Source organism: Ramlibacter agri (assembly GCF_012927085.1).
Lineage (GTDB): Bacteria > Pseudomonadota > Gammaproteobacteria > Burkholderiales > Burkholderiaceae_C > Ramlibacter > Ramlibacter agri.
The window spans coordinates 173,015-286,192 of record NZ_JABBFX010000002.1 but is presented as its reverse complement, the minus strand read 5'-3'; the positions used below and the strand labels follow the sequence as shown (position 1 = coordinate 286,192).

At 65.8% G+C, this 113,178-nt stretch carries 105 protein-coding genes and 2 tRNA genes (1 of these 107 running past the window's edge); 63 read left to right on the top strand and 44 right to left on the bottom strand.

Annotation, left to right across the window (positions count from 1 at the left end; genetic code table 11):
- On the bottom strand, positions 1–411 hold the beginning of the coding sequence (locus HHL11_RS19850; RefSeq protein ID WP_169420306.1) for an amidase. The gene continues 1,026 nt to the left of window position 1, outside the view; only the first 411 of its 1,437 coding nucleotides appear in the window; it begins with the start codon at positions 409–411; the stop codon falls past the left edge of the window.
- A 219-nt stretch (positions 412–630) separates the two neighbouring features.
- Between HHL11_RS19850 and HHL11_RS19845 the strand changes: the two genes are divergently transcribed.
- Positions 631–1,260 (top strand): response regulator, encoded by a 630-nt coding sequence (locus HHL11_RS19845; RefSeq protein ID WP_342593249.1) that lies wholly within the window; start codon positions 631–633, stop codon positions 1,258–1,260.
- On the opposite strand, the gene HHL11_RS19840 is transcribed toward HHL11_RS19845, so the two are convergent.
- From HHL11_RS19840 to HHL11_RS19820, 5 genes are all read right to left on the bottom strand, one after another.
- Complete coding sequence (locus HHL11_RS19840) at positions 1,257–2,858, bottom strand: methyl-accepting chemotaxis protein (protein ID WP_169420304.1); 1,602 nt, start codon at positions 2,856–2,858, stop codon at positions 1,257–1,259. The two genes, HHL11_RS19845 and HHL11_RS19840, sit on opposite strands and share 4 nt — an antisense overlap.
- Positions 2,859–2,889: 31 nt before the next feature.
- On the bottom strand, positions 2,890–3,312 hold the full coding sequence (locus tag HHL11_RS19835; RefSeq protein ID WP_169420303.1) for a VOC family protein: 423 nt from the start codon (positions 3,310–3,312) through the stop codon (positions 2,890–2,892).
- Positions 3,313–3,346: 34 nt separating this feature from the next.
- Positions 3,347–3,739, bottom strand: a complete 393-nt coding sequence (locus tag HHL11_RS19830; protein WP_169420302.1) for a hypothetical protein — start codon at positions 3,737–3,739, stop codon at positions 3,347–3,349.
- A gap of 52 nt (positions 3,740–3,791) precedes the next feature.
- Entirely contained in the window at positions 3,792–4,280 is a 489-nt protein-coding gene (locus HHL11_RS19825; RefSeq protein ID WP_169420301.1) for a cache domain-containing protein, read from the bottom strand.
- 159 nt (positions 4,281–4,439) lie between these two features.
- On the bottom strand, positions 4,440–5,345 hold the full coding sequence (locus HHL11_RS19820) for a diacylglycerol/lipid kinase family protein (RefSeq protein ID WP_169420300.1): 906 nt from the start codon (positions 5,343–5,345) through the stop codon (positions 4,440–4,442).
- Positions 5,346–5,451: 106 nt separating this feature from the next.
- Here HHL11_RS19820 and HHL11_RS19815 point away from each other — a divergent pair, with 106 nt between their 5' ends.
- On the top strand, positions 5,452–7,188 hold the full coding sequence (locus tag HHL11_RS19815; protein ID WP_205964497.1) for an IlvD/Edd family dehydratase: 1,737 nt from the start codon (positions 5,452–5,454) through the stop codon (positions 7,186–7,188).
- A gap of 27 nt (positions 7,189–7,215) precedes the next feature.
- Here the strand turns inward: HHL11_RS19815 and HHL11_RS19810 are convergent, their stop codons facing one another.
- Complete coding sequence (locus HHL11_RS19810; protein ID WP_169420298.1) at positions 7,216–7,911, bottom strand: RNA polymerase sigma factor; 696 nt, start codon at positions 7,909–7,911, stop codon at positions 7,216–7,218.
- A gap of 79 nt (positions 7,912–7,990) precedes the next feature.
- On the opposite strand from HHL11_RS19810, the gene HHL11_RS19805 reads away from it, so the two are divergent.
- A complete protein-coding gene (locus HHL11_RS19805; RefSeq protein WP_205964495.1) occupies positions 7,991–8,137 on the top strand; it encodes a DUF3096 domain-containing protein in 147 nt (48 codons plus the stop codon).
- 19 nt (positions 8,138–8,156) lie between these two features.
- Here the strand turns inward: HHL11_RS19805 and HHL11_RS19800 are convergent, their stop codons facing one another.
- Positions 8,157–8,936, bottom strand: a complete 780-nt coding sequence (locus tag HHL11_RS19800) for an SDR family oxidoreductase (RefSeq protein WP_169420297.1) — start codon at positions 8,934–8,936, stop codon at positions 8,157–8,159.
- A 233-nt stretch (positions 8,937–9,169) separates the two neighbouring features.
- On the opposite strand from HHL11_RS19800, the gene HHL11_RS19795 reads away from it, so the two are divergent.
- Entirely contained in the window at positions 9,170–9,586 is a 417-nt protein-coding gene (locus tag HHL11_RS19795) for a hypothetical protein (RefSeq protein WP_169420296.1), read from the top strand.
- A 7-nt stretch (positions 9,587–9,593) separates the two neighbouring features.
- Here the strand turns inward: HHL11_RS19795 and HHL11_RS19790 are convergent, their stop codons facing one another.
- Genes HHL11_RS19790 through hutU form a run of 6 tightly spaced genes read right to left on the bottom strand, consistent with a single transcriptional unit; the run spans position 9,594 to position 15,891 of the window.
- Positions 9,594–10,079: an NUDIX hydrolase gene (locus HHL11_RS19790; protein ID WP_342593248.1), complete on the bottom strand. Its 486-nt coding sequence runs from the start codon at positions 10,077–10,079 to the stop codon at positions 9,594–9,596.
- A gap of 19 nt (positions 10,080–10,098) precedes the next feature.
- The gene (locus HHL11_RS19785) at positions 10,099–10,884 is read right to left on the bottom strand and encodes an ABC transporter ATP-binding protein (RefSeq protein ID WP_169420295.1); all 786 of its coding nucleotides are present in this window, start codon (positions 10,882–10,884) and stop codon (positions 10,099–10,101) included.
- A complete protein-coding gene (locus HHL11_RS19780) occupies positions 10,881–11,660 on the bottom strand; it encodes an ABC transporter permease subunit (protein ID WP_169420294.1) in 780 nt (259 codons plus the stop codon). Before HHL11_RS19780 ends, HHL11_RS19785 begins: the two co-directional genes overlap by 4 nt.
- Positions 11,657–12,598 carry an ABC transporter substrate-binding protein gene (locus tag HHL11_RS19775; RefSeq protein WP_169420293.1) on the bottom strand — a complete coding sequence of 314 codons (942 nt, stop codon included), beginning with the start codon at positions 12,596–12,598 and terminating at the stop codon, positions 11,657–11,659. The genes HHL11_RS19780 and HHL11_RS19775 overlap by 4 nt, the downstream gene beginning before the upstream one ends.
- A 41-nt stretch (positions 12,599–12,639) precedes the next feature.
- The gene (gene hutH / locus HHL11_RS19770) at positions 12,640–14,190 is read right to left on the bottom strand and encodes a histidine ammonia-lyase (RefSeq protein ID WP_169420292.1); all 1,551 of its coding nucleotides are present in this window, start codon (positions 14,188–14,190) and stop codon (positions 12,640–12,642) included.
- Entirely contained in the window at positions 14,191–15,891 is a 1,701-nt protein-coding gene (hutU, locus tag HHL11_RS19765) for a urocanate hydratase (protein ID WP_169420291.1), read from the bottom strand.
- A 71-nt stretch (positions 15,892–15,962) separates the two neighbouring features.
- Here hutU and hutC point away from each other — a divergent pair, with 71 nt between their 5' ends.
- From hutC to HHL11_RS19740, 5 genes are read left to right on the top strand one after another with little or no spacing between them, the layout of a single operon-like run.
- Positions 15,963–16,676 (top strand): histidine utilization transcriptional repressor HutC, encoded by a 714-nt coding sequence (gene hutC / locus HHL11_RS19760; RefSeq protein ID WP_169420290.1) that lies wholly within the window; start codon positions 15,963–15,965, stop codon positions 16,674–16,676.
- A complete protein-coding gene (locus HHL11_RS19755) occupies positions 16,673–17,224 on the top strand; it encodes a HutD/Ves family protein (RefSeq protein ID WP_169420289.1) in 552 nt (183 codons plus the stop codon). The genes hutC and HHL11_RS19755 overlap by 4 nt, the downstream gene beginning before the upstream one ends.
- Before the next feature lie 35 nt (positions 17,225–17,259).
- Positions 17,260–18,426, top strand: a complete 1,167-nt coding sequence (hutI, locus tag HHL11_RS19750; RefSeq protein ID WP_205964561.1) for an imidazolonepropionase — start codon at positions 17,260–17,262, stop codon at positions 18,424–18,426.
- Positions 18,423–19,223: an N-formylglutamate deformylase gene (hutG, locus tag HHL11_RS19745; RefSeq protein ID WP_169420287.1), complete on the top strand. Its 801-nt coding sequence runs from the start codon at positions 18,423–18,425 to the stop codon at positions 19,221–19,223. The genes hutI and hutG overlap by 4 nt, the downstream gene beginning before the upstream one ends.
- Positions 19,213–20,568 carry a formimidoylglutamate deiminase gene (locus HHL11_RS19740; RefSeq protein ID WP_169420286.1) on the top strand — a complete coding sequence of 452 codons (1,356 nt, stop codon included), beginning with the start codon at positions 19,213–19,215 and terminating at the stop codon, positions 20,566–20,568. The genes hutG and HHL11_RS19740 overlap by 11 nt, the downstream gene beginning before the upstream one ends.
- Here the strand turns inward: HHL11_RS19740 and HHL11_RS19735 are convergent.
- Positions 20,561–21,421 carry an MBL fold metallo-hydrolase gene (locus HHL11_RS19735; protein ID WP_169421188.1) on the bottom strand — a complete coding sequence of 287 codons (861 nt, stop codon included), beginning with the start codon at positions 21,419–21,421 and terminating at the stop codon, positions 20,561–20,563. The genes HHL11_RS19740 and HHL11_RS19735 overlap by 8 nt on opposite strands.
- 81 nt (positions 21,422–21,502) lie before the next feature.
- Between HHL11_RS19735 and HHL11_RS19730 the strand changes: the two genes are divergently transcribed.
- From HHL11_RS19730 to HHL11_RS19720, 3 genes are read left to right on the top strand one after another with little or no spacing between them, the layout of a single operon-like run.
- Positions 21,503–21,838 (top strand): ArsR/SmtB family transcription factor, encoded by a 336-nt coding sequence (locus HHL11_RS19730; protein WP_169420285.1) that lies wholly within the window; start codon positions 21,503–21,505, stop codon positions 21,836–21,838.
- Positions 21,835–22,266: a YeeE/YedE family protein gene (locus HHL11_RS19725; RefSeq protein ID WP_169420284.1), complete on the top strand. Its 432-nt coding sequence runs from the start codon at positions 21,835–21,837 to the stop codon at positions 22,264–22,266. Before HHL11_RS19730 ends, HHL11_RS19725 begins: the two co-directional genes overlap by 4 nt.
- 10 nt (positions 22,267–22,276) lie before the next feature.
- Entirely contained in the window at positions 22,277–22,717 is a 441-nt protein-coding gene (locus HHL11_RS19720) for a DUF6691 family protein (protein WP_169420283.1), read from the top strand.
- A 3-nt stretch (positions 22,718–22,720) separates the two neighbouring features.
- On the opposite strand, the gene HHL11_RS19715 is transcribed toward HHL11_RS19720, so the two are convergent.
- Both HHL11_RS19715 and HHL11_RS19710 read right to left on the bottom strand, forming a co-directional pair.
- Positions 22,721–23,383 (bottom strand): peroxiredoxin, encoded by a 663-nt coding sequence (locus tag HHL11_RS19715; RefSeq protein ID WP_169420282.1) that lies wholly within the window; start codon positions 23,381–23,383, stop codon positions 22,721–22,723.
- 66 nt (positions 23,384–23,449) lie between these two features.
- A complete protein-coding gene (locus HHL11_RS19710; RefSeq protein WP_169420281.1) occupies positions 23,450–24,268 on the bottom strand; it encodes an AraC family transcriptional regulator in 819 nt (272 codons plus the stop codon).
- Between the two features lie 72 nt (positions 24,269–24,340).
- On the opposite strand from HHL11_RS19710, the gene HHL11_RS19705 reads away from it, so the two are divergent.
- From HHL11_RS19705 to HHL11_RS19695, 3 genes are read left to right on the top strand one after another with little or no spacing between them, the layout of a single operon-like run.
- Positions 24,341–25,579 carry an MFS transporter gene (locus tag HHL11_RS19705; RefSeq protein ID WP_169420280.1) on the top strand — a complete coding sequence of 413 codons (1,239 nt, stop codon included), beginning with the start codon at positions 24,341–24,343 and terminating at the stop codon, positions 25,577–25,579.
- Positions 25,580–25,632: 53 nt separating this feature from the next.
- The gene (locus tag HHL11_RS19700) at positions 25,633–27,423 is read left to right on the top strand and encodes an ExeA family protein (RefSeq protein ID WP_169420279.1); all 1,791 of its coding nucleotides are present in this window, start codon (positions 25,633–25,635) and stop codon (positions 27,421–27,423) included.
- Positions 27,424–27,438: 15 nt separating this feature from the next.
- Positions 27,439–28,227 (top strand): general secretion pathway protein GspB, encoded by a 789-nt coding sequence (locus HHL11_RS19695; protein ID WP_169420278.1) that lies wholly within the window; start codon positions 27,439–27,441, stop codon positions 28,225–28,227.
- A 27-nt stretch (positions 28,228–28,254) separates the two neighbouring features.
- Here HHL11_RS19695 and HHL11_RS19690 read toward each other — a convergent pair whose 3' ends face one another.
- Positions 28,255–28,974: a DUF1444 domain-containing protein gene (locus tag HHL11_RS19690; RefSeq protein WP_169420277.1), complete on the bottom strand. Its 720-nt coding sequence runs from the start codon at positions 28,972–28,974 to the stop codon at positions 28,255–28,257.
- A gap of 212 nt (positions 28,975–29,186) precedes the next feature.
- Here HHL11_RS19690 and HHL11_RS19685 point away from each other — a divergent pair, with 212 nt between their 5' ends.
- Entirely contained in the window at positions 29,187–29,717 is a 531-nt protein-coding gene (locus HHL11_RS19685) for a bactofilin family protein (RefSeq protein ID WP_169420276.1), read from the top strand.
- Positions 29,718–29,756: 39 nt separating this feature from the next.
- On the opposite strand, the gene HHL11_RS19680 is transcribed toward HHL11_RS19685, so the two are convergent.
- The 7 genes from HHL11_RS19680 to HHL11_RS19650 are packed head-to-tail and all read right to left on the bottom strand — an operon-like array spanning position 29,757 to position 36,272.
- A complete protein-coding gene (locus HHL11_RS19680; RefSeq protein ID WP_169420275.1) occupies positions 29,757–30,635 on the bottom strand; it encodes a sugar phosphate isomerase/epimerase family protein in 879 nt (292 codons plus the stop codon).
- A gap of 5 nt (positions 30,636–30,640) precedes the next feature.
- The gene (locus HHL11_RS19675) at positions 30,641–31,522 is read right to left on the bottom strand and encodes an NAD(P)-binding domain-containing protein (protein WP_169420274.1); all 882 of its coding nucleotides are present in this window, start codon (positions 31,520–31,522) and stop codon (positions 30,641–30,643) included.
- A complete protein-coding gene (locus HHL11_RS19670; protein ID WP_169420273.1) occupies positions 31,519–32,220 on the bottom strand; it encodes an SDR family oxidoreductase in 702 nt (233 codons plus the stop codon). The genes HHL11_RS19675 and HHL11_RS19670 overlap by 4 nt, the downstream gene beginning before the upstream one ends.
- Positions 32,210–33,169: a Bug family tripartite tricarboxylate transporter substrate binding protein gene (locus HHL11_RS19665; RefSeq protein WP_169420272.1), complete on the bottom strand. Its 960-nt coding sequence runs from the start codon at positions 33,167–33,169 to the stop codon at positions 32,210–32,212. Before HHL11_RS19665 ends, HHL11_RS19670 begins: the two co-directional genes overlap by 11 nt.
- Before the next feature lie 19 nt (positions 33,170–33,188).
- Positions 33,189–34,400, bottom strand: a complete 1,212-nt coding sequence (locus tag HHL11_RS19660; protein ID WP_169420271.1) for a dihydrodipicolinate synthase family protein — start codon at positions 34,398–34,400, stop codon at positions 33,189–33,191.
- A gap of 10 nt (positions 34,401–34,410) precedes the next feature.
- Positions 34,411–35,574, bottom strand: coding sequence for a Gfo/Idh/MocA family protein (locus HHL11_RS19655; protein ID WP_169420270.1), 1,164 nt, complete (start codon positions 35,572–35,574; stop codon positions 34,411–34,413).
- Between the two features lie 47 nt (positions 35,575–35,621).
- Positions 35,622–36,272 carry a TetR/AcrR family transcriptional regulator gene (locus HHL11_RS19650; RefSeq protein ID WP_169420269.1) on the bottom strand — a complete coding sequence of 217 codons (651 nt, stop codon included), beginning with the start codon at positions 36,270–36,272 and terminating at the stop codon, positions 35,622–35,624.
- Between the two features lie 41 nt (positions 36,273–36,313).
- Between HHL11_RS19650 and HHL11_RS19645 the strand changes: the two genes are divergently transcribed.
- Complete coding sequence (locus HHL11_RS19645) at positions 36,314–38,017, top strand: thiamine pyrophosphate-binding protein (protein ID WP_169420268.1); 1,704 nt, start codon at positions 36,314–36,316, stop codon at positions 38,015–38,017.
- Here HHL11_RS19645 and HHL11_RS19640 read toward each other — a convergent pair.
- The 4 genes from HHL11_RS19640 to HHL11_RS19625 all read right to left on the bottom strand — a co-directional run bounded on the left by HHL11_RS19640 (position 38,007) and on the right by HHL11_RS19625 (position 42,497).
- On the bottom strand, positions 38,007–39,329 hold the full coding sequence (locus HHL11_RS19640) for a metallopeptidase TldD-related protein (protein WP_169420267.1): 1,323 nt from the start codon (positions 39,327–39,329) through the stop codon (positions 38,007–38,009). The genes HHL11_RS19645 and HHL11_RS19640 overlap by 11 nt on opposite strands.
- The gene (locus HHL11_RS19635) at positions 39,329–40,783 is read right to left on the bottom strand and encodes a TldD/PmbA family protein (protein WP_169420266.1); all 1,455 of its coding nucleotides are present in this window, start codon (positions 40,781–40,783) and stop codon (positions 39,329–39,331) included. Before HHL11_RS19635 ends, HHL11_RS19640 begins: the two co-directional genes overlap by 1 nt.
- 87 nt (positions 40,784–40,870) lie before the next feature.
- Positions 40,871–41,329, bottom strand: a complete 459-nt coding sequence (locus HHL11_RS19630) for an SWIB/MDM2 domain-containing protein (RefSeq protein ID WP_169420265.1) — start codon at positions 41,327–41,329, stop codon at positions 40,871–40,873.
- 262 nt (positions 41,330–41,591) lie between these two features.
- On the bottom strand, positions 41,592–42,497 hold the full coding sequence (locus tag HHL11_RS19625; protein WP_169420264.1) for a DMT family transporter: 906 nt from the start codon (positions 42,495–42,497) through the stop codon (positions 41,592–41,594).
- A gap of 34 nt (positions 42,498–42,531) precedes the next feature.
- Between HHL11_RS19625 and HHL11_RS19620 the strand changes: the two genes are divergently transcribed.
- The 13 genes from HHL11_RS19620 (at position 42,532) to HHL11_RS19560 (ending at position 54,185) form a co-directional block, all read left to right on the top strand.
- Positions 42,532–42,933, top strand: coding sequence for a gamma-glutamylcyclotransferase family protein (locus HHL11_RS19620; RefSeq protein WP_169420263.1), 402 nt, complete (start codon positions 42,532–42,534; stop codon positions 42,931–42,933).
- Positions 42,934–43,161: 228 nt separating this feature from the next.
- Positions 43,162–44,490, top strand: a complete 1,329-nt coding sequence (aceA, locus tag HHL11_RS19615; protein WP_425355215.1) for an isocitrate lyase — start codon at positions 43,162–43,164, stop codon at positions 44,488–44,490.
- Between the two features lie 101 nt (positions 44,491–44,591).
- Positions 44,592–45,818 carry a DUF1444 domain-containing protein gene (locus tag HHL11_RS19610; protein WP_169420262.1) on the top strand — a complete coding sequence of 409 codons (1,227 nt, stop codon included), beginning with the start codon at positions 44,592–44,594 and terminating at the stop codon, positions 45,816–45,818.
- A gap of 26 nt (positions 45,819–45,844) precedes the next feature.
- The gene (locus HHL11_RS19605) at positions 45,845–46,042 is read left to right on the top strand and encodes a hypothetical protein (RefSeq protein WP_169420261.1); all 198 of its coding nucleotides are present in this window, start codon (positions 45,845–45,847) and stop codon (positions 46,040–46,042) included.
- Positions 46,043–46,223: 181 nt separating this feature from the next.
- Positions 46,224–48,131 carry a threonine--tRNA ligase gene (gene thrS, locus HHL11_RS19600; protein ID WP_169420260.1) on the top strand — a complete coding sequence of 636 codons (1,908 nt, stop codon included), beginning with the start codon at positions 46,224–46,226 and terminating at the stop codon, positions 48,129–48,131.
- Between the two features lie 28 nt (positions 48,132–48,159).
- Positions 48,160–48,765 (top strand): translation initiation factor IF-3, encoded by a 606-nt coding sequence (infC, locus tag HHL11_RS19595; protein WP_169421186.1) that lies wholly within the window; start codon positions 48,160–48,162, stop codon positions 48,763–48,765.
- A 169-nt stretch (positions 48,766–48,934) separates the two neighbouring features.
- Entirely contained in the window at positions 48,935–49,138 is a 204-nt protein-coding gene (gene rpmI / locus HHL11_RS19590) for a 50S ribosomal protein L35 (protein WP_013901101.1), read from the top strand.
- A 24-nt stretch (positions 49,139–49,162) separates the two neighbouring features.
- Positions 49,163–49,522, top strand: coding sequence for a 50S ribosomal protein L20 (rplT, locus tag HHL11_RS19585; RefSeq protein ID WP_169420259.1), 360 nt, complete (start codon positions 49,163–49,165; stop codon positions 49,520–49,522).
- A gap of 99 nt (positions 49,523–49,621) precedes the next feature.
- Positions 49,622–50,680 (top strand): phenylalanine--tRNA ligase subunit alpha, encoded by a 1,059-nt coding sequence (gene pheS / locus HHL11_RS19580; RefSeq protein WP_169420258.1) that lies wholly within the window; start codon positions 49,622–49,624, stop codon positions 50,678–50,680.
- Positions 50,681–50,702: 22 nt separating this feature from the next.
- Positions 50,703–53,120: a phenylalanine--tRNA ligase subunit beta gene (pheT, locus tag HHL11_RS19575; protein ID WP_169420257.1), complete on the top strand. Its 2,418-nt coding sequence runs from the start codon at positions 50,703–50,705 to the stop codon at positions 53,118–53,120.
- A 12-nt stretch (positions 53,121–53,132) separates the two neighbouring features.
- Positions 53,133–53,510, top strand: coding sequence for an integration host factor subunit alpha (locus HHL11_RS19570; RefSeq protein WP_169421185.1), 378 nt, complete (start codon positions 53,133–53,135; stop codon positions 53,508–53,510).
- 118 nt (positions 53,511–53,628) lie between these two features.
- Positions 53,629–54,087 carry a MerR family transcriptional regulator gene (locus HHL11_RS19565; protein WP_169420256.1) on the top strand — a complete coding sequence of 153 codons (459 nt, stop codon included), beginning with the start codon at positions 53,629–53,631 and terminating at the stop codon, positions 54,085–54,087.
- Between the two features lie 21 nt (positions 54,088–54,108).
- Positions 54,109–54,185 (top strand) — tRNA-Pro (locus HHL11_RS19560).
- A gap of 57 nt (positions 54,186–54,242) precedes the next feature.
- Here HHL11_RS19560 and cphA read toward each other — a convergent pair.
- Both cphA and HHL11_RS19550 read right to left on the bottom strand, forming a co-directional pair.
- A complete protein-coding gene (gene cphA / locus HHL11_RS19555; RefSeq protein WP_169420255.1) occupies positions 54,243–56,819 on the bottom strand; it encodes a cyanophycin synthetase in 2,577 nt (858 codons plus the stop codon).
- A gap of 2 nt (positions 56,820–56,821) precedes the next feature.
- Entirely contained in the window at positions 56,822–59,017 is a 2,196-nt protein-coding gene (locus HHL11_RS19550; protein ID WP_169420254.1) for a cyanophycin synthetase, read from the bottom strand.
- Between the two features lie 101 nt (positions 59,018–59,118).
- Between HHL11_RS19550 and HHL11_RS19545 the strand changes: the two genes are divergently transcribed.
- The 5 genes from HHL11_RS19545 (at position 59,119) to HHL11_RS34470 (ending at position 63,005) form a co-directional block, all read left to right on the top strand.
- Positions 59,119–61,359, top strand: coding sequence for a cyanophycin metabolism-associated ABC transporter (locus tag HHL11_RS19545; RefSeq protein ID WP_205964493.1), 2,241 nt, complete (start codon positions 59,119–59,121; stop codon positions 61,357–61,359).
- A gap of 2 nt (positions 61,360–61,361) precedes the next feature.
- Positions 61,362–61,820 carry a cyanophycin metabolism-associated DUF1854 family protein gene (locus HHL11_RS19540; RefSeq protein WP_240980344.1) on the top strand — a complete coding sequence of 153 codons (459 nt, stop codon included), beginning with the start codon at positions 61,362–61,364 and terminating at the stop codon, positions 61,818–61,820.
- 35 nt (positions 61,821–61,855) lie between these two features.
- Positions 61,856–61,932 (top strand) — tRNA-Pro (locus HHL11_RS19535).
- Positions 61,933–62,369: 437 nt separating this feature from the next.
- On the top strand, positions 62,370–62,600 hold the full coding sequence (locus tag HHL11_RS19530) for a hypothetical protein (protein WP_169420251.1): 231 nt from the start codon (positions 62,370–62,372) through the stop codon (positions 62,598–62,600).
- Between the two features lie 264 nt (positions 62,601–62,864).
- Positions 62,865–63,005 carry a type II toxin -antitoxin system TacA 1-like antitoxin gene (locus tag HHL11_RS34470; RefSeq protein ID WP_240980343.1) on the top strand — a complete coding sequence of 47 codons (141 nt, stop codon included), beginning with the start codon at positions 62,865–62,867 and terminating at the stop codon, positions 63,003–63,005.
- Positions 63,006–63,620: 615 nt separating this feature from the next.
- On the opposite strand, the gene HHL11_RS19520 is transcribed toward HHL11_RS34470, so the two are convergent.
- From HHL11_RS19520 to HHL11_RS19500, 5 genes are all read right to left on the bottom strand, one after another.
- Entirely contained in the window at positions 63,621–64,013 is a 393-nt protein-coding gene (locus tag HHL11_RS19520; protein WP_169420249.1) for a hypothetical protein, read from the bottom strand.
- Positions 63,992–64,189: a hypothetical protein gene (locus HHL11_RS19515; protein WP_169420248.1), complete on the bottom strand. Its 198-nt coding sequence runs from the start codon at positions 64,187–64,189 to the stop codon at positions 63,992–63,994. The genes HHL11_RS19520 and HHL11_RS19515 overlap by 22 nt, the downstream gene beginning before the upstream one ends.
- A 611-nt stretch (positions 64,190–64,800) precedes the next feature.
- Positions 64,801–65,793 carry a hypothetical protein gene (locus HHL11_RS19510; RefSeq protein ID WP_169420247.1) on the bottom strand — a complete coding sequence of 331 codons (993 nt, stop codon included), beginning with the start codon at positions 65,791–65,793 and terminating at the stop codon, positions 64,801–64,803.
- Positions 65,794–65,923: 130 nt separating this feature from the next.
- A complete protein-coding gene (locus HHL11_RS19505) occupies positions 65,924–66,448 on the bottom strand; it encodes a hypothetical protein (RefSeq protein WP_169420246.1) in 525 nt (174 codons plus the stop codon).
- A 146-nt stretch (positions 66,449–66,594) separates the two neighbouring features.
- Complete coding sequence (locus tag HHL11_RS19500) at positions 66,595–67,023, bottom strand: helix-turn-helix domain-containing protein (RefSeq protein WP_169420245.1); 429 nt, start codon at positions 67,021–67,023, stop codon at positions 66,595–66,597.
- A 191-nt stretch (positions 67,024–67,214) separates the two neighbouring features.
- Between HHL11_RS19500 and HHL11_RS19495 the strand changes: the two genes are divergently transcribed.
- Together HHL11_RS19495 and HHL11_RS19490 are read left to right on the top strand one after the other, a co-directional pair.
- Complete coding sequence (locus HHL11_RS19495; RefSeq protein WP_169420244.1) at positions 67,215–68,129, top strand: hypothetical protein; 915 nt, start codon at positions 67,215–67,217, stop codon at positions 68,127–68,129.
- A gap of 286 nt (positions 68,130–68,415) precedes the next feature.
- Positions 68,416–69,108 (top strand): hypothetical protein, encoded by a 693-nt coding sequence (locus tag HHL11_RS19490; RefSeq protein ID WP_169420243.1) that lies wholly within the window; start codon positions 68,416–68,418, stop codon positions 69,106–69,108.
- Between the two features lie 8 nt (positions 69,109–69,116).
- Here the strand turns inward: HHL11_RS19490 and HHL11_RS19485 are convergent, their stop codons facing one another.
- The 5 genes from HHL11_RS19485 to HHL11_RS19465 form a co-directional block, all read right to left on the bottom strand.
- Complete coding sequence (locus HHL11_RS19485; RefSeq protein ID WP_169420242.1) at positions 69,117–73,256, bottom strand: NACHT domain-containing protein; 4,140 nt, start codon at positions 73,254–73,256, stop codon at positions 69,117–69,119.
- 349 nt (positions 73,257–73,605) lie between these two features.
- Positions 73,606–74,043 carry a single-stranded DNA-binding protein gene (locus HHL11_RS19480; RefSeq protein ID WP_169420241.1) on the bottom strand — a complete coding sequence of 146 codons (438 nt, stop codon included), beginning with the start codon at positions 74,041–74,043 and terminating at the stop codon, positions 73,606–73,608.
- 77 nt (positions 74,044–74,120) lie between these two features.
- Positions 74,121–74,936 (bottom strand): metallophosphoesterase, encoded by an 816-nt coding sequence (locus HHL11_RS19475; RefSeq protein ID WP_240980342.1) that lies wholly within the window; start codon positions 74,934–74,936, stop codon positions 74,121–74,123.
- Positions 74,937–75,006: 70 nt separating this feature from the next.
- Positions 75,007–76,209, bottom strand: coding sequence for a hypothetical protein (locus HHL11_RS19470; RefSeq protein WP_240980341.1), 1,203 nt, complete (start codon positions 76,207–76,209; stop codon positions 75,007–75,009).
- A gap of 816 nt (positions 76,210–77,025) precedes the next feature.
- The gene (locus HHL11_RS19465; RefSeq protein ID WP_169420240.1) at positions 77,026–77,781 is read right to left on the bottom strand and encodes a hypothetical protein; all 756 of its coding nucleotides are present in this window, start codon (positions 77,779–77,781) and stop codon (positions 77,026–77,028) included.
- A 492-nt stretch (positions 77,782–78,273) separates the two neighbouring features.
- Here HHL11_RS19465 and HHL11_RS19460 point away from each other — a divergent pair, with 492 nt between their 5' ends.
- The 7 genes from HHL11_RS19460 to HHL11_RS19430 all read left to right on the top strand — a co-directional run bounded on the left by HHL11_RS19460 (position 78,274) and on the right by HHL11_RS19430 (position 85,952).
- Complete coding sequence (locus HHL11_RS19460; protein ID WP_169420239.1) at positions 78,274–78,930, top strand: hypothetical protein; 657 nt, start codon at positions 78,274–78,276, stop codon at positions 78,928–78,930.
- Positions 78,927–79,196 (top strand): hypothetical protein, encoded by a 270-nt coding sequence (locus HHL11_RS19455; protein WP_169420238.1) that lies wholly within the window; start codon positions 78,927–78,929, stop codon positions 79,194–79,196. Before HHL11_RS19460 ends, HHL11_RS19455 begins: the two co-directional genes overlap by 4 nt.
- 489 nt (positions 79,197–79,685) lie before the next feature.
- Positions 79,686–81,074, top strand: coding sequence for a thiol-activated cytolysin family protein (locus HHL11_RS19450; protein WP_169420237.1), 1,389 nt, complete (start codon positions 79,686–79,688; stop codon positions 81,072–81,074).
- Between the two features lie 1,765 nt (positions 81,075–82,839).
- Positions 82,840–83,460: a hypothetical protein gene (locus HHL11_RS19445; RefSeq protein WP_169420236.1), complete on the top strand. Its 621-nt coding sequence runs from the start codon at positions 82,840–82,842 to the stop codon at positions 83,458–83,460.
- Positions 83,461–83,532: 72 nt separating this feature from the next.
- A complete protein-coding gene (locus HHL11_RS19440) occupies positions 83,533–84,150 on the top strand; it encodes a hypothetical protein (RefSeq protein WP_169420235.1) in 618 nt (205 codons plus the stop codon).
- A gap of 426 nt (positions 84,151–84,576) precedes the next feature.
- Entirely contained in the window at positions 84,577–85,044 is a 468-nt protein-coding gene (locus HHL11_RS19435; RefSeq protein WP_169420234.1) for a hypothetical protein, read from the top strand.
- A 14-nt stretch (positions 85,045–85,058) separates the two neighbouring features.
- Positions 85,059–85,952 carry a hypothetical protein gene (locus HHL11_RS19430; RefSeq protein ID WP_169420233.1) on the top strand — a complete coding sequence of 298 codons (894 nt, stop codon included), beginning with the start codon at positions 85,059–85,061 and terminating at the stop codon, positions 85,950–85,952.
- A gap of 590 nt (positions 85,953–86,542) precedes the next feature.
- Here HHL11_RS19430 and HHL11_RS19425 read toward each other — a convergent pair.
- The 3 genes from HHL11_RS19425 to HHL11_RS34700 form a co-directional block, all read right to left on the bottom strand.
- Complete coding sequence (locus HHL11_RS19425; protein ID WP_169420232.1) at positions 86,543–86,740, bottom strand: hypothetical protein; 198 nt, start codon at positions 86,738–86,740, stop codon at positions 86,543–86,545.
- Between the two features lie 825 nt (positions 86,741–87,565).
- Positions 87,566–89,080, bottom strand: a complete 1,515-nt coding sequence (locus HHL11_RS19420) for a VapE domain-containing protein (RefSeq protein ID WP_169420231.1) — start codon at positions 89,078–89,080, stop codon at positions 87,566–87,568.
- Positions 89,080–89,214, bottom strand: a complete 135-nt coding sequence (locus HHL11_RS34700) for a hypothetical protein (RefSeq protein ID WP_281068716.1) — start codon at positions 89,212–89,214, stop codon at positions 89,080–89,082. The genes HHL11_RS19420 and HHL11_RS34700 overlap by 1 nt, the downstream gene beginning before the upstream one ends.
- 507 nt (positions 89,215–89,721) lie before the next feature.
- Between HHL11_RS34700 and HHL11_RS19415 the strand changes: the two genes are divergently transcribed.
- The 19 genes from HHL11_RS19415 to HHL11_RS19325 all read left to right on the top strand — a co-directional run bounded on the left by HHL11_RS19415 (position 89,722) and on the right by HHL11_RS19325 (position 113,072).
- Positions 89,722–90,348 carry an AAA family ATPase gene (locus tag HHL11_RS19415; RefSeq protein WP_169420230.1) on the top strand — a complete coding sequence of 209 codons (627 nt, stop codon included), beginning with the start codon at positions 89,722–89,724 and terminating at the stop codon, positions 90,346–90,348.
- 13 nt (positions 90,349–90,361) lie between these two features.
- Positions 90,362–90,646 (top strand): hypothetical protein, encoded by a 285-nt coding sequence (locus tag HHL11_RS19410; RefSeq protein ID WP_169420229.1) that lies wholly within the window; start codon positions 90,362–90,364, stop codon positions 90,644–90,646.
- A gap of 64 nt (positions 90,647–90,710) precedes the next feature.
- Positions 90,711–91,346 carry an HAD domain-containing protein gene (locus tag HHL11_RS19405; protein WP_169420228.1) on the top strand — a complete coding sequence of 212 codons (636 nt, stop codon included), beginning with the start codon at positions 90,711–90,713 and terminating at the stop codon, positions 91,344–91,346.
- A gap of 212 nt (positions 91,347–91,558) precedes the next feature.
- Complete coding sequence (locus tag HHL11_RS19400; protein WP_169420227.1) at positions 91,559–91,762, top strand: hypothetical protein; 204 nt, start codon at positions 91,559–91,561, stop codon at positions 91,760–91,762.
- A gap of 74 nt (positions 91,763–91,836) precedes the next feature.
- Complete coding sequence (locus HHL11_RS19395) at positions 91,837–92,559, top strand: hypothetical protein (protein ID WP_169420226.1); 723 nt, start codon at positions 91,837–91,839, stop codon at positions 92,557–92,559.
- On the top strand, positions 92,549–93,112 hold the full coding sequence (locus HHL11_RS19390; RefSeq protein WP_169420225.1) for a BREX protein BrxB domain-containing protein: 564 nt from the start codon (positions 92,549–92,551) through the stop codon (positions 93,110–93,112). Before HHL11_RS19395 ends, HHL11_RS19390 begins: the two co-directional genes overlap by 11 nt.
- Before the next feature lie 38 nt (positions 93,113–93,150).
- Positions 93,151–96,612 carry a BREX system P-loop protein BrxC gene (gene brxC, locus HHL11_RS19385; RefSeq protein ID WP_169420224.1) on the top strand — a complete coding sequence of 1,154 codons (3,462 nt, stop codon included), beginning with the start codon at positions 93,151–93,153 and terminating at the stop codon, positions 96,610–96,612.
- Between the two features lie 64 nt (positions 96,613–96,676).
- Positions 96,677–100,060, top strand: a complete 3,384-nt coding sequence (locus HHL11_RS19380; protein ID WP_169420223.1) for a DNA methyltransferase — start codon at positions 96,677–96,679, stop codon at positions 100,058–100,060.
- 76 nt (positions 100,061–100,136) lie between these two features.
- Positions 100,137–100,409, top strand: coding sequence for a hypothetical protein (locus HHL11_RS19375; RefSeq protein WP_169420222.1), 273 nt, complete (start codon positions 100,137–100,139; stop codon positions 100,407–100,409).
- A 36-nt stretch (positions 100,410–100,445) separates the two neighbouring features.
- The gene (locus HHL11_RS19370; RefSeq protein ID WP_169420221.1) at positions 100,446–100,673 is read left to right on the top strand and encodes a hypothetical protein; all 228 of its coding nucleotides are present in this window, start codon (positions 100,446–100,448) and stop codon (positions 100,671–100,673) included.
- 7 nt (positions 100,674–100,680) lie between these two features.
- Positions 100,681–101,664 (top strand): hypothetical protein, encoded by a 984-nt coding sequence (locus tag HHL11_RS19365; RefSeq protein WP_169420220.1) that lies wholly within the window; start codon positions 100,681–100,683, stop codon positions 101,662–101,664.
- The gene (locus HHL11_RS19360) at positions 101,664–102,596 is read left to right on the top strand and encodes a hypothetical protein (RefSeq protein ID WP_169420219.1); all 933 of its coding nucleotides are present in this window, start codon (positions 101,664–101,666) and stop codon (positions 102,594–102,596) included. The genes HHL11_RS19365 and HHL11_RS19360 overlap by 1 nt, the downstream gene beginning before the upstream one ends.
- Before the next feature lie 28 nt (positions 102,597–102,624).
- Entirely contained in the window at positions 102,625–104,313 is a 1,689-nt protein-coding gene (locus HHL11_RS19355) for a DUF262 domain-containing protein (protein ID WP_169420218.1), read from the top strand.
- A complete protein-coding gene (gene pglZ / locus HHL11_RS19350; RefSeq protein WP_169420217.1) occupies positions 104,310–106,667 on the top strand; it encodes a BREX-1 system phosphatase PglZ type B in 2,358 nt (785 codons plus the stop codon). The genes HHL11_RS19355 and pglZ overlap by 4 nt, the downstream gene beginning before the upstream one ends.
- A 2-nt stretch (positions 106,668–106,669) precedes the next feature.
- Positions 106,670–108,715: a protease Lon-related BREX system protein BrxL gene (gene brxL, locus HHL11_RS19345; RefSeq protein WP_205964492.1), complete on the top strand. Its 2,046-nt coding sequence runs from the start codon at positions 106,670–106,672 to the stop codon at positions 108,713–108,715.
- 880 nt (positions 108,716–109,595) lie between these two features.
- On the top strand, positions 109,596–110,147 hold the full coding sequence (locus HHL11_RS19340) for a hypothetical protein (protein WP_169420216.1): 552 nt from the start codon (positions 109,596–109,598) through the stop codon (positions 110,145–110,147).
- Positions 110,148–110,314: 167 nt separating this feature from the next.
- On the top strand, positions 110,315–111,067 hold the full coding sequence (locus HHL11_RS19335; RefSeq protein ID WP_169420215.1) for a hypothetical protein: 753 nt from the start codon (positions 110,315–110,317) through the stop codon (positions 111,065–111,067).
- A 266-nt stretch (positions 111,068–111,333) separates the two neighbouring features.
- Entirely contained in the window at positions 111,334–111,753 is a 420-nt protein-coding gene (locus tag HHL11_RS19330) for a hypothetical protein (protein ID WP_169420214.1), read from the top strand.
- A gap of 224 nt (positions 111,754–111,977) precedes the next feature.
- On the top strand, positions 111,978–113,072 hold the full coding sequence (locus HHL11_RS19325) for a hypothetical protein (RefSeq protein ID WP_169420213.1): 1,095 nt from the start codon (positions 111,978–111,980) through the stop codon (positions 113,070–113,072).
- Positions 113,073–113,178: the final 106 nt, after the last annotated feature.

Sequence of the window (113,178 nt, the reverse complement as noted above, 5' to 3'; positions counted from 1 at the left end):
GGTGTGGGACCCCAGTCCAAACTCAGGCGTATTGGTCTTGCCGATGAGGATGGCACCCGCCCCGCGCATGCGTTGCACGAACACCGCATCCTCGGCCGGGTGGCGCAGTCCGACAGCGGGTGAACCCAGCGTGGTGGGCAGGCCACGCACGTCGCTCAGGTCCTTCACCGCGAGCGGAAAGCCGTGCAGCCAACCCATCCGCTCGCCGCGGGCGAGCTGGGCATCGCGCTCGTCGGCTTCGGCCAGCAGGGCGTCCCCGTCGCGCAGCGAGACGATGGCGTTGTGGACGGGGTTGAGGCGGCCGATGCGGTCCAGGGTGGCCTGCATCAGCTCGCGACAGGAAAGCTGGCGGGTTGCGATGCAGCGCGCCAGGCGGGTGGCATCCAGGGCAAGCAGGGTGTCCGGAGTCATGGTTGGGAGATGGAATTGCGGATATGGCGGAGTCGACGCGAACTGACGATGTGGTCCTACGGCACTGTAGGACACGAACTACGGTACCGGTACGCGGCATCTCCTAACTTGCAGTGGGCAGGCCACCAGGCCTCCGGGAGCAGAGCGGTGCAGCTCAACCGATTTCCGCGTCGCGACGGTCTTGACGCAGCCCAGCCGGCTCCGGGCAAGCTGTATCCGGTGCGGGTCGGGATCGCCGACGACCACCCCATCACCCGCACGGCGCTGCGCGCCTACCTCGACGAGCAGGAAGACATCCGGGTCGTGGCCGAGGCCACCTGCGGCCGCGAGGCCATCGACCTGGTGCGCACCCATCCGATGGACGTGCTGCTGCTGGACCTGGACATGCCCGGGCAGAGCGGCATCGATGCACTGGGCATGATCAAGGCCAAGGCCGAACACGTCGGCGTGCTGGTGCTCTCCGGCTATCCCGAGCACCAGTACGCGGTGCCCCTCATTCGCAACGGCGCCAGCGGCTACCTGAACAAGGCCTGCGAGCCGGCCGAGATCGCCATGGCCATCCGCAAGATCGCCCAGGGCAGCCGCTACATCACGCCGGTCGTGGCCGAACTGCTGGCCACGCAGGTGATCACGCCGCCGCAAAGCGGGCTGCACGAACAGCTGTCGGCGCGCGAACTGCAGGTGTTCCTGAAGCTGGCGCAGGGCAAGACGGCGGGCGAGGTGGCGACCGAGCTGTCGCTGAGCGCCAAGACGGTCAGCACCTACCGCGCGCGCCTGATGCTGAAGCTGCAGGCGCGGTCCAACAGCGACCTGACCTACTACGCGCTCAAGCACCGATTGCTGGACTAGGCTGCAGCCGGCGCCCGCTCGCGGTCGTGAGGCTGCTGCTTGTCGGCCTGCGACAGCTTGAACAGCGACACCGCCGCGACCAGGTTGTCCGCCTGCGTGGCGAGCCCGGTGGCGCCCTGGGCGGCCTGTTCGACCAGCGCGGCGTTGTGCTGCGTCATCCGGTCGAGGCCGGTGACGGCCTGGTTGATCTGCGCGATGCCCGCGGACTGCTCGCCCGAAGCGCCGGAGATGCGGCCCACGAGCTCGGTGACGCGGGAGATGCGCTTCACGATGTCCGCCATGCTCTCGCCGGCGGCCGCGGCGAGGGCCGCGCCGGCCTCGACCTCGCGCGCGCTTTGCTGCGTCAGCGCGCGCACCTCCCGGGCGGCCTCCGCGCTGCGCTGCGCCAGGCTGCGCACTTCCGCCGCCACCACGGCAAATCCGCGGCCGTGCTCGCCGGCGCGGGCAGCCTCCACCGCCGCATTCAAGGCGAGGATGTTCGTCTGGAAGGCGATGCCGTCGATCACGGCGTTGATCTCCGCGATCCGGCGGCTGGACGCCGTGATGCCGGCCATCGTGGCGACCATGTCGCCCACCGCCTTGCCGCCGTCCTGCGCCGCGCCGGCGGCGCTGGCGGCGACCTGTGCCGCCTCCTGGAGCGCATCGGTGCTTTCGCGCACGCTGGTCGTCATCTCCTCCATCGAGGCCGCGGTTTCCTGCAGGCTGCTGGCCTGCGATTCCGTGTGGTCCGACAAGGTCCGCGATCCCGCGGAGATGTCCGCAGTGTCCCGCTGGATATGGGCGGAAGCGGCGCGCACGTCGCCGACCATGGCGCGCATGTTCATGGACAGCTGGGTGAGCGAGCGGACCATGCGGCCGATCTCGTCGCCGCGCTTGGCCGGGAACTCCCGCGAAAGATCGCAGGCGGCGACCTGGTTGGCAAAGTGCACGGCCTCCCGCAAGGGCCGGACGATGGATCGTGACAGGAACAGGCCCGCCACCGTGGTCGCTGCTGCCAGGGCACCGGCGATCGCCAGGCTGGCTGCGCCGGTGCGATCCGGCAGTACCGCGAGCGCAGTGGCCACGCCGGCGACGTCGATCGCCAGCATCGCGGCCCAGAGATGTGCGTTCAGGCCCCAGGCGCGCCACAGCGCGCCCAGGCGGCGCCACGGCGACGCGGCCAGCACCTCGCCCTGGTGCATGGCCAGCCCGTGGCGCGTGCTCTCGCGCATGCGCCGGTACAGCGGTTCGACGCGGCGCTGTTCTGCGGCCGTGATGGGCGTGTGCACCATCAGGCTGCCGGCGTAGCGGGCGCCGGCCCAGAGCGGCATGAGGTTCAGCCGCACCCAGCGCCCGGGTCCGTCGTGATGCCGCAAGCGGATGATGCCGCTCCAGGGTTGCCGCGCGGTCAGGGTGGCCGTCATGTCCGCCACCGCCTCGGATGGCGTGTCCGCGTGCAGCATGCTGCTGGATTGCCGCCCGTGCAGCGAGGCCGGCTCGAAGCCGACGGCCTCCCCGTAAGCGGCGTTCGCGTAGGTGATCCGGTCCTTCTTGTCGCCGTACAGGACCAGCACCGCGGTGTCGTGCGCGCCGTCGAGGGAAGGATGATCCGATGCCAAACGACGCTCCTTGGACGGGCCGGCCGGGCTGCTAGCCGAGGTCGGCGAAGCCCGGGTTGAAAGCCACCTCCCAGAGGTGGCCATCGAGATCCTGGAAATAGCCCGCATAGCCGCCGTAGAAGGTGGGCTGCGCGGCCTTCACCAGCGTCGCGCCCGCAGCGGCGGCTTGCGCCATCACCGCGTCCACTTCCGCTTGCGAGGCCACGTTGTGGGCCAGCGTGAATTCGAGCGCGCTGGGCGCTTTCACCGGCAGGCCGGTGTCGGCGGCCAGGCTCTTGCGCGGCCACAAGGCGAGCTTCAGCCCGCCCTGCAGCTCGAAGAAGCAGACGGCGCCGTTCTCGAACTCCTGGCCGACGATGCCTTGCGTGCCAAGGCCGAGGCCGTCGCGGTAGAACGCGACCGCGCGCTCCAGGTCGTCGACGGCGAGGGTGATGAGCGTGATGCGGGGCTGCATCGCGCGAGACTAGCAAATCACCCGGAAGTCCGCCTCAGGGCTCCTGGCGGATCAGGTCGCGCACCGTGAACGACACGTCGCGCAGCAGCGGCTTGGCGCTGCCGGTCGTGCCGTAACCGGTGAGCTGCGCCACCGTGGCCCAGCGCTGCATCTCGCCGTCGGCCAGCTGCTTCTCGATGGCGGCACGGAAGGTGTAGACGAAGCGCGCGCGCGTGCCCTTGCCCTCGGACGTGCAGCGCAGCTCGGCGCGCAGCGCCATGTCGTTCGGCAGGTCCAGGCCGTTGGCCTTGCCCACGCGCGCTATGGCGCTCTGGAGTTCGCCGGCGCTCACCAGCGGGCAGTCCGATTCCTGCTTGATGGAATACGTGCCGGCCTGCGCGGCGCCCGCGAAGAGCAGGGCGATCGTCAGCAACGAAAGTTTTCCCATACGACTCTCCTCCTGGCCGGACCTTGCCGGCACGTTAGGCTTGCTTTTGCTCTTACTTCTTGTAGACGCCGCCGCAGACGATGGTGTCGTCCACGCGCTCGCAGTAGGCCGTCTTGGCCTCGATCTTCTTGGTCACCGGGTTGGGGAACTTGTAGTCCGTGTAGAAGCTGGGCTTGCTCTGGGCCAGCGTCACGCGTTCCTTGATGTATTCCTTGCCGTCGATGTCCTTCATCTCGATGAAGTTCTTGCCGACCATCTTCTCGTTGGTGCCGTGGGCAACGCAGGTGCCATCCAGCTTGTGCACGGCGAGGTACAGGTCGCGGTCGTGGAAGTCCTTGTTGTCGCGGTCGTTGATGGCGGCGTAGCCCTTGTCCTTGCCGTTCGCCTTGATGAAGGCGACGCCCTTCTTCACCATGGTTTCGGCTTCCTTGGCGGTCACCGCTTCGTCCTTGGCCGGGGCGGCGGTCGCGGCCCACGTGGCACCGGCGACGAGTACGGCGGCCATGGCGGTGGCGATACGGGTGGCATTCCTGGTCTTCATTCCCTGCTCCTTGATCGTTTGTTCTTGCGCGGAGAATCGTAACTAGCAGTTACCTGAAGCAACAACGCTTGTTACAACGCCCGTTCCGTCCAGGCGACGGAAGGCGGGCGGCCAGGAGCGAACGGTTACGAGTGTGGAATCGTTGATGTGGCTGCGCGGCTACGCGGAAGCCGCCGGCGCCGGCCGGATCACGCGCAGCGCGCCCGGGCGGACGCGGTAGCGCAGCGGCGTTGGCATCAGCGTCACCTCGCCGTCGGTCGCCACGCGCAGCTGGCGGTGGCCCGAGTGCACGACGAAGTCGCGGGCGCGCGCGGCGTGGAAGTCGCGTGCCTGCTGCAGCCGCCGCGACAGCGCCAGCAGCGCCAGCCACAGCAGGCCGAAGCGGCCGGTGCGCTGCGCGGTGTAGAGAGCCAGCGTGCCTTCGGCCAGGCTGCGGCGTTCGCCGATCTCGAAGCCTTCCATCTGGTACTCGTTGTTGCCGATGAAGAGGAAAGGCGTACGCACGGCGTGGCGTTCGTCGTCCAGGTCCACCTGCACGCGCAGCGCCGGATAGCGCCGCAGCGCGGAGATGCTGGCCTCCAGCAGCGCGCGCCACTTGCCGTGGCCCAGGCGCTTCTGGCGGTGCTCGCGCTCGCGCACGATGTCGGGATAGAGCCCGAGGCTCGAGTTGTTGATGAAGACGCGGCCGTTGACCTCGCCGACGTCGACGCTCTCCACCGCGCCGCGCGCGATCGCGTCCACTGCTTCGTCGCGCTCCAGCGGCATGCCCAGGTCCTTGGCGAAGTGGTTCAAGGTGCCCAGGGGCAGCACGCCCAGCGGCACCGACTGGTCGACCAGCTGCGCGGCGACCGCGCTGACGGTGCCGTCGCCGCCGCCGGCGACCACGGCTTCGGCGCCGGCTTGCAGCGCACGCCGCACTGCCGCTTCGATTTCGTCGCCACCATGCACCTGTTCGACCTGCGCCGCGATGCCGTGGCTGGCAAAGCGAGCGCGCAGTTGTTCGAGCCATTCCGGCGGGCAGCCGGTGCCGGCCTTGGCGTTGACGACGACGGAGAGGGTTCGCATGGGCAGCGCCAACGATACCCGGGCCTGGCCCCGGCTGGGCTTGCCGCAGGCGCAAGGCCGGGTAGGTCCGGGCCTACGCGCGCGCGGTCGCGGTCACAATCCGCGCATGTCCTCCTCCGATTCCCGCGGCCCCGGCGGCATGCGCAAGGGCCTCACCAACTACGGCGACGCCGGCTTCTCCCTGTTCCTGCGCAAGGCCTTCATCAAGGGCGCGGGCTACACGGACGCCACGCTGGACCGGCCCGTCATCGGCATCACCGATACCGGCAGCGGCTACAACCCCTGCCACGGCAACATGCCGCAGCTGCTGGAAGCGGTGCAGCGCGGGATCATGCTGGCCGGCGGGCTGCCGGTGAAGTTCCCCACCATCTCCATCGGCGAGAGCTTCGCGGCGCCGACCAGCATGTACCTGCGCAACCTGATGGCGATGGACACCGAGGAGATGCTGCGGGCGCAACCGATGGACGCCGTGGTGCTCATTGGCGGCTGCGACAAGACGGTGCCGGCGCAGCTGATGGGCGCGGCTTCCGCCGGCCTGCCCGCCATCCAGCTGATCACCGGTTCCATGCTCACCGGCTCGCACCGCGGCGAAGTGGTCGGCGCCTGCACCGACTGCCGGCGCTACTGGGCCAGGTTCCGCGCGGACGAAATCGACGAGCGCGAGATCGCCGACGTCAACGACCAGCTGGTGCCCAGCGTCGGCACCTGCTCGGTGATGGGCACGGCCAGCACCATGGCCTGCATCGCCGAGGCGCTGGGCATGACGGTGCCGGGCGGCGCGACGCCGCCGGCTGTCACTGCCGACCGCATGCGCGTCGCGGAGCACACCGGGCAGGTGGCCGTGCAGATCGCGAGGGAGCGGCGCACCGTCGACCAGGTGCTCACGGACAAGGCGCTCGAAAACGCAATGCGCGTGCTGCTGGCGATCGGCGGCTCGACCAACGCCATCGTGCACCTCACGGCCATCGCCGGCCGCCTGGGCTACGAAGTGGACCTGAAGGCGCTGGACCGCATGGGCCGCGAGACGCCGGTGCTGGTGGACCTGAAACCTTCGGGCGCGCACTACATGGAGCACTTCCACGCAGCCGGCGGCATGGCCACGCTGCTGCGCGAACTGAAGCCGCTGCTGCACCTGGATGCGCTGACGGTGACCGGCCGCACGCTGGGCGAGGAGCTGGAGCGCGCCCGTCCGGCGTTCCAGCAGGACGTGGTGCGGCCCTTCGCCAACCCGATCTACCCGCAGGGCGGCCTGGCCGTGCTGGAGGGCAACCTGGCCCCCGGCGGCGCCATCATCAAGCAGTCGGCGGCCGACCCGCGGCTGGTGGAGCACGAGGGCCGCGCCGTCGTCTTCGAAGGCCTGGAAGACCTGGCCAATCGCATCGACAGCGAGGACCTCGACGTGCACCCGGACGACGTGCTCGTGCTGAAGAACATCGGCCCCAAGGGCGCGCCCGGCATGCCCGAGGCCGGCTACATCCCGCTGCCGCGCAAGCTGGCGCGGCAGGGCGTGAAGGACATGGTGCGCATTTCCGATGGCCGCATGAGCGGCACGGCCTTCGGCACCATCGTGCTGCACGTGACGCCCGAGTCCGCCATTGGCGGGCCGCTGGCGCTGGTGCGCAATGGCGACCGCATCCGCCTGTCCTTGCGCAACCGCGAGATCAGCCTGCTGGTGGACGCGGCCGAACTGGCACGGCGCGCGCAGGAGCAGCCGGTGCAGGTGCCGCAGGCCGAGCGCGGCTACCGCAAGCTGTTCCTCGCAACGGTGACGCAGGCGGACAAGGGCGTGGACTTCGACTTCCTGGCGGCGGCAGAAGTGAAGGGGAAAGTGCCGCGGGTGTGAGAGCTGGGGTCGCTGCGCGAACCCAGCCTACGGGGTTTCCTGTGCGATCCGCCGCAGCACCGTCGCCACGATGCGGTCGCAGCGGGCGCCGGCGAAGGAGAAGGCGTCGTCGATCGCGAAGTCGAGTTCGCGCTCCAGCGCCGTGCGCAGTAGCGCCCGGGCCCGGAAGAAGCGCGTGCGCACGGTGGCGGCCGGCACCTGCAGCGCCGCGGCCACTTCCTCCACGTTCATCTCCTCCACCGCACGCAGCATGAACACGGTGCGGAACTGCTCGGGCAGCTGGTCGATGTGCGTTTCGACGATGCGCCGCAACTCGCCGCGCAGGGCGGCCTGTTCCGGGTCGTGGGCCGCTGCCGCGGCCGGGTCGGCGGCTTCTTCCGTGACCTCATCCGGTTCGGCCAGCGCCGCGGGCCCGATCGGCACGACGGCCGTGCGGCTGCGGCGCAGCCGGCCCAGCGCTTCGTTCATCACGATGCGCACCAGCCAGGTGGACAGTTGCGAATCGCCACGGAAGCCGGGCAGGGCGCGCCAGGCCTTCAGGTAGGCCTCCTGCACGACTTCCTCGCTTTCGGGGTCGTTGCGCAGCACGCTGCGGGCGGTCCGGAACAGCAGGCGGTTGTGGCGGCGCATCAGCGCCTCGAAGGCGCGGGCATCGCCGGCGGCGGCGCGCTGGCGCAGCGCCTCGTCGTCAGCGCGCAGGGCAGGGTCGGAATTCAGGCTCATCGTTTTGCGGCTTTGTCCGGCATACGATGCGCCCCGCGGCGCTGGCGTTCCCGCCATACTGCCGGCGGGAGAAAAAATCATGCCCTACATCCAGCACATCGGCCCCATCACCGCCATCATCGCCGGCATCCTGATCCTGATCATGCCCCGGCTGCTGAACTACATCATCGCCATCTACCTGATCATCACGGGCCTGGTCGGCCTGGGGACCATCAGCTTCCACTGAGCCGGTCCCCGGCGGATCTTCAGGTCGGGCCGCCGGCGTGCTGGGCGTAGAGCTTCTGCATGCCGCCGAGCCAGCGGTCGTAGTCCTGGCCCTTGGCCTGGAAATACTTCGCCACCTCGGGGTGCGGCAGCGCCAGGAATTTTTCCTCGCGCATGGCCTGCACCACGACCTCGCCCACCTGCTCGGGCGTCAGCACGCCGTTGATGCCGGCCGAGCCGGTGCCGTCGCGCGTCATGTCGGTCTGCACGCTTTGCGGGCACAGGCAGGACACCCGCACGCCCTTGCGGCCATAGGCGATGCGCAGCCATTCGGCGATGGCCACCGCGGCGTGCTTGGTGACGCCGTAGGGCGCGGATTCCACGATGTTCAGCAGGCCGGCGGCCGAGGCCGTCACCAGGAAGTAGCCTTCGCCGCGCTCCACCATCTCGGGGACGACGGCGCGCGCCGCCCACACGTGGGCCATGCCATGCACTTGCCACATCTTTTCCCAGAGCGCGTCTTCCAGCTCGACGCCGCCCAGCCGGCCGAGGATGCCGGCGTTGGAGAAATAGATGTCGATGCGGCCGAAGCGCTCGCGCGCCAGCCGCACCAGTTCCTGGATGTCGGCTTCGCGGCTGACGTCGCAGCGCACCGCCAGCGCCTGGGCGCCGATGCCGCGGGCCACGCCTTCGGCCCGCTCGAAGTTCATGTCGGCCACCACCACGCCGCGGGCGCCTTCGCGCGCGAAGCGCTCCGCCAGGCCCGCGCCGATGCCGCTCGCGCCGCCGGTGATGACGGCCACCTTGTCCCTGATTTCCATGCAGACTCCTTGGGAAGCTTCGCGCCGAGTATCCCCCGCCGCCCCCGCCACGCCCAGCCACCCCGGCGACACCTCGAGCTCGACCAGTCAGCCAACGCGCCACCATGCCCGGCGATGCCGCCTGCACCGGCCGGGTACGACTTCCGACAGCAGCGCGACGCGGCCGTCCTACGTGCCGCCGCCATGGGCCTCGTGATCATTGGATCCAGCAAAGACAAAACGGAGCCATGGCCATGAATGCCATCGAACAGGGATATTGGGCAGAACAGGCGGACGAACCCGAGGTGCGGATCGATGGTCGCATCGACCCCGCCGTGCACGACGCGTATTGGCAGAGCGTGTTCTGGGGCGAGGCCTACTACCGCAGCGACCGCGGGTACGACGACTATGCGCCGGCCTATTGCGTGGGCTACATCGGCTACGCGCAGTACGGCGGCTCATTCGACGACGCCGAGAAATCCCTGTGCGCCAACTGGTTCCGGATCAAGGGCGATTCCCGCCTGGAACCGGACGAAGCCCTGCAGGCCATCCGGGCCGCCTGGGACCACGCCGAGCGCGGCCAGGTCGCCATGGAGGAAGAGGACGAGGAACTGCCTGCCGCCTCCGCCCGCCGCGCGCCTGCGCGGTCCCGGCAACTGGCGACGGCCTGACGACGATCTAGGCGGGGGCCAAGCCCGCCTGCGTGGCGAGCAGCCTTTCGAGCGCGTCCACGAAAGGCGCCTGGCCCGCCAGCAGCTTCGCCCGCGCAGCGTCGAAGCCGAACCATCCCAGCCGGTCCACCTCGGGGAAGGATTGCAGCCGGCCCGAGCGCGGCGGCCATTCCATCTCGAACAGGTTGCTGTGCAGGCCCTTGGGGTCGACGTCGCCCTCGCAGGCCCAGGCGGTGATGCGCTTGCCGCTGCGCTGGCGCAGTTCACCCAGCAGCTGGAAGGGCGGGGCGGCGAGGAAGCCGGTCTCCTCCTCGAACTCGCGCTGCGCAGCGGCCAGCGAGTCCTCGCCCTCGCAGACCGCGCCTTTGGGGAGCGTCCAGGCGCCGGCGTCGCGGGCGGCCCAGAAGGGACCGCCCGGATGCGCAATGAGAACTTCCACGCCGGCCGGTCGGCGGCGGTACATCAGCAAGCCGGCGCTGCGGACAATGGCCACGCCGCGAGTGTAGCGAGGTTCAGGCTGTGGCCAGTCCGGCCGCGCGCCGTACTTCGACGCGGATCTCCTCGGTGAGCCGCGCTTTCAGCTGCATGAAAGGCGCGGTGGTCTTCATCGCGTAGTGGCGCGGATGCGCCAGCGGCACCGGCAGGTCGCACTTGATGCGCCCCGGCCGCGCGCTCATCACCACCACCCGGTTGGCCATGAAGATGGACTCGTCGATGTCGTGCGTGACGAACAGCACCGTCTTGCGCTGCTCCTCCCAGATCCCGAGCAGCAACTCCTGCATCAGCTCGCGCGTCTGGTGGTCCAGCGCGCCGAAGGGTTCGTCCATGAGCAGGATACGTGGGTCATTGGCGAGCGCGCGCGCCAGCGCCGTGCGCTGCTGCATGCCGCCCGAAAGCTGCCGCGGAAAGTGCTGCTCGAAATCCTGCAGCCCCACGCGCGCGATGAAATGCCGCGCGATCTCGACCTGCCGCGGCAGCGGCAGGCCCTTCTCCCGCAAGCCGAAGCAGACGTTCTGCAGCACCGTCAGCCAGGGGAACAGCGTGTAGCTCTGGAACACCATGCCGCGGTCCGCGCCCGGGCCGGCCACCGGCTTGCCATCGAGCGAGATGATCCCGCTGGTCGGCGTGTCCAGCCCCGCCACCATGCGCAGCAGCGTGCTCTTGCCGCAGCCCGAAGGCCCGAGGATGGTAATGAAATCGTTCTCCTGCACCAGCAGGTCGGTCGCCTCCAGGGCCACGGTGCCGCCGCCCTTGCCGGCGAAGGTCTTGGCGACCCCGCTGACCTGCAGGATGCTCATCGCGCGATCTGGGCCCATGGGAACAGCTTCCGGTTGAAGGCCTTGAAGGCGAAGTCCGTCACCAGACCGATCAGCCCGATCACGATGATGCCGAAGATGATCTGGTCCGTCGCCAGCAGCGCCTGGCTGTCGGTGATCATGTGGCCGATGCCGCTGGATGCGCCGATCAGCTCCGCCACGATCACGTAGGTCCAGGCCCAGCCCAGCACCATGCGCAGGGTCTCGGCGACTTCCGGCGCGCTGGAAGGCAGCAGCACGCGGGCGACGATGCCCTGGTCCCTCGCGCCCAGCGTGTACGCCGCCTCCACCAGGTCGCGGCGCGTGTTGCCCACGCTCACCGCGATCATCAGCACTAGCTGGAAGAAGGAGCCGATGAAGATCACCGCCAGTTTCTGCGCCTCGCCAATGCCGGCCCACAGGATCAGGAGCGGGATGAAGGCGGACGCAGGCAGGTAGCGGGCGAAGCTGACGAAAGGCTCGAAGAAGGCTTCCACCGGCTTGTACGCGCCCATCGCGACGCCCAGCGGCACGGCGAACAACGCGGCGATGGCGAAGCCGCCGACCACGCGCCAGACCGTCATGCCGATGTCCTTGCCGAACCCTTGGTGCACCAGCAGGTCGAAGCCGGACTTCACCATCGTCAGCGGGTCGGCCAGGAAGGTCTTCGACACCCAGCCGCTCAAGGTCGCCGCGGCCCACACCGCGAAGAACAGGGCGAAGAAGGCGAAGCCCAGCGCGAGCCGCGCGCCGGGCCGTACGGGTTGCAGCGGCCTCACTGGATGAAGCGCGTGTCCGTCAGCTTGGCGAGATCGGGCACCTGCTTGATGATGCCGGCCTCCAGCAGCAGGTCCGCGGCCTCCTTGCTGAAGGCGGCGTGCTCGCCGGTGAAGAACTTCTGGTTGGCCGCCTTGTCCTGCCAGCGCAGGTACTTCTGGCTGGCCTCGAAGTCGGCGCCGCTTTGCTTGACGTCGGCGCCCATGATGTCGAAGCTCTTCTTCGGCTCCTTCTGGATCATGTCGACGGCCTCGAAGTAGCTGTCGGCCAGGGCCTTGGCCGCCTTCGGGTTGTCGGCCAGGAACCTGGGCGTGCAGCCGAAGGTGTCCATCACCATCGGGTAGTCCAGCGTGGTGGCGATGATCTTGCCGGCCTCCGGCTTGGCGCGCACCGCGGAAAGGTACGGCTCGTAGGTCATCGCTGCGTCGACGCCCGCGGCGCCGGCGATGATCGCGTTGGCGGCCGGCTGCGGCTCGAGGTTCACCACCTTCACGTCCTTGGTCGACAGGCCGTTCTTCTTCAGCATCCAGGCCAGCGCGAAGTAGGGCGAGGTGCCCGGGGCGCTGGCGGCGACCGTCTTGCCCTTCAGGTCGGTGATCTTCGCGATGCCGGGCTTGACCACCATGCCGTCGGCGCCATAGCTCTTGTCCAGCTGGAAGATCTGGATGCCGGGCACGCCGTTGGCCGTCCACACCACCCAGGTTTCCACGGTCGTCGCGGCGCACTGGATGTCGCCCGAGGCGAGCGCCAGGTGGCGGTCCTTCTGCGGGATCTTCTTGATGTCGACGTCCAGCCCGTGCTTCTTGAAGATGCCGGCCTCCTTGGCCAGCGTCAGCGGCGCGAAGCCGGTCCAGCCCGAGATGCCTACGGCCACTTTGGTGTCCTGCGCCTGCGCCGCGGCGGCCAGGGCGAAGAGGGAGAGCGCGAACAGCTTCTTCATGGTTACCTCCGGTGGGATGTGGTCCAGACTCTATGCACGGCTCATGCCAGGCGCAATGCGTGCAATTCCGGAATGCGGTGCTCGGTGGCGTGGCCGATGTCGCCGCTGCAAACGAGATGGTGCACGGCGGCGATGTCGCGCGCCAGGCTGCGGTCGGCCGGCATGGCGGGCGAGATGCTGCGCACCAGGCGCAGCACGCCTTCCAGCGCCGGGGCGCTTTCGAGCGGCCGCAGGAACTCGATGCCCTGGGCCGCCGCGAGCAGCTCGATGGCGACGATATGGGCCGTGTTCTCCAGCATGGCGCGCAGCCGCCGCGCGGCGAAGGTGGCCATGCTCACGTGGTCCTCCTGGTTGGCGGAGGTCGGCAGGCTGTCGACGCTGGCCGGGTGCGCCAGCGACTTGTTCTCGGAGGCGAGAGCCGCCGCCGTCACGTGCACGATCATGAAGCCCGAGTTGAGGCCCGGATCGGAGGTCAGGAAGGGCGGCAGGCGCGACACCACCGTGTCCACCAGCATCGCCACGCGCCGTTCGGCGATGGCGCCGATCTCCGCGATGGCCACCGCCAGGGCGTCAGCGGCCAGCGCCACCGGTTCGGCGTGGAAGTTGCCGCCGGACAGCATCTGGCCTTCCGAGGCGAAGACCAGCGGGTTGTCGGTGACGGCGTTGGCTTCGCGCTCCAGCACCTGCGCGGCGTAGCGCATCTGGTCCAGGCAGGCGCCCATCACCTGCGGCTGGCAGCGCAGGCAGTACGGGTCCTGCACGCGGTCGTCCCCTTCGAGGTGCGAGCGGCGGATGGCGCTGCCCACGAGCAGGGCGCGATAGGCCGCGGCGCACTGGCTCTGGCCTGGTTGGCCACGCACCGCGTGGATGCGCGGGTCGAAGGGCCCGTCGCTGCCGCGGGCCGCGTCCAGCGTCAGCGCGCCGGTGATCACGGCCGCCTCGAAGATGCGGTCGGCCGAGAGCAGGGCGTCGAGCGCCAGCGCGGTCGAGACCTGGGTGCCGTTGATCAGGGCCAGGCCTTCCTTGGCGCCCAGCTGCAGCGGCTGCAGGCCGGCGCGTTCCAGCGCCTGGCCGCCGGTCACGCGTTCGCCCTGGAAGAAGGCCTCGCCCTCGCCGATGAGGGGCAGCGACAGGTGGGCGAGCGGCGCCAGGTCGCCCGAAGCGCCGACCGAACCCTGGCAGGGAATGACGGGCGTGATGCCGGCGTTGTGCAGGGCCAGCAGGGCGTCGACGACTTCCTCGCGCACGCCGGAGTAGCCGCGCGCCAGGCTGGCCGCCTTCAGCAGCAGCACGAGGCGCACCACGCGCTCGGACAGCGGCTCGCCGACACCGACCGCGTGCGAGCGCAGCAGCTTCAGCTGCAGCAGCGCGAGGTCCTCGCGGGCGATGCGCTTCATCGCCAGCTTGCCGAAACCGGTGTTGACGCCATAGACCGGCGCATCGCCTTGCGTGGCGTCCTGCACCAATGCGGCGCTGGCGCGGATGGCGGCGCGGCACGAGGGATCGAGCTGCACCGGCAGCCGTTCCGGGCCGCTGAGGCGGCGCAATTGGCTCAGGGCGAGCTCACCAGGGATCAGTATTTCTTGGGTCATTCAGAGCATCGGCAGGTTCAAACCGTTCTCGCGCGCGCATTCGATCGCGCTCTCGTAGCCCGCATCCGCATGCCGCATCACGCCGGTCGCCGGATCGTTGAACAGCACGCGCTGGATCTTCTCGTCGGCCTCCGTAGTGCCGTCGCACACCATCACCACCCCGGCATGCTGCGAATAGCCCATGCCGACGCCGCCGCCATGGTGCAGGCTGACCCAGGTCGCGCCGCTGGCCGTATTGAGCAGGGCGTTCAGCAGCGGCCAGTCGCTGACCGCGTCGCTGCCGTCGCGCATCGCCTCGGTCTCGCGGTTGGGCGAAGCCACCGAGCCGCTATCGAGGTGGTCGCGCCCGATGACAACGGGCGCCTTCAGCTCGCCCTTGCGCACCATCTCGTTGAAGGCGAGGCCGGCCAGGTGCCGCTCGCCCAGGCCGATCCAGCAGATGCGCGCCGGCAGGCCCTGGAAGGCGATGCGCTCGCCGGCCATGTCCAGCCAGCGGTGTAGGGATGCGTTCTGCGGGAACAGCTCTCTCAGCTTGGCGTCGGTCTTGCGGATGTCTTCCGGGTCGCCCGAGAGCGCGACCCAGCGGAAGGGGCCGACGCCGCGGCAGAACAGCGGCCGGATATAGGCTGGTACGAAGCCGGGATAGTCGAAGGCGTTGGCCACGCCGAAGTCCTGCGCCACCTGGCGCAGGTTGTTGCCGTAATCCACCGTGGGCACGCCCATGGCGTGGAAGTCCAGCATCGCACGCACGTGCTGCGCGCAGGATTCGCCGGCGGCCTGCTTCAGCGCGGCGTGCTGCGCCGGGTCCTTCTGCGCCGCCTGCCACTGCGCCACGCTCCAGCCCGCGGGCAGGTAGCCATTGATGATGTCGTGGGCCGAGGTCTGGTCGGTGACGATGTCCGGACGCGGTCCGCCGGCTTTGGCGCGCTTTACCAGTTCCGGCACGATCTCCGCCGCGTTGCCGCACAGTCCGATGGAGACCGCTTCCTTGCGCTGCGTGTGATGCTTGATCAGCGCCAGCGCCTCGTCCAGGTCCTTGGCCTGCTTGTCCAGGTAGCGCGTGCGCAGGCGGAAGGCTATCCGCGATTGCTGGCATTCGATGTTGAGCGAGCAGGCACCGGCGAAGGAAGCGGCCAGCGGCTGCGCGCCGCCCATGCCGCCCAGGCCCGCGGTCAGCACCCAGCGGCCGGCGAGCTCGCCGCCATAGTGCTGACGGCCCGCTTCGGCAAAGGTCTCGTAAGTGCCTTGCACGATGCCCTGGGTGCCGATGTAGATCCAGCTGCCCGCCGTCATCTGGCCGAACATCATCAGGCCCTTGCGATCCAGCTCGTTGAAGTGCTCCCAGGTGGCCCACTTCGGCACCAGGTTGGAGTTGGCAATGAGCACCCGCGGCGCGCCGGCATGGGTGCGGAACACGCCCACCGGCTTGCCGGACTGCACCAGCAGCGTCTCGTCCGGCTGCAGCTTCTTCAGGGTGGCGAGGATGGCCTCGAAGGCCGGCCAGTTGCGCGCCGCCTTGCCGATGCCGCCGTAGACCACCAGCGCGTCCGGGTTCTCGGCGACCGCCGGGTCCAGGTTGTTCTGGATCATGCGGAAGGCCGCTTCGATCTGCCAGTTGGCGCAACTGAGCTGCGGGCCTTGCGGCGCCTTCACGGGGCGAGGGCCGGCGGCGAGGTGGGGTGTCCCGGAAGGGTCGGACATGGCGGCTCCTGGATTTGCGAGGCATCGTACTTGTCTATACAACTTCGTGTCAATCGGGTTATGCTTGGCACATGGCCAAGGATGAAGCAGTACCCGCCTACGAGCAGGTGAAGACCTGGGTCCGGCAGCACATCGCCAGCGGCGAATGGCGGCCCGGTGATGCCGTGCCCAGCGAAGCGGCGCTGATGGAACAGTTCGCGATCAGCCGCATGACGGCCAACCGCGCGCTGCGCGAGCTGGCCGCCGAGGGGCTGGTGACGCGCCAGCAAGGCTCGGGCACGCGCGTGGCCCAGCTGCACCGCATCTCGTCGCGGCTCGTCATCCGCGACATCCACGAAGAGGTGGCCGAGCGCGGCCATGTGCACACCACGCGCGTGCTGCTGGCCGAGGAGGAGCGCGCGACGCCCGAGCTGGCGCAGGCCCTGGGCCTGCGCAAGGGCGCGCGGGTCTTCCACACGGTGCTGGTGCACGCGGAGAATGGCGTTCCCATCCAGCACGAGGACCGTTACGTGAACCCGGCAGCCGCGCCCGATTACCTGAACACCGATTTCACCCGCGTGTCGCCCACGCTGCATCTGCTGGAGCACGCGCCCTTGACCGAAGCCAGCTACTGCATCGAGGCTTGCCTGCCCACGGCGGAGGAAGCCAGGGAGCTGGGCATCCGCCGCAGCGAGCCCTGCCTCAGCATGAAGCGGCGCACCGTCAGCGGCGCCCATGTCGCCAGCGTCGCGCGCCTGGTCTATCCGGGCACGCGCTACAGCATCGCGGGGCAGTTCCAGGCATGAGCTGGAATCTCGTCTCCCTCGCCAAGGTGCCGGCGACGCCCTGGCGCAACGGTGGCGGCGTCACGCGCGAACTGCTGGCCTGGCCTTCGGCGCAGGATTGGCAGGTGCGGCTGTCCGTCGCCGACGTCGAGCGCGACGGACCTTTCTCCGCCTTTCCCGGCATCGAGCGTTCGTTCGCCGTGATCGAAGGCATGGGCGTCGAGCTGCGCTTCGCCGGCCAGGCCAAGCTGGTGGCGATGGGCGTGCCGATCCGCTTCGACGGCGGCCTGGCCACGCATTGCACGCTGCCGGCCGGCCCGACGCGCGACATCAACCTGATGGCGCCGCCCGGCAAGGGCCAGCTGAAGCCGCTGGTGCCGGGCAACCGGGTGGCGGCCAAGGGCCGGCGGCTGCTCGGCTTCTATGCGCACCATGACGCCTGCGCCTTGCTGTGGCAGGGCGTGGAGCTGGAACTGCCGCCGTTCACGCTGGCCTGGCGGCTGCACGAGGGCGAAGCCCAGGGCCAGCTGCGTGGCGGCGCGGGCTGGTGGTGGGAGGTCGAACTGTGAGCTTGCGGGCCTGGACCCACTGCAAGGCCGCCACCATGGTGGGCGGTGGCGCGGCCTATGGCTGGATCGCCGATGCGGCGCTGGTCGTGGATGACGAAACCCTGGCCTGGGTGGGCCCGCGCAGCGAGCTGCCGGCGCAATACCGTGCCATCGAGGCGCACGATTGCGGCGGCGCGCTCGTCACGCCGGGCCTGGTCGACTGCCACACGCACCTCGTGTACGGCGGCGACCGTGCCGGCGAATTCGAGCAGCGCCTCAACGGCGCCAGCTACGAGGAGATCGCCCGCGCCGGCGGCGGCATCGCGTCCACCGTGCGTGCGACGCGCGCGGCCAGCGAACAGGAGCTGTTCGCGCAAAGCCGCAAGCGGCTGCGGGCGCTGCTGGACGAAGGCGTGACCACGGTGGAAATCAAGTCCGGCTATGGCCTGGCGCTGGAGCACGAGCGCAAGTGCCTGCGCGTGGCGCGCACGCTGGGCGAGTCCGAACGCGTCACCGTCCGCACCACCTTCCTCGGCGCGCATGCGCTGCCGCCGGAGTTCGCGGGCAACAGCGACGGTTACCTGGCCGAAGTGCTGTTCATGCTGCCCATGTTGAAGGGCGAAGGCCTGGTCGACGCGGTCGATGCCTTCTGCGAACGCATCGCCTTCACGCCGGCGCAGACCGAGCTGGTGTTTCGCGCGGCGCTGGCGCTGCACCTGCCGGTGAAGCTGCACGCCGAACAATTGAGCGACAGCGGCGGCGCGCAGCTCGCGGCCCGCTACGGCGCGCTCAGCTGCGACCACCTGGAGTGGCTCAGCGAGGAGGGCGCGCGTGCCATGGCACAGGCCGGCAGCGTCGCCGTGCTGCTGCCCGGCGCCTTCTATTTCCTGCGCGAGACCAAGCTGCCGCCGGTGGCGCTGCTGCGCGAGCAGGGCGTGCCCATCGCCATCTCCACCGACTGCAATCCGGGCAGCTCGCCCTGCAGCTCGCTGCTGCTGATGCTGAACATGGCCTGCACGCTGTTCCGGCTGACGCCGGAAGAGGCGTTGGCCGGCGTGACGCGCGAGGCGGCGCGCGCGCTGGGCCTCACCGACCGCGGTACCCTGGCAGCGGGCCAGCGCGCCGACTTCGTGCTGTGGGACGTGGCGCATCCCGCGCACCTGAGCTACGCCTTCGGTTCCAACCCGAGGCTGCAGACGATCCAGGGAGGACAGCCCTCATGACATTCGACTTGCGCCGCGGCACGTTGCCGCTGCTGGTGAGCATTCCCCACATGGGCACCGACATTCCCGGCGAGCTGCAGGCGTGCTACCAGCCGCGCGCCATGCAGGTGGAAGACACCGACTGGCACCTGGCGCGGCTCTATGCCTTCGCCGTGGAGCTGGGAGCGAGCGTGCTGCAGCCGCGGCATTCGCGCTACGTGATCGACCTGAACCGGCCGCCGGACGATGCGCCCATGTACCCGGGCGCCTCCAACACCGAGCTGTGCCCCACGCGCTTCTTCACCGGCGACACGCTGTACGCCGAGGGCGCCGCACCGGACAGCACCGAGCGGCTGCGCCGGCGCGACACCTACTGGCAGCCTTACCACGATGCGCTGGCCGGCGAGCTGGCGCGCATCAAGGCGCAGCACGGCTATGTCCTGCTGTGGGACGCGCACAGCATCCGCTCAGAAATCCCCTGGCTGTTCCAAGGCGTGCTGCCGGACCTGAACATCGGCACCGCGGGCGGCGCCAGCGCGGACGGTTCCATCACCGAGGCGGTGGAGGCCGCGGCGGCGCACTTCCCGCAGTACACGCGGGCCGTCAACGGCCGCTTCAAGGGCGGCTACATCACGCGCCACTATGGCAAACCCGCGGAGCACGTGCATGCGGTGCAACTGGAGATGACCCAGAAGAGTTACATGCGCGAGGACGAACCCTGGGACTGGCTGGAAGAACAGGCGCGGGCCGTGCAGCCGGTGGTGCGGGCTATGGTCGAAGCCGCGCTGCACGCTGCGCGCAAGGTCCATGGCCTCTGAATCCCGCCGCTTCCTCGCCCCGCGCGCGTGGGTCGCCGGCGGCTGGGCGCGCGACGTCCTGCTTGTTTCCGACGCGCAAGGCCATTGGTCCGAGGTGCGGCCGGATGGCCCGGAGGCCGGCGATGCCGAGCGCCTGCCCGGTCCGGTCTTGCCGGGACTGGTCGACGCCCACAGCCACGCCTTCCAGCGCGCCATCGCGGGCCTGACGGAGCGCAGCCCGGCCGGCCAGGACGATTTCTGGAGCTGGCGCGACCGCATGTACGCCGCGGCCCTGCGGATCTCGCCGGCGCAGGTGGAAGCCGTCGCCGCGCACCTCTACGCGGAGCTGCTGGCGGCGGGCTACACGCAGGTCTGCGAGTTCCACTACCTGCACAACGACACCGACGGGCGTCCCTATGCGGATACGTCCGAGGTGGCGCAGGCACTGGCGCGCGCGGCGCAGGGCGTGGGCATCGGGCTCACCTTGCTGCCGGCGCTGTACATGCGCGCGGGCTTCGGCGAGCGCGCGCTGCGCGAGGACCAGCGCCGCTTCGCCTCGACGCCGGACTCGGTGCTGGCGATCGCCGAGCGCCTGCACGGTATGGCCCCGCTCGTCACGAGCGGCGTCGCGATCCATTCGCTGCGCGCCGCCGACATGGTGGCGATCTCGGAAGTGGCCGCGGCTGCGCGCGGGCGCATGCCGCTGCACATCCACATCGCCGAACAGCGGCGCGAGGTGGAGGATTGCCGGGCCTGCCATGGCGAGCGGCCGGTCGCCTGGCTGCTGCGGCAGCAGCGCGTGGACGAGCGCTGGAACCTGGTGCACGCGACGCACACCTTGCCCGAGGAAGCGATCGCGCTGCGCGATACCGGCGCCGCGGTCGTCGTCTGCCCGAGCACCGAGGCCAACCTGGGCGATGGCGTGTTCGACCTGCAGACCTGGCTGGGCGCCAGCGGTCGCTGGTCCATCGGCTCCGACAGCCACGTGACGCGCAGCTGGTGCGAGGAACTGCGCCTGCTGGAATATTCGCAGCGCTTCGCCCTGCGCGAGCGTAACGTCGCCGCTCGCGCCGCGCTGCGCGAGAGCACGGCGGCGGCGCTGTTCGAAGGCGCGCTGGAAGGCGGCAGCGCCGCGGCCGGCGTGCCGTTGGGCGGCCTGGCGGTGGGCCAGCGCGCCGACTTCATGGTGCTCGATGCGAATGCCGACGCACTGCTCGGCGTGCCCGAAGACCAACTGCTGGACGCGCAGGTGTTCTCCGCGCCGGAGGCGAAGCCGCTCTCGGTCTATGTGGCCGGCCGACTCACGCAGCGAGCCGACACGCGCAGCGCTTTCCTCGAAGCGATGCGCGCGCTCTGGCTCACATGACGTTCAGCGGAATCTTCAGGTAGGCCACGCCGTTCTCTTCCTTCGGCGGCAACTGCCCGGCGCGGATGTTGACCTGCACCGAAGGCAGCATCAGGTTGGGCAGGCCCAGCGTGCGGTCGCGCGCCTGCCGCATCTCGACGAACGCGTCCTCGCTGACGCCGTCATGCACATGGATGTTGTGGGCCTTCTGTTCAGCCACGGTCGTTTCCCATTGCGGCGCGCGGCCTTCCGGCGGGTAGTCGTGGCAGACGAACAGGCAGGTTTCGCCCGGCCGGTCCAGCAGATGGCGGATCGAGCGATAAAGCTGGCGCGCGCTGCCGCCCGGGAAGTCGCAGCGCGCCGTGCCCACGTCCGGCATGAACAGCGTGTCGCCGACGAATACCGCATCGCCGATCTCGTAGGCCAGGCAGGCCGGTGTGTGGCCCGGCATGGCGATGACGCGCGCCTGCAGTCCCCCAACCGCGAAGGTGTCGCCATCGGCGAACAGGTGGTCGAACTGGTGGCCGTCGCAGCTGAACTCGGGCTCCAGGTGGAACAGGCGCTTGAACACGCCCTGGACCTCGGTGATGTTGCGGCCCATCGCGACGCGGCCGCCGATTTCCGCCCGCAGCCAGGCCGCAGCGCTGAGGTGGTCGGCATGGGCGTGCGTCTCCAGGATCCAGGCCACCTGCAGGCCCTGGGAGCAGACGAAGTCCGCGATGCGGCGCGCCGAAGCCGTGCTGGTGCGGCCGGACTTCGCGTCGTAGTCCAGCACCGGGTCGACGATGGCGCAGGCCGCGCCGGGGCCTTCGTACACGACGTAGCTCACCGTGCCGGTCACGGGGTCGAAGAAGGGCTGGACCTTGGCGCGCATCGCGGTTCCTTGCAGGGACATTACGTTGACGATAATATATCTACAGATAGATTGTCAAATCCGAAACTGTAGAAAGACCCCATGCCCGGAAGCACGGTGGAGATCGATGCCATGCGCGAAGCGGCGCAGTCCGCCTGCGCGCTGATGAAGGTGCTGTCCAACCCCGACCGCATGCTGCTGCTGTGCCTGCTGGCCGAGGGCGAGAAGAACGTGGGCGAGCTGCAGGAGGCGCTGGGCATCGTGCAGCCCACGCTGTCGCAGCAGCTCGCCGTGCTGCGCGACGAGGAACTCGTCGAGACCCGGCGCGACGGCAAGAACATCTACTACAGCGTGGCCAGCCCGCAGGCGCTGGCCGTGCTGCAGGTGCTGTACGACCAGTTCTGCACGCCCGCCAAGGGCCGGAGGAGCCGCCGATGACCATAGCTTTCGCGCATTTCACGCCCTGGGCCTCGCTGGCCGGCGGCCTGCTGCTGGGCGCCGCCGCCGCGGCCTTCATCCTGCTGAGCGGCCGCGTGCTGGGCATCAGCGGCATCGTCGGCGGCTTGTTGCAAGCACGCGCCGGCGACCGCGGCTGGCGCGTGGCCTTCCTGCTAGGGCTGGTCGCCGCGCCGGCGCTGTGGTCGCTGTTTGCCGCGCTGCCGGAATTCCGCAGCACCGCGAGCCCGGCGCTGCTGGCCGTCGCCGGCTTGCTGGTGGGTTGGGGCACGCGCCACGGCTCCGGCTGCACCAGCGGGCATGGGGTCTGCGGCCTGGCGCGGCTGTCGCCGCGTTCGCTGGTGGCCACGCTTGCCTTCATGGCGACGGGCTTCACCACCGTCTTCCTGCTGCGCCACGTCTTCGCCTGAGGAGCCGAGCATGAAAAAGCGCATTGCCGAATTCCTGGTCGGGCTCGCCTTCGGGCTCGGCCTGCTGCTGGCCGGCATGGCCGACCCGGGCAAGGTCCAGGGCTTCCTCGATCTCGCCGGCAACTGGGATCCCTCGCTGGCTTTCGTGATGGGCGGGGCCATCGCCGTCAGCTTCTTCGCCTTTGCCGTCGCGCGCCGGCGGACCACGGCCTGGTTGGGCGGCGCGATGCAGTTGCCGACCTCGCGCGACATCGACCGGCGCCTGGTGCTGGGCAGCCTGATGTTCGGCGTGGGCTGGGGCCTGGCCGGCTTCTGCCCGGGGCCGGCGATCGTGGCCATCGGCGCCGGTCATTGGCAGGCGGCGCTGTTCGCGCTCGCCATGCTGGGCGGCATGGCGCTGCACGACCTGGCGGGCCGGCGGCCGGCACGCGTGGCCGCCGCCCCGGAGTAGGGCTCAGGAACCCGGCTGCTTCGTCACCCGCAGGTAAGGCTTGACGGCCTTCCAGCCCTGGGGGAACAGCTTCTTCGCGTCTTCGTCGCTGACCGAGCCGGCGATGATGACGTCGTCGCCCTGTTTCCAGTTCACGGGCGTGGCCACCTTGTACTTCGCGGTGAGCTGCATCGAATCCAGCACGCGCAGGATCTCGTCGAAGTTGCGCCCCGTCGTCATGGGGTAGGTCAGCATCAGCTTGATCTTCTTGTCCGGACCGACGATGAACACTGAGCGCACCGTCTGGTTGGTGGCGGCGGTGCGGCCGTCGGAGCTGCCCGGTTCCTCGGCCGGCAGCATGTTGTACAGCTTGGAGACGGCCAGGTCCTTGTCGCCGATGATGGGGTAGTTGACCTTGGCGCCCTGGGTCTCCTCGATGTCGCCCAGCCAGCGGCTGTGGCTGTCCACCGGGTCGACCGACAGCCCGATCAGCTTGGCATTGCGCTTCTTGAACTCCGGCTCGATCTTGGCCATGTAGCCCAGTTCGGTGGTGCACACCGGCGTGAAGTCCTTGGGATGCGAGAACAGGATGGCCCAGCTGTCGCCGATCCAGTCGTGGAACTGGATCGGGCCCGTGGTGGTTTCGGCGCGGAAATCGGGCGCGGTGTCGTTGATGCGCAAGGACATGGTGGATGCTCCTGTTGGAATGGGCAGGGATGATGCGCCGCCGCGCTCGGGCGTGTCAACGCGCCGTCAGGTCTTGCGGAACTCGCTGGGCGCCTGGCCCATCGCCGCCTTGAACATCGCCGTGAAGGCGCTGTCGCTGGCGTAGCCGGTGGCCGCCGCCACCTGGCTCACCGGCAGTCCGCGGGCCAGCAGGGGCAGGGCGTGCGCGATGACGGCCTGCTGGCGCCAGCGCTGGTAGCTGGTGCCCAGCTCGTCGCGGAACAGCCGCGCCATGGTGCGCTCGCTGGCGCCGACGTCGGCGGCCCACTGCGCCAGCGTCGCACGCTCGGCCGGCGCGCGCAGCACCGCATCGCACAGCGCGCGCAGGCGCTTGTCGCCGGTCTGCGCCGGCGGCAAGGGCACGCCGAGGTCCTGCGTCGCCGCCCCCTGCAGTTCGTCGAGCACCAGGCCTTCCAGCAGCTTTTCGCGCTCGCGCGGCAGCTCGGGCCGGTCCAGTGCCGCGACCAGCTCGCGCAGCAGCGGCGACACCACCAGCATCCGGCAGCCGGACCAGCCCGGCGGCGTGACCGAGGCGTCGATGTAGACCGTGCGCAGCTGCGCGTGCTCCAGCACGTGGATCGCATGCACCGCGTGCGGCGCGATCCAGACCGCGCGCGAAGGCGGCACGATGTAGGTGACCTCGCCGCTGGCGCGGTCCGGCGCCGCCGCGCGCACCTGCACGATGCCGCTCGCGCAGTACGCCAGCTGCGCCGAAGGGTGGCGGTGCGGGTCGAAATGGGCGTCGGCCGGCATGTTGCGCGAACGCACGCGCACCGGGCGCTGGCGGGTGGGGCGGAAGGCGCCGGTGTCCCCGAAAGGGACGCCGTCATCGGGTGGGCGGGCCATTGGCTGATTTTCGCTGATCTATGGCGTTCCGTCGCATTTCAGAAACGGGCGTCCGCCGGTAGCATCCCTGCCATGACGACCGCCAGTACCGCCTTGCCTGCCTCTGCCGCCAACCTTCGCAACGAAGCGGGCGTGATCGGGCTGGTGGGCATCGCCCACCTCGTGAGCCATTTCAGCCAGCTGCTGCTGGCGCCCCTGTTCCCCTGGCTCAAGGAAGCCTTCCACGTCGGCTACATCGAGCTGGGCGCGCTGATGACCGTGTTCTTCGTGGTGTCCTGCGCGGTGCAGACCAGCTCGGGCTTCCTGGTGGACCGCTTCGGCCCGCGTCCCATCCTGTTCACCGGCCTCACGCTGCTGGCGGTGGCGGCCTTCGGCTTCGCGTCCAGCCCCAACTACGGGACGATGGCCTTCTTCGCCGTGATCGCCGGCATCGGCAACGGCGTCTTCCATCCGGTGGACTACACCATCCTGAACCGCAAGGTCAGCACGCCGCGCCTGGGCCATGCCTACAGCGTGCACGGCGTCACCGGCAGCCTGGGCTGGGCCGCCGCGCCGGCGCTGGTGCTGCCGATCGCGATCAACTTCTCCTGGCGCGCCGCGCTGGTGGCGGCCGGCTGCGTGGTGGTGGCCGTGCTGGCGGTGGTCTGGTTCAACCGCGACAAGCTGGAACTGCCGCCCACCCTGGCCAAGCCCGCGGCCGCCAAGGGCCCGCAGGAGAGCAGCTTCGCCTTCCTGCGCATCCCCGCTGTGTGGATGTGCTTCGCCTTCTTCTTCGTCTACGCGATCATCATCAGCGTGGTGCAGGCCTTCGCGCCGGAAGCGGCGCGGCAGTTGCATGACGTGCCGCGGGCCCTGGCCGCTTCCTTCCTGACCGTGTACATGGTGTGCAGCGCCGGCGGCATGGTGCTGGGCGGCTTCCTCGCCTCCGACCCGGCGCGCTGCGAGCGCGTGGTCGGCGCCGCCTTCGGTGGCGCGGCGGTGGTGGCGCTGGTGATCGGCCTGGCGCCGGTGCCCGCGCTGGCGGTGCCGGTGCTGTTCGGCGTCATGGGCTTTGCGGCCGGCATCGCCGGGCCTTCGCGCGACCTGCTGGTGAAGCGCTCCACGCCGGAAAACTCCACCGGCCGCGTCTATGGCGTCGTCTATTCCGGCCTGGACATCGGGCAGGCCTTCTCGCCGCTGGTGTTCGGCGCCTTGATGGACCACCACAACTACCGCGGCGTGTGGCTGGGCCTGGTGGCGGTGCAGGCGGTCCTGATCGTCAGCGCCTTCAACGTGCGCAAGGCGCGCCGCACGACGCTGGTTCCCGCGTAAACCCGGGCGCCGCGGAAGCAGCGCCGTTACATTGGCGCGGTATCCTTGGCGCCATGTATGCCGCGTATTTCGGGCTGAAGCAGGAGCCGTTCTCCATCGCGCCCGACCCCCGCCTGCTGTTCATGAGCGGGCAACACCGTGAGGCCCTGGCGCACCTGCTGTACGGGGTGCAGGGCGGTGGTGGCTTTGTGCTGCTCACGGGCGAGATCGGCACCGGCAAGACCACCGTGTGCCGCAGCTTCCTGGAGCAGGTGCCGCCGCACGTCAACCTCGCCTACATCTTCAACCCCAAGCTCACCGTGCTGGAGCTGCTGGAGACGGTGTGCCACGAGTTCGGCATCGACGTGCCGCGCGCCGAAGGCCGCGCCGCCACGGTGAAGGACTTCCTCGACCCGCTCAACGACTTCCTGCTGCGCGCCCACGCCGCCGGCCGCAACAACGTGCTGGTCATCGACGAGGCGCAGAACCTCGCGCCCGAGGTGCTGGAGCAGCTGCGGCTGCTGACCAACCTGGAAACCAGCGAGCGCAAGCTGCTGCAGATCATCCTGATCGGCCAGCCCGAGCTGCGCGCCATGCTGGCCCGGCCCGAGCTGGAGCAGCTGGCGCAGCGCGTGATCGCGCGCTACCACCTGGGGCCGCTGACCGAGGACGAGAGCGCCCAATATGTGCGCCACCGGCTGGAGGTCTGCGGCCTGCAGGGGCCGCTGCCCTTCGACCGCGGCGCGCTGAAGGGCGTGCACCGCGAGAGCGGTGGCGTGCCGCGCCGCATCAACCTGCTGTGCGACCGCGCGTTGCTGGGCGCCTATGCCGGCGGCCAGGCGCAGGTGACGCGCGCCGTGGTGGCCCGTGCCGCCGACGAAGTGTTTCTGCGCACGGCACGCCCGGCGCCGGCCTGGCGCCGCCTGGCGCTGGCGGGTGTCGGCGGCCTGGCTGTGGGCGTCGGGCTGTACGCGATGGCTACGCGCGAAGCGCCGCTGGCTGAGGCGCGTCCGTCGGCGGCCTTGCAGCCTGCGCCGGCGGTGCCCACTGCGCCGCCAGCGCTTGCCCAGGCCGCGGTGTCGCAGTCCGGTGGCCAGGCCGTGGCGTCCCAAGTCGGGGCCCAGGCCGCAGCGCCGCAGTCCAGCGTCCAGGGGGCCGCGCCGCAAGTGGGTGCCCAGGTCCTCGCGCCGCCGGCCGCAGCCGCGCCGGCTATGTCGCCATCCGCCAACCCGCCTGCCCAGGCCCTGCTGGTGGCTACCCAGGTTCCGCCGCCGAGGCCGGTGCTGCTGCGCGACGAGAGCGCGGCCTGGCGCGAACTGGCGCAGGTGTGGAAGCTGTCGCCGCCGCCCGATGCCGAGCCCTGCGCCGCGCTGGCGCGCGAGCGCGTGCAGTGCTTCAACAAGACCTTGAGCCTGGCGCTGATCCGCCAGCTCGGGCGGCCCGGCATCGTCACGCTCGACAAGGCCACCGGCCAGCCGTCCTATGCCATCCTGGCGGCGCTGAACGGGCAGCACGCCACGCTGCGCGCCGCCGGCACCGAACAGACCGTCACGCTGGCGGCGCTGGCCGCGCGCTGGGACGGTGACTTCGGCACGCTGTGGCGCGCCCCCGAGGGCTACGACGGCCACGTGGCCGACGGCCAGGGTGGCCTCACGGTCGCCTGGGTCGCCGACAAGCTGGCGGCCGCCAAGGGCGCGCCACCGCCGCGCCACCCGCCTGTCCTGGACAATGCGCTGCGCAGCGACGTCAAGGCTTTCCAGCTGGCGCAGGGCCTGCCCGCCGATGGCCGGCCGGGCCCGCTGACCTACATGCAATTGAACCGGGCGAGCGGCGTCGACGAGCCGCGGCTGCGCACCGACCCCTGAGAACGCGAAGAACGCATGTCCTACATCCTCGATGCCCTGCGCAAGGCCGATGCCGAGCGCGAGCGCGATCCCGCCCGCGGCATCCACGCGCAGCCGATGGCGCAACTGCCGGCTGCCTCGCGGCGCCTGCCGCCGGCCCTGGGGGCCGCGCTGGCCGCCGTGCTGGTCGTGGCGGGCGGCGCTGCCTATGTCCTGCGTGAGCGCAGCGCGCCGGCGCCATTGCCTGCGCCTGTTGCCGTTGCTCCGGTTCCCGCGCCCGTGCTTGCCCCGGTACCGGCTGCGCCGCCCGCTGCAGCGCCGGTGGCCGACAGCGTGCAGCCCGCGCCGCCGCCGATGCCGGCGCCGCAGCCGGTGAAGGTGGCGGCCGTGAAGGCCGCGCCGGCGGCCCCGGTCGCCAAGACAACGAAGACCGCGGACGCGGCCAAGCCTGCCGACGCGAACAAGGGCGCCGCGACTACGCAAGTCGCCGCCGCGGCGCCAACCGCACCGGCGAGCCAGCCCGCCGAAGCCACTGCGCAGCAACCCGCCGCGAAGCCGCTCGATGCCGCCAAGGCCTCGCCGTCCGCGACGGCGGAACGCATCTACGCCCAGGCCGAACTGCCGGCCGACATCCAGCACGCGCTGCCCAAGCTCGCCATCTCCGGCGGCGTGTATTCCGAGAACGCCGCCCAGCGCATGCTGGTCGTCGGTGGCCAGGTGGTCGGCGAAGGCGCCGAGCTCGCGCCCGGCGTGCTGCTGGAGCAGATCCGCTCGCGCAGCGCGGTGCTGCGCTTCAAGGGCTGGCGCTACAGCGTCGGCTTCTAGCCGCGGCTGGAAGCGGACGAGCCAACCCTAGTCGTCGGCGTTCGCGTGGTCCTGCAGTTGCTGCGGGGCCTGGAACACCGACCAGTGGCCGTCCTTGAACAGGTACAGCGCCGAGGACACGCGGGCGCCGCGCTCCGCGGCGAACAGCGCGGCGGCGCTGAAGCGCAAGCTGTTCAGCGCATCCTCGTCGTCGGCGCGCGCGAACACGAGCTCGCCGTGGCCGGGCACCGCGGCCACGATCCCTTCGGGATAGTCGCGCGCGGTCTGCTCCCAGAACTCGCGGTCCAGGAAGTAGCTGCTATCGAGGTCCGGCGACTTGCCGCGCACCAGCATCAGCCCGCCGTTCCAGGGCTCGACGACCGGCGCGCCATAGCGCGCGCGCAGGTTGTGCACCGCTTGCGCCAGCGCCTGTTCGGGCGTCAGGTGCAGCTGCTGCAGGTCGGCGGGCAGGGCGCTCTGCACCTGCTGCAGGCCGTCGAACACCAGCCGCAGGTGCATGTCGCCGAGGTACTGGTACCAGCTGGCCTCGAATTCGACCTTGCGGCCGTCAGGCAGTTGCGCGGTGATGCGGCCGAAGGGCTGCAGCGATTCGTCCTGCTTGTTGGCGCCGGGCGTCTCGCGCAGCACCACCAGCAGGTTGGACGCGCTTACCTGGATCTGCTCGCCTTCGGGCGGCGCGGCCGCCGCGCCCGCCATGGCGCCCGCGAAGCACGCAAGTGCCACCGCGCGCCGCAGTATCACGTTCATTGCGTTCCCCTTCTTTTCGTCCATGGTGCAACGCGAGTCGCCAACATTCAAGTTGCCCTTTGGTCGTGGTCCGCGCAAGCCGCAGGAGTGTGCTTGCGCGTCGGTGCTCAGCAACGCCATTCGTTACCCTTCTTGCGCTGCCAGCTGAACATGTAATAGGGGCCATGCGTAGCATCCGGGGCTCTTGCAGTTCAATCTCCCGAGGACTTTCCATGGCATTGCAATCCCCCTTCTTCAACAACACGTCCAAGCGCGAACCGGAACCCTATCCGCGCCCGGGAGCCACGACCCCGAACGCAGCCGCCGTCGCCGCGAACCCGGCGCCCGCGGCCACCGCGCCGGCCGCCGCCGCGAGCACCGTGAAGGAAGGCGAGAGCAAGCTCACCGTCGGTCCCAACATCAAGCTGAAGGGCGTCGAGATCACCGACTGCGACACGCTGGTGGTCGAGGGCTCGGTCGAAGCGACGATGGATTCGCGCGTGATCCAGATCTCCGAGCGCGGCGCCTTCAAAGGGTCGGCGGAAATCGACGTAGCCGAGATCCGCGGCCTGTTCGAAGGCAACCTGACCGCGCGCCAGAAGCTGGTGATCTATTCGACCGGCAAGGTGACCGGCCGCGTGCGCTACGGCAAGGTCGTGATCGAGGAGGGCGGCCAGCTTTCCGGTGAAGTCGAGGCGGGCACCAGCTCGACGCGCTCGACGACGCAGCCCGCGGCGGCGCGTCCCTTGCAGCCGGTGCAATAAGGCACCGGGTCCCCGCGTCCGCGGGGATGACGAGCTGGTCTACACCACCGTCCTGTGCCGCGCGATGCAGGTGTCCAGCACCTCCTCGTGCGGCCGCTTCCACCAGTTCCCGGTGCTGAAGATCTCCACCTCGCTGTAGCCGGCAAAGCCCTGGGCTTCGACCCAGCCGCGGATGCGCGGAATGTCGATGACGCCGTCGCCGGGCATGCCGCGGTCGTTCAGCAGGTCGGTCGTGGGCGTGAGCCAGTCGCAGACGTGGAAGGCGAGGATGCGTTCCCTGCCCGCGCGCGCGATCTGCTGCTGCAGCTTCGGATCCCACCACACGTGATAGACATCGACGGCCACGCCGAGGTCGCCGCTGCGGCCCGGGTCGAGCGCGTCGCAGATGTCCAGCGCCTGTTCCATCGTGTTGACGCAGGCGCGGTCGGCCGCGTACATCGGATGCAGCGGCTCGATAGCCACCGGCATCTTCGCCTGCCGCGCGTGCTCCAGCAGTTCGCCGATGCCGTCCTGCACCTGCGTCCGCGCCAGCGCGATGTCCTTGTGCGCGGCCTGGCCTTGCAGCGCGCCGGGCAGCCCACCCACCACCAGCACCAGGCAGGCCGCCCGCAGTTCGGCGGCTTCGTCGACCGCGCGCCGGTTGTCGTCGCGCGCGGCGCGCAGGCCCGCGGCATCGGCCGCGGGGAACATGCCGCCTCGGCAATAGCCCGAGAGTTCCAGGCCCAGCGCCCGCACTTGCTTCGACACGTTCGCCAGGCCCGCGGCCGCCACCTGGTCGCGCCAGGGCGAGATGGCGCGGATGCCGCGTTCGGCGATGGCAGCGAGGATGCGGGGCAGCGGCAGGTCCTCGCCCCGGCTCTTGCGCACGGTGGCGGTGTTGATGGAAAGCCAGCGGTGGTCTTGGGAAAAGTCGCGCATGGGGTTCAGCTTGTGCGTTCGCGCCGCAGCTGCAGCAGGATCGCGGCGTTGTCGAGGTCGCCGTCGCCGGCAGTGATCGCGTCGCGCATCAGGCGCGCGTGGGTTTCGGAAAGCGGCAGCAGCTGGCCCGCGCCGCGCGCGGCGTCCAGCATCAGGTCCACGTCCTTCAGGTGCTGGCGGATGCGCGATTGCGGCGCGAACTGGCCGCTGGCCATGAGGTGGCCCTTGGCTTCGGCCGCCGCCGAACGCGCGGGCGTCGCCAGCACCAGTTCCAGGAATTTCGCCGGCGCGATGCCCAGGCTCTCGGCGAACACCATGCCTTCGGCCAGCACCGCCCGGTTGAGGCCCAGCACGAGGTTGGTCGCGAGCTTGGCCTTCGCGGCCATGCCGGCGGGGCCGACATGCAGGCGCTGGCGCGCGATTGCATCGAACACTTCGGCCTGCGCCTCGAGGTCCGCCGCCTCGCCCCCCAGCAACTGCGTGGCTTCGCCGCCGGCGATCTGCTGGCTGGAGCCGGACAGCGGGCCTTCGATGAAGGCGATGCCGCGCTGGAGCAAGCGGGCTGCCAGGGCCTGCAGCGCTTCGGGCTCGCCGGTGGAGCAGTCGATGACCGTGCGCACGGCATGGCCCTCGGCCAGCAGGCGGCCGGGCTGTTCCAGCAAGGCGATGACGTCCTTCGTGTCGAAGACCGCGAGCAGCACGCGGGGGCAACGCGCGCCGACGGCCGCCGCCGATTCGCAGGCGGTACCGCCCATCGCTGCGAGCGCATCGCGCGCTTCGGTGCGCAGGTCGTAGCCGTGCACCGCGAAGCCCGCGGCGAGCAGGCGGCGGGCGAGGGCCTGGCCGACGAGGCCGAGCCCGACGAGGCCGATCTGTCCAGTGCTCACGGTGTCAGCGAAGTGCCGCCGCAGACCTGGATCTCCTGCCCGGTGATCGCCGCGGCCGCGGGCGTGAGCAGGAAGGCCACCAGCGCGGCCACTTCGTCGGGTTCGATCAGCCGGCCGATCGGCGGCACGCGCGCAGGCGTGCCCGCTCGCGCCGGGTCGGCGAGCATGCCGGTGCGGGTGGCGGCGGGCGAAACGACGTTGACGGTGACGCCACGCGTCACCACTTCGGCGGCCCAGCTGCGCGCCAGCGTCGCCAGCGCCGCCTTGGTCGCGGCGTACTGGCTGCGGCCGGCGACGCCGCGGGCGACGCGCGTGCCGATCACGACCATGCGGCCGTGGCCGGCCGCGGCCATGCGCGGGAGCAGGACGTCGGCGATCTGCGTGGCGGCTGCGACGTGGATGCGCCACATCGCTTCGCCGCCCTTGGCATCGAGGGAACCGAGGGCGGCGGGGCGCAGGATGCCGGCGGCGTGGACGACGGCGGTGAATTCCGCGGAGAGACCCGCCAGCGCTTTCGCGAGGGCCGAAGCCTCGGAGAGATCGACGCCCACGTGCTCGAAGCGCGCGCCGGCTATGGCAGGTGCAGCGACGTCGAAGCCGCACACCTGCCAGCCATCCTCCAGCAGGCGCCGCGCCACCGCCAGTCCGATGCCGGAACTGCTGCCGGTGACGAGCGCCCGTCCGGCCTCATTCGACACGGATGTTGCCTTCCGTGATGATCTTCTGTGCCCGCGCCATGTCGGCGGCCTGGAACTTGGCGAAGTCGTCCACCGAGCCGGGCGTGAGCAGAAGGCCTTGCTGCGCCAGCTTGTCCTTCATGTCGCCGGCGAGCGCCTTGTTGACCTCGGCGTTCAGCCGGTGCGTGATGTCCGCCGGCAGCTTGGCCGGGCCCCACAGGCCGTACCAGCTGTAGAACTCGTAGCCGGGGATGGTTTCGCCGACGGTCGGCACGTCGGGCAACGCGGGCACGCGCGCTGCGGAGGTCACTGCGACCACCCGCAGCATGCCGCTCTTGTGGTACTGCAGCGAGCCGAGCACGGGGTCGATGAAGCCGTCGATCTGGCCGCCGATCAGGTCCTGGAAGGCCGGCGCCGTGCCCTTGTACGGCACGATCAGGTAGTCGAGGTTGCCGTTGCGCTTCAGCAGCTCCGTCGAGAGGTGGCCCGCCGAGCCGATGGAACCGACCGCGAAAGTCATCTTGCCCGGATGTGCCTTGGCATAGGCGATCAGCGACTTGATGTCGGTGACCGGCAGGTTCTTGTTGATGGCGACGGACAGCGGCGCCTTCGCCACCAGCGCGATCGGCTGGAAATCCTTGGTGACGGAGTAGGCGACCGACTTCATCGTCATCGGTGCGCTGACGAAGGTGGAAGCGTTGAACAGCAGCGTGTAGCCGTCGGCCGGCGCCTTGGCGACGATGTCGGCGCCGATGGTGCCGTTGCCGCCCGGGCGGTTCTCCACGACGAAGGGTTGGCCCAGCGCGTCGCCGACTTTCTGCGCCAGTTGCCGCCCCACCGCGTCCAGCGTGCCGCCGGGCGGGAAGGGAATGATGACTCGCACCGGGCGCGCGGGCCAGGCGTCGGCGGCCAGGGATGCGAAGCTGGCGGCGGCCAGCAGGCTGGCCAGTGCAAAGCGTTTCAGGAACATGCCGTCTCCTCTTTCTCGTTCATTCGACGCCGTGCAGCGCCAGCAGCGTCTTCATGCGGCGCACTGCCAGCTCGGGTTGCTCCAGCAGGTTGGCCGCATCGGCCAGGCGGAACAGCTCTGCCAGGTGTGGCAGGCTGCGGGTGCTTTGCTGGCCGCCCACCATCGTGAAATGCGATTGGTGGCCGTTCAGCCAGGCCATGAACACGACGCCGGTCTTGTAGAAGCGCGTGGGCGCCTGGAAGATGTGGCGCGACAGCGGCACGGTGGGGCCGAGGATGGCGTGGAAGCGATCGAGGTTGCCGCGCGCCAGTTCGCCCAGCGCGGCGCTCGCGGCCGGCGCGATGGCGTCGAAGATCCCGAGCAACGCGTCGCTCTTGCCGTGCATGGCTTCCGGGCCGAAGCCGTCGCCGGCGATCAGTTCGGCGTAATTGAAGTCATCACCGGTGTACATGCGCACGCCGGGCGGCAGGCGCCGGCGCATCGCGATCTCCTTGTGCTTGTCCAGCAGAGAGATCTTGATGCCGTCGACCTTGGCCGCATGGGCGGCGATGATGCCCAGCGCCGTGTCCATCGCTTCATCGACATTGGCCGAGCCCCCGGCAGCAGCTTGACTGCTGCCTCCCCAATATCCGGCCAGCGCCGGGTCGAACATGTCGCCCAGCCAGTGCAGGACGACCGGCTGCTTCGCCTGCGACAGGATGCGGCCGTAGACCTTCTCGTAGTCGGCCGGCGACTTCGCCACGCGGGCCAGCGCGCGGGAGGCCATCACGATCAGCTTGCCACCGAGCTTCTCGATGGCTTCCATCTGCTCCTCGTAGGCGCGGATGACGTCGTCCACGCCCTTGGCGTTTTCCGGCGGCAAGTGGTCGGTGCCGCAGCCGCTGGCGACCAGCGCGCCGGGCATGTCGCGCGCCGCGTCCAGCGAATGGCGGATCAGTTCCAGCGAAGTGGGCCAGTCCAGGCCCATGCCGCGCTGCGCGGTGTCCATGGCCTCCGCCACGCCCAGGCCCAGCGACCACAGGCGGCGCCGGTAGGCGATGGTGGCGTCCCAATCGACGGCGCATTGCAGCCACGGGTCGACGGCCGCCAGCGGGTCGGCCACCACGTGCGCCGCGGAGTAGGCGATGCGGTTGAAGGTGGTGCCGCGCTCGGGCAGCTCCGGCTGCGTGCCGCGCAGCGTGTAGGTCTCCAGCGCGCGGGCCGGCGTAGGGAGCTTCAGCGACAAGGCCATGGCGCGCTCCTCAGAAGCCCAGCGACGGAATGTCGACCCAGCGCCGTTCCTTCCAGCTTTGCAGCGCGGCTTCCACCAGCTGCACGCCCTTGGCGCCTTCCGGCAGGGTCCACTGGTAGGGCGCGTCTTCCACCACGTGGCGGATGAAGTGCTCCCACTGGATCTTGAAGCCGTTGTCGTAGGCCTGCGAGTCCGGGATCTCCTGCCAGCCGTCGAAGAAGTCGATGGTCTGCTTGACGTCGGGGTTCCACACCGGCCGCGGCGTGGCGACGCGGCTCTGGGCGCGGCACTCCTGCAGGCCGGCGACGGCCGACCCGTGGGTGCCGTCGACGTGGAAGGTGACCAGGTCGTCGCGGCGCACGCGCGTGGCCCAGGACATGTTCAGCTGCGCGACCACCGGCTCGCCGTTGTGGCCCACGAGTTCGGCGGTGGCGTAGGCGGCATCGTCGGCGGTCGCGGGGTAGGGCTTGCCGTTCTCGTCCCAGCGCTGCGGGATGTGAGTGGCGCCCAGGCAGGAGATCGACTTGACCTGGCCGAACAGGTTGTCCAGCACGTAGCGCCAGTGGCACATCATGTCCAGGATCATCCCGCCGCCTTCCTCGGCGCGGTAGTTCCACGACGGCCGCTGGATCGGCTGCAGGTCGCCCTCGAACACCCAGTAGCCGAACTCCAGGCGCAGCGACAGCATGCGGCCGAAGAAGCCGGCGCGGCGCAGCATGTCCAGCTTGCGCAGGCCCGGCAGGAACAGCTTGTCCTGCACGGCGCCGTGTTTCAGGCCGGACTTCTGCGCGGTGTTGGCGATGTCCATCGCTTCGGCCAGCGTCGTGGCGATGGGCTTCTCGCAGTAAACGTGCTTGCCGGCGCGCAGCGCCTTGGCCAGCAGGGCGGGGCGCATCTGCGTGGTGCCGGCGTCGAAGAAGACGCTGTCGTCCTTGTTCTCCAGCGCGCGATCGAGGTCGGTGCCCCAGCGCTCCACCTTGTGGGCGCGGGCCAGCGCTTCGATCTTCTCGGCGTTGCGGCCGATCAGGATCGGGTCCGGCATCACCTTGTCGCCGTTCGAGAGCGTCACGCCGCCCTGCGCGCGGATGGCGAGGATGGAGCGGATCAGGTGCTGGTTCATGCCCATGCGCCCGGTGACGCCGTGCATGATGATTCCGAGACGTTGGGTGGCCATGGCTTCCTCTAATTCACTAGATGGTGAATTATCGAAGCCGCCCCGAATCAGCTTCTCAGTAGATACCCGAGGATCACGTCCGTCATGTGCGAGAGGCGCTCGCTGCGCGCCTTGGGTGCCATCAGGTCGCGGCCGAAGATGGACGACAGCGTGTGCACGTTGGACATGTAGAAGTAGGCGAGACCCGCGATGGAGACGTACAACTGCACGGGGTCGACGCCGCCGCGGAAGGTGCCGTCCTTGCGCCCGCGCTCCAGCACCGCGGCCAGCGTCTCGATCAGCGGCGAGTTCAGTTCCTGCACCCGCGGCGAGGTGTCGAGATGGCGCGCCTTGTGCAGGTTCGCGCTGTTCAGCAGGGTGATGAACTCGGGGTGCGCGAGGTAGTAGTTCCAGGTGAACTCCAGCAGGCGGCGGATCGCCTGCACCGGCTCCAGCTCCTGCAGCTTCAGCGCCTGCTCCTCGTTGCGGATGTCGCGGTAGACCTGCTCCAGCACCGCCTGGAACAGCTTCTCCTTGTCGTCGAAGTAGTAGTAGATCAGCCGCTTGTTGAGGCCCGCGCGTTCGGCGATGCGGTCCATGCGCGCGCCGCCCAGCCCGTGCTCGGCGAATTCATCGCGGGCCGCTGCTAGGATGGTGTTCTGGGAGCGGTCGGCATCGCGCTGGCGCTCCTCGGGCGCGGGGCTGGGGTCTCGAGCCATCTTCGGATAATTCACTTTCTGGTTAATTAAGTCAAGCGCACATGACCCAAGCCACGCAGCTCGCCGGCCACCTGATCGTCGAATGCCTCGCCGAACAAGGCGTCACGCACGTCTTCGGCGTGCCGGGGGAGAGCTACCTGGCGGTGCTGGATGGCTTCCACCAGTACCGCGACCGCATCCGCTTCGTCATCAACCGCCAGGAGGGTGGCGCAGCGTACATGGCCGAGGCAGTCGGCAAGCTGACCAACCGGCCCGGCGTCTGCTTCGTGACGCGCGGCCCCGGCGCCACCAATGCCTCGATCGGCGTGCACACCGCCTTCCAGGATTCCACGCCCATGGTGCTGTTCGTCGGCGACGTCGCCAGCGACCAGCGCGACCGCGAAGCCTTCCAGGAGGTGGATTACAGCGTGTTCTTCGGCCCGAGCACCAAGGGCATGGCCAAGCGGGTGGAGCGCATCGACGACCCGGACCGCATCCCCGAGTACGTGAGCCGCGCCTTCGCGACCGCCATGAACGGCCGGCCCGGCCCGGTGGTGCTGGTGCTGCCCGAGGACATGCTGGTGCAGGAAACGGCGGCGCGGCCGTTGCCGCAGGTGGACGCCGTCGAAGCCTGGAGCGACCCGGGCTCGCTGCGCACCTTGCGCGAAATGCTGCTGGCGGCGAAGAAGCCTTTCGTCATCGCCGGCGGCGGCGGCTGGACGCCGCAATCGGCGCAGGCGCTGCAGCGCTTCGCCGAGAACTGGAAGGTGCCGGTGGGCAACGCCTTCCGCTTCCAGGACACCTTCGACAACCACCATCCGCAGTACGCAGGCGACGTCGGCATCGGCATCAACCCGAAGCTGGCCGCGCGGGTGAAGGAAGCCGACCTGATCCTGGCGATCGGCCCGCGCCTGGGCGAGATGACCACCAGCGGCTACACCTTGCTGACGCCGCCGCAGGCGAAGCAGAAGCTGGTGCACATCCACGCCAGCGCCGAGGAGCTGAACCGCGTCTACCGCGCGGACCTCGCGATCAACGCCACCATGAACGCCGCGGCGCGCTCGCTGGAAGTGCTGACGGCGCCGCCGGAACTGCCCTGGGCGGACTGGACGGCGGCGGCCAACGCGGACTATGTCGCCAACCTGCAGCCGCAAAAGCTGCCCGGCGACATCGACATGCCGGCCATCGTCGGCCTGCTGCAGAAGCACCTGCCGGCCGACGCCGTGCTGACCAATGGCGCGGGCAACTTCGCGTCCTGGGTGCACCGCTTCTTCCGGCACCACGGCCTGGTCAAGGGCTACAAGACGCAGCTGGCGCCCACGGTGGGCGCGATGGGCTACGGCGTGCCGGCCGGCATCGCGGCGGCCATCGCCACCGGGCGCGTCGCCTTCACCATTGCCGGCGACGGCGACTTCCTGATGAACGGCCAGGAGCTGGCGACGGCGGCGCAGGAAGGCGCGAAGTCCATCATCGTCCTGTTGAACAACGGCAGCTTCGGCACCATCCGCATGCACCAGGAACGCGAGTATCCGGAGCGGGTGCATGGCACGCAGCTGGCCAACCCCGATTTCGCCGGCCTGGCCCGCGCCTATGGCTACCACGGCCAGAAGATCACGCGGACCGAGGAGTTCGAGCCGGCGCTGCTGGCCGCGCTGGAGCGCCCTCAAGGCACGCTGATCGAGGTGATGATCGACGTGGACGTGATCACCACCCGCGGGCCGCTCAGCGCGATCCGCGCGGCGGCCTTGAAGCGCGTCAAAGGGTAAAGGCGAAGTCGTCGACGATCGCGCCGGGCGCGGAGGTGCCTCGCAGCTGCCGCGCCCCGTAGGTCGCGTTGTCCGCCTGGAACTCCACCCGGTCCGTCAGCGCCACCAGCCCGCTGCCGAACATCCGCAGCAGCGAATCGTCGAAGCGCATCACCGCGATCGGCGCCACCGGCCTGCCGTCCTCCACCCACATGCAGGCGAAGCGGGTCATGCCGGTCACCCGGCAGGCCTGGCGGTCGCTGTAGTTCAGGTAATGCAGGTCGCTGAGGTAGACGCCCGTGCCCAGCGCCTTCAAGGCGTCCACGGCGGGCAGGGCGCCCGGCGCGAGCGCCAACGCTTCCGGGCTTTCGCGATCGCCGCTGTTGCTGGCCGCCAGCCCGTATTCGCTTGCGCTGCGCGGCGACACCAGCGTGCCGGCCGCACGGCCCTGGTCCACCAGCACGATCTCCGCCGGGTTCACGAAGCCATCGGACTGGAAGGCCGGCACGCCGGCCGCGGCGCGCGCCTCGGTGATCCGCACGGACGGGGCGAACAGCTCCTCGCCTCGCTGCAGCCGCACCAGCGTGCTGACGCCGGTACGCACGCCGCGCTCGCCGAAGCCGCCCCAGCCCAGCGTGCCCAGCAGGTCGGCGACGGCCACCGGGCTGAACAACACGCGATAACGGCCCGGCGCCAGCGTCTTGCGCGGGCGCGCCAGCAGTTCCAGCTGCGCGCGCGCCTCGCCCATGCGGCGCGCCAGTTCTGCCGTCTCCCAGTGCATGCCGGCATAGGTGGACTTCACCGCCAGGTCGCCCTCGCGGTACAGGCACCATTCGAAATGGAAGTTGCCCACCGCATGCCAGTTGCGCTGGCCGCGGCTGTCAGCATAGGCCCGCCGGACCGGGCCGCCGGCGTAGAAGCCGACCAGGTCGGCGCCGGCGCCTTCGGTGGCGATGGTCGCCACCACTTCTTCCGCGCTCGCCAGCGTGCCGGCCGCCTCGTGCGAAGTGGACTGCACGACGTCGGGCAGCAGCAGGAAGGGATCCTCCGGCACCAGCGGCAGCTCGCTGGCCAGTTGGTCGCGCTCGGCGCGCAGGCGCGCGGTGTCGGCGGCCAGGTCGCCGGTCAGGGTGCAGGTGGCGCTGGCGCGGCGCCGTCCCGCGACCACCGTGACCGTGCCATGGCGCTGCTGCACCTGGCCGCCCTGGCGCAGCTTTGCGTGGTTGAAGCGCAGGAAATCGGACTCCTCCGCCTCCAGCGACAGGCTGACCCGGTCCAGGGCGGGGACGGTGACGCAGACGGCGGCCGCGAGCGCTTCGAACCAGTCCCGCATCACTTGCCTCCCCCGAAGACCTGCACCCGGTCGAACTTGCAGGCCGGCGCGGCATGGCCGACCCGGATCACCTGGTTCGGCTCGCCCTTGCCGCAGAAAGGCGTGCCCATCACCTCGAAGGTGCCGGCGTTGCCCACCATGGACAGCGAGCGCCAGAAGCTGGCCGAGATGCCGCGGTAGTTGGGCCGCCGCACCACCTCCGCCAGCTTGCCGTGGCGGATGCGCTGGCCCCATTCGCAGCCGAACTGGAACTTGTTGCGCGAGTCGTCGATGCTCCAAGAGGCGTTGGTGCGCATCAGCACGCCATCGTCGATGCTGGCGACCATCTCCTCGAAGCTGGACGCGCCCGGCTCCACGTTGAGGTTGGCCATGCGATCGATGGGCGGGCGCTTCCAGCTGCAGGCGCGGCTGTTGGCGACGCCTTCGATGTCCGGCCGCAGCGCCCGGGCCCGCGCCTGCGACAGCGCGCCGCCCAGCGGGCGCTGCAGGATGCCGTCCCGGATCAGCCACTCGCGCTGCGCCGGCTGGCCGTCGTCGTCGAAGGCGTAGCTGGCGAATTCGGCCGGCACGTCGGGGGCAAAGCTCACGTTCAGCAGCGGGCTGCCGTAGCGGTAGTGGCCGAACATATCGAGAGTGACGAAGCTGGTGCCGGCGAAATTGCGCTCGTCGCCGAGGATGCGATCCAGCTCCAGCGGGTGGCCGATGCTCTCGTGGATCTGCAGCATCATCTGGTCGGGCGCCAGCAGCAGGTCCAGCTCGCCGGTGGGGCAGTCGGGCGCGCGGACCAGTTCCAGCGCCTCGCGCGCGACCCGCGGTGCATCGTCCAGGAAGCCGGCGCGCTCCAGCACCTCCAGGCCGCCCTGCTGGCAGAAGCCGTTGTACTGGCCGGCGGCGGAGCGGCTCTGCGTCTCGCCGCCATCGCTGGCCACGGCCACGATTTCAGGCACCAGGAACTCCCAGTCCTGCTCGATGCGGCCGCCGTCCGCGCTCAGGAACAGCTGGCGCGTGCGGGTGCTCCAGAGCGACGCATTGCGGTCGACGATGGCCGATCCGAGGTCGGCGCCGGCGCAGGCCTGGGCCAGCAGTTCGTACTTTTCCTTCAGCCCCAGGGCGGCGGCCGGGCGCTGCACCGGAGTCGCGTAGCGGCCCTTTCCGGGCGCCTGGAGCGCTTCGGCGGGGAGGGGCAGGGCATGGGCCGCGCTGGCCCGCGCAAGCGCCCTGGCGTGGCCGAAAGCGGCTTGCAGGCCGGCCCGGCTGAGGTCGCTGGTGGCGGCATAGGCGAAGCCGCCGCCGGCCGCCACGCTGACCATGGCCCCGGCGTCATGGGCCCGCCAGGGCGGCAGGGCGGCGTCGCGCCGCACCGCCAGCAGCTCGGAGCGTTCCTCCACCAGGCGGGCGGACCACCAGGCATCCGCCGGCGCGGCGTCCTGGACGAGGCGTTCGAGTTCTTCCATCGCGCCAGTCTGCCAAAAAAGAAGGGGCCAGAAATGCAAAAGGGCCGGCTTCAGCCGGCCCTTCAAGGCAAATCGATCGAGACCGATTTACTTGACGTGCTTGCCGATCAGGCCGGCCATCTCGAACATCGAGACCTGGTTCTTGCCGAACAGGACACGCAGCTTGTCGTCGGCGTTGACCATGCGCTTGTTGGCCTGGTCCTGGAGCTTGTTCTTCTTGATGTAGGCCCACAGCTTGCTGACGATTTCCGTGCGGGGCAGCGGAGCGTTGCCCACCACGGCGGCCAGGGACGCGTCCGGGGTCAGCGGCTTCATGAACGCTGCGTTCGGGGTGCGCTTCTTGGCGGGGGCCTTCTTCGCCGGCGCCTTCTTCGCCGGGGCGGCCTTCTTGGCGACAGCCTTCTTCGCGGGCGCGGCCTTCTTGGCCGGAGCCTTCTTCGCCGGTGCCGCCTTCTTGGCCGGGGCCTTCTTGGCAGCGGCCTTCTTCGCCGGTGCCGCCTTCTTCGCCGGCGCCTTCTTCGCCGTCGCTTTCTTTGCAGTTGCCATGATCGAGTTTCCTTCTAGAAGTTGATGAACCACCAATGGGACTGCACTCTCCACTGGCACTGCGGATGCTAATGGCAAACAAGGCGCTGTCAAAGGGAAATGGAAGGTTTTTCTCTCTGAAATGTTGCTTTTCTCCCTCTGGAGAAGCACTGCGTTCCCTCTGAAAACGCGCGTTTTCCCCTCGAAGAACGCTCACGCAGTGTCGCAAGAAGCGCGATCAACATCGCGTCAGCACACGGTTTTTCCCTCTGAAAACGCCTCTTCAGCGACCCGTGGGCAAGGTCGCGAGCACGACGCCCGCGAGCGCCGCGACGAACGCTGTGAACTGCAAGCCGCTGAGTGTTTCCCCGAGGAAAACGACGCCCACGAGCGCTGCGCTCACCGGCAGCATCACCGTGAACACGCCGGCCTGCGAGGCCGGCACCACCTTCAAGCCCGTCATCCAGAGCCACACCGTCCACACGCTGGCAGCGAGCGCGTAGAACAGCAGCAGCAGCCACGCGCCTGGCGCGACGCTGGTGAAGTCGAAGCGCAGCGCCTGCCAGAGGCCGAAGGGCGTGACCAGCGCGAAGCCCCAGAGGTTGATGAGCGAGGTGATGCGCTTGGGCCCGAGCGCGCCGGTGAGCGCCTTGCCGATCACCGCGTACGAGGCCTCGCAGACAACGGCAGCGAACACCAGCAGGTTGCCGAGCCACGCGCGCTGCGCCGCGGCGCTGCCTGCATCGGCGTGGGGCTGGGCCACCGCCAGCAGCCCGATGCCGCCGGCGGCGCAGGCGATGGCGCTGAGGATGCGGCCGGTGAGGGGCTCGCGCAGGAACACGCGGCTGAGGATGGCGACCACCGCGGGGATCGCCGCCATGATCACGCCCGCCGAGACGGCGCTGGTCATGCTGACGCCGAACAGCATGCAGATCGAGAACAGGAAGTTGCCGAGGAAGGACTCCAGGAACAGCAGGCGGCGCGTGCGCGCCGTCAGCGGCGGTTCGTTCGCCGGCCTGCGCAGCCAGGGCAGCATCGCCAGCCCGCCGATGCCGAAGCGCAGCCACGCCAGCAGGAACACGGGCAGGGCGGCCACCAGCGGCTTCGACAGGGCCACGTAGCTGCCCACCAGCGACATGCTCAGGGCGAGGCAGGCATAGGCCGCGGGGCGGCGGGTCACGAAGCTCATCGGAGAATGCAGGCTGGAGAGAAACCGCCGCATCATGCCCCAAGCCCCCGAGCGCCTCGTCTTCGTCTACGGCACCCTGCGCCGCGGCGGCCGCAACGACATCAACCGCCTGCAGCCGGCGCCCGAGTACCTGGGCATGGGCGAGGTGAAGGGCCGGCTGTACCACTTCGACTGGTACCCCGGTCTCGCGCTGGGCGGCGACGAGGCGGTCACCGTGGTCGGCGAGGTCTACCGGATCGGCGCGGCGCTGGAGGCCGTGCTCGATGGCATCGAGCAGATCGAGGACAGCGCCGACAGCGAATACTTGAAGCGCGAAGTGGCCGTGGCGATGCAAGGCGGCACGCGCGACTGCCTGGTGTACGAGATCAACCCGGCGCGCGTGATGGGCCGGCAACCGATCGGGCACGGCGACTGGATCGTTTTTCACCAGCCGTGAAAGCCATTTCGCATCGCAAAAAGATTTGTTGATGCGCCGCCGCAAAATTTCTCAATACAAGAAAAATGATTGCGTATTGCGGAATGAATGACACAAGTCGTTGAAATTGAAGGAAATAAAAATATGTCTTCTATAAGACATAAGAGGCCCTCAGTCTTCTAGAAGACCGCAGAATTCACTCGAAGGCCCCGGCCACAGGTTTCGAGATCAACCAACGGAGTGAAGACCATGAGCAACTGGACGCACCTGACCCGCGAGCAGCAGATCGCGCAGCTGGAAAAGGACTGGGCGGAGAACCCGCGCTGGAAGGGCATCAGGCGCGGCTACGGCGCCGCCGACGTCGTGAAGCTGCGCGGTTCGCTGCAGATCGAGCACACGCTGGCCAGGCGCGGCGCCGAGAAGCTCTGGAACTCCATCAACACCGAACCCTTCGTCAACTCGCTCGGCGCGCTGACCGGCAACCAGGCCATGCAGCAGGTGAAGGCGGGCCTGAAGGCCATCTACCTTTCCGGCTGGCAGGTGGCGGGCGACGCCAACAGCAACGGCGAGATGTACCCCGACCAGTCGCTGTACTCGGTGGACTCCGTGCCGAAGGTGGTGAAGAAGATCAACAACACCTTCCAGCGCGCCGACCAGATCCAGTGGAGCGAAGGCAAGGGCCCTGGCGACGAGGGCTACATCGACTACTTCCAGCCCATCGTGGCGGATGCCGAAGCCGGCTTCGGCGGCGTGCTGAACGCCTTCGAGCTGATGAAGGCCATGATCGAGGCGGGCGCCGCCGGCGTGCACTTCGAAGACCAGCTGGCGGCCGCCAAGAAGTGCGGCCACATGGGCGGCAAGGTGCTGGTGCCGACGCGCGAAGCCGTGTCCAAGCTGGTCGCCGCCCGCCTGGCCGCCGACGTGATGGGCGTGCCCACCATCCTGCTGGCCCGCACCGACGCCGAAGCCGCCGACCTGGTGACCAGCGACGTCGATGACCACGACAAGGCTTTCTTCACCGGCGAGCGCACGGTGGAAGGCTTCTACCGCAGCCGCAACGGCATCGAGCAGGCCATCAGCCGCGGCCTGGCCTACGCCGAAGTCGCCGACCTGATCTGGTGCGAGACCGGCACGCCGGACCTGAAGTTCGCCAAGGAATTCGCCGACGCGATCCACGCCAAGTTCCCGGGCAAGCTGCTGGCCTACAACTGCTCGCCGTCGTTCAACTGGAAGAAGAACCTGGACGACGCCACCATCGCCAAGTTCCAGCGCGAGCTGGGTGCGATGGGCTACAAGTTCCAGTTCATCACGCTGGCCGGCTTCCACAGCCTGAACTACTCGATGTTCGAGCTGGCCTACGGCTACGCCCGCAACAACATGAGCGCCTTCGTGGAACTGCAGCAGAAGGAATTCGCGGCCGCCGAGCGGGGCTTCACCGCCGTGAAGCACCAGCGCGAGGTGGGCACGGGCTACTTCGACGCCGTGACGACCACGATCGAAGCCGAAGCCTCGACCGCGGCGCTGAAGGGCTCGACCGAGGACGAACAGTTCTTCGACGACCACCGCAAGGCGGCGTAAGCCCCACCGTCGCTCCGGTGAGACAGCCCGCGGCCTGCCGCGGGTTTTTTCATTGCCGGCCGGCGAACCTCCCTCCTAAAGTCGTGCCAGGGAGGAGACCCATGGCAGTCCTGCAATGCGGCGCCTGCGACCGCTTCATCTCGGTGTCGATCGCACCCGGCGGCAATCCGGTGGCGAAAGCGGACCCCGAGCGCTGGTCGCTGACCCGCACCTTGTGTCCAGGCTGCGGCTACAGCCTGTGCGACCGCTGCGCGCCGCGCGGCACCACCTCCTGCCCGCGGTGCAAGGCGGCGTTCGCGGGCGGCGGGGCGCCGGGGGACGAGGAGGACGCCGGCCGTTGGGAGCAGCAGGCAGGCCTGATGCTGGCGCGGCGCTGGCTCGCCGGGGCCTTGCTCGGATCCGTCGTCACGAGCGTCTTGATGGTGGGCGCCAGCCGCAACGTCGGCGTGAGCCTGGTGTTGTGGGTCGCCAGCCTGCTGGCCGCCTGGTCGGGCGCGCGGCGCATGGTGGCGCTGGGCGCGGTGTCGCGCCCCTGGCTGTTCCTCGTGCCGATGCTGGGGCTGATTCCGCTGTTGAACATCATTGCGCTGGCCTGGCTGCTCTGGCGTGCCCAGGCGAGCCTGGACGAGGTCCGGACCGAGCTGCAGGCGCAGGAGCGACGGCAAGCCGCGCGCGAGCGCGCGGCCCAGCGGCGCGCGACCGCACCGCCGCCGGCGCCCCAGTCACGCGCCGAGCCGCGCAAGCCGGCAGCCTTCCGGGCGCTCGCCTGCATCAAGTTCGCCGGTCTGCCGGCACCGGACGGCGAGGTGTTGGACGTCAACATCGGTAGCGCACTGCCAGGGATGGCGCCGGACGACTCGCCCGTGGCAGTGGCGTACCAGGGCTTCGGCGTCTTCTTCGCCGTCGATGAAGGTTCGTACTACGGCCTCCTGAGCCGCCGTCAGCTGCGGGAGGCGGAGCTGGATCCGCAGGACCTGCTGCGCCTGGGCCTGGGCAACCTGGCGGGCTGGGCCGGTGGCGACGGCGGCCCGGAGTTCCGCCTCGAGCAGAGCGGGGCGGCGACGGCGCTCCTGGCACGCGGCCAGTTCGAGGCCAGCCTCGTGCTGCTGGACTCCCTGTGGGACAGCCTCGCGCCTGGTGGCGTGGTGGTGGCGATGCCGGCGCCGGATGTGCTCGCCTTCTGCGACCCGCGCTCCCGCGAAGGCATCGCGGAACTCCGCGCCATCGTGCAGCGGCTCGAGCAAAGCGGCGCCCGGATGCTGGTTCGCGAGCTGTTTGTGCGGCGCGACGGCCGCTGGACGGAGTTCACCGGAGCGGCTTACAGTTGAGCCATGTTGTATCGGAAGGGACCCGCATGAGTGACACCAGCGAGGACAAGACCGGCGTGTTCGACGCGCGCGCGCTCCACCGCCAGCCCTGCGAACACTGCGGCGGCACGGGCCAGCTGCGCATCGACAGCGAGAACATCAACGAGAACTTCGAGGTGGAAAAGCAGACGGTGATCACCGAATGCCCCACCTGCGCCGGAGCGGGTTTCGTCGCCGCGGGTTAGAATAGGGCGTATCTCCTGAGCAACAAGAGCGAGAAAGGCACCTCGGTTATGACACCGCGAACTACACCGGAAGGTTCCACGGCCCCGTAGCGGCCGCGTAGTCGCGTGCACTGAGTTGCTCCACCCCAACGAAAGCGCGGCTGCCCCCGCGCTTTTTTGTTTTTCTCGCTTCGCAAAGAACATGGTCAACATCACGCTTCCCGACGGCTCGCAACGCCAGTTTCCCGGCCCGGTGACGGTCGCCGAGGTCGCTTCCTCCATCGGCGCCGGCCTGGCCAAGGCCGCCCTGGCCGGCAAGGTCGATGGCAAGGTGGTCGACACCGCCTACAAGATCGAGCAGGACTCGAAGCTTTCCATCCTGACGGCCAAGGACGCCGAAGGCCTGGACGTGATCCGCCACTCGACGGCCCACCTGCTGGCCTACGCGGTGAAGGAGCTGTACCCCGACGCCCAGGTCACGATCGGCCCGGTCATCGAGAACGGCTTCTACTACGACTTCGCGTACAAGCGCCCCTTCACGCCCGAGGACCTGCAGGCCATCGAGAAGCGCATGGGCGAGCTCGCCGCGAAGGACGAGCCGGTGACGCGCCGCGTGCTGCCGCGCGACGAGGCCGTGGCGCACTTCAAGGCGATGGGCGAGAACTACAAGGCGGAGATCATCGGCAGCATCCCGGCCGGCGAGGACGTTTCGCTGTACGCCGAGGGCGGCTTCGAGGACCTGTGCCGCGGCCCGCACGTCCCGAGCACGGGCAAGCTGAAGTTCTTCAAGCTGATGAAGGTGGCCGGCGCCTACTGGCGCGGCGACCACCGCAACGAGATGCTGCAGCGGGTCTACGGCACCGCCTGGGCCAGCAAGGAAGACCTGCAGCAGTACCTGACGATGCTGGAGGAGGCCGAGAAGCGCGACCACCGCAAGCTGGGCCGCGAGCTGGACCTGTTCCACATCGACGACGTCGCCCCCGGCGTGGTGTTCTGGCACCCCAAGGGCTGGGCGGTCTGGCAGGCCGTGGAGCAGTACATGCGCCAGGTCTACAAGGACACCGGCTACCAGGAGGTCAAGGGTCCGCAGATCCTGGACAAGAGCCTGTGGGAGAAGACGGGCCACTGGCAGAACTACCGCGAGAACATGTTCGTCACGGAGTCGGAGAAGCGCGACTACGCGCTGAAGCCGATGAACTGCCCCGGCCACGTCCTGATCTTCAAGTCGCAGCTGCGCAGCTACCGCGACCTGCCGCTGCGCTACGGCGAATTCGGCCAGTGCCACCGCAACGAACCCACGGGCGCATTGCACGGCATCATGCGCGTGCGCGGCTTCACGCAGGACGACGGCCACGCTTTCGTGACCGAAGACCAGATCCTGGACGAATGCGTCGCCTACACGACCAAGCTGCAGCAGGTCTACAAGGACTTCGGCTTCACGGACATCCTGTACAAGGTGGCGACGCGGCCGGACAACCGGGTGGGCTCGGACGAGCTCTGGGACAAGGCCGAACACGCCGTGATGGAGGCGCTGCGCCGCTCCGGCGTCGATTTCGTCATCTCCCCCGGCGACGGCGCCTTCTACGGCCCGAAGATCGAATACACGCTGAAGGACGCCCTGGGCCGCCAATGGCAGTGCGGCACGATGCAGGTCGACTTCAACACGGCGGAGCGCCTGGGTGCGGAATATGTCACGGAGACGAGCGGCCGCGCCCACCCCGTGATGCTGCACCGGGCCATCGTCGGCAGCCTGGAACGTTTCATCGGCATGCTGGTCGAACACCATGCCGGCGCGCTGCCCGCCTGGCTCGCTCCAGTGCAGGTTTCGGTGCTGAACATCACCGACGGACAGGCCGATTACGCCCAGGAGATTGTCAAATCTCTGCGTAATCAAGGGCTTAGGGCAGAGGCCGACCTGCGCAATGAGAAGATCACGTATAAAATACGGGAGCATTCGTTGCAAAAGCCGCCTTACCTCCTCGTCGTCGGCGACAAGGAGAAGGCGGCGGGTGCCGTCGCAGTGCGCGCCCGGGGGAACAAGGACCTCGGCGTGATGCCCCTTGAGCAGTTTGCCAAGCTGCTCGCCGAGGACATCGCGGGCAAGCGCTGAAGGCGGCTCGTTTCATTTTTGAACAGGACTGAAGACCATCGCTACTGAATTTCGTGACCGCCGCCAGCGCGAGGAACGCAAGCACCGCCTGAACCGGGAAATCATGGCCCCGGAGGTCCGCCTCAGCGGGCCGAACAACGAGCCCCTGGGGATCGTGCCCATCCAGGAAGCCCTGCGGATGGCGGGTGAGCTGGACGTAGACCTGGTTGAAATTGCCGCTACTGCGAGCCCGCCCGTGTGCCGGCTCGTGGACTATGGCAAGTTCAAGTACGTGGAGCAGAAGAAGGCGGCCGAAGCGAAGTCCAAGCAGAAGGTCATCGAGGTCAAGGAAATCAAGTTCCGGCCGGGCACGGATGACGGCGACTACAACATCAAGTTGCGCAACATCCGCCGCTTCCTGGAGGAAGGCGACAAGTGCAAGATCACGCTGCGCTTCCGCGGCCGCGAGATCACGCACCAGGAAATCGGCATGGCGCTGCTGCAGCGCCTGCGGGACGACCTCGCCGACACCATCGTCGTCGAGCAGTTCCCCAAGCTGGAAGGCCGGCAGATGATCATGATGATCGCGCCGGGCAAGAGGAAGACGGTCGCCAAGCCGGCGGAAGCTGCCGCCGCTCCGGCGACGACGGCTTAAGGTTTCAAAGCCATCACGGTCTGATCACCGCGATGGCGGTGAAGGGGAAGCTTTCGGGCTTCCCACAAGTGGGGAGTCTTCGACTCGCCACTAAAAGTGGCTCGGGGCCATCAAGGCGCGGGAGTTTCCCGCGACGCCTCACGAGCACAAAAGTAGAAGGAGCATTTCGATGCCCAAGATGAAGACCAAGAGCGGCGCGAAGAAGCGTTTCCGCGTTCGTCCCGGTGGGACGGTCAAGCGCGGCCAGGCTTTCAAGCGCCACATCCTGACCAAGAAGACCACCAAGAACAAGCGTCACCTGCGCGGTGCCGTGGCCGTCCACGAGACGAACATGGGCCACATGGCGCAGATGCTGCCGTTCGCCGGCCTGTAAACCACCAAGACTAGGAGAACACACATGCCTCGCGTCAAACGTGGTGTAACGGCTCGCGCCCGTCACAAGAAGGTCCTCGCCCTCGCCAAGGGCTTCCGCGGCCGCCGCGGCAACGTCTTCCGCATCGCCAAAGAAGCGGTGATGAAGGCGGGGCAGTATGCCTACCGCGACCGTCGCGCCAAGAAGCGCGTCTTCCGCCAGCTGTGGATCGCCCGTATCAACGCCGCCGCGCGTTCGAACGGCCTGACCTACAGCCAGTTCGCCAACGGGATCCGCAAGGCCGGTATCGAGATCGACCGCAAGGTCCTGGCCGATATCGCCTATCACGACCCCGCGGCGTTTGCCGGCATCGTGGAGCAAGTCAAGGCCAAGCTGGCTGCTTGAGTTCACGACCAGGGCGCCGCCGCAAGGCGGCGCCTGCCGTCACAACAAGGCATTCCAGGGGCCAGGGCTTGCAAGCGCTGGTCCCTTTTTCGTTTTCCCATGAGCACTGAACTCGAAGCCATCGTCGCGAGCGCCCGCGCAGCCTTTGCCCAGGCCGCGGCCCCGGCCGAACTCGAAAACGCCAAGGCGCAGTACGTCGGCAAGTCCGGCCGCATCACCGAGCTGATGAAGGGCCTGGCCGCGCTGTCCGTCGAGGAAAAGAAGTCCCGCGGCGCGGCGATCAACCAGGCCAAGCAGGCGATCGAGGCCGCGCTGAACGAGCGCCGCCAGGCGCTGGCCGACGCCGAACTGGAAGCGCAGCTGAAGGCGGAGGCGCTGGACGTCTCGCTGCCGGGCCGTGTGCGCGAGCCGGGCGGGCTGCACCCCGTGTCGCTGACGCTGGAGCGCATCGAGCAGATCTTCGCCAGCATGGGCTTCGACGTGGCCGACGGCCCCGAAGTCGAAAGCGATTGGCACAGCTTCACGTCCCTGAACAACCCGCCCAACCACCCGGCGCGATCGATGCAGGACACCTTCTACGTCGACATCAACGGCGACGACGGCATCCCGTACAACCTGCGGCCGCACACCAGCCCGATGCAGGTGCGCTATGCCCACCAGCACATCAAGCGCTACGCTTCAGGCGTGAAGCGCGGCGAGCCCATGCCCGAGATCCGCGTCATCGCCCCGGGTCGCACCTATCGCGTGGACAGCGACGCCACCCACTCGCCGATGTTCCACCAGTGCGAAGGCCTGTGGCTGGGCGAGAACGTCAGCTTCAAGGACCTGAAGGTCGTCTTCACCGACTTCTGCCGCACCTTCTTCGAGAGCGACGACCTGGCGCTGCGCTTCCGCCCCAGCTTCTTCCCGTTCACGGAGCCGTCCGCCGAGATCGACATCCAGTTCCAGAGCGGCCCGCTGGCCGGCCGCTGGCTGGAAGTGGCCGGCTCCGGCCAGGTGCACCCGAACGTGGTGCGCAACATGGGGCTGGACCCCGAAAAGCACATCGGCTTCGCCTTCGGCATGGGCCCGGACCGCCTGACCATGCTGCGCTACGGCGTGAACGACCTGCGCCTGTTCTTCGACGGCGACATCCGTTTCCTGCGCCAGTTCCGCTGATCCCTCCATTCGACGAGAAGACATGCAATTCCCCGAGTCCTGGCTGCGCGCGTACTGCAACCCGCCGCTGTCCACGCAAGCAATCGCCGACGTCCTGACCATGGGCGGGCTGGAGGTGGAAGACCTGCACCCCGTCGCGCCGCCTTTCAGCCAGGTGGTGGTGGGCGAGATCAAGGAAGCCGTGCAGCACCCCAACGCCGACCGCCTGCGCGTGTGCCAGGTCGATGTGGGGCAGGGCGCGCTGCTGAACATCGTCTGCGGCGCGCCCAACGCGCGCCCCGGCATCCGCGTGCCGGTCGCCCTGGTGGGCGCCGAACTGCCCCCGGGCGAGGACGGCAAGCCGTTCGCCATCAAGCTGGGCAAGCTGCGCGGCGTCGAGAGCCAGGGCATGCTGTGCTCGGCCCGCGAGCTGAAGCTGAATGACGATCACGGCGGCCTGCTGGAGCTGGCCGCTGACGCGCCGATCGGCAAGAACATCCGCGCGGTGCTCAATTTGGACGACCACGTCTTCACCTTGAAGCTCACGCCCAACCTGGCGCATGCGCTGTCGGTGTACGGCGTGGCGCGCGAGCTGTCGGCGCTGACCGGCGCGCCGCTGCAGGTGCCGAGCTTCCCGCCCGTGCAGCCTGCCAACGACGCCAAGCTGGCCGTCAAGGTGAGCGCGCCCGACCTCTGCGGAAGATTCAGCGGCCGGGTGGTCCGCAACGTGAACACCAAGGCGAAGACGCCGCAGTGGATGGTGGAACGCCTGGCCGGCTGCGGCCAGCGCAGCGTCACCGCGCTGGTGGACATCTCCAACTACGTGATGTTCGAGTTCGGCCGGCCGACGCACATCTTCGACTTCGACAAGATCCACGGCGGCCTGGACGTGCGTTGGGGCCGCAAGGGCGAGCAGCTGAAGCTCCTGAACGGCAACACGATCGAGGTGGACGAGAAGGTGGGCGTGATCGCCGACGCCAGGGAAGTCGAGTCGCTGGCCGGCATCATGGGTGGCGACGCCACGGCCGTCAGCGACGACACGCGGAACGTCTACGTCGAGGCCGCCTTCTGGTGGCCGGAAGCGGTGCAGGGGCGCTCCCGCCGCTACAACTTCTCCACCGACGCCGGCCACCGCTTCGAGCGCGGCGTGGACCCGAGCCTGACGGTGGAGCACATCGAGTACATCACGCGCCTGGTCCAGGACATCTGCGGCGGCGAGGCCGGCCCGATGGACGACCAGGTGCTGAAGCAGCCGGAGCGCAAGCCGGTGCAGATGCGCGTGGCGCGCGCGGCCAAGGTGATCGGCATGCCCATCACCGAAGCCCAGTGCGTGGACGCCTTCGCGCGCCTGCAACTGCCCGCCAAGGTGGACAACGGCGTCGTCACCGTGACGCCGCCGGCGTACCGCTTCGATCTTTCCATCGAGGAAGACCTGATCGAGGAGGTGGTGCGCATCGTCGGCTTCCAGAACCTGCCGACCACGCCGCCGCTGGCGCCGATCACGGCCAAGCTGCCGCCGGAGTCGCGCCGCAGCCGCTTCGCGGTGCGCCGGCTGCTGGCCGCGCTGGGCTACCAGGAGACCATCAACTTCTCCTTCGTCGAGGAGAAGTGGGAAAAGGACCTGGCCGGCAACCAGGATCCGATCCAGCTGCTGAACCCGATCGCCAGCCAGATGAGCGTGATGCGCTCGTCGCTCGTCGGCTCGCTGCTGCAGGTGCTGAAGTTCAACCTGGACCGCAAGGCGGAGCGCGTGCGCGTGTTCGAGATCGGCCGCGTGTTCGTGCGCGACGCTTCCGTCCAGACCACCGACAGCACCGTGCGCGGCGTGCACCAGCCGATGCGCGTGGCGGGCCTGGCCTACGGCGACCCGTCCGGGCTGCAGTGGGGCAGCAAGGCGGGCCAGGTCGACTTCTACGACATGAAGGGCGACGTGCAGGCGCTGCTGTCGCCGCTGCAGGCGGAGTTCGTGGCGGCGGCGCATCCGGCCATGCACCCGGGCCGCTGCGCGGCGATCCGCGTGGGCGGCAAGGACGTCGGCTTCGTCGGTGAACTGCACCCGCGCTGGCGCCAGCAATGGGAGCTGCCGCACACGCCGCTGCTGTTCGAGCTGGACCTCGACGCCGTGACGGCGCGCAAGGTCGCGGTTTTCGAGTCCGTGCCCAAGTTCCAGCCGGCCGAGCGCGACATCGCCGTGATCGTGGGCGAGCAGGTGACGCATGGCGCCCTGATGGACGCCATCCACGGCGCCGCCACCAGCGGCTTGCTGCGCGATGCGTTGCTGTTCGACGTCTACAAGCCGAAGGAAGCCCAGGGCGGCCTGCAGCCGGGCGAGAAAAGCCTGGCCGTGCGCTTGACGCTCGCGCGCAGCGACGCGACACTGACCGATGAGGAGATCGAGTCGGCCGTGCGGGCGGTGGTGGACCGCATTGCCACGCAGCTGGGCGGCCGTCTCAGGGGGTGAGCCGTGGCCGACCTGACAACAACAAGCCCGCAGAAGGAAGAGGATCCCATGGAGTTTGCCGTCGAGAGCCTGGAAACGCCCGCGTTGACCAAGGCCCAGCTGGCGGAGCTGTTGTTCGAGCAGATCGGGCTGAACAAGCGCGAGTCGAAGGACATGATCGATGCCTTCTTCGACCTCATCGCGGCCAGCCTGGTCGACGGCCAGGACGTCAAGATCTCGGGCTTCGGCAACTTCCAGATCCGCACCAAGGCGCCGCGGCCGGGCCGCAACCCGCGCACCGGCGAGGCGATCCCCATCGAAGCGCGGCGCGTGGTGACCTTCCACGCCAGCCACAAGCTCAAGGAACAGATCCAGGGGATCTCGGCCGCCGCTGCGGCCGATGAGCGTTGAGCGGGCTTTTCGCCCAACCCAAAAAGCAACGCGCTTGTTACAGCCGCATGCGGCTCGCTTTGCATTGGCGACCGCTTAGAGTAACCTAGGAGCTTTCTCTCCTAGTAGATTGATTTCAATGGAGAAATCCCTCCCGGCAATCCCGGCCAAGCGCTACTTCACCATCGGTGAGGTCAGCGAGCTGTGTGGCGTCAAGCCCCACGTGCTACGGTATTGGGAGCAGGAGTTCACGCAGCTGCGGCCCATGAAGCGGCGCGGCAACCGGCGCTATTACCAGCACCACGAGGTGCTGATGATCCGCCGCATCCGCGACCTGCTGTACGACCAGGGTTTCACGATCAGCGGCGCGCGCAACAAGTTGCAGGAAATCGTGCAGGGCGAGCGCGACAAGCGCCGCGCCGGCGAGGTCATGCTCGATGGCGTCGACGTGATCGAAGTCGAGGACTCGCAGCTCGATAGCAGCTTCGGCGACTCCGTGCTGCTGGAAGAAGTCGAACGCGACGCCATGTCACAGAAGCTGGAATTCGTGCGGCGCGAGCTGTTCGAGATCCGCGACCTGCTCGGATCGACCCACTGAACACGGCATAATCGAGGGCTTCGGCGTGTAGCGCAGCCTGGTAGCGCACTTGCATGGGGTGCAAGGGGTCGCGAGTTCGAATCCCGCCACGCCGACCAAAAACGAGAAAGCCCGGTACCTGTGAAGGTCCGGGCTTTTTTCCTGGCCTGGCGGCCTCAGCCTCCGGCCACGCGTCGCGCCAGATGCGCCAGCGCCTCTTCGACCTGGTCGACCAGGACCAGGCAAAGATCGCCCGGCTCCAGCCGCGCCAGCGCCGCATCGATGGCGATGAACTCGCCGCGGATCTCCTCCACGTGCCTGGTGCGGCTCGCGCCCTGCAGCCCCTCGCGCAAGAGCGCCATCACCTCGCCATCGCCGCGCCCGCGCTGGGCGGCGTCCTGGTACAGCAGCACGTCGTCGAAGGCGGCGCCCAGGATGACCGTCTGGTCGCGGATGTCCTGGTCGCGCCGGTCGCCGGCGCCGCTGATCACCACCGAGCGCCGCCTGGCCGGCATCGCGTCCACGGCCGCCACCAGCGCACGCATCGCGTCGGGGTTGTGGCCATAGTCGGCGATGACGGTCGCGCCCTTGTAGTCCATCACGTTGAAGCGGCCCGGCGCGTTGTGCGCGTCGTTGACGAAGCTGGCCAGGCCGCCACGGATGGCGTCCCACTTGAGGCCCGCGCCCCAGGCCGCGGCCACCGCGGCCATCACGTTCTCGACCTGGAAGGCTATCGTGCCGTTGCGCGTGATCGGCACGTCGGCCAGCGGCACGTGTTCGCGGTAGTTGCCTTCGGCGGCCACCACCGAGCCGCCATCCAGCGCGGAATCGACATAGACCGTGCGCCCGCCCATCGCGCGATGCTCGGTCATGGCGCCGTGGTGGCGGTCCGCGGCGAAGTAGATCACCTTGCCCGGGCAGGTGTCGGCCATGGCGGCGACGATGGGGTCGGCCGCGTTCAGCACGGCATAGCCTTCCTTGGGCGTCACGTTCTGCACGATCACGCGCTTGAGCACCGCCAGGTCCTCGACGGTCGTGATGTAGTTGAGCCCGAGGTGGTCGCCTTCGCCCACGTTGGTGACCACCGCCACCCGGCAGTGGTCGAAGCCCAGGCCTTCGCGCAGGATGCCGCCGCGCGCCGTCTCGAACACCGCCGCTTCGACGTCGGGATGCATCAGCACGCTGCGCGCGCTCTTCGGGCCGCTGCAGTCGCCGGAATCGATCTGGCGGCCGTCGACGTAGACGCCGTCGGTGTTGGTCATGCCCACCACCAGTCCGCTGCTGGCGAACAGGTGGGCGATCAGGCGCGCCGTCGTCGTCTTGCCGTTGGTGCCGGTGACCGCGACCACCGGGATGCGGCCGTCCTCGCCGGGCTCGTACAGGTGGTTGACGATGGCCTCGCCGACGTTGCGCGGCTTGCCGTAGGAGGGCGACAGGTGCATGCGCAGCCCCGGCGCGGCGTTCACCTCGACGATGCCGCCGCTCTGTTCTTCCAGCGGCTTCAGCACGCTTTCGCACACCATGTCGACGCCGCACACGTGCAGGCCCACCATCTGCGCCGCGGCGATCGCGCGTTCGGCCACTTCGGGATGGACCTCGTCGGTCACGTCGGTGGCGGTGCCGCCGGTGGACAGGTTCGCGTTGTTGCGCATCAGCACGCGCTGGCCGCGCGCCGGCACGCTGCGGGTCGTGAGGCCCTGCCCGGCGAGCAGCGCGATGGCGATGTCGTCGATGCGGATCTTGGTCAGCGAGGTCGCATGGCCGTCGCCGCGGCGCGGATCGGCATTGACCTTGGCCACGAGTTCGGCCACGGTCAGCTCGCCGTCGCCCAGCACCAGCGGCGGCTCGCGCCGCGCGGCGGCGACCAGCTGGTCGCCGACCACCAGCAGGCGGTAGTCGCTGCCGGGCAGGTAGCGTTCCACCATCACTTCGCCGACCTTCAGCGCGGACTTGTAGGCCTGCTCTATGGCCTCGCAGGTGGTGACGTTGACGGTGATGCCCTTGCCCTGGTTGCCGTCGCGGGGCTTCACCACCACCGGCAGGCCCACCTCGAGCGCGGCGGCCCAGGCGTCGGCCTCGTCGGCCACCGGCCGGCCGAGGGGCACCGGCACGCCGGCGGCGTGCAGCAGCTGCTTGGTCAGGTCCTTGTCCTGCGCGATCGACTCCGACACGGCGCTGGTCTGGTCGACCTCGGCGGCCCAGATGCGGCGCTGGTGCTTGCCCCAGCCGAACTGCACCAGGCTGCCGTCGGTGAGGCGCCGCCACGGGATGCCGCGCGCCGCCGCGGCCTGCACGATCGAGCCGGTGCTGGGACCCAGGCGCACGTCCTCGTCGGCCTCGCGCAAGCGGGCGACCGCGGCATCGGCGTCAAAGCTGGCGTCGGCATCCATCGTGGCCGCGATCAGCTGTTGCGCGAGCTCGAAAGCCAGGCGGCCGACCGCTTCCTCGCTGTATTCGACGACGACCTGGTAGATGCCGGGCTCGACCGTCGCAAAGGTGCGGCTGAAGGAAACCGGGCAGCCGGCTTCCTCCTGCAGCGAGAGCGCGGCGGTCTCGAGCACGCGCGCCAGGGACACCGGGCCGGTGAGGCGAAACAGGCCCAGGCCCGGGAAGAGGGTGCGCAGCCGGGCCTCGAAGCCGGGGCGGTCGGTCACCGCGATCTCGCTGGCCTCGCACGAGACGACGGCCTCGATGGCCGTGTGCCGGCTCCACAGGTTGGGCCCGCGCAGCGCGCGGATGCGGGAGATTTCCATGGTCAGGCGGCCTGCGGGGAGGGGGCGTTGTGGGCGTCGAAGGTCTCGATGCCGGCGAGGATCAGGTCGGGCGCGATGCCCAGCGCCCAGGCGGCGGCGATCACCACGAGCAGCGTTTCGGCGGCGAGGCCGCCGCGCGCCAGGCGCGCCAGCGGGGCGAGCCGCGTCTCGGCGCCGCCGGTGGCCAGCACCGGGCGGCCGTCGCGCAGGAAGACGGCGCGGCCGCCGCGCGCGCCGTTGCCGCGGTGCGCGACGAGCGCGGGCGCCTGCGGATCGGCCGCGTAGAGGATCACCTCGCCGTCGCAGAAGGCGCCGAGCGCGGCGACGCGCGCATCGGCCGCGTTCAGCACCGCGACGCCGTTGTCCAGCACCACGTCGACCTGGGTGCGCAGCACCTTGGCCAACTGCTCGGGGGACTGCACGTCGAACTCGGCCAGCGCTTCGATGCCGTCGAAGTCGGTGACCACGCCCACCGTGCAGCGGTCGTAGGGCAGGCCGTCGCGCAGGATGGTGCGGGCGTCGTTCTCGAACACCGCGGCCTGGACGTTGCGGTTGACCAGGAGCCGATGCGACACGTCCCAGCGCCGCGCATCGCCGGCCGACAGGCAGCGGCGGTCGAGGTAAAGGCCGTCGGCGCAGGCGACGCCCACGCGCCGGCCCAGCAGGTGGCCGAGCCAGGCGACCCGCCGCGCGATGCGGGCGGTGTCGCGCGTGCCGGTGATGCCGACGACGGGGATGCGGCCGGGATGCTCCTGGCCGTTGTCCGCCGGGAACAGCGAATCGACGATGTCCCGCCCCACGGGGCGCGGCGTGCCGATCGCCGGCTTCAGGTGCGCGAGCAGGCCCGGACCGGCATTGACTTCGACGATGGCGCCGCCTTGTTCGTGCAGCGGGCGGCTGATGTCCTGCGCCACCAGGTCGACGCCGGCAATGTCCAGGCCGACGATGCGGGCGGCCAGGGCGACCACGTGCTTCACCTCGGGGTGGACCTGGTCGGTGCAGTCGATGGCGACGTTGCCATTGCGCTGGATCAGCACCTTCCGGCCGGCTTCGGGAACCGCGTCGGGCGTGAGGCCCTGCCGGGCCAGGTCGCCCAGGATGGCGTCATCTTCTTCGAGCACCAGGCGGTTCAGCGGGTGGTCCTCGGTGAGGCCGCGGCGCGGGTCGGTATTGATCTGCGCGTCGACCAGCTGGCGCACGCTGGACCGGCCGTCGCCGTTGACCCAGGCCGTCTCGCCACGCGCGGCGGCCACCACCTTGCCACCCAGCACCAGCAGCCGGTGCTCGTCGCCGGCGATATGGCGTTCGACCAGCACCTCGCTGCCATGGCGGGCGGCGACTTCGAAGGCCGCTTCGACGTCCGCCTGCGTGCGCAGGTCCAGCATGACGCCGCGGCCATGGTTGCCGTCGCTGGGCTTGACGACCACCGGCAGGCCGATGTCCTGCGCGGCCTCCCAGGCCTCGGCCGGCGTCCCGGCGGCCCGGCCTTCCGGCACCGGCACGCCGCAGCCGGCGATCAGGCGCTTGGTGAGGTCCTTGTCGCGGGCGATGCCCTGGGCGATGGCGCTGGTGCGGTCGGTCTCGGCGGTCCAGATACGGCGCTGGCGGGCCCCGTGGCCCAGCTGCACCAGGTTGCCGTCGTTCAGGCGGATGTGCGGGATGCCCCGGTCGGTCGCCGCCGCCACGATGGCGGCGGTGCTGGGGCCGAGGTAGGAGTCGTCGACCTGCTCGCGCACCGCGGCGACCGCGGCCGCGACGTCGAAAGGCTCTTCATTGATTGCCGCCATCAGCAGCCGGTGGCCTTGCGCCAGGGCGCTGCGGGCGACCTTCTCGTCGCGGGCGCGGAACACCATGCGGTAGACGCCGTTCTGCGAGGTGCTGCGCGTCTGGCCGAAGCCGGTGGGCATGCCGGCCAGGTTCAGCAGCTCGATCACCACGTGCTCCAGCACGTGGCCGGACCAGGTGCCTTCCTGCAGGCGCTGCAGGAAGCCGCCGCGCTCGCCGACGCCGCAGTGGTGCTCGATCAGCGCCGGCAGCATGGCCGTCAGGCGGTCGGCGAACCCGGGCAGCAGGTTCGACGGCCAGTCCTCCAGCTCGCCGAGGTCCAGCCAGACCTCCAGCACGGGCCGGTAGGTCCACAGATTGGGGCCGCGCAGGTAGTTGATGCGCAGCAGGCGGATGTCGTTCTTCCTGCTCATGGATGGGCGCCCTGACAAGGTGGGAGGGTCTCCGGCCGGCTTAGGCGAAAATCCGCGTCCCAGCCAGGGCACATGGCCCAGTATTTCCAAACCACTGTCGAATGCAATCTACTTCTCCAGTCGCAACAGTACCGGGCTTGCTCCCGGACTGGCGCATGACGCTCGCCAAAAGGCTAGCCAGCCGCGAGAACGTTCTGGCGACGCTTGAGGTTGACATCGGCCCCGCGATGAATTTTACGTTTGGCGGCCTGGCGTTGACCGAGCGCCGCCTGCTGGCCTGGGGCGAGGGCGGCTGGTCGGAATGGCCGGTGGCCGCCGGCCTGCAACTGCGCCACGCCGACCACGCCGGGGTCGGGACGCTGGAACTGCTGGACGCCCAGGGCCGGCTGGCCCTGTGGCACTTCACTTTGGCCCAGCAGGGCGCGATGCTGGCCTTCGTCGCCCGCTTCGAGCGCCTGCTGTCCGGCGAGCCCGCCGTGGTGGAGGAAGCCGGCGAGGAAGAGGAGGCCGAGGAGGACACCCAGCCGCCTTCCACCTGGGTGCTGCTGCGGCTGGGCCGCTTCGCGCGCCCCTATCGCAAGCAGCTGGCGATCGGCTTCGGGCTGACGCTCGCCTCCACTGCCGCAACCCTGGTGCCGCCTTACCTGACCATCCCGCTGATGGACAAGGTGCTGATCCCCTTCCAGAACGGGCAGCGCATCGACCCGGGCTACGTGATGCTGCTGCTGGCCGGCCTCCTAGGGTCGGCGCTGCTGGCCTGGAGCCTGGGCTGGGCGCGCACCTGGCTGCTGGCCCTGGTGTCCGAACGCATCGCCGCCGACCTGCGCACCACGGCCTTCGAGCACCTGCTGCAACTGTCGCTGGACTACTTCGGCGGCAAGCGCACCGGCGACCTGGTCTCGCGCATCGGGTCGGAAACGGACCGGATCTCGGTCTTCCTGTCGCTGCACGCCCTGGACTTCGCCACCGACGTGCTGATGTTCGCGATGACGGCGGCGATCCTGTTCTCGATCAATCCCTGGCTGGCGCTGGTGACCTTGCTGCCGCTGCCCTTCATCGCCTGGATGATCCACGCCGTGCGCGACCGCCTGCGCACCGGCTTCGAGAAGATCGACCGGGTCTGGGGCGACGTGACCAGCGTGCTGGCCGACACCATCCCCGGCATTCGGGTGGTCAAGGCCTTCGCGCAGGAGCGGCGCGAGGCGCAGCGCTTCCGCGAGGCCAACCAGGCCAACCTGGCCGTCAACGACAAATTGAACAAGACCTGGAGCCTGTTCTCGCCGACGGTGTCGCTGCTGACCGACGTGGGCCTGCTGGTGGTCTGGGCCTTCGGCATCTGGCTGGTGAGCCGCAGCCAGATCACGGTCGGTGTGCTGACCGCGTTCATTGCCTATATCGGGCGCTTCTACACGCGGCTGGATTCGATGAGCCGCATCGTCTCGGTGACGCAGAAGGCGGCCTCCGGCGCCAAGCGCATCTTCGACATCCTCGACCACGTGTCCAACGTGCCGGAGCCGGCGCAGCCGGTGAAGATCGAGACGCTGGCGGGCGCCATCGAGATGCAGGGCCTCGGCTTCCGCTACGGCAACCGCAGCGTGATCCGCAGCCTGGACCTGACGATCCGCCCGGGCGAGATGATCGGCCTGGTCGGCCACAGCGGCTCGGGCAAGAGCACGCTGGTCAACCTGATCTGCCGCTTCTACGACGTCAGCGAGGGCGCGATCCAGGTCGACGGCACCGACATCCGCCGCTTCGGCGTGGCGGATTACCGGCGCCACATCGGCCTGGTGCTGCAGGAACCCTTCCTGTTCTTCGGCACCATCGCCGAGAACATCGCCTATGGCCGGCCGGACGCCACCCGGGCCGAAATCGTGGCCGCGGCACGCGCCGCGCACGCGCACGAATTCATCCTGCGCCTGCCCCTGGGTTACGACTCGATGGTGGGCGAACGCGGGCAGGGCCTGTCCGGCGGCGAGCGCCAGCGCATCTCGATCGCGCGCGCGCTGCTGATCGACCCGCGCATCCTGATCCTCGACGAGGCAACGTCCAGCGTCGACACCGAAACCGAGAAGGAAATCCAGAAGGCGCTGGACAACCTGGTGCAGGGGCGGACCACGATCGCCATCGCGCACCGGCTCTCGACGCTGCGCAAGGCCGACCGGCTGGTGGTGATGGACCGTGGCCGGGTGGTCGAGGTCGGCCCGCACGACGAGCTGATCGCGAAGCAGGGCGCCTACTGGCGGCTCTACGAGGCGCAGGCGCGCCAGGTCGACGAAGAAGACAACGGCGACGACGCGCGGCTGCCGGCGCCGGCGCACGCGGCCCATCCGGCGGGGCAATGACGATGTTCCAACTCCAACGCAATGCCTTCGGCCGCCTGGTGCTGACCTTGCCCGATGGTTCGGTGCACGAGAGCGTCGTGCCAGTCCGGGCCTTTCCGCTGGCCGCGCCCGAGGAGGGCGTATCGATGGTCAGCATCGACGGGCGCGAGCTCGCCTGGGTGCCGCACCTGGACGCGCTGCAGCCGCAGACCCGCGCGCTGATCGAAGAGGAACTCGCCGGCCGCGAGTTCGTGCCGACGGTGCAGCGCATCGAGTCGGTGTCCAGTTTCTCGACGCCCAGCACGTGGAGCGTGGTGACCGACCGTGGGCCGACCCGCTTCGTCCTGAAGGGCGAGGAAGACATCCGCCGCCTGGGCGAAGGCGCGCTCCTGATCGCCAGTTCCGAGGGCATCAACTTCCGCATCGCCGACCGGCGAGGGCTGGATCGCCACTCGCGCACGCTGCTCGAACGCTTTCTTTAAAGAGGCCTCCAGAACCACGCTATAATCGAGGGCTTCGGCGTGTAGCGCAGCCTGGTAGCGCACTTGCATGGGGTGCAAGGGGTCGCGAGTTCGAATCCCGCCACGCCGACCAACGACACGAAAGCCCGGTTCCTGCAAAGGTCCCGGGCTTTTTTTCGTCAGGCCCCGCCGACGTGAGAAAAACGACGGCGTAGCAAGCACTTAGCTTGGATGGTGGGGTACCGGTCATAAGCGCCGGGGTACGGCGCGGCCGCGGCTACTGTGGTCTCGAGTGGTCCTCAGATTGCGACAGCTTTGCGACAAGCGCAGAGTCGCTGGAATGTGCGGGCCAGGTTCGCAGCAACACGCATTTTTGAGCGGCCCCTCGTGGCGCCCGAGGAGCCATGCGTTCCGACGCCGTCCCGCAGCTGGGGAGGCTTGCCGCAAGGCCGGGACGGGGGCTCCCCGTTCAGGAGCGACAAGCCCCAGGAATAAACGCTTTGTCGCGTCCGCGGCCATTTAGCCGAGCCAGGTGTGCGGTTCGTCAGCTCGGCAGTAGGATACGAGCCCATGACCAGCAGCACACCCATTTCCATGTCCGGCGTCATATCGCTGGACACAAAGCAGACGGAATTGCTGACGACGCTCGGGCTCGAAGTCCCAACCATGATGACTCGCGAGCACTTCGTGCAGCTACTGGCGCGGGCCGACCAAATTGCGGACAGCTTCTCCATGGACCTCGTGGCTCGCATCACGCGCGCAGAGCTGGCAAAACTGAGGGCTAGTTTCGGAGCGGGGTAGGACCCCGCGACCGTCAACTCGGGCGACGGCAGGTATCGTCGCGTGTTGTGCCCGGCGCGCACGGCTTGTCCGCCCCTCGGCATCCAAGCGTCCGGACAGGCATTACAGTGATGCCATGAACGAACAACAGTTCGAAAGACTAGGTGACGTAGTCATATGGGGATGCGCTGCAATCGGCGCCATCTGCTTCATCGCCTCCCTGGTGGCAATGTGTCTGATGAAGTGACGCAGCCATTGAACACGCCGGGTGCCAACATCGCGCCCATGAACTTGGACAAGGTACTTTTCACTCTCGACGCTGAGAAGTTCGAGCAGTTCGCGGCGTTGCTCAACGCGCCGCCCGCGCCGAACGCCGCCCTGGCGCGCCTGCTGGCCGTGCAAGCGCCCTGGGTCTCAGACAATTAATGGGTCCCCAAGGGCTTGGCGTCAGACGGCCTGTCCGATGCAGTAGCGGAATGGACTTGAAACAGGTTCTCTGGCGCCTCCTTGGGCCACAACTCCCCAATCTCACTACGTTGGTAGCGGTTCGCGATGCAAAGGCCGGCATGACGACGCGCACTAACTTTGCCGACTTCTGAACGTGCCACGAGTCCCTTGAGGGGACTTGGTGTCATGGTCGCACTGCGCGACGGATGCGGCGGCGGACTATTTCCATCTGCACCCGTGCACGTGCAATGGCGGCGGCGTACGAAGCCTCACCTTCACTTCGTACTCTCGTCCCGTCTTCAAATGTGACCAGAGGGCCCAGCCGCCGCTCCGAGTGCACGGTTAGCTCGCAAGCGAGGATGCGGTTGCATTCGACGTCGTACCGCCTTGGCTCGCGCCACTCCATCCAGGCTCGGTAATGGCGGCTGCGCGGCTTCATGGTTGAAGTATGCCAACAGCCCCCTAACCGGCGTGATGCCAGGCATTCACGATGTCATTGGGGGCAGCTTCAGCAATGGGCGGAGGCCAAGTCTTCGATATGCCAGCAAGGGTCACCCGCTGATGCCGGCGCGGAGTAGCTTGGGGCGCTTCCGTTCAGTACTCCTCAGTGTCGACGCTGGCGATGTTTGCAATGAGCTTGTCGCGGATGGCGTCCAGCTCCAAAGCACGCGTGCGATTCAGAGAACGAGCGACCCCGCGGCGGAGCGGCTCCAGCGCTTCGCGGGCTTGCTCCAGGTCGTCCTGCGTGAGGAAGACCGGCCGTTCGCAGAGGGCGGTCTCGAGCTTCTTGACCAAGGCGCCGATGCGGTCCGCCTGCAGCTTGAGAGCGAGCGCGGTCTCGTTGTCGCCACAGCGAGTCGCTGTGAGTTTCCCAGCGTTCAAGGCCGCGATGCGGTCGACGGCGCAGTTGTACAGCGTGCCCAGGTCGCCTTTGTGAAAGAGGGTCGAGAGAACCATGGCGCCCTTCACCTCGAACGCTGCGGCCAAGGTTTGGTCGGGTCCAGCCGTTGCACCTCCGAGCACAGGGCTTCGGGGTCGGGACTTAGCGCGAAGAACGCGGCCCAGGCAGCGCGGTTGCGAGCCGTCGCTGCCCGCTCGCGAACAGTGGCGTTGTGTTGGCGGATGTACTCGCGCTGTCGGGTGTGCAGGTCGTCGTCAGTCATTCATCATCTCCAGGTGGTCAGGGGTGAGAGACGCCTCGCTTCGGGGGCTTCCGCTGCTTTGGTCACCTCGGGTTGAGGCAAGCAGTGAAGCGTGCTGTTTTATCCGTCAGGGAGACGCCCCGCCGACGCTCCTACTACTGCCGCTCGGGGCCGTAGCCGACCGCCCTTGAAGCGATGCAATCGGTGGCGAGACCGTAGCAGTCGGCCGCTGTCCCGGGCCGTAAGCCAAGATGCTGATGGGTGCGCCCGAAGTTCGCGAGTGCGCCGCTCTGGTAGTCGGCAGCGCGAACCGTCGTGAGGATGCGCTGTCCAACAGGCGACCATGCGGCGAATTGCCCAAAGAAGTCAGCCACGCAGACGGGTCCGCGTGGCACACAGGAGATACCACTGCGGCGCGCTGAGGTGTCAAAAAGCACGTCTTCCAGACTGCCTACGCGAGCGGAGCCCGCGGGGAGCGTCTCGGTATAAGAAGTTATACGTGGACCTCACAATTATCAGGTCGCTGTTTAACTTCCGCGTCGGGGCACTAGATGGTTACCGCGACTGCATTCAGCAGCAGGATGACAGCGTGCGAGTCCGCGAGGCTACCGCTCCGGGCGCAGAACCGGGCGCTACCCAGCCAAGACGATGTCCACGAACTTTAGGTCGCCGCGGCGAGTCCTGACAGCCTTGACGAGTACGGTCTTGTTGACCATCGGGCCGATAACATCGTCGACGGCCTGAGACAAACCTTTCACCATCACCTGCCCGTTGTCGGCGTCGACCTTTAACCAGTCGCCGTCCAAGTCGAGCGCGCGGAGTACCCCGCTGAACTCCTGCATCTGCTCGCCGGCGGACTCGTCCGCCTTCGCGGACTCAGCCTTAATGGCAAAGTCGAGCTTTGGGCGAGTTGACTCATCGAGCACCACAGCGACGTCTTCGCGCTCCCTCGAGGAGATGGCCACCGACTCGCTGCTGTTGGGTGGCGGCGTGAGATTTCGGATGAGCTTGCGAAACGTACCGCGATAGCCCTCATCCGGCACGAGTTCTTTGCTCGCCTCGCCAGTCGCGTCATTGGCGATGGTTGTGACCACGTCCAAGAATCTTCTGGCGATGTCGGCAGCTTCCAGCTTCTCTGCGTCGAACATGTCCAGCTGGCCATTGACCTTCACGGCGACCGAGAACTGGAAGCTGCCCGGCGCTTCCTGTACTAGCCAAGGCTCGAACGAGCTCGTGATGTCATTTGTCGGCGGTCCGTGCCGGCGCAGCGGCTTGCCGTTGCTCCATTCGACCACGCGGAAGAAGATGGATTGCAGCGTCTTGACTCTGTCGACGATTAGGTCCAGCGGAGCTGCACCTCTAAGCACGCTGCCGCCCTTGACTGCGACCGTGACGGAGCCAGGCAGGAACTCTCCAGTGAGGCGCTTTCGGTCCCGCTCCGAGTAGAGGGTCTGCACGAGGTCGTCGAGTTGCTCTCGGGCTGGCGGTGCCAAGTCAGGGTTGGCAAGACAGCGGTATGCCAGCATCGAGGCGCGCTGCACATCTTTGCCCTTGTACCAAAGAGAGACCGCGCTAACGGCGGCAATGCCGAACGTTCGTGCCTTCGATGGGTCGAGCTGGGCCAAGGCATCCTCTTCCGCTGCAGCAGCCTGGCAGAACAGCTTCTCGGCCTCCTCAACGTTACCCTGCGCCGGGCGGCATGCGCCCGAGCGGCAAGCGCCTCGCTTGTTTTGTGGAGCGCGAGCCAATCCATCGCTATGCGCGCTCCACCAAGATAAGCTTGGTCTTGAATCCGACGACCGCTGCGATGGCGGGCTCAGCGCCGGTGCCCCTACGGGTCTGCTCCCGCTTCTCCTTCAGTCGCTGGCGCACTTCCCCCGGCGTCCCGTCGGTACCTGAGACTTCGAGGCGAAACGCACTTTCTAGGTCTTCCGGGCTCGTTCCAGCCGGGGCGACATAGTAGTCGGCGCCAGTCTTTGTTTCGGCTCGGGCGATGCTAACTAGGCCCTCAAGGTCTTCGACTGCGGCAAAGGCCATGACGTATGCGCCATCGCGCTTCGCATCATCGGCGTTGTTGTATGAGCGTCGAAGCTTCTCATCGACGGGGGCCCATTTGACTTCGTAGACGACAGTCTCACCTTTAGACGTCACCTCAAAGTCGACGGGCGGATTATGGTGCACCTGTAAGCGAACCTTCGCCGCATTGGCATAACCTTGCAGCTGGTGCGGGTCGATGTCGTGGCGTTCGGATAAGTCTTCGAAACGGAGGTTCTTAGGCATGGCGCTGCGGTCTTGCTGGTCTTCGATGCAGCGCCCCTAAGGGCCTGCTTTTTATCGCGGCACTTTACCGACGGATGCCGAGGCTGTCACTCGATTCCGCAGCAGCAGGCAACCACCGCTCTGACGGCCGCGGCTAGTCGACAAGTTCATTCCTCCAACCGAGCTAGCGCCTGTCGCTTCCCAAGAGCGCGCACCTTCGCCAGGCTCTCAAGCTGCGCTGCCCTCGGGCGCGTGCCACCTTGCTCCCACTTGTATATGGACTGGCCCGAGACGCCGGCGAGCTTGCCGTATTCGGCCGCAGACAGGCCAAGCTTCTTACGGTGCGCCGCCAGCCTGGCGGCGCTAAAGCGTCGACGAGGACCTTCTACATCTCCATCTTCCTGGTCTTGCGCCTTCGCGCTCGCCCGAGAAGCCATCTTCAGCTGCTTCTGAAGGGCTGCGATTTCGCGCTTGAGAGCCGCAATGGAACTGCGGTGCAGTGCGCTCGCCCGCTTCAGAGGTTCGATTTCTGCGCGCAGTTCTTTGCGTGCTACGCGGGCAATTTCGTCTTTTAAGACGGATGCTACGTTTGGCATCCAGCGATTGTGCCGCAGGTCTTGGGAACTGAGCAGGCGGCGCTCAATTGAGGGGCGAGCCGTGAACGCACGTGTGCGTTGACGCAAGGGGCGCTCACGGGGGCCCTGCCATTCGCGCGCCCGGCTCGGCCCGATGACTGAGAAACTCTCGTCCGCCGCCTAATCTCGAAGGGCTGTTGTACAAACAACCCATGCCTCTGTACCACGCCACCACAAGAACATTTGCGGCAGGAGAAATCGTTGCCAGCTCTGGCGCAAATGCGTTTTACCCGGACGTTGGCCCGCTGCTTGACGCCGCCCGGCCTCCAGGATTTCCGGCTCGTAAGGACTGCGTTTTTGCCGCGGACACAGTGGATGCCGCAACCGCTTTCGCATATGGGCAAGGTACGCCGCGGGCACAAGTGAAGGTCTACGAGGTGGATTTTGTGTCTTCGACTCACAGGGGGCCCATGGCCATCGTGCATGCGATACGCAAGAAACTAGAAGCGAGGGTCGCGCCTGACGCCCTCATCAAGGAGTACTGGGGCAGCACTCGAGCTTGGTCGTTCTGGGAGACTCTAGGCGCCTCGTTCCGGGTCGTTGTACCCGTCTCAACAGCAACACAGGGCGCGGTCACCTTGTTCGGCCTCGGTTACGACAGCGACGTGAATCAGGCGAGCACGCTGGACTCGTGGCTGGCTCAAGCGCGACTGATGTTCGTGCACACAATTAAGTGCCGGGGTTCTGACGGGCGTGTGCGGAACTTCGTGTATGAGCCGAAGTTGCCAGGGTTAGATGTGCCGAAGCGCTGGGACATTGTGGTGCGGTCGCAGGTTCAAAGCGCTGCGGAGGAGGTGTTCGAGCTTCAGCTTACGGAATTCTCGCCCGGAGTACTCACCGTGACCATGGTGCACCACCATGAAGCGCCACACCTCAAGGCCATGGGAATCCCAGAGGGCCTGCTTCCCCACGTTCGAGGCCACCTTGGCAAGCGGATTGAGTCGAGTCCGAGTGCAGGCGCTGCCGGCGTCTTTAGAACTCAACGCGCGACCAAGATGTGGAAGCGGCTAGAGTCCCTCGGGCTTGCCCGTTACGATGTCGGCCGAGACGTCTATCAGCTGGCGTGAGAGGCGGGACCGGCGCGGCGATGCCGCCGATTCCTCGCTATGCCGAATACCCGTGGGCGGTGTCCGTCGTGAACGCGAGCCCGCTGAAGCTCTTTGACGACCGGTATCTCATGGCGTCCAACGAGATGAACCTGCTGAACACGCTGCTCCTAGCGAACAGTGACGGGGTGGTATGACCACACCGGCTTCAGCAACCGTTGCAGCAGCTCAAGGCCCCCCCTTCCGCCTCGACTGCTCATCCCGGTTGTCGACCCAGGCATCTCTCGTTGCAGCATTTGGCTGCTCCGTGCTGGCGCTCCGCGAGTTCGTGGCTGACCCCAGTCTTGGCATCGCGTACGAACGAGACTGGGAAGAGCTGCCACCTTTCGACCGATGGCTCTTTCAGCAGGCATGTGCTCGGCTCGGGCGGCCCGCGCTGCCCAAGGAACTCTGCTGGTTCCACGGCACGCGCGTTCCGCCAACGTCGGACTTCTCGGAGGGCATTCTCCCGTTGGGCGCATGGCTGCCGCGGCTCCAGGCGGCCGTCGACGCCACGCTGGACGATGTGAACATGAAGCGCGAAGCGGCGGCGGCCTTTGCGCGCAAGGGCGGCTTCGGCATGCACTTCGGCATGAAGGTGAAGGACTCGCTGCACTGGGGTCCGTACGCCATCCTGGTCCGCGAGGTGGCGGACTATGCGAGGACCCTGGGCCAGCACGACTACCTCGGCATGCCTGAAATCATCGAGGACTTGTGCGAAGACGTTCGGTTGGCCTCGGGACTGGAGCTGCTCCCCGTGTTGGAGCAGCGCTGGAAGCCGGCCGTCGTGAAGTTCACCGCTCCCGCAGGAGATTCCGCCGGCTATGCGGTTGCAGTCGCGCTTTGCTACTTGCGCGAAGTGGCGCTGCAAGGCCGGCCTGGGCACGGCGCCGTGTGGTGCTTCGATGGCGGGAACACGCCCGTTCCCGCAGACCGCATCGTTGCGGTCGAATGGGTCTGAGAGCCCGGTCAGTCCCCGTCGGCGGCGTCGGGCTCATAAACCTGTGGCTTCTCGTCCAGCAGCACCACGCCTTGGCCAGGCCGATAAATCACCACCGTGTCTACGTCCAGCGACGGCGCCTTGCTGCCGCCGTATCCGCCAACCGTTCCTCGGTAGACAAACTGCCGCGCGTAGAGGACCTGGCCCGCATCGAGCAGGTACTTGTCCAGCAGCGTCTTGCGCAAGAAGAGGGCTGAACGGTTGTCCTTGCGGACGTCGAAAGCGGCGAGTTCGCCGTGTTCGTCCAACCATCCCGAATGCTGGTCCCAGTGCAACTGAAGACCGTCGATGAGCGCCTTCGTCGGGACGTCCAAGCTTTCGGCTCTTCCCTTCCAGGAATAGTCGGAATCCCACTCGTTGCCCCTGGCAAGAGTCATGAGGCTGTGCACCATTTCACCGTCCCGCATGCTCACCTCACCGTACTCGAGGCAGTACTCACAGGCCGCTTCTCTTGGGTACTCCGCGAAGTAGGCTCGGTACGAGCTTGGCGCGTTCTGGTATAGCTCCTGCTCAATCACTTCGCGATTCGCGTCAAAGCTTGGCGCCGCCGGCGCGAACACCGTCCAAAAATCCATCGTGATGCGCCGGTAGGGAACGTTGTCGTCGTCCTGCAGAAGCTTCTCATCTGACTCCGCAGAAAGCGAAAGGGCGAACCACTCCGTGCCGTCGGTGCCTGTGCGAATCAGGCACTCCTCGTGAGGAGTGAGGTCCTGTCGGTCGAGCCACTTTCGGTCATCTCCATCCCGGGGGAACGCGTAGTCTGGTGATGGGAGCAGGTCATCCGGATAGGCAGGGCGCGGCCGGATGTCACGAACATCCGTGATGTCCGCCTTTCGCAGGCGCAGGGCGTACTTCAGTGCTCCCGGGTCAGGCGCCTCCCCGCCCAAGTCCTTGCGCGGCGCGAGGTTGTCGCTCAAGAGCGCGACGAGCCTGTGAAGCGCAATCCAGGAGTACTTCTTCCCTATGCGCTCCGCGTAGCCGGGGCGGCCGCGCTCTTGGCCGTGCCGACGCGCCATCGTACTGTCGTAAGCCAAGCAGGCGTTCGATGCACCTGGGAAGCCGAGGCGCTGAATCTCAACCATCATCCAGAAGGCAAGTTCCTTCTCTCCGATGCCCGCCGCCTTCAAGTCGAAGCGCCGGACCTCGGACTTGACCTCGTATTGCCAGAAGTCCGGCTGCATGGTCCCCGGAATGAAGTCCATGTTCGCGACCACGGCGCCGTGCACCAGCAAAGCCTTTGCCTGTGCCTCTGTGGGCCAGCTGGCCGGCAGAGTGGTACGGGTCGGGAATGCTGCGAGCCGGACCAGCGTCGGGCCTGCGAGATTGGCCCTCCCGATGGCTTCTGCCAGCAGGTTGATGTTGTCTCTGATGACTTGATTTCCCCGGTCGTAGCCTGGCGACAAGAGCGCATCGAGTGCGCTAGCGAATTGACCTCTGGCTGTGGGCCGCGCCAGGAGGCATGCGCAGTAGATGGCGCTGCTGACGCTCTCCAAGATGTACTCGTCGTCGCAGTCGTCAAAGTGGCGAGCCACGTGGGCAGCCAGGTCAGTGTCTGCTCCGAGAAGCCGGGCCAGTCCTTTAGTGCTCTGGTCACGGACTCTGCGGTCTGGGCTCGAGGTCAGCCAGCCAACGGCAACGCCGGCCAATCGGCGGCTTTCCACCGGCCAAGCGGACAGATTGGACCTGAGTCCAGCCTCGACGAGCGAACTAACGACGCCAGAATCGTCGTAGGACTCGTCAAGTGCGTTCCACAGGAAACCCTCGCGCGTCGGTGCGGCTTGCCTTCTCAGCGTCGTGTCGAGCCAACTGGCGTTCAGCAGGTGGTCCGGAACAAGGCTGACCTTCAGCGATGTCTCAAGGACCTTCGGCCACGACGGCGTTCCGAGGGCGTCCCCGAACGCCGCCTCGGCATCAATCCCGATGGAGGACTTCGTACGCCAGACGATGCCCTGGATGAACGCCGGGTAGGTGCGGTCCTTGGGAAGCCCAAGCTGCGTCAGCTCGATGTTTGCCGCCTCAGGCAACACGTATGCCGACGCCTCCAATAGGCCATCGTCACAGGCCGCGAGCTGCGAAGCGAGGCTCGTCACATCCAAGGCGCCCGATGCCGAAGCGACCTGCACCAGCTGCAGGCAGCGCAGCACATCGCCGTATCGCTGGTAGCCGAAGCGCACCAGGTAGTCGTCGCCAGCAGCCTGCGTGACAATGAGGAGGCCTTCCTTGTGCAGCTCCTGCAAGAAGCTGGCGGCAGTTGCCTCACCCTGAAGCACGGGGTCTACGGCCCGACAGGCTTCTACCCACGTGATGCCGCTCGCGGCGGACATGGACTGGGCGAGGGCGAGCAATGCCTTGCGAACGATGTTGCCAGGGGAGGCCAACGGCAGGCGGCCGCGCACACGTTGCTCGCACAGCTCCAGGTAGCCTTCAAAGAGGCCGAGAAACCCAGGCAGGGTGAGGTCGAGAGACCTCACGCCTTGAGCCTGGAGCGTCCGGCAGGCGAGGTGCAGGAAGAGGGGATTGGCGGTCTCTTCTGAGAAGAGCGGTGTGATTTCCGCGTCAAGGCCGTATGAGGCGGCGAAATCTTGCAGCGCCTCGAACTCCCGGCCTCGGAAGCCCGGGTGTTTGAAGGCGTAGCCGGGGAATCGGCTGTCGACGACCACGTCCTTGTAGGTGTCGCGGGTGGAGACGCATACCTTGATACCGGGATAGGCTCGCACTTGGCTGAGGAACTCCGGCAGCCGGTCCTTCCACTTGCCCCCCATGGGTCCTTCGTTCAGTGCGTCGATGAACACCACGACCGGGTAACCCTGGGCGGTGGCGGCGGCGTCGAGGCACTCGAACAGTTCACCCCGGCCGACGTTTGAGCCGAACCCCAGCTTGGAGCGAATGACTTCCCAAGGAGTTGGGCCGTCGAAGTCGTCTCCAAACAGCACGAGGGAGTACGCGCCCATCGCAAAGCGCCGCTCGGCGGCGCTGACAATTGCGTGGGTCTTGCCAATGCCGGCGGGGCCGACGAGCAGAAGGGACTGGGCGCGAGTCGCCTGAATGGCCGGACTATCGAGCGCTTGCCGCAGCTCGGCGATGGCTTTCTGGGCATCCCGGGACCTGTCTAAGTTCGCTGCCGGGAAGTCGAGCTGGTATGAGGCATGCCACTGCCGAAACCCCGGCGTGTCTTTGTCTGCGCCGTGCTTCGCGCAGAACTCCGCGTAGTGCATAGCCTCAGCAGCCTCCATGAGAGGCTGGAGCGCGTTCGCGGATGCAAGGAGCTTCGCAGGCGCATCGGCTGGTGCGTTGCCAATCACCAGCTCGCGAAGGCCGGCGCGCACCCGCGCCACGTGCTCAGTTGCTCGTGACTGCTCGTCGGGGTTTAGAACCGTGACGACTTCGCCCAGGCCGCCGGCGAGATAGCTGAAGGCAGCCCTCAGAGACTTCAGCTGCGGCAGGACCCATGCTTGAACGTCTCCGGTGCCGCCGAAGAAGTCTAACGCCAAGTGCGCTGCGGTGTTGACGTCCAGGGTCTCCGTGTACCGCGGACCGGCGAAGGCTTGGGCAGCCGCGAGGCAAGAACGAATCGTGCCGTCGGTGAGTGTGGAGTCGTCGAACCAGTACCTTCTGAGCCCGCCGTGGTGGTCCAGTGAGAGCAGCTGGCCTCTGCACTTCGTAGCACCGATAAGTTCGATTTGCAGGGGTTTACCTGCCTTGAAAGCTGCAGCTTCCTGTGCCTGCTTCCAGTGTTCGAACTTCTCGGTTTCGCTTTTGCCAAGCTTCCCGGCTGCCTTCCGGCCAGTCAGGTCGAAGGGCACGTAGATGGAGTAACTGCGCAGTTCCGGGTAGTTCTGGAGGGCCGTTTTCAGCGAGTCCTTGATTTGGCCGAACTCACCGTCCCCGAGCTTGAAAAAGTACTTGGCCTGGACGCCATGCACAGCCCCCGAGAGCTCCTTGAAGTAGGCTTCCACCCCCCCATCGCCTCCGTCGCCGCGCAAGCTGGTGAACTCGCTGCCAGCTACGGCAGGGAAGGTGCGCTGAAACAGCAACGTTGCAAGGGCTTCAAACGAGTCGTGTTGACTTTTCGGTGTCGCGCGGATGTTCTTGAAATTGATAGTCGACATGGCCAGAACCGCTGGTGATTGCGCCTAGGGTAACGGATGGGCTTTAGTATCCAGTCCGGCCAGCAAGTGGGAAGCACGGCGGGGCGGCCAGCGTCCTGTCGCCAGCACGTCGCCGTGGAGCGGCAGGTGCGCTTCGCCTGAGGGCACCGCCGCCAGCCTGAGTCAGGAAGTCGCGTGTTTCGCCCCCAGCGCACGTCGCGCAGCGCGGCATCCAATTTGCTTGTCAGCCGCCCTTGGAAAAGGCTAACTTCTTGTCACCAATGGATTTTTGGCCATCTGCTGGATGACCCGGAAATTCAGAAAGTAATGGCCACCTTACGGTGGCCATCGAATCAATCCTTGCGGTCCTTCAGTCGGTCCAGTCGACCAACATCGCCTGAGTCGCGGTCTGGGCGCTCGCCGGGACAGAGGTCGCCACTTCGTGTGCGGTCGGCGTCATCGCTTTCGTCTTGCTCGCAGCCGCGACCTCTGTCGGTGAGCCCACGGCCGTCGCCGGCAAAGGCTTCGAAATCTTCGCCGCTTCGAACGCAATAATCAGCAGCGTTCCCGTCGGCTTGCCCTCGCGGGAGAGATAGAAATCTGTTTTCAAGCGGCCGGTGACCTTGACGAAGTCGCCCTTCGCGAGGTGCGGGTCGGCGTCTTTCATGACCCGGCACGTATAGAAGGTGGCCGGCTCCCGCTCGAGCGCGCGATGGCTCTCAGCCAGGCGGAACTCGAAATATCCCTTGCCGCTGGCCTTCGACTCTTTCCGGACCGGGTCAGTCGCGACGTTTCCAAAAACTTGCATGCATGTCCTATAGGTTCACGATGGGATGAGCCCCATCACCACCGTGTAGCTACGAGCGTCAAGATGTCTGCGAACACCTAGACATCGAGCACGCAAGCCCACTGGAACCCGGAGTTTTCGAACCGCTGACCTCTCGCATTCATCGCGGAGCGTGTTCCCCGCGGGTATCCCAGCGGATTCGCCACCACGCGGCAGCCATTCACTGTGTAGTCGAAGCTATCGTGGACGTGCCCGTGCAGCCAGAGCGAGGCACCACTGAGCAGCGGCGACAAGTCGCTCACAAAGGCCGCATTCAAAGGGTCTGATGCGTACCGCGGGTGGACTGACGCGGGGTGCGGGCCATGATGGGAGATGACGACCGTGCGCCCGTCATACGGGGTGGCCAGCTCCTGTTCCAGCCAGGCGCGAGACTCGCAGTGCTGGGCGAGCGCGTTCGCCGGCGTGAACAGGCCGCGGCCATGCCGGATGCGGCCGTGGTCCGCCAGGCGGCGGCCGGCAAGGTCCATCGCCTGAGACTGGTGCACGTTTGGCGACAGGTTGTAGTCAGTCCAGAGGGTCGTGCCCAGAAATCGAGTTCCACCGAAGTCGGCCACGCTGTTGTCCAGAAAACGCACCGAGGTACCGCTAGCCGCATCAGCCAGGAGCGTCCGCAACTCTTGCAGGTCAAATCCATAGAACTCGTGGTTGCCAGCCACATAGAGGACTGGGACGGGCCACTCCCTGAAGACCTCGATGGCCTGAAGTCCAGTCCCGATGTCACCGGCCAGCACCAGGACATCAGCGTCACGCGCCGGCGCGATGACGGCTTCTTCGGGACGGGTGGAGACTAAGAACTCCAAGTGCAAGTCGCTCGCTAACTGAATGCGCATGATGAGGTCCGAATAGTCACCCATTTTGTTGGTCGGCCCTGAAAAGCCGGCACTACCCGGACCATTTACCGCCTGTTCTATCGGTTTCTGTTCTTCAGCCTCCAGTGTTTCCGGGTGCTCTCGCTGGGCGTAGCAGCGGGGAGGTGCAAGCTGGCCAAGGCGCCATGGTTGTCGGCCGGCGATACGGCAGCAGCCCGTCCGAGAACCAACCAACGATGGGTTCGCCTGCGGCTTCGACGCGCAGCTTTGGTAGCCAGGTGGGCAGGGCCTGGACGATGACGTGTCCCATCCTTCTGTCGACAGCGTGTGAGCGCCCGTCCGCGAGCTTCTCTTCCACGCCTCGCCAGACCTCGAACACGCCTTCTTCGGACTCACGGACATGGACTCGGTCGCCGACCAGGACCTTGCCGTTCTGCTCCGCTCCGATGCGCCGGAGTACCGCCAACGCGCGAAGCCGGATGCGGTCCGTCTTGCAGAACACGACGACGCGCCGCAGAACTTCACCACCAGGCAGCGTACGACCGATACTGACGGCCAGCGCGGAGAGAGCGGCTTCGCGGTTGGCACCCCGCTTGCTGATGTCGGCCTCAAAAAAAGTTACCCCGTCGGCTTCGTACGAAATCGCGTCTGGGCGAAGGCTTTGCCGCACGGTTTTCCCGCCGCGCGTCCATGTCACAGAAACCAACCCCTGGACCATCGGCTGGCCCGCAGTCGTGCCCTTGTTCAGCGAGCGCAATACTTCGCTCTCTGTTTGCGCCCGCAGGCCTCTCGCTTCGCAGGCGATGACCAGGAACTGCAGCCATAGCCGGTGCTCCGGATTTCTCATGTCGGACACGCGACGCACGGAGGAGGAGGCGTCAATGCCCGCTTCCTGGAGTGATGCCGCTCCCGGCGCGGTCAGGCCACACACCGACTGAAATCTATCCGTCCTATAGCGCCTAAGAAGCTTGGCTTTCACCATCCCGCGCACCGCTCGCTGTGCCGCCGTGAGGGCAGCTTTGTAAGGCCTCTCCGGGAAGCAGCCTGCGGCTACATCAATCGTCCGGATGACGCGAAAGCGGTTTGCCATCATAAGCGCGCGCCTCCAAATGGCGTCGCGCAGCCGCAGCGTAGCAACGGTGTCCGACAGCCCGCGTCGGACTTTCGCTCGAGCTACGGCGCCGACCGCGCGAGTCTTTCTATCTTCGGTCGACAACGTGTGGCGCGGCGTCTCGCCCACCGTGTCGACCGACGATGTGCCGTGGTTGGCATGGGCAGCGTGTGCAGTGGGTGCTTCATGCTCGTCTCGCTGGTGCATGGGTGTGTGTGTCGCAGTGTGCTTCGGCATGGGTAACAGCGGCATCTCGACCAGTGCAATGCGTCCGAGGTACTGCCTATTGAGGATTCGTCGTTGACCCGTGTAGCCACGAGCTTTTCAGCGCGGTGTCACCTTACCCAAAGAGCCTGCACACCACGCGGTTGCCATCCATCGGTGGTGCTCTCGCTGGCTGGACGCACGGCCGCCGAAGGGCCTGGGGCATGCGTTCTTTCCCCTTCGTCAGCCTCGCCGCCCGAGGGGGCGGCGTCATCCACGTTTTCGTCGCGACGTCCCACAAATACAGGCGTACTGTCGGCCGGCTTCGCCGGTGCGAACCGCCGCCGCCCCCGAACGACTTTTCTAGGGCCACCGTTCTTTCAGGGCGGCTTGCGCAACTGTTCTTTCTGCATGCCGCTCCTTCGCGGCTGCCCGTGGTTCGTGACCAAGATGTTCATCGCACGAACCGCGGGTCCCGGCCGCAGGCAGACTGCTACCGCAGTCCCGACCTTCGATGTCTGCATGCGCTGGGTGCGGCGGCGGTTCGCACCGCCTCGCCGACCCGGTCGCGTCATCTGTCTCCTCGCGGTCGAACTCACGAGGCCAGTGTCTCCGCATGCACGCTGCATGTTGTGCACCATCGCCCGCTGCTGAACGCAGCGCCGTCCTCCTGCTGGATTCGCCAATGGACAACCGGACGCTGCCATCGGGCAGGGCGATGATTGAATCTGTGGGTTCAACGGCGAGGGTGTTCCACGCCTTCCGTTCAGCGGACGTTCCTACAGGTGCGCGCGCTCTGTCGCACTCGTGCCCGCAAGGTCATGAGCCCGGCGTCCCTGAACGAGAAGCAGGAATCCCATCTACTCCTTCCGCATAAGCGTGGAGGAAGTTGATGCCGCCAAATTTCCCCTCGACGGGAATGCCCTTGTAGATGATGGCCAGCTGTTCTCGCGCGGGGGCAATTTCGCCCGGGTTGTCCAATTGCCGAACGAGTTCGCGGTAGTTTTCGTATGCGTACAGGTCCGCGGCTTGCAGTGGAAAAACGCATCGCGGCTTAGCAAAGCTGAGGGAACCGACCCCCGTCCATTTTCCCTGCTGGAAGACTTGGTGAATGGACGCGGCGTAGTCTTGGTACTGGTCCTGTCTTGCGAAGACAAACGCGACATGGTTACCGCCGCCGTACCTCTCCGACACCTGGTGAGCCTGTAGCACTGCCATTGCAAGGCAGAAGTGATATTTCGATGGGTAGTAAGCCTTCATGACGTGTGAGGCCGCATAGTCCCAATCGTCGCGATACACCGCCGCGCTCACTGCGACCAGCGACTCCTTGACGACTAGCTTGGCAAGGTCCAGCGACAAGGCTTTACGCGCATCGCGCGACATGCGGCTGAATTCGCCATCGCCGACCTCGCACTGAACGGCATGGAAGCACGTGATGCCGTCCCTCGCTAGCCGTTTCTTCCATCCGTACTCCAGGCGTGCCCACGTCAGAGAGTCTCCAACCAGTCCCGCGACAGTCGTAACGCGCGCTTCTTGACCATGGGTCCCGCTTTCATCGAAGTAGGCCACCAGCATCGGGAATCTCCGGTTTCCCTCGAAGGCAACGAATCTACACGAGCGCTCGTCGCCTGGCGCAGGGGAACCTCCGAAGGTTAGTGCGGGTGCTTCTCGGTCGCATCGCACCGTTTCGCTCGCCATGCCGGGTGAAAGGCCTCTATCGGTGTGCCGCGACCGCATTTTCCGGGACGGGTAGGCGGCTTGGGGTGGCTCGCCTCTCTCTGCAAAGCAGTGGCTCCGAGCGCATGCGAGTGCGGTTTGCGTCGGTGGAGCTACGGCCAGTCGACTGCACGCGCTGCCGCGTCCCTCGACCTTCAAAGACGCTCCATGCGCTGTGTTCGGGGGGCGTCGCGCCGGCCCGCTCGCCCGGTCGCGGCAGCTATGACATCGTTGTCGCACTTAGGGCGGTCCGCTCTGTGCGCTCTTACGCTAGCCGCAGCAGGTCGGGAAGCTTCGCATCGCTCGCTATACAGGACGCGCCATTTCCGGCGTACCTCCTAGGACATCGCGATGATTCAAACACACGAACAAGGCCATGCAAGGCAGGCCCTCTCAGACGACGAGCGCCGACTCTTCTACACGGCGTCCATACTGACCCCCGAAGAGGTGGCGGAAAGGACGGAGCAGTATCCTGAAAAGGTCCGGTGCGTGGTTACCGGCAACTGGTTTCTCTGCGGCGACCTGTCCGAGCAGATGTTTGACCTGGTGAAGGCGGACTGGCCGGGTGACCTGTCGATTCGAGTGACGGCCTTTGCTTCACCGATTGGCGTTTACTACGGGGTTCTGTCCCACCAGGCCAAAGGGCACGCCCATCGCTTCGTGCTTCCGCTGTACGAGCCGAGCGCCGGCGAGCTGCTGAAGGCTATTCAGCAGACTCCGTTGATGTTCATGCTCGGGCGTGACGAAGAGGTGGAGGCGATGGTGCTTCCGTGCCCGCTGCCCACGCGTGACTTCGCACCGCTTCTCGCTCTGTGCAGCCAACCGGCGAGGGAGCAGCTGCGAGATGCGGTCGCGGAACTTCCGAATGTCATCAGCGTGTTGAAAGAGCCGGCCCAGGTGCCGACTGCTATCCACGGGCGCGAGGTCACCCACGTCGATGTGTCGGTGTTGCTGCCGACGCAGTCACTGAAGACCGTTCTGGGCCTCGCCAAAGGTCCGGAGCAATGACAGCACCGAACGCCGCGGCAGCGTTTGCCGTGAGAGGTTCCCTCTACGGTGTGTTCGACAGAAAGACGGGCGAAGTGCTGGTGGTAATCGAGGCACGGGACGCCCGTCAGGCGATTGAACGTGCCAACTGGGTCGCACCGTACTTTGGGTGGAGACATTTCGAGGAAGGCCAGGTGAAGGAGGTCGAAGAATGTCCGGACCGCACACCGACCTTCTTCGAAAACTACTTCGCAGCCCTCGACCGAGGTGATGCAACGTTGCATTGATTTAAGGGCCCGCTCGTGCGGAAAGCTCCTCACTTAGCCTATTGAAGGCTAGGTAGGAACTCCCAAGGGCTACTTCAGAGGGCTTCGTCCGAGAGGACGGGGCCCTTTCTCCATTGCCCAAGCAGTTCCGCGCGCGACGGGCCGTCAACGAGGCCGAGTCGCAACGCCGGTGCTTTGCCGTCCAGGCCGACGACGCACATTCTGCTCTCAGCGGCGCACACCTACACGCGCGCAAGCGCGTGCGCACTTGCCAGAATCCCCGCTACCTGTCAATAGAGACGGATTCGTATTCAGCTTGGGCGAGACAAAACTGACATTCTCTGACAAGAAGAAAGTTCTTCAGGGAGGTTAGCAATGAGTCTAATTAGGAATGCCATCCTCGTGGCGGCTAGCGCCTGCGCTTTGTCTGGGTGTGCGACCACGTCGTGGTTCAACTGGATGTCGGGAGCGCCTGCCGACACCGAGGCGTACATCAAATCCATCCCCCCGGTGAACGTCGCCAACGACTCGGCACAGCCCGATGGCGACGTTCTCGTGCCGAATACTTTAAAGGGGTACACGGGAAGGTATGGCGACCGAAAGGCTAATCACGAGGAGTCGTTGCGTCTCACGCGTGCGCTCGAGCGCATGGTGGCGTTCGACCCCAACGCAGGAGTTCTCTTCCCCGGCTCGCTCGTGCAAGGAAAGAGCCTACCTGACGGGGTGCTGTTTCCGATTACCGTCGTTCGTCGGGAGCAGACCTGCACTGTCACGGGCCTGTCCGGACCCGCGAACACCCGGTATTCCGCGACTTTCGTCCCCACGGCCAGCAACGCAACGGCCGCAATCAGCGAAATCCTCGCGCAGCACTTCAATGCGGACCAACCTGCGCGAGCGACCTACTCGGAGACGAACTTCTACTCTATGGAACAAGCCACTCTGAAGCTCGGCGCCTCCTACGGCTGGCTGACTGGAAAGGTGGACGGCTCTTTCAACACTGCGAACACCAACGCCGTCACGCGCAATATGGTCCGCTTCGTGCAGGCGTATTACACCGTGTCCTGTGAGGCGCCGAGCACTCCGATTGACTTGTTTGCGTGGAACACCGACTATGGCCAGCTGCGGCAGTACATGGGACCGGGCAATCCGCCGGCGTTCGTGAACTCAGTCACCTATGGCCGCGAGCTGTGGATGCTCATCGAGTCCCAGCACTCGGAGGCGGAACTCAACGCCGCCCTCAAAGCAGCGGCGAATTTTGGGGCCGGCCACATGGCAGGCTCTGTGGACAATGTGTCCAAGAAGGTCCTCGACGAGAGCTCCATCCAGGTGCTGGCCATCGGCGGAAGCGGCAAGCACGCGGTCAAGCCCATGACCAACGGAGCAGCGGCGCTCACCGATTACCTGGAATCGGGGGCAAACTTTTCTATCAAATCGCCAGGCTGGCCTATCTCGTACACGGCGATGTACTTGCGGGATAACAGCATCGCGAGGGTCTCAGCGACGACGGACTACGTCATCAAGACGAGCGTAGCGGACCCTGAGCCTGCGCCCCTCACTTCAGCTCGCGTTACGTGGACGACCACAGGGGACGACAAGGACTGGGACACGCAGGCCGTTGTCGATGTCTTTGACAAGGACGGAACTAATGTGGCGCATGTGGCGTGCTGCAGCTCCGACAAGAACAGCGACCATTGGACCGGCGGCGCTCAGACGCGCCAATTAACCCTGCTTCGAGGCGCTGACAACATGTCTCTGCAGCACGGAAACTTCCGAGCCTATCGGAACCCGCACGGAACCGATGACTGGGATTACCAGGCGACAGTGGAGCTATTCTTCGCCGACGGCACGTCAAAGACGTACTCGAACGGTGGTCGCAATACCGTCGGGCAAAGCTGGTAGCGGCGGTTAGCCGTAGAACCCTCCCTGGAAAACGAAATAGCGCCTCGCGGACAAGCCGCGCCTAAACTGTTGAAGGTTTCGGTATCGGAAGATGTCCGTGAGTCCCTTAACCGCGCGCTTTCGGCGGGCGAGGGCGTGCACGACCCCGTCGTGCGCACGCGGGTGCAGGCGCAGCTGCACGCGGTGGGCTGCCGCCGCCCGCGGAGGTCCTGGACGCGTTCGAAGGCGCACCGTCTACCTGATGTCGGACATCGACGGAATTCTTCACGAGCAAGGTGCGGCGCGCATAGACGACCAAGACAAGCTGGTTCGTGAGGGGCTCTTCAAATGGGGGCCTCACTTGCGGCAGGTACCAGGACGTCCGCGTGGTTCTGCACTCAAGCTGGGCACGCCTGTTTGGGCGGCTGCAATATCTGGAGCCCCTGCTGCCTCCCACCCGTTCGCCGGGCTGGTGGACACCACGGACGTCAACGAGCACCGCCGTGGTAACGCCGTTCAGGCGTGTCTCGACGCACACCCGCCGGATGTTGGTGCGTACGTCGTGCTCGACGACCGGAAAGAGGGTTTCGGCTCACATGTTCCGCTTGTACTGAGCGACTCTAAGCGTGGGTACTCATACGAGCCAGAGGTGGGCGCGAGTTGCGAGGTGCGGCCGTTGCAGCCAGAGCGCGCGGCCGGCGATAAGGAGAAGAGCAGGGCATCGACATTCATCTCGCGTACCAAGAATGCAGCCTTTTGCGTGAATGCGGGAACCAGGCATCTAGGGCGCCTCGGTTCGTGTAGTGACGTCGTAACGTGCCCCAATCTTCTCGTCAGTTTCCTGGCGCACACGTACAGGTTGGCTTCATAAATCCGTTGATGTTTCCGGGCCCATCCCCGCACGACGGGCCTGTGCAAACCCCGTGCTGGCCGACTGGGCACGATGGTGATTCGCAACCCCAATACGTGTTCTGAATTGGCCCATTCGGGCCGTTGCACGCATAAGAACCTGAGGGTACTGAGCACTGGCGTCCCAACGGCGGGGCAGGGGAATCACAGTGACACTCAGCGTCGCCCCATATCCCTTGACCGCGGCAGGAGCAGACCGCACGGGGCCCAGGTTGACCTGGGGCCGGACACGTGATGCTCGCATAGTGTGGCCCGAAAACGCCGCAGTCTATGTTCTTCGAGTCAGCAACAGCGAGCAGCGGCATTGCAAACAGGATTGCTGCCGCGCGCAGAAAGCCGCTACTCATACTCCCATGCCGTGTGCCCTTGTGTCGTGCCCACAAGTACACGTGACGCTATTCCACCCCTGCGTAAAATCTTTGCAGGCACACTGCGAGCACGGGTACTTCTGCTCTGCCTCTACCGGGTCCACGTTGACAGACGACTGTGTTACTCGCATCACTTGCGCGAGGCTTCTCTCGCCAATCAGGTCCTCTGTGGTTTCCATAGTGACTCCTGTTGTGTTCGAGGGAACCGTCTCGTGGGGAATTTATCCGCATAGCGGATAAAGCGCAATGGTTAGCTCGTACCCAGCAGTGCCATACCGTGTTTTGAAGCTTGCGCGTTGCAGAGCGGGCCTGCTTCTCTCATCCAGAATGGGGAAGAGCATCTACACGGCAACCCTACTCAGCTCCGATGAGATTTCGGCAAGGACGGAGTACTTCGCAGCCCTCGACCGAGGTGACGCAACGTTGCATTGATTCAAGGGCCCGCTCGTGCGGGCCGTTTTCTCGCGCCGTGCCACTCGTGACTAGACAAAGCATCACTGGAGACACGAATGCACATCAAAAAGCGCGGCAACAACGCCCTCTTGTATCGGTCCACCTGGGTACGCAAAGGCGCCGAGGAAAATGACCACGGTTTTTCTCGCCAGGTGTACGTAGCGTCCTTGCCCCTGCAGGCAACCGAAATCCCTTCGGACACCGACGCGAAGCTCACGCCCCTCGAGCGCGAGTTCGTTGAACAGCGGGTGGTCGGGCCCGCGCGTCAGGGGCTGGCGCGCTGCCAGGCCGATGCGCAGAAGCGCGCTCGTGACCCGCTCTGGCGCTTGGAAGAAGGTCTGCGCTTGGTGCGGGAAGCGTCAGCACTGAGCGCCCAAGGAGCGGTACCTGCAGCACGCGTTCGCGAGCTTCACGCCGCTGTTGCCTCCATCCAGTTCATCGGGGCATCGTCACAACCCGCGGAGCGCGACCCGCTCGAGGCCGCTGTGGAGAGCTTGCGCAATGCGGCGCGGGCCGTCGCGAACGGGCACTACGGGCCGGCGCCAGAGGAGGGCGTGCGCAAGAGTCCCATCTACGTCCGGTGGCTCGAAATCTCCGAGCAGGTTGACGGGAGCGCCCCGGACGGCCTGCTGCGCCAGCTGCAGGCGAGGGGATGGGTGAAGGCAAAGGCGCGCTAGCCACGTCCTGTTGAATGGACGGTGCCTATAAGCAGTGCATGCGCCTGCATGTGCAACTGAGGACAAATTTTGATGAAGAACGTGAACGCCCAACTGGCGGCGCAGGTGTCGCCCGTACATCCCAACACGAACGAGTCGGCAGAACAGCGGGTGAGGCGCCTATACGCCCACCAAGGTGGCCCGCTGATTGGCTGGCTGCTCGACGAGGCGCGTCGGCGCGGCATCGAACTCCAGCAAATGGCTGCCGAACTCGGCGTCACCTATGGGTACGTCCATCAGCTGCGCACCGGCATCCGAAAAACCAGTTCCATTTCGAAGGACTTCGCAACCGCCTGTGGGGCGTTTTTGGGGGCTCCCACGTGCGTTGTGTTGCTCCTGGCCGGCTTCCTGACCATGCGGGACTTCGCGGTCCGGGCGCTCTCCGAGGAGGAAGTCATCGAGAAGGCCGTTCGGCAGATGCTGGACGACTCGCACGTGCGCAGCTTCCTCGCCGTGGACGTCGCCTCGCTTCCCCTGGACGCGAAGCGTGCCCTGGTCGCCATGTACGCCGAGGTCACCGGCACTGACATGTTCGAGTGGCGCGAGCTTCCGAACATGCTGCGTTGGTTGCAGCGGGCTGCGCTGGTGCATGACGAGAACGAGGCGTGCGTCATCCGAGGTGAACGGGACGTGCTGGACCGAGGTGAATGAAGAGAGTCGCTGTCTGATTGGAAGGGGTGTCGCCTGCAGGGCGGCGCCTCTTTTTCTTTGGCTTAGTCCCACGAGCATTGGTCATCGAGCCACCCGGCTGGCCGTTCAGGACGATGAAGCCGACGCGGCTGTTGGGGATAGCGCACCATGCCAGCGAAGCGAATCAGCGCTGCGATGAAAAGGACCCCCATCACGATGTTCACGGAGTAAATAGTGCGAAGTGACTCTTGCGTGAACTACGCGCGATTGCGTCGAGCCCGAATCACGCGCTGGGTACCGACCGGGGTCTATTGGTGCGTGTGCAACGCCTCGCGCCAGCTTGTCGGTGAACTGCCCATTGAATAGGCATATTTATGCCCGCGATTTAAGCATGGCCGCGCGAATTGAAGAAATTCGTTATGTGTGCTCTAATTTGCATACCGAAACATGAACGGGGGCGACGTGGCGGGTGATGCAAAGTGGTTGGCAATGCGCAAGCGGTCTTCCGCTGCCGCCAAGATATTCGACGTTCTTTTACGCTACGAGGTCAATGTGAAGACCGTCAGGCTCAAGAAACTCCAAAACAGGGCGGTTCTGAGCGAGGCGGAAGTACGCGACGTCATGAAGGAACTCGAGCCGGCCCTCGGGAAAGTCGTTCGGGCCTCCGCGAACGCGCCTGCGCGATTCGAATTCAGCACCAGCTTTCTGGACAAGATTCCCGGCCCGTTGGCTGGCGAGTCGTCCACGAGTTCTCACCTGGCAGTTGCGGCGAAGGGCTCGCGCCTATTCAGTGAGTTCGTCTGTAAGTTGGCCGGCGGCCGGGAAGCCCGCCTGCAGCTGCCTGAGCATGCGAGTGCAGATGACTTTCGCAAGCTTCAACGCTTCATCAGCAAACAGGTGGGTGACGAGGCGTAGTCACGCTCGACATCATGTCGCGCCAAGCGTTTTCGCTGTACGGTCAGCGCGAGCGGCACGCCCAGAGCGACGGTCTGGAGGGATTCATCGCCGAGGGCGGGTTCGCTTACCAGGATGACTCTCACGACAGCAATACGGTTGCTCGGTTTCTGGCTGTGCTTTTGAACTTCGATGCGGGTCCCCACCCCGTGTCATTCGTCCAGGAGCTAGCCGCTTCCATGAAGAACGTGCTGGAGCATTGCTTCTGCGTCCCCTGGCCCGACGTGCATCGGGAGTCTAAGCGGCTTCTGGAAGGGTTCGCGCCGGCGGTCGTGAACGTGGTGGTGCGCCTTCCTGCCAGGAGCCGCTTGGAACCAGATGCGCTGCGCACAGTGAACTCCACCCTCGCTGCCCTGGTTGGTTCAGGCGGGCACCGCCCGGGCGTGGTCGTGGGCATTTGCGCGAATCCGCACGAGTGGGTTGAGCTGACCCAGTTGCGCCACTTCGTCGCGGCGGACCTTCCGTATCTCGAGCGGGATACCTGCGCGCTTTTCAAGACCGTGGCCTCCATGATGGCCCCCGTGGCCATCGTCGAGTGGGACGAAGAGGACTTGGCACAGGGTCTGGGGGACGCACACACACCCGCTCGCTTGGCGCATGCCGTGTGGGAGCAAGAGGCGGAGCAGCTTCGCTTTCTCTCGACTGAGGATGGCCTCCGCGCGTCGGAAGCTCCAAGCGTCTTCGTGAGCGCGTTTTTGCCGGACGCATCCATCAACACGACCAAGAAGCTGATGGACGCGTATCGCAAGCAGGCTGGCCAAGGCCGCGCCTGTTTCAGTGTGACCTCCGGGTTTTTCCGCCAGGTTCACTGGCTCGCGCACGACTCGTCGCATGTCGTCACAATCTGTCGGCAAGCCGCAAACCCGTGAGAGTTGCCGCGCCTTACTACAGAGGAGTTCATGAAAATAGACGCTTTGTATCGTTGGCCCTCCAAGTCGAAACTCGTTTTCAGCAATAAGCGCGGGCGCGTGTACCTGGCTTCAAGGGACCGCCGATTGGACTTGGCAGACTCGCTCATGTGGGACGCGCAGCCAACGCGCACCCTGTACATGAGCCTGAGCACCGAAGCTCCCGCATGGCGGCGGTGGACGGACGAGAACCTGAAACTGATTGAGGCGCGCGTGCGCTACTCTCTGGGATTCGATGGGTACTGGGTGTCTCTCAAGAGGCTCACTGAGCCCGGAACTCGACCCCCACTTTGCACGCGCCCGTTTCAGTGGCGCCTGCAGATTCGCACACCGGCGTAGCCCAGCTGAGTGCTTGGCACACCGGACTTGCGGGGTCATATGCTTGCATTGGCATTTTCGCGGTGCTGCTGACTCCTAGCGCCGATGTCGTCCGCGCGGCAACCCCGAGGGGCTTGCTTCCATGAGCCCTCTCAGCCGCTCGAATCTCTTGCGGGCGGCGCTCCTCAAGAGGGCTCCTCCGCAGAAGCAGGAGCGGCTTGAATCGCTCGATGTTAGAGCAGGTCGGTCAGCTTCCGCGCATCCGTGATGGCGTCTCGAACACCGGACGCCGGCGAGTCCTTCAGCGGAAGGCGGACGTGCACCACGCGCAGCGCCCGCAGTCCAATCCGGACGGGGACCACACCCTCCCAGAAGCGCCCGCTGCGCCGTCCGGTGGGGAAGCATGTCCAGTCCTTGTCAGGGATGACCATGCCGCATCCTACGTCAGCTGCCGGCCGGGTCAAAGGCGTATCGGCACCTAAAGGCTGGCCGGTTCTCCAGACCGGCCGCGTCACGTTGGCCATGTGTTGGTACAGCGTGGACCTCCTTCCCCCCAAGAGTGAGCTTCACCTTTGAACCGCGGAAGCGGCTTCGGCGTGGGTACCTGCAGCAGGGCGCCGCCATGTTGCGGCTGCGCGCCCTGGCCTGCCTTGCCCGGGTGCGCGTGCCCGGCGCTCGCTCGACGGCTTGGCTCGCCGGTCTGCGCCGCTTGCGGCGCCCTGGCCGGCTGTCGGCTGTTCCGGCCCTGAGCTTACCGCCGGAGGCTTTCCAACCTCAGTCCGGCCTGGGACCTCACGGCCGGGTAGCCGAGAGCTCCATCGACTTCTTGCGCGCTAGCGCGTGGCGAAGCACTGCCGGTTCATACGGACCGCGTCCCGGTCAAGCGGGCTGCCACCGCGTTGATACGTCCTTGTCCCCGTTTGCGTACGCTCCTCGTCGAATCAATGCGCGGTGGGTACCACTTCCGGGCATCGACCCAGCTACTCAGGTCCCAGGTTGTTGATTTGCCTGGGAAAAATCGCCATGGGTAGGTGGGTAGATGTTTCGGGGACTTTCGAGCGCGTGCAATTGTTCAACAACCATTCTCCATTCCCTCTCAAACCAGCTCTCCATTTACCCTAACGAACAAAAATGCAAGGTATATCAAGGACTTGGTTAGTGGGTAGAACATGGGTAGATGGCGGGTAGAAGGATGGATGAGCGCTCTGGAACGGAAGCACCCCGCGTAGGCGGAGTACTTTCCCAACCTCGCTCGTTCATGGCACGGTCGGCTCGCCGAGGAGCTCCCGTACTTGGCTAAAGTAGCAAGAGTCGCGCCGCGGGCATACGCGCCAGACGCGCGCCCCGCCCGCCGAAACCGACTCGGCACCCGTCAGGCGTCGCAGCGCGGCGCCGGCCTCGGTGACGTTGCGCTTCTCCTTGGGCAGGCCGAACAGCAGGAGCGCCTGCGTCGCTGTAATCTTCACCAGCTCGCGTGGGTGAGAGAGCCCAGGAAGCGCCTTTTCCACGGGTGCAAAGTCAAACGTTTCTTCCAGTAGCTCACCCACGGCTGTCGTGGCTTCGAAGCCCTTGTTCACCTCGCCCAAACGCTCGTTCTCCTGCTTTGTCAGCCACCACTGCTCGCCGGCGTCGTACTTGGACTTCATCTCGGCCCACAGCTGCTGCATGTCGATGTTGTGGTGGCCGTCAACGCCGATGACTGGCACCGTCATCCATCGCCGGTTGCCGGTCTCGTCGATGAGGTAGTCGGCCTTGTTGACGCTCGCGCCGCAGATGGTCTGGCGCTTGAGCGTGGAGTCCAGGCGGGCGAACGGGCGGCGCGCGCGGTCGCTGCTGTTGGACAGGAACGCCTTGAGCGAGCCCATCTCAGTCTTGGAGAAGGTCGAGTCGACTTCGCCCAGTTCGACAATCCAGTACGAGTTGAACGCGAAGACGTGGTCTTTGTTGTGCGGGTTCAGTTGAAAGCCCTCTTTTACCGCGCCCATCTCAGCTGGAACCAGGCGCTTGAACCAGGAGGTCTTCCCGGCGTACTGGGCGCCTTGCAGGGTCAGGGCGTTCTCGAATTTGTGCGCCAGGCTCTCGCTGTAGAGGCTAGCCACGCCGGCTAGCAGCCAGCGATTGAGCATTGCGTCGCGATGCGCGGCATATCGGGGCACCACGGCCAGGGTGTCGCACAGCGCTTGAAAGCGAGAGATGCCGTCCCAGGGCGTGCTTTCAATCCACTGGCGCACTGGGTGAAACGAGTTTTCTTCGGACAGCAACGTGAGCGTGTCGTTCAGGCGGCTGCCCCCGAAGTTCATCCCGTTGATGACGCACAGGTTTTCGATGAACGTGAGTGTGTTGTTGTCAGCGTTGTCGATGGACCAGGAGTGCTCCGGGACGGAGAACACGCGGCAGCGGCTCATCTCGTTATACGCACAGCTGACCCCATAGGCGTTTAGGAGGTGGCGCAGGTTCTCCACCGTTGGCATCAGGCCCGTGACGACTTCATTTCCATCCTTGTCCGTCTTCGCCTTCTTGTGCGGGAAGCTTCGGGTCGGCAGCGGTTTGTCGAAAGCTGGAAGGGGTGTGGGCGGTGTGGGCGGTGTGGGCGGTGTGGGCGTGGCCGCCGGCACGAGTCTGACGGCCGGCGCAGTCGCCAGCGCAACTCGCCGCGCCTCAAAGCGTTCGGTGAGCTCGGGGTTCATGCACGCAAGGACGGCCTCTTCATGCTCAAGTAGAGCCTGCAAAGATGGGGCGGCGTCGATGAGGTCGAGCAGTAGGGCTTCCATTACGCCGCCTCCGCAAGCTGCATCTCGGCAATGTAGGTGGTCATGGCGGTCACGCCAGCGTCTTTGCGGGTGAGTTGCAGGGCTCGTTGGCGGTCGTTTGGCTTGAGCGCCGCAGCCAAGGCGGCCGTGGACATGGACTCATAACCCCGCAGGGGAACAGAAGACATGGAAACCTCGTAGCTGCGGGTTCATTCCGCATCACGACGTGTAGGAACAGAGTGTTTAAACCTGCATGGCTAAAACCGGAGTCGCTACACGACTCATCACATCGCAACGAGACCTGCTATGACCGAACACGACGAACTCCACTCTGCGTACCTGTCCACCAAGGACCTTGCGGCTCGCCTGAAGGTGACGCTCGGAACGCTCGCAAACTGGCGCGTCCAGAGGATGGGCCCTAGCTTCATCAAACCTCGCGGTCACGTCCTGTACCCGGTGGGGTCTGTGATGGCTTGGGAGCAGAAGCACCGCACTGAAACCGAAGCCTGATTCACACCCCTTAGAAGAGCGGATACGAGCGTTGCCAGACAGCATCGAAAGAACGCGTTTTCCAGATTCGTAAAGATAGAAAGATTCCAGTGGAGCGTCATTGCAAGGCAACATTGTTCAAAGAAACCAGTGATTCAAAGAATGGAGAATAAATGAAAGCGTGGGTTGTGGCCTCCTCGGCTAGCAAGGGCGGCGTTGGAAAAACGAGCGTCGCGGTCGCTGTCGCGGCCTGCCTCTCGCGCCACCTGAAAGTGGTGGTGGCTGACAGCGACCCCCAGGGCACAGCGAGCCTCTGGTCCGCCGCCGGCAAGCTGCCGTTTCCAGTGGTGCCGGTGGCCAGCGAGGCGGACATCCGCGCGCTCGCCGCGCAATATCAGCTCGTGGTTGTCGACTGTCCCCCGCAGGTCGACGCTCCTGTGATGACGGCCGCCTTGGCGTGCGCTGACCTGGCCCTCGTGCCACTTGCGCCGGAACCCGCAGACCTGTGGGCTACGACGCTCCTCCTGCAGCGGTGTGCAACCGACTTCCCGCAGTTGCGCAAGCTTGTGGTCCTGAACCGGGTGCCCTCAGGCACGGCGCTGGCACGGGACGTCCTGGCATCCATCGAGAACGCTGGGTGGCCTCTTGCCAAGTCGCGGCTCGGTCAGCGCATTGCGTACAAGGAGACCATGGCTGTCGGCGGCACGTTGGACGACCTGAAGGGCCCCGGCGCGGCCAAGGCGCGCCAGGAGGTCCAGGACTTGGCACTCGAAGTTATGACGACACTCTCGAGTCTATGAACGGAAGACTCTAATGACCAAGAAATTCGACACTATCGGCGAGCAACTGGCACTGGCCAGTGCCACCGCCATCGAGAAGATGGCCAGCCGTTCGAAGACCCCCGGCAAGCCGGCCGGCGAACCGCTGGTCCCGCTAAATTTTCGCGTCCGCAGGAGTGCGCATAAAAGGCTGAAGGCCTGCGCTCTGGCGTGGGACATGTCCATGACGGACCTGCTCGAGTCTTTCATCGAGTCACTGCCAAGCGCCATGGGCGAGGCCCCGCCGGCGAACGTCACATGGACAAAGCCGAATTCGTAAAGATTCAAAGAAAGATTGCGAGAGCCCCGTGCGCATATGGCTTGGCCGTTATACAAAGTCGCCCATGAATCCTGACGAACTGCCCGACGACGTCCGGAAGTCCCTTGACCGCGCGCTTTCGGCGGGCGAGGAGGTGCACGAGCCCGTCGTGCGCACGCGGGTACAGGCGCTGATGGATGCGCTGGACCTGCCGCTCCCCCAAGAGGTCCTGCACGAGTTCGAAGGCCGGACCGTCTACCTGCTGTTGGACATCGACGGCGTGGTGCATGAGCAGGGCGCCAGCCGCATCGACGACCACGGCAAGCTTGTGGGAGAGGGCCTGTTCAAGTGGTGGCCCCAACTCCGCCAAGTCCTTGAGGAGCATTCCGACGTGCGCGTAGTGCTGCACTCCTCGTGGGTACGTCTGTTCGGGCCGCTTCGGTATCTGGAGCCTTTACTGCCGCCGGACCTGTTCGCCCGGGTGGTGGACACCACGGACGTCGACGAGCATCGCCGCGGCCACGCCGTTCAGGCGTGGCTCGACGCGCATCCGCTGGATGTTGGAGCGTACGTCGTGCTCGATGACCAGGAAGAGGGGTTCGGCTCACACGTACCGCTGGTGCTGTGTGACCCTAAGCGCGGCCTTTCCGACCCGGCAAAGGTGGAGGAGCTGCGCGCTGCGCTTGTTGCAGCCAAAAGGAAAGCCGCCCAGAGAAAGTGAGCGTGCGTGCCGATGGCGGGGGAGATTTGCTCCCGCCATTTATCTGGCCTCAGCTCAGCTCCGAGCAGGTCGGCGTCTGCCGTCGGAATCGACGGACCGGTAGCCGCCGGGAGCGCGCCCGACGCTAGGGAAATCCAGCATGGCCCCGCTGGGGCGCGGCCTATACTCAGCGTTTCGCTAGCGTTCCGCTCGCGTAATACTTACAGGTGCACATGGCGACTGCAAAGTCCGAAGTGGTCAGCGTCCGCGTCGAGCCACACATCAAGGCGGCACTCCAGACTGCAGCGGAGCGCGAGTTGCGCAGCCTGGCCAACATGATTGAAGTGATGGTCGTCGCGTACTGCAGGGAGAACGACGTGCCGCTTGAGGGCGTCCCTGCGGAAACGTTGGCGGGGACCAAACCGAGGAAGCAGTGACCGAGTCTCGCGAAGTGCTTCTCTCGAAATTGGGCTTCCGTTTCGGCACGAATGGTCCTCACGCGGCGAGGACCATGATGGTCGACGACCTGACGGTCCTGCTGGCCGAAGTTCATCCCGATTCCGCACGCGCTGCGTACGCGGAGGCGGTGGTGGAACGAAACGTATTGGGAAAACCGACCCGAAAGGCTCGGGAGCTGGCCTTGCGCCACCTTTCCACACTTTACGGGCTGGACCCTCGCGTGCCGCTTTTCCGGGCGTTGCGCCGCCTGTGGGCGTTAGGCGAGGCCGGACAGCCGTTTCTGGCCTTGCTGGTCGCTCTCGCAAGGGACCCGCTTCTTCGGGGAACGCAGGACTTCATCCTAGCCAAAGACCCTGGGGCCCCCGTCCTCCGCACCGACCTGGAAACTGAACTCGCCAAGGCGCAACCCGAGAGGTTCAGTGCCGCATCCTTGAAGTCGTTTGCGCAGAACGTCAATGGCACATGGACTTCCGCCGGCTTCTTGCAAGGGCGAATCCGAAAGGTGCGCAGCAGTCCCGTTCTCACCCCCGCGGTCGTCGCGCTCTGTTTGTTCTTGGCCCACTTGGAGGGGCTGTCGGGGCAACGCCTGTTTTCTTCGTCATGGGCGAAGCTCCTGCCCGGCAGTTCAGTGGAGTGGGAGGCGCTTGCCACGACGGCATCGCATCAAGGCGTCCTAGTGTTCTTGAATGCCGCGGGGGTGAAGGAAGTTCGGTTCCCAGATTTCCTCACCGAAGAAGAAGAAACCATTCGACAGGAGGCGGCGCGTGTCGTCTAAGCTCACCAAACTGCTCGCTGCCTACCGCCAGCACATGACCGTTCCATGGCAGGCTGGCTTGGCCGCTATCCAGCGCGTCATCTTCGCTGTGTACGACAAGACGGACGAGTTGCGTCTGCGCGCAATGGTGGACGAGTTTGCGGTGGCTACGCAGGACGCCAAAAAGAAATGGCTGCTGCTAGACCTCACCAATTCGTTTCCCGAGTGGATGGCTGCCCAGGAATTTCGGGACGCGTACTTCGAGTCGCCCGAGGACCTGGCGGGTTATCCCACCGGTGAACTGACCGGCTTCGTGGCCGACACGGTGCAGAAGCTCAATGCGCGCATCCAGTCGGAGGCAGATGCCGACACGGTGGTCGCCATTCTTGGTGTCGGTACGTTGTTCGGATTGGCGCGAGTCTCTTCGATGGTCGAGGGAATCAAGGAGAGCGTGGCCGGACGACTTCTCGTGTTCTTCCCAGGGGAATACCACCCGGAAAACCACACGTACCGGCTGCTGGATGCGCGCGACGGCTGGAACTACCTCGCAGTACCGCTGCTGGCCAAGAACTGAACGCTGCCCTGCCCGAAGAACAACCAGGAGGAAAAACAATGTTGAACAGGGACATCTACGTTACGCCCCCGAAGGAAAACCGGCTGGCCAACAACGGCGTCGCCGAAGTGTCGGAGGACCACTCTGCGGCCGCACAGGCCATCCTGCGCTACGAGCTGGAGACGTTCGTCTGTGATGGTCAGTATGAAAAGGGGCTGGAAACCATCCTGGACAAGTTCCTGCTGAATCTCGATGCGGGCGCCGAACAGCCCGGTGTCTGGATTTCAGGCTTTTATGGCAGCGGCAAGTCGCATCTGGCCAAGATGCTGCGGACGCTTTGGACCGACTATCAGTTCACCGATGGTGCCACGGCCCGCAGCTTGGCGAAAATACCTGAAGGCGTTTTCGAGCACCTGAAGGAACTCAGTACGCAGGGGAAACGATACGGCGCGTTGCATGCCGCGGCAGGCAAGCTTGGCGCAGGGGCCGGCGACAAGGTGCGACTGGCATTGCTTGGAATCGTCTTCAAGTCGAAAGGCCTCCCCGAGCAATACAACCAGGCGCAGTTCGCCCTCTGGATGCAGCGGGAGGGCCTGCTGCCTGTCGTTGAAGCCGCCTTGCACGCCGCAGGCCGCTCACTCGCGCAAGAGCTGCCGCACATGTACGTGTCCAGCCACTTGGCAAAGGCGTTGCTCAAAGCTCGCCCTGAGCTGGCCCACACCGAGGCTGACGCACGGAAGCTGCTGAAAGAGCAGTTTCCCCAGGTGACCGACGTCACCAGCGACCAGATGACCAGCGCCATTGCCGACGCACTCTCAGTGGACGGCAAGTTCCCGCTCACGCTGGTGGTCCTGGACGAAGTGCAACAGTTCATCGGAAGCGACGCCGACAAGGCGTTCCAAGTCCAGGAAATCACAGAAACGCTTTCGAAGCACTTCAACGGGAAGCTCCTGTTCGTTGGGACCGGGCAATCCGCGCTGACAGGCACGCCCACTCTCGCCAAGTTGACTGGACGTTTCCCTGTGCAGGTCATGCTCGGAGACTGGGACGTCGAGAACGTCACCCGGCAAATCATCCTGGCAAAAAAGCCGACGGCCCAGCCCGAAGTCGAACAGGTTTGGCGCTCGAACCTGGGCGAAATCTCCCGTCATCTGCGCGGCACCAAGCTGGAGCATGTGACCGAGGACGAAGGCGTCATGACCTCAGACTACCCGCTCCTGCCGGTGCGCCGGCGGTTCTGGGAACGGGTCCTTCGAACCATCGACACCACCGGCACTGTCTCCCAGTTGCGCAGCCAGCTGCGTGTGGTTCACGAGGCAGTGCTTGCAACAGCCAGTGCGCCATTGGGGCATGTCGTATCGGGCGATTTCCTGTACGACCAAATTGCGGCGAACCTGGTTTCCACTGCGCAGTTGCCTAAGGAGGTGTTCGAGAACGTCCAGCGGTTCGCGGCGGGCGACGCAGAAGGTCAGCTGAAGGCTAAGCTGCTCAAGCTGATTTTTCTAATCAACAAGCTGCCCGCCGATGCTGCGCTCGACATCGGGCTGAAGGCGACCGACGACACGTTGGCCGACCTGCTGGTAACCGAACTTTCAGCCGGCTCGGTGGAATTGCGCAAGCGGCTTCCTGCTTTGCTGAGTGAGCTGCAGAACAAAGACCGTCTGGTCATGGCGATGACCGGTGGCAGTGGCACTGAGTACCGGTTGCAGACGCGCGAATCCAGCGCTTGGTATGACGAGTTCCGAGCACAGGAGGCGGAATTCAATGCCGCGCCTCAACGCGTAGAGCAAAAGCGCGCCGAGCTGCTCAAGGTGCGGTTCGGTGACGTGCTGAAGAAGGTGCGAGTCGTGCAGGGCAAGGACAACGTGGAGCGGCGCCTCTCCCCCGTCTACGATGACGTGCTGCCCAAGGACAACGACAAGAATCTGTACCTCTGGATTCAGGACGGCTGGCAGGCGGAAGAAAAGTCCGTCATTGCCGAGGCGAAGGCGAAGCCCGCGGACAACCCCACGTTGTTCGCTTTCATGCCTGCTCAATACAAGACTGAGCTCACCAACGCGATTGTGGCGTCAGAGGCCGCGCGTATCACGCTGCAGTTGAAGGGAAACCCTTCCACGGAGGAAGGACGGGACGCGCAGCGTTCTATGGAGAGTCGGCAAAACAATGCGAACAGGGACCTTGGCGAGTTGCTGGACCAGCTATTCGCCGGGGTTCGGGTCTTCCAAGCGGGGGGGCAAGAGGTTCAGGATGGCAGTGACTTGGCGGACCGAGTCAACCGCGCCGCCAAGGCATCGGCGATTCGCTTGTATAGCCAATTCGATGTGGCCGACCACCACATGTGGAGCAAGGTGCTCGATGAAGCGCGCAAGGGAAACCTCGAGGCGCTCAAGGCGGTGGGGCACAGCCAGGAGGCAGACAAGCATCCGGTGTGTCAGAAGTTGTTGGCGTATATCGGCCCTGGAAAGAAGGGAGCCGAGATTCGTGACCAGTTCGAGGCGCCACCTTACGGCTGGCCGCGCGACGCTATCGACGGCGCGCTTTACGCATTGCTGGCCGCAGGCCACATCAAAGCAACCGATGCGGCATCCAAACCGTTGGACGCCAAGAGCATGGAGCGTGCAAAGCTGACCCAGGCCAGCTTCCAGCGTGAAAGCGTCAACATCACGCCACCGCAGCTTATCAAGATTCGCTCGCTGTTCAGCGCCGTCGGGGTACCCTGTCAGCCCAAGGAGGAGCTTGCGAAGCTGCCTATGCTGCTCGCGAAGTTGCGCGAGCAGGCCTCGAGTGCAGGCGGGCCAGCACCGGCGCCGGAGCTGCCAAAACTCCCGGCAATTGAGGCCGTCGAAGTGCAGACCGGCAATGGCCAACTGTTGGAGCTGTATACCCGTCATGAGGAGTTGCTCGCTGCCTCGAAGTCCTGGGCTAAGACCGCCGAGGACATTGGCAAGCGCCTGCCCGTTTGGCGCAAGCTGAAAGAGCTACTTCGCCATGCCAAGGCCTTGGGTCCCTATGCGACGCTGAAGGCGGAGGTCGATGCCATAGAAGCGCAGCGCAGTCTGCTGGCGGAGCCCGACCCCGTTCGGCCGTTGTTCGATAAGACCGTCGACCTGCTCCGACAGGCCTTGAAGGCCAAGCTCGATGCATTTCAGCAGACCTTTGAGCGAGAGCGGAGTCAGCTCGAAGCGGGCTCTGACTGGAGCAAGTTGACGGACGTTCAACGTGAAGAACTGACGGAAAAGCACCACCTTACGCCTCCTGGCGCCCTGCCTCTTGGAGCACCAGAGCAACTGCAGGACGCGCTGGACGATTGCGACCTGGAACACTGGGTTTCCAGAATCCAAGCGCTCCCCAGCCGGTTCGAAGCGGCCCGTCATGCGGCCGCCCAACTCCTGAAGCCGAATGTCGTCTACGTCACGCTCCCAAAGCGGACGCTGAACGATGAAGCTGAGCTTAAAGGCTGGTTGAGTGAGGTAGAGGCGCTTCTTCACACGAAGCTGCAACAAGGACCAGTGGCGCTTTAGCGGACAGGAGGAGACCGGGTTCGCGAAAACGTCCTCGGTTTATGTGAGTAAGAAACGCACAAGTATGGCCCACAGCATCAATAACCAGCCGCTGCCAAAGCCGCTGCGCGCGCAACTAGAAATCACCGTCAAGGCGGCACGCGACGTGGCAGAAAAGGGCGCGCGCGCCACACTCGACCAGCTCGCGGTCGCAGAAGCGAAGGCACCCGACTACCTGACCGAAGAATTCAAGGGACTACGCCGCCGACTGCGAGCTCATGCTCGTGCTTTGGGCGATGCGAAGGCCAAGGACGACACGCATGGTGTGCGGCATCTGATTTGGGAAGTCGCATACGAGCATTGGCACCGCATGCTGTTTGCGCGTTTCTTGGCCGAGAACGGCCTTCTCATGTGGGAGCCCGGTGCGCCAGTGTCGCTGGAGGACTGCCGCGAAATGGTGGACGAGCACCCCGATATAGCTTTGGGCGCGAAGAGCCACTGGGAATTGGCCGGTATGCTGGCCGCCAGAATGCTGCCTCAGGTGTTCAAACCGCGGAGCCCGGTTTTCGAGCTCTCCTTCGCGCCTGAGCACCAGCGTGAGTTGGAGCGCCTGCTCGCTGGCCTGCCAAGCGATGTCTTCATGGCGAGCGACAGCCTGGGTTGGGTCTACCAGTTTTGGCAGTCGAAGCGGAAGGACGAGGTCAATGCCTCCGAAGTGAAGATTGGCGCGGACGAACTACCAGCGGTCACGCAGCTCTTCACCGAGCCGTACATGGTGGACTTCCTGCTTCACAACTCACTTGGCGCATGGTGGGTCACGCGTCACGCTGGGAAACCTTGCCCTGTGCCGCTGCCATACCTGCGGACCTTGCAAGATGGTACGCCTGCAGCCGGACAGTTCGAAGGGTGGCCCAACCAGCTAAGGGATTTCAAGCTGCTGGACCCCTGCTGCGGGTCGGGCCACTTCCTGGTGGCGGCCTTCCTGATGCTAGTGCCCATGCGCATGGCAGCCGAGGGCCTAAGCGCTATGGAAGCTGTGGACGCAGTGTTGGATGAGAACATGCACGGTCTTGAGCTGGATGCTCGCTGCGTGGAAATCGCTGTTTTCGCATTGGCCCTGGCGGCGTGGCGCTTTCCGGACGAGACCGGGAATCCGCTCGGAGTACGCGCTGACATGCCGGCACCCAAGGTGGCTTGCTGCGGCCTGAAAGTTGCCGCGAAGCCGGAGGACTGGATGGCGCTTGTGCCGGATGACACCGCCAACGCCACTTATCTGCGGCAGGAGCTGCGGCTACTGCACGCCAGCTTCGCGCAAGCACCGCTTCTGGGCAGCCTGTTGGACCCTGCGCGCAGCCTAAAGAACGACTTGGCTACATCGAGCTTCGAGACCCTTCGGGAGTTGTTGGAGCGTGCATTGGCCACTGAACGGCCGGCAACTCTTTGGGGCCAATCTAGCGAACTGCAGGACGACTCCTGGGACCTGGCTCTTACCGCACGCGGCCTCCTGGACGCCGCCCGGCTCCTTGACACAAGGTACCACCTGGTAGTGACGAATGTCCCTTATCTTGGGAGAGGTCAGCAGTGTGACTTGCTTCGCGACTACTGCGATAGCCACTATCCTGAGGCAAAGAACGACCTCGCTAATGTGTTCCTAGAGCGCTGCTTGGAGCTCACCTGTGAACCCGATGGAAACGTCGGTACCGGCGTGGTTCAAATCGTGATGCCGCAGAACTGGTTATTTCTTGCGAGCTACAAGAAACAGCGTCAATCCTTGCTGAGACGCGTTCAATGGAATCTTCTGGCCAGATTGGGGCCGGGTGCATTTGAGACTATCAGTGGTGAGGTGGTCCAAGCCATCCTCCTAACTCAAACACGCACTCCCGCGGAAGAATCTTTCCACCTTCGTGGGGTCGACGCGAGCACGCGGAAAGGCGCCCAAGAGAAAGCGAAACTGCTCCTGAACGGCCAACTTTCGTGTGTGAGTCAGCGAGGACAGCTGTCCAATCCCGACGCAGTAGTCGCGCTCGAGTCAATTGCTGCGGCTGCGATGCTGAGCGATTACGCGACAAGCGTCGAGGGCCTATCAACAGGGGATGGGGACCGGTTCGTTCAAGCCTTCTGGGAGAACCACCACATCGACCAACGAGTATGGGCTCCGTTCGCTGGCTCTCCTGATTCCACCACCACCTATGGCGGCATGTCCAATGTGCTCCGTTGGGAGCAGGGGAACGGTGCCTTGGCCAATTTCGAAGGCGCTCGTGTTCAGGGGCACAGTGCTTGGAACAGGCGCGGAGTATTGGTCGGACAAATGAAATCTCTTCCTAGGTGCCTTTACCTCGGGGACATCCATGAAAAGATAACAGCAGCCATTGTCCCTCGTCACGAAGACCATTTGCCTGCTGTTTGGGCCTATTGTTCGGACCCGGTGTACGAAGCGGCGATTCGAAAGGTTAACCAAAAGCTCAGTGTTGCAACTGGTACTCTCGTGAGAGTGCCATTCGACTTGGCGCATTGGCAACAGATAGCCGCGACCCGCTACCCGGACGGTCTTCCGGAGCCGTACTCCGACGACCCGGTTGAATGGCTGTTCCACGGCCATCCTCAGCCCTCGACAGACCCACTTCAGGTGGCAGTGGCCCGGCTCGCGGGTTACCGCTGGCCGGCCGAGTCGGACCGTCCAATGAAGCTGGCCGCTTCTGCTCGCAGCTGGATTGCACGCAGCGAGCTGCTTCGCGAGCACGCGGACGATGACGGCATACTATGTCTGCCTTCGGTACGTGGCGAGCCGCCGGCGCACGAGCGATTGCTGAAACTGTTGATTGCTGCTTGGGAGAGTGCAAAACCCGGCAGTTGGAAGCCTGGCGTGCTTGACAAACTGCTCACCGCCGCGGACTGCACCACCATAAGCCTCGATGTTTGGCTACGCGACAAGTTCTTCGAGCAGCACGTCAAGCGCTTTCACCACCGGCCGTTCATCTGGCACGTGTGGGACGGGCTCAAAGACGGGTTTGCGGCGCTGGTGAACTACCATAAGCTGGATGTCAAGAACCTAGAGCGCCTCCTCCACACGTACCTGGGAGACTGGATTCGCCAGCAGGAGGCCGGCATCCGCGGCGGCATCGACGGCTCCCATACCCGCCTAGCCGCCGCTCAAGACCTGAAGCGCCGCTTGGAGCTCATTCTCGAAGGCGAACCACCCTATGACATCTTTGTGCGTTGGAAGTCCCTGGCAGAACAGCCCGTTGGGTGGAATCCGGACCTCAACGATGGCGTGCGGCTGAACATTCGGCCGTTCATGACAGCGGAGGTACTGCGCCATAACAAGAAGCCCAAGCTGAACATCACTTGGGACAAGGACCGCGGAAAAGACGGTGAGAGCGCGCCGTGGTTCAAGGTGTTCAAGGGCGAGCGTGTGAACCACCATCCCCTCACGTTAAAGGAGAAGCGGAAGGCAAGGGGAATCGTATGACCGGGTTCCGTATCGCGGCCACTGTACCGCGCAGCTACGACGTTGGTGCCTTCGGGTTCTTGGAGAATTTCTCGTAATGGAGATTCGCCTAATCGAATCTGCAGGAGTTCCCGCCTCCGAAATCGCGGCGCACCAGCGCATTCAGAAGGCGTACGATGCCACCGCCTTCACGAAGGGGAGGCGAGGCTATGCGTCCTTCAAGCTTGCCCGCGGTGGCCCTGGCGCGGGTGATGACGATTACGACCTCGTACTCGTCACCCATAAGACGAAGCCCCCGGCCACATTCTTCGACGCTTGTTCGTTTCTCGCGTATTCAGACGTCGATTTTGGAACGGCGACCTCACCGTGAAGAGCTGAGCTCAGTGGCACCACCTCAGGAGAAACCATGTTTGAAACGGTGACGCAGAAGGAATTGCGCGCCCAGATGGAGCAGCACCTGTTGATGGTGGAGGAAGTCCTCGGGGGACTGGACCAGTTCGTCCAAGGACTGGAGCGGCGCATCGCACGAATAGAACAGGGCTTGGGACTTGAGGCGGAAGGCATCTCGGCATCGGGTTGGGTCGCTGACCTGCAGCGCATGAAGGCGGAACTCGCAAAGTTGCGCAAGTCCTAGAGGTTAAATGGAGCACATACCGTCCACGCGCCTCAGTCACCTCGCAAGTAAATACGCGGCGAATGGTGACCTGCCGCCCGGAGAGGCGTTTCAACGAGCATTCAGCCGGTTCCTGAAAACTCATCGCGAGTCTCTCTTAGACGTCGCAGTTGCGGCGGCCTCTGTTGAGATTGGAGACGGCGCTCGCCCTGAAGATGTCGACCCATTGCTACTGCGGGCGATTCACGACACGAATCCCTCGCTGACGGAGGCTCGCCTGTTCGCTCTGGACGGCGATGCCCTGCAAGGTGCAGTGAATACCGCCAAGGGCAAGTACTTCGAGTACCTAGTCGTCGAGAAACTGAATCAGGGGGAGCGCGTCGGGCCGTTGCTGTTGGAGGCAGGGCAGAAGGCCGTGCTCGCCGATTCAATGACCCAGCCGGGATGGGACCTGCGAATTGTGGATGACCATGGCGACGTCTTGGAGTATTTGCAGCTGAAGGCGACCGACAGCGTGGGCTACATCCAGTCGGCGTTGGAACGCTATCCAGACATCCAGATTTTGGCGACCGACGAAGTGGCGCATAGCGGCTTGGTTTTGGACAGTGGCGTATCTGACCACGACCTGCGGGCATATGTGACGGATGCCGTGGATGCCGCCGATGCTTCGCTGACCGAGTCCTTCTTGGACCATTTCCATCCGCTGCTGCCTTTAGCTGCCATGGCCTTGTATGAGGGCTACAGACTTGCAGTGGGCGCCCAGTCTATGGACTCATTCAAGATGGCTTTGGCCAGGCGCAGCCAGCGAACGGTCACCACGCAACTCATAGGTGCGACGGTCTATGCATTGGGGGGCGGATACTTGTCCATCCCTGTCGCATTTGCGGGGGGCCTCGTGTTCGACAGGACAATCAACCAGGCAAGCATGGCGGCGTCCTACCGCTCGCATCGCGACAAGTTGCTGGCGTTGCTGCTCCTTCAAGAAGAACGGGAAATGTCGGGGAGCATTTGATGGGATTCTTTTCGAGCCTGTTCAACGCCATCGGGACAGTTCTTGGCGTGGTAGTGAAGACGGTCGCGGAGGTCGTCACGGGTATTCGCAAGAGCTTTGAAGACTACCGAGAGCGAGGAGGTGCTACAGGAGCTCTTGCCGCTCAGGAAGCCGAGCGCAAGAAGGACCGGCTGCGCGAGGTCAATGAAGAAATCATGGACCTGCGTAACCGGCGAATGAGCCGGGGCGACCTATCAGACCAAGAGCGGCGTCGTTGGGCGTTCCTTCGAGAGGAGCGGGAAGAACTACTTGGCAAGGTTAACCAAGCCAAGGAGGTCAAGGCGGCGGAGAAGATTCTCGATTCCGAGGCTTTGATTGAGAGAGTCGAGGTGGACCTGGATACCACGCACGTCCTCCAGTACAACGCGTTTGCGGACATCCTGGGCAAGAAGTGCACCTGTGGGCGTCACATGAAGCTGCAATGGAGGCGCGACCTGGGCGTCGCGGGCCCCGGTGACTTCTACTGGGGCTGCACGGGTTGGTATGTGCAGCAGGGAGATGGCCGGGCGTGCAATCGCACCGAGCCATTGCAGCGGGAGGACTATGCTCTCATGACCGACACCTCGGCGCCGGAGTTCACGATGACATCTGAGGAGTTCGGTGAACTCCTTACGAATCCGGGGACGGAGAAAATCATTGCGACCCGGGTGGATGACCTCCGCTCGGACCTCGCCGGACGCCGTAAAGGAGTCGAGCTTGCCACTTGTCCGGTGCACGGTGAGCACATGGTGCTGCGGAAGAAGGCCAACCCAATGGGCTTGCTGGATGCTTACTTCCTGGCATGCCCACACTGGCGGCCAAATGACGGAGGGTGTTCCTTCATTGAGAAATTGAAGTCAGGGTCACAGCTAGCGGCGTTGCTGAAATCAGAAACGGGCAGGGGGGTTCTGTGATGCACCGCTGGATGGAGGAAGCAGAAGCATGACAAAGAAAATCACCGGCGCGGAATTTCCGCTCGCCAAAATCTTCAGCTCGGACTTCGACTATGTCATCCCGAGCTATCAGCGCCCTTATGCCTGGACGCCGGTGCAGGCGGGAGAGTTGTTCTCGGACCTCTATGACTTCTATTGCAAGGAGGACAAGGAGGACACGTATTTCCTGGGAAGCATTGTTCTCATCAAGGAGGAGGGCAAGCCTCACGCGGAGGTCATCGACGGCCAGCAGCGCCTGACCACGCTGACCATCCTCCTTGCGGCATTGACGCACCGCGCTGCCGGGTCGATTCGAGATGCCTTCCACCGCTATCTGTGCGAACCAGGCAATGTGCTTGAAGGTCTGCCCCAGAAACCGAGACTGTCCTTGCGGGAGCGGGACCGCGAATTCTTCAAGGAGTATGTGCAAGACGTTGCATTGGGCGAACTGCTGGGGCTCGATGCGGCGCAGCTGGATACCGAGTCCCAGCGCAATATCCAGGCAAATGCTCGACTCTTCCTCCAGCGACTGGAGGCAGTTTTCGGGAACGACTCTCAAGCAGCCACTCAATTCGGACAATTCCTGGTGCAGCGTTGCTTCCTGGTGGCGGTGTCCACGCCCAGCCAGCAGTCGGCCTTTCGGGTGTTTTCCGTCCTCAACAGCCGGGGGCTGGACCTGCTGCCTACCGACATCATCAAGTCGGATGTCATTGGCAAGGTCAAGCCGGAGCTACGGGACGAATACAACGAGACTTGGGAAGAACTGGAGGTCGAGACTGGTCGCGACGGGTTTGCGGAGGTCTTCGGCCACATCCGCATGATTTACGCGAAGGACAAAGCTCGCAGGGCGTTGCTCGAGGAGTTCCGGGAACGCGTCATCGACAAAGTGTCTTCCGCTGAGACCCTGGTCACCGAGGTCATCGAGCCCTACACGCAGGCGTACTTGGTCGCCAAGTACGCCCAGTTTGTCTCCACCGCCAATGCGGCAGACGTCAATGACCTCCTACATTGGTTGAACCGCATTGACAATTCCGACTGGCTGCCCAGCGCCATGAGGTTTTTGGCGCAACACGGGTCGAACGCTGCGTATGTGCACTGGTTCATCAAGCGCCTGGAGCGGCTGGCAGCATTCATGCACATCTGCGCGTACGACGTGAACGGGCGCATTGAGCGCTATGCCCGGGTGCTGAACGCGCTGGAGAAGCCCCACGCCATGGCACAGCCAGTCACGGCGGTCGACCTGACGGAAGCCGAGAAGAAGAGTTTTCTCAAGCAGCTCGACGGCGAGGTCTACTCGATGACCGCACGTCGACGCAATTACCTCATCCTGAGGCTAGATTCGTTCCTCGCAGACGGCGCAGCAAGCTACGACCCGGCGGTGCTGACCATAGAACACGTTCTCCCGCAAACCGTGGCGAAAGGCTCGCAGTGGGAGACGCTGTGGCCCGACTTCCTCCAGCAGTTGCATTGGGTGCATCGGTTGGCGAACCTGGTGCCGCTAAACCAGCGCCGCAACTCGCAGGCTCAGAACCATGACTTCGACCGGAAGAAGAAGGCCTATTTCATGGGTAAGCAGGGTGTGTCCTCATACGTGCTCACCACGCAGGTTCTGAACACGGCGACGTGGACGCCTGAGGTTGTCGAAAAGCGTCAACGGGAGCTGCTTGACGTGCTGGCTACCTCCTGGGAGCTGAAGTGAGCCCGGTCCAGCGAACTCCGTCTGCTTCGACGACCATCGGCGAAGCGTTGGCAGTGGCCCTCCTTTCAGCTGCGAAGGGAAATTCGCATACAGCCGCACCTGCGGCTGCCATTCTCTGGCCCGATAAGGACCGCAATTGGCAAGCGGCGTTGCCCGTGGTCAAAAAGTTGCTCCCTAGCCTGTGCGTGCTCGGCCCCTACGAGCCTGAGCAGCGCAGCGGCCCTGCCATTTGGCTCAAGGCTGCCGTCGCCAGGGTGCTAAGCGACGCACAGTTCGATGGTGTGCCAGTCGTCTACCTTCCGGGCGTTAGCCGCGCCGAACTGCGTGCGATTGAGAGCTGCCCGCGTGACCTGCAGCCGCTGGCTGAGTTGCAGTATCGAGGAGTGTTCTGGAGCCAATCGAACGCCAAGGATTGGACGCTCAGTGCTTTTCTGGCTTCAAAGAACGGGGGCCTGGGCCTCGATGTGGCGCAGGATAGGGCGACGCAGGAGGCCTTGGGGCAGGCATTGCAGGAGGGCGCGCTGCTGGAGCGCAGAGCGGATGACCTGAAGGGGCGCTCAATCACCGCGGAATGGTTGTTGGACCTTATGGCCCCGAACCCCACGCGCGACCTGCTGCTTTGGATGAACGCTCCCGACGCGGTTCGAAGTCAATGGAGTGCTGTCCGCTGGGACGTGTTCGTGAAGCGCAGCAAGGTGGATTATGGTCTCGACCCGTTGGCGGACGGAGCGCTAGCCGCCGCCGAGCGGCTAGCCCGGGCGGAGGGAAAGTGGGCGGCGGCCTGGGAGCTGTACAGAGACTCGTACACGAGCCTCCCAAACGTGTTCGCGTTGCTCGCCAAAGTTCAGCCCCCGCAGCTCGGGCTTTTCCCCGACCAGCAGCAGCTGGCCGGCTATCCGCAGGCGAACGAGCAGGGCGAGTCCGCACTGCGATATGCACTGTCCGCGTGTGGCGGCATGGACGCCGTGCAAGCTCGCATCGCCGTCATGGCAGCGGAGAAGGAGCATAGTGACCGTCGAGGATGGCTGTGGGCGCGAATGGGTCGGTCGCCGCTCGCATTGGCACTGGCACATCTGTCTCGAGTCGCTGAGCTGAGTTCAGCTGCGCCGGTTGGCCAAACTCCGGCCGAACTGGCCGGCAGCTATCGACAAATGGGCTGGCAGGTAGACGAGGCAGCGATGCACGCGCTTGGTTCCGTGACTGCCAAAACGGACGTGGAAGCCGTAGGAGTCGCACTGCGCGTGCTCTATCTGCCGTGGTTGGAAGAGGCCGCGCGCCGGCTTCAGGAAGCTGTCAAGGGCTCCGGCGGCCTGCCGGCGTTGCCAGCGGATGCAGTCACCTTGGTTCCCGGTACTTGCACCGTTTTCGTAGACGGCTTGAGGTACGACGTGGCGGTGCAACTGCGCGAGCGCCTTTCGTCGATTGGGAGCGTCGAACTGGGCGCCTGCTGGACCAGCCTGCCGTCCGTGACAGCTTCCGGCAAGGCCTGGGCTTCGCCGGTGGCGAGCCATATCTCGGGGACCGCTGAGGACACGGAGTTTGAGCCCCGTGTCGCAGCCGATAACAAACCGCTTTCCGGGCACAACTTCCGCAAGTTGCTGGCGGCGAACGGCATTCAGCCGCTGGACAAGCACGAAACGGGTGACCCGGCGGGCCAAGCGTGGACCGAGGCCGGCGATTTCGACCACTATGGCCACGAGCATGGCGTCCGCTTGGCGCGTGACCTCGGCACGCAGCTGGACCAAGTCGTAGAGCGAGTCGCCGAACTGTGCGAAGCCGGTTGGACGCGAATCCGTGTCGTGACCGACCATGGATGGTTGCTGATGCCTGGTGGCCTTCCAAAGACGGAGCTGCCAAAGCACCAAGCTGAGACCCGCTGGGGGCGCTGCGCGGTGTTGAAGGGTTCGGCACATGGCACGCCGCTGACGTTCGGATGGGATTGGTGCAAAGACGTCCAGGTGGCCTATGCGCCTGGGGTGTCAACTTTCGTGGCAGGGTCTGAGTACGCCCATGGCGGCATCAGCCTGCAGGAATGCCTGGTGCCAGTGCTGCGCTTCGACCGCGCTGCAGCGACTGGGCAGGCGGCGTCTGTCACTATCAAATCCGTGAAGTGGAAAGGGCTTCGCTGCACGGTCGAAGTGGAGGGTGCCTCGCCCGGGCAGCGTGTAGACATTCGGACCAAGGCCGCCCTGCCATCGAGTTCGCTGGCGGCGAGCGCCAAGCCCCTGGAGGCGGGAAAGGGTAGCCTTGCTGTGGCAGACGACGAAAACATGGGTGCGGCGGCTGTAGTGGTCGTACTGAGCGCCGATGGCGAGGTGCTGCAGAAGCAGGCCACCTCCGTAGGAGAGAACTGAATATGCAACTCGACGACCTGGACCGCAAGGCCACGCAGGCCTTTGAAGGCTATGTAGTGCGCAAGGACCTTGTGCGGACCTTCAGCCGCCAGTTCCCGGTACCCACGTATGTCGTGGAGTTCCTGCTCGGCCGCTACTGCGCCACGACCGATGAAGCCGAAATCCAGGAAGGCCTCGACATCGTCCAGCGGCAGCTCGGCTCGCGTACGGTGAAAGCTGGCGAAGAGGAACTGTTCAAGGCCCGGGCGCGGGAGTCGGGTTCCGTGAAAATCATCGACATCATCACGGCCCGTCTGGACTCCAAAACGGACTCTTATGTTGCCACGCTACCGAGCCTGCGTCTGAACGACGTCCGTCTGACGCCGGAGATGGTGAAAGAAAACGAGCGCATGTTGACCGGAGGCTTCTACGCCGAGGTCACGCTCGGATACGACGCTTCCATTGCGCAAGAAAAGGGTGGTCGGCCCTTCGGCGTTGATGCCCTACGTGCCATCCAGCTGTCGAAACGCGAGGTGCTGGAGGTGCTGGCGAAGGGCCGGGAACACTTCACGAGGACTGAATGGCGTGACCTGTTGTTGCGCAGTGTGGGCTTCGAGCCGGCGAGCTTGTCAGACCGAGCCAAAGATGCTCTCTTGCTGCGCATGGTGCCGTTCGTCGAGCGCAACTACAACATGGTGGAGCTGGGCCCGCGAGGGACCGGGAAGTCCCACCTGTTCCAGCAAGTGTCCCCTTACGCCCACCTGATTTCGGGCGGCAAGGCTACCGTGGCTCGGATGTTCGTCAACAACGCCAGCGGGCAACGCGGCCTGGTCTGCCAATACGACGTGGTCTGCTTCGACGAAGTGTCCGGCGTGTCCTTCGACCAGAAGGATGGCGTGAACATCATGAAGGGCTACATGGAGAGCGGTGAGTTCTCCAGAGGCAAGGAGAGCATCCGTGCGGACGGCTCCATCGTGCTGGTGGGCAACTTCGACGTGGACGTGGAGCACCAGCAGCGCATCGGGCATCTCTTCGGGCCGCTGCCGCCCGAAATGCGAGACGACACGGCCTTCATGGACCGCATTCACTGCTTTCTGCCTGGTTGGGATGTTCCGAAGCTCAATCCGAGTCTTTTCACGGACCATTTCGGCTTGGTGAGCGACTTCCTGTCGGAGTGCTTCACGCAGCTTCGCGGCCAGAGCAGGGTGTCTGACTTGCAAGGGCGGGTGTACTGGGGCGGGGGCTTGTCCGGCCGGGACATCAACGGGGTTAACAAGACCGTCAGCGGCCTGCTGAAGCTGCTTTATCCAGGGCAGGACAGCGAAGTGAGCGACGAGGACCTGGAATGGGCCGTGAGGCTGGCGCTGGAGGTGCGTCGCCGGGTGAAGGAGCAGCAAAAGCGAATAGGTGCCGCGGAGTTTCGCAATACCCATTTCAGCTACACGCTTGGCGCGGAGGGCGTTGAGAAATTCGTCTCCACTCCGGAGCTCCAGAGTCAGGGAGGCATCGGAGACGAACCGCTGGAGAGCGGACAGATTTGGACTCTCAGTCCTGGAGGCCAGGACGAGCACCCCGGTCTCTTCCGGCTCGAGGTCACCGAAGGACCAGGTTCAGGGGTCAGGGTCCTGAACAACCCGGTGCCACCGGCGTTCAAGGAGTCCATTCGCTGCGCAGAGCAGAACCTCTATGCAAGGGCGCTGCAGCTGGTCGGCGACCGCGACCCGCGTGCCCACGAATTCTCAGTGCAGTTACGCGGCTTTGATGCTGCGAAGTCTGGTGCCAAGACTGGCGTCGCGGCGCTTGTCGCTTTGTCGAGTGCGCTTTTAAAGAAGTCGGTCCGCGGTGGCCTGGTCATCGTGGGAGAGGTGACCCTGGGTGGAACCATCGAACCAATTCATAACGCAGTGAGCCTGGCTGAACTTGCCGTCGAGAAAGGTGCGAAGTCGCTCTTGCTACCCGTGTCTTGCCGCAAGCAGCTCTTCGAGCTGTCGGACGAGATGGCCACCAAACTGGACATCGAGTTCTACCAGGATGGGCGGGACGCGTTGCTCAAAGCACTGGCTGACTGAGGACTCCCATGCCGAAGAAGTCGGGTGAGGTATCGGGGCAGGAGCCTGCGGGAGCTGCACGAGGCTCCGAGAGCGGAGGGACGAATGGAGCGCTCCTGACAAAGTGCCCCATTTGCAGCTCAATGGTCGCTGACCTCGACAAGCACATGCGCCGCGCCAGGCACGACCCCAACGGGGCGGCAGCCCGCAAGCCGCGACCTGCCCCGCCTCAAGTACCAGTTCACCGCGATGCCTCGGGGTTCGTTTGTCCGTTCTGCGCAGCGTCATGGCCCAACGCGGTGCAGCTGAAATCCCATGTGGCTGGGGTTCACGGGAGGGCCGCGTGCGCGGCGCTCAGGCTCTAGTCGGCTCGGTGCATTTTCGCGACAGGGGCTTGCCAACCCGGCTGAGGCAGGCTACAGTGCTCATCAGTTCAACGGCTTCCTGAATTCAGGAAGTCATCACAAGGCAACGGCCGGATTTCACCGGTTGTTCGCATCTGGGGCCTCAGGCGACTAGCTCGCCCAGAGCTCTGCGACAAGCTCCCCGCTGGGGACTTTCGCGAATCCATTCGCTCTCGTAATCGACCCGAAAGGGCTCTGCGTTCCGCATCGCCGGTTCGCTGAGAAGGCTCCTTAACAACTTGGTTTCCAGAACCGAACGGGCAAGGCGCGTGCAAACGGCCCCTGAAAAGAGCGGCGAAAGCAGCTTCGGTAGCTGAGGGTGGCCCCAGGGCAACCCAGAAAAATAACCGTCTCAGAAAGACAAAAACACTAGCCGCCAGGTCTTGAAGGGCCTGGTGGCGCGAAGCACGTCCGCTCACCTGCGGCGCTTCTCACACTCAAGTCCCGCGTAGTGGGCGAACAAACATAAATGCGCCGAGGCGCAAAGAAAGAAATTCATGATTGCTAACGAAATCAAGACCCTCGAAGCCCTCCTCGCCGACGTGACCGGCAACCTGCTTCTTGGTGATGCCAAGAAGACGTCTGGGTACCTCAAGTCCATCAGCTTGTTGTCTGGCGCTTTGGCTCGTCAGAGCTGGCAGCAGTTTGAGTTGGATGTCATTGACGAAATGCGCGAGGTCTCCGGCCGCAACGCAGAAGACGCGCTCAAGGTCAAGACGCAACTCGCCCAGCGAGAGTTCGACCTGTCGACCCTGGAGGTGAAACTGACAGGCTTTCTCGCCCAAGTGGATTCCGGCTGCTTCGCGACCAAGACGGATGCCGCCAAGTCTCTCCGGGCACTGGCGGACGCTCTCGAACAAGCTGAGTCGCTCCTGTTCCCGGCGCCCGCCACCAAAGAGCAGCTGAAAGCGTACGCAGCCAGCATTGGCGCAACCTTCTCCGAGGCGGGAAGCCTGGATGAACTGTTGGCCGAATTGAAGGGCGAAACGGTCGCCAAACCCGTTCGAAAGGCCACCCAACCGAAGAAGGCTGCCGACCGGCGGCGTTGACCTGCAACAGCGCTCCGGCGGCCACCCTACTGGAGCAATGTCGCCGTTTTCCTAGGGCAAAGACGGCGAGTCTTCCGACTCAGCCCTTCTAACGAGACTTCGCGCTCGCGGCCAGTGGTCGCGATGCGCTCCTGCGCCTGTCAAGAGGCACGAACAAGAAAGAAAACATGACAAAGATGAAATCGCACGAGGCGAAGAAGACCAAGCAAGGCTGCGAGTTGTCGACGGCCGGCCTGGGGCAAGCGGAAGGCAGTCACATTTCTGCGAACAACCCCCCGGCCAGCTCGTACGCGAAACGACGTGCGATGAGGCTAGCCCGAGGCAAACGGTATGGTCTTCGTACGGAGTTTCACCGTGACTGCCAGCTAATCAGGTCAACGCTCTCGCCTTGGCTGCTGAGCTGGAAGGAAGCGTCTGGCCACGCGCCCGACGAGAGCCACATAGACGCTGATGGAAGGATTTGGAGCGCCCAGAGCTGGGGTGGCGATACGGATGTCCAGCTGGTTATCGCCGCGCACGGGCCAAACCTGAATGAACTGCAATGGCTGATTGGCGCCATTGTGGACTGCCATGTCGCAGCAGAAACCATTGCCCCCTTGACATGCTACACAGGGGAGCGGATTGGCTATGAGGAACTGGCACTGGTCGCCGTTGCGCCACGTGCTGCCATGCTCAAGAGAGCAATCAAGACACTGGCGCAGGAGCAAGATACGTATGCGCTGTTCTCCGAGTTCCACCAAGAAACGATAGACAAGTGCCGAGCCGCGCTGGATGGACGTGCACGTCCTCAACGCTTCCTCACCGTCGAGCCGGAGATGCTGTCGACCGACACGATTTGGACATCACCAGATACTTCCGGATTGACGCCGCAAGCCGCGAGAGCTCTGTCGAAATTCCTGACGGTGCCCCGTCAAGCATGAACTCCGCACACAGCATGACTGCGTCTGGGTGCTGGTAGACCACCCGCAATCGCACGTGCGGGCGATTGTCTGCACGTGCCCCACAACAAAGCACTCGGAGCCCGGAGCCGCGGCTGCTGCCCAGTGGAGGATTTTCTTAACTCGATTCGGAAGGCCGCTAAAGCACCTGCCAAATCCGGGAAGGTGCGCGCCCGCCCAAGGAAGTGCGCCGGACGAGATGAGAGAAGAACGTCATTGCCAGGCTGGCGCGATGCGCTCCTGGATGAATGAATATGCCATTTACCGCAAAGAGAATTCCGGCATACGAGCCGGTGATTTCCCCCATCGCGCATGACTACGACAGGCCGGCTCAGGAATGGGAGCGCACGTGCGCTGCCATCGGCGGCTTCAATCCATGCTCGGGGCGCTTAACCAAAATCTGCTGCGTCAATGATGCCTTCATCGGCGAGCACCTTGACCACATCACGGCAGCGGTGGAAAAGGGGCTGGTGAGGCGTTCAACGTTCGCCGAGCAGCTCTTCGCGAGCCAGGCTGACTTCGATGACTTCGTCCGGTTCGTTCGTTCGTATCCTGGGCGAATTCATGACAGATGGCATCAGGCCCTTGCAGCACTAGCTGGCATCGACGCAGCTCACGCGCGCCTCATAAGTACTGAAGACGTGCTGAGGACCTTCGCCGAGGTCTGAGCACATTAGGCCGCTGCCCGTGCGAGCGCTGGCCCTAGCGGCCCCGCGCACGTCGAGCCCAAGTGATACGGCTCGGACGTTCGATGCGGCCCAACGCTTGATTGCGACCGACACCGCCGTTCCAAGCGCGTGGTGTGCGTCCTGCTCGCTTCGTGCGCATGGCGCATGAGCGTGCGCTTTCGTGCTGTCGGCGCCGGCAGCACTTTCCAATAAGTGAACACAACATGAACAATAAACCGACCAACATCAACCTGCATGGCGTTGAGAACGCGAGCGCAGCGTGCTTCAACCTGAACAACGATGGAGCGACTCTGACCATCTACACGTCTCGACCTGATGCGCGCGTCATCTCCGACTTTCGAAGTGGAGAGGCCAAGTTCTCTCTTTTTGAGTACGAAGGCGTTGCCTTCTTCATGAGCAACTTCGGCGCTAACGGCTGGCTAGATGCGCCGTTTCATGCTGCGATGAACCCGCCAGGCACCGCAGGCGTGCCGGATGAGTTTGTGGCGGGGAAGCACCATCTTGCGCTTGCTGTCATCGCCTGCGACGCCCAGTCAGGGGAGCAGTATGGGGCGCGACTGGTGACCCTTTCGAAGGAGTTCTCGGCGTACTTGATTGCCACGGCACATGACCAGCTTGCGGTTCCCATCGGCCGCTCCGAGTACGAGCGCGTCATCAACAAGGCGTATGCAGCGTTTTCGGCTTCGCGGATGGCACGCGAGGCGGTCGTGCGATGCAAAGGAGGCGCACAGGAAGCAGAGGAAAGCCCCTCACTGGGCGGCGACAGGGCGGCGGTCCAGCGCAGTGCCGTGACAGAATTCGTCCACGTGACCTTGGACACGGGGCAAACGTGTGTGCAGCGGACCGAATCAGTTGGAATGGCAGCTCGAGCATTGTTGATGAAACTCATCGTCGAGTCGCGCGAGACGGGCTGGACTGACCTCGAGCTGGGAGACGAAACATATCCACTGCACATTGATGTCAAGGACTCGAACCTGACTTGCCAGTTGTGCATGCAGTTCGAACAAGGACCGGTTCCCGTCGTGACGATGGGTGTTGCACTGGACCCGTCGAGTTCTACTGAGTTTTGGCGCGAGCTGCATGAACTGCCGGGCCACGGACCGCTTCTGTCAGACCCCTCGCGGCCTCCGAGCGCACCTTGGATTGCGGCCGTTCTGAACGAATTCGAGTGCTTGTGGGCCGCTCAGGGCCCCCAGATTCCCCAGTACTTCGAAGTGCTGACATGGGCCGGTGGCTTCGAGCGCTGTATGGCATTTGCATTTGCGGATTTCGCCGCTCTCGAATCATCTGCGTCTTAAGTGGACACGCACCTTGCTGCCCGGGAAAGGCGCAGCCACAACGCCGGCTGGCCGCCTTCCGCCCAGGGACATAAATTCATCCGACACCCGCAAATAAACAAGGTTG

Bases quoted from the DNA above. Each gene is read 5' to 3' on its own strand.
- HHL11_RS19835 (WP_169420303.1), bottom strand. From the start codon at position 3,312: ATGCAGCCCCGCATCACGCTCATCACCCTCGCCGTCGACGACCTGGAG.
- HHL11_RS19830 (WP_169420302.1), bottom strand. From the start codon at position 3,739: ATGGGAAAACTTTCGTTGCTGACGATCGCCCTGCTCTTCGCGGGCGCC.
- HHL11_RS19825 (WP_169420301.1), bottom strand. From the start codon at position 4,280: ATGAAGACCAGGAATGCCACCCGTATCGCCACCGCCATGGCCGCCGTA.
- HHL11_RS19820 (WP_169420300.1), bottom strand. From the start codon at position 5,345: ATGCGAACCCTCTCCGTCGTCGTCAACGCCAAGGCCGGCACCGGCTGC.
- HHL11_RS19815 (WP_205964497.1), top strand. From the start codon at position 5,452: ATGTCCTCCTCCGATTCCCGCGGCCCCGGCGGCATGCGCAAGGGCCTC.
- HHL11_RS19810 (WP_169420298.1), bottom strand. From the start codon at position 7,911: ATGAGCCTGAATTCCGACCCTGCCCTGCGCGCTGACGACGAGGCGCTG.
- HHL11_RS19805 (WP_205964495.1), top strand. From the start codon at position 7,991: ATGCCCTACATCCAGCACATCGGCCCCATCACCGCCATCATCGCCGGC.
- HHL11_RS19800 (WP_169420297.1), bottom strand. From the start codon at position 8,936: ATGGAAATCAGGGACAAGGTGGCCGTCATCACCGGCGGCGCGAGCGGC.
- HHL11_RS19795 (WP_169420296.1), top strand. From the start codon at position 9,170: ATGAATGCCATCGAACAGGGATATTGGGCAGAACAGGCGGACGAACCC.
- HHL11_RS19785 (WP_169420295.1), bottom strand. From the start codon at position 10,884: ATGAGCATCCTGCAGGTCAGCGGGGTCGCCAAGACCTTCGCCGGCAAG.
- HHL11_RS19775 (WP_169420293.1), bottom strand. From the start codon at position 12,598: ATGAAGAAGCTGTTCGCGCTCTCCCTCTTCGCCCTGGCCGCCGCGGCG.
- hutH (WP_169420292.1), bottom strand. From the start codon at position 14,190: ATGACCCAAGAAATACTGATCCCTGGTGAGCTCGCCCTGAGCCAATTG.
- hutU (WP_169420291.1), bottom strand. From the start codon at position 15,891: ATGTCCGACCCTTCCGGGACACCCCACCTCGCCGCCGGCCCTCGCCCC.
- hutC (WP_169420290.1), top strand. From the start codon at position 15,963: ATGGCCAAGGATGAAGCAGTACCCGCCTACGAGCAGGTGAAGACCTGG.
- HHL11_RS19755 (WP_169420289.1), top strand. From the start codon at position 16,673: ATGAGCTGGAATCTCGTCTCCCTCGCCAAGGTGCCGGCGACGCCCTGG.
- hutI (WP_205964561.1), top strand. From the start codon at position 17,260: ATGGTGGGCGGTGGCGCGGCCTATGGCTGGATCGCCGATGCGGCGCTG.
- hutG (WP_169420287.1), top strand. From the start codon at position 18,423: ATGACATTCGACTTGCGCCGCGGCACGTTGCCGCTGCTGGTGAGCATT.
- HHL11_RS19740 (WP_169420286.1), top strand. From the start codon at position 19,213: ATGGCCTCTGAATCCCGCCGCTTCCTCGCCCCGCGCGCGTGGGTCGCC.
- HHL11_RS19735 (WP_169421188.1), bottom strand. From the start codon at position 21,421: ATGCGCGCCAAGGTCCAGCCCTTCTTCGACCCCGTGACCGGCACGGTG.
- HHL11_RS19730 (WP_169420285.1), top strand. From the start codon at position 21,503: ATGCCCGGAAGCACGGTGGAGATCGATGCCATGCGCGAAGCGGCGCAG.
- HHL11_RS19725 (WP_169420284.1), top strand. From the start codon at position 21,835: ATGACCATAGCTTTCGCGCATTTCACGCCCTGGGCCTCGCTGGCCGGC.
- HHL11_RS19720 (WP_169420283.1), top strand. From the start codon at position 22,277: ATGAAAAAGCGCATTGCCGAATTCCTGGTCGGGCTCGCCTTCGGGCTC.
- HHL11_RS19715 (WP_169420282.1), bottom strand. From the start codon at position 23,383: ATGTCCTTGCGCATCAACGACACCGCGCCCGATTTCCGCGCCGAAACC.
- HHL11_RS19710 (WP_169420281.1), bottom strand. From the start codon at position 24,268: ATGGCCCGCCCACCCGATGACGGCGTCCCTTTCGGGGACACCGGCGCC.
- HHL11_RS19705 (WP_169420280.1), top strand. From the start codon at position 24,341: ATGACGACCGCCAGTACCGCCTTGCCTGCCTCTGCCGCCAACCTTCGC.
- HHL11_RS19700 (WP_169420279.1), top strand. From the start codon at position 25,633: ATGTATGCCGCGTATTTCGGGCTGAAGCAGGAGCCGTTCTCCATCGCG.
- HHL11_RS19695 (WP_169420278.1), top strand. From the start codon at position 27,439: ATGTCCTACATCCTCGATGCCCTGCGCAAGGCCGATGCCGAGCGCGAG.
- HHL11_RS19690 (WP_169420277.1), bottom strand. From the start codon at position 28,974: ATGAACGTGATACTGCGGCGCGCGGTGGCACTTGCGTGCTTCGCGGGC.
- HHL11_RS19685 (WP_169420276.1), top strand. From the start codon at position 29,187: ATGGCATTGCAATCCCCCTTCTTCAACAACACGTCCAAGCGCGAACCG.
- HHL11_RS19680 (WP_169420275.1), bottom strand. From the start codon at position 30,635: ATGCGCGACTTTTCCCAAGACCACCGCTGGCTTTCCATCAACACCGCC.
- HHL11_RS19665 (WP_169420272.1), bottom strand. From the start codon at position 33,169: ATGTTCCTGAAACGCTTTGCACTGGCCAGCCTGCTGGCCGCCGCCAGC.
- HHL11_RS19660 (WP_169420271.1), bottom strand. From the start codon at position 34,400: ATGGCCTTGTCGCTGAAGCTCCCTACGCCGGCCCGCGCGCTGGAGACC.
- HHL11_RS19655 (WP_169420270.1), bottom strand. From the start codon at position 35,574: ATGGCCACCCAACGTCTCGGAATCATCATGCACGGCGTCACCGGGCGC.
- HHL11_RS19650 (WP_169420269.1), bottom strand. From the start codon at position 36,272: ATGGCTCGAGACCCCAGCCCCGCGCCCGAGGAGCGCCAGCGCGATGCC.
- HHL11_RS19645 (WP_169420268.1), top strand. From the start codon at position 36,314: ATGACCCAAGCCACGCAGCTCGCCGGCCACCTGATCGTCGAATGCCTC.
- HHL11_RS19640 (WP_169420267.1), bottom strand. From the start codon at position 39,329: ATGCGGGACTGGTTCGAAGCGCTCGCGGCCGCCGTCTGCGTCACCGTC.
- HHL11_RS19635 (WP_169420266.1), bottom strand. From the start codon at position 40,783: ATGGAAGAACTCGAACGCCTCGTCCAGGACGCCGCGCCGGCGGATGCC.
- HHL11_RS19630 (WP_169420265.1), bottom strand. From the start codon at position 41,329: ATGGCAACTGCAAAGAAAGCGACGGCGAAGAAGGCGCCGGCGAAGAAG.
- HHL11_RS19625 (WP_169420264.1), bottom strand. From the start codon at position 42,497: ATGAGCTTCGTGACCCGCCGCCCCGCGGCCTATGCCTGCCTCGCCCTG.
- HHL11_RS19620 (WP_169420263.1), top strand. From the start codon at position 42,532: ATGCCCCAAGCCCCCGAGCGCCTCGTCTTCGTCTACGGCACCCTGCGC.
- aceA (WP_425355215.1), top strand. From the start codon at position 43,162: ATGAGCAACTGGACGCACCTGACCCGCGAGCAGCAGATCGCGCAGCTG.
- HHL11_RS19610 (WP_169420262.1), top strand. From the start codon at position 44,592: ATGGCAGTCCTGCAATGCGGCGCCTGCGACCGCTTCATCTCGGTGTCG.
- HHL11_RS19605 (WP_169420261.1), top strand. From the start codon at position 45,845: ATGAGTGACACCAGCGAGGACAAGACCGGCGTGTTCGACGCGCGCGCG.
- thrS (WP_169420260.1), top strand. From the start codon at position 46,224: ATGGTCAACATCACGCTTCCCGACGGCTCGCAACGCCAGTTTCCCGGC.
- rpmI (WP_013901101.1), top strand. From the start codon at position 48,935: ATGCCCAAGATGAAGACCAAGAGCGGCGCGAAGAAGCGTTTCCGCGTT.
- rplT (WP_169420259.1), top strand. From the start codon at position 49,163: ATGCCTCGCGTCAAACGTGGTGTAACGGCTCGCGCCCGTCACAAGAAG.
- pheS (WP_169420258.1), top strand. From the start codon at position 49,622: ATGAGCACTGAACTCGAAGCCATCGTCGCGAGCGCCCGCGCAGCCTTT.
- pheT (WP_169420257.1), top strand. From the start codon at position 50,703: ATGCAATTCCCCGAGTCCTGGCTGCGCGCGTACTGCAACCCGCCGCTG.
- HHL11_RS19565 (WP_169420256.1), top strand. From the start codon at position 53,629: ATGGAGAAATCCCTCCCGGCAATCCCGGCCAAGCGCTACTTCACCATC.
- cphA (WP_169420255.1), bottom strand. From the start codon at position 56,819: ATGGAAATCTCCCGCATCCGCGCGCTGCGCGGGCCCAACCTGTGGAGC.
- HHL11_RS19550 (WP_169420254.1), bottom strand. From the start codon at position 59,017: ATGAGCAGGAAGAACGACATCCGCCTGCTGCGCATCAACTACCTGCGC.
- HHL11_RS19545 (WP_205964493.1), top strand. From the start codon at position 59,119: ATGCAATCTACTTCTCCAGTCGCAACAGTACCGGGCTTGCTCCCGGAC.
- HHL11_RS19540 (WP_240980344.1), top strand. From the start codon at position 61,362: ATGTTCCAACTCCAACGCAATGCCTTCGGCCGCCTGGTGCTGACCTTG.
- HHL11_RS19530 (WP_169420251.1), top strand. From the start codon at position 62,370: ATGACCAGCAGCACACCCATTTCCATGTCCGGCGTCATATCGCTGGAC.
- HHL11_RS34470 (WP_240980343.1), top strand. From the start codon at position 62,865: ATGAACTTGGACAAGGTACTTTTCACTCTCGACGCTGAGAAGTTCGAG.
- HHL11_RS19515 (WP_169420248.1), bottom strand. From the start codon at position 64,189: ATGACTGACGACGACCTGCACACCCGACAGCGCGAGTACATCCGCCAA.
- HHL11_RS19505 (WP_169420246.1), bottom strand. From the start codon at position 66,448: ATGCCTAAGAACCTCCGTTTCGAAGACTTATCCGAACGCCACGACATC.
- HHL11_RS19500 (WP_169420245.1), bottom strand. From the start codon at position 67,023: ATGCCAAACGTAGCATCCGTCTTAAAAGACGAAATTGCCCGCGTAGCA.
- HHL11_RS19495 (WP_169420244.1), top strand. From the start codon at position 67,215: ATGCCTCTGTACCACGCCACCACAAGAACATTTGCGGCAGGAGAAATC.
- HHL11_RS19485 (WP_169420242.1), bottom strand. From the start codon at position 73,256: ATGTCGACTATCAATTTCAAGAACATCCGCGCGACACCGAAAAGTCAA.
- HHL11_RS19480 (WP_169420241.1), bottom strand. From the start codon at position 74,043: ATGCAAGTTTTTGGAAACGTCGCGACTGACCCGGTCCGGAAAGAGTCG.
- HHL11_RS19475 (WP_240980342.1), bottom strand. From the start codon at position 74,936: ATGGGTGACTATTCGGACCTCATCATGCGCATTCAGTTAGCGAGCGAC.
- HHL11_RS19470 (WP_240980341.1), bottom strand. From the start codon at position 76,209: ATGCACCAGCGAGACGAGCATGAAGCACCCACTGCACACGCTGCCCAT.
- HHL11_RS19465 (WP_169420240.1), bottom strand. From the start codon at position 77,781: ATGCTGGTGGCCTACTTCGATGAAAGCGGGACCCATGGTCAAGAAGCG.
- HHL11_RS19460 (WP_169420239.1), top strand. From the start codon at position 78,274: ATGATTCAAACACACGAACAAGGCCATGCAAGGCAGGCCCTCTCAGAC.
- HHL11_RS19455 (WP_169420238.1), top strand. From the start codon at position 78,927: ATGACAGCACCGAACGCCGCGGCAGCGTTTGCCGTGAGAGGTTCCCTC.
- HHL11_RS19445 (WP_169420236.1), top strand. From the start codon at position 82,840: ATGCACATCAAAAAGCGCGGCAACAACGCCCTCTTGTATCGGTCCACC.
- HHL11_RS19440 (WP_169420235.1), top strand. From the start codon at position 83,533: ATGAAGAACGTGAACGCCCAACTGGCGGCGCAGGTGTCGCCCGTACAT.
- HHL11_RS19435 (WP_169420234.1), top strand. From the start codon at position 84,577: ATGAACGGGGGCGACGTGGCGGGTGATGCAAAGTGGTTGGCAATGCGC.
- HHL11_RS19430 (WP_169420233.1), top strand. From the start codon at position 85,059: ATGTCGCGCCAAGCGTTTTCGCTGTACGGTCAGCGCGAGCGGCACGCC.
- HHL11_RS19425 (WP_169420232.1), bottom strand. From the start codon at position 86,740: ATGGTCATCCCTGACAAGGACTGGACATGCTTCCCCACCGGACGGCGC.
- HHL11_RS19420 (WP_169420231.1), bottom strand. From the start codon at position 89,080: ATGGAAGCCCTACTGCTCGACCTCATCGACGCCGCCCCATCTTTGCAG.
- HHL11_RS34700 (WP_281068716.1), bottom strand. From the start codon at position 89,214: ATGTCCACGGCCGCCTTGGCTGCGGCGCTCAAGCCAAACGACCGCCAA.
- HHL11_RS19415 (WP_169420230.1), top strand. From the start codon at position 89,722: ATGAAAGCGTGGGTTGTGGCCTCCTCGGCTAGCAAGGGCGGCGTTGGA.
- HHL11_RS19410 (WP_169420229.1), top strand. From the start codon at position 90,362: ATGACCAAGAAATTCGACACTATCGGCGAGCAACTGGCACTGGCCAGT.
- HHL11_RS19405 (WP_169420228.1), top strand. From the start codon at position 90,711: ATGAATCCTGACGAACTGCCCGACGACGTCCGGAAGTCCCTTGACCGC.
- HHL11_RS19400 (WP_169420227.1), top strand. From the start codon at position 91,559: ATGGCGACTGCAAAGTCCGAAGTGGTCAGCGTCCGCGTCGAGCCACAC.
- HHL11_RS19395 (WP_169420226.1), top strand. From the start codon at position 91,837: ATGATGGTCGACGACCTGACGGTCCTGCTGGCCGAAGTTCATCCCGAT.
- brxC (WP_169420224.1), top strand. From the start codon at position 93,151: ATGTTGAACAGGGACATCTACGTTACGCCCCCGAAGGAAAACCGGCTG.
- HHL11_RS19380 (WP_169420223.1), top strand. From the start codon at position 96,677: ATGGCCCACAGCATCAATAACCAGCCGCTGCCAAAGCCGCTGCGCGCG.
- HHL11_RS19375 (WP_169420222.1), top strand. From the start codon at position 100,137: ATGGAGATTCGCCTAATCGAATCTGCAGGAGTTCCCGCCTCCGAAATC.
- HHL11_RS19370 (WP_169420221.1), top strand. From the start codon at position 100,446: ATGTTTGAAACGGTGACGCAGAAGGAATTGCGCGCCCAGATGGAGCAG.
- HHL11_RS19365 (WP_169420220.1), top strand. From the start codon at position 100,681: ATGGAGCACATACCGTCCACGCGCCTCAGTCACCTCGCAAGTAAATAC.
- HHL11_RS19360 (WP_169420219.1), top strand. From the start codon at position 101,664: ATGGGATTCTTTTCGAGCCTGTTCAACGCCATCGGGACAGTTCTTGGC.
- HHL11_RS19355 (WP_169420218.1), top strand. From the start codon at position 102,625: ATGACAAAGAAAATCACCGGCGCGGAATTTCCGCTCGCCAAAATCTTC.
- brxL (WP_205964492.1), top strand. From the start codon at position 106,670: ATGCAACTCGACGACCTGGACCGCAAGGCCACGCAGGCCTTTGAAGGC.
- HHL11_RS19340 (WP_169420216.1), top strand. From the start codon at position 109,596: ATGATTGCTAACGAAATCAAGACCCTCGAAGCCCTCCTCGCCGACGTG.
- HHL11_RS19335 (WP_169420215.1), top strand. From the start codon at position 110,315: ATGACAAAGATGAAATCGCACGAGGCGAAGAAGACCAAGCAAGGCTGC.
- HHL11_RS19330 (WP_169420214.1), top strand. From the start codon at position 111,334: ATGAATATGCCATTTACCGCAAAGAGAATTCCGGCATACGAGCCGGTG.
- HHL11_RS19325 (WP_169420213.1), top strand. From the start codon at position 111,978: ATGAACAATAAACCGACCAACATCAACCTGCATGGCGTTGAGAACGCG.